105 protein-coding genes, 2 tRNA genes and 1 pseudogene (2 of these 108 running past the window's edge) are annotated in these 114,476 nt (G+C 70.4%); 28 read left to right on the top strand and 80 right to left on the bottom strand.

The genetic code is table 11. From position 1 onward, the window contains the following. On the top strand, nt 1–143 hold the 3' portion of the coding sequence (locus tag J2X63_RS14235; RefSeq protein WP_309978380.1) for a hypothetical protein. The gene continues 76 nt to the left of window position 1, outside the view; 143 of the gene's 219 nt are visible here — the last part of the coding sequence; its start codon lies beyond the left edge, outside the window; the stop codon is at nt 141–143. 139 nt (nt 144–282) lie between these two features. After that, complete coding sequence (locus J2X63_RS14230; RefSeq protein ID WP_309978378.1) at nt 283–717, top strand: TIGR03618 family F420-dependent PPOX class oxidoreductase; 435 nt, start codon at nt 283–285, stop codon at nt 715–717. A 142-nt stretch (nt 718–859) separates the two neighbouring features. Here J2X63_RS14230 and J2X63_RS14225 read toward each other — a convergent pair whose 3' ends face one another. The 5 genes from J2X63_RS14225 to J2X63_RS14205 all read right to left on the bottom strand — a co-directional run bounded on the left by J2X63_RS14225 (nt 860) and on the right by J2X63_RS14205 (nt 9,829). Then, entirely contained in the window at nt 860–3,226 is a 2,367-nt protein-coding gene (locus J2X63_RS14225; RefSeq protein ID WP_309978376.1) for an arylsulfatase, read from the bottom strand. A 262-nt stretch (nt 3,227–3,488) separates the two neighbouring features. Next, complete coding sequence (gene manD / locus J2X63_RS14220; protein ID WP_309980149.1) at nt 3,489–4,727, bottom strand: D-mannonate dehydratase ManD; 1,239 nt, start codon at nt 4,725–4,727, stop codon at nt 3,489–3,491. Between the two features lie 46 nt (nt 4,728–4,773). Beyond that, complete coding sequence (locus J2X63_RS14215; protein ID WP_396133178.1) at nt 4,774–6,132, bottom strand: mannitol dehydrogenase family protein; 1,359 nt, start codon at nt 6,130–6,132, stop codon at nt 4,774–4,776. A gap of 53 nt (nt 6,133–6,185) precedes the next feature. Further along, nucleotides 6,186–7,583 carry a glucuronate isomerase gene (gene uxaC, locus J2X63_RS14210; RefSeq protein ID WP_309978373.1) on the bottom strand — a complete coding sequence of 466 codons (1,398 nt, stop codon included), beginning with the start codon at nt 7,581–7,583 and terminating at the stop codon, nt 6,186–6,188. Further along, nucleotides 7,580–9,829 (bottom strand): glycoside hydrolase family 2 TIM barrel-domain containing protein, encoded by a 2,250-nt coding sequence (locus tag J2X63_RS14205; protein ID WP_309978371.1) that lies wholly within the window; start codon nt 9,827–9,829, stop codon nt 7,580–7,582. The genes uxaC and J2X63_RS14205 overlap by 4 nt, the downstream gene beginning before the upstream one ends. Nucleotides 9,830–9,978: 149 nt before the next feature. On the opposite strand from J2X63_RS14205, the gene J2X63_RS14200 reads away from it, so the two are divergent. Further along, the gene (locus J2X63_RS14200) at nt 9,979–11,193 is read left to right on the top strand and encodes an AraC family transcriptional regulator (protein ID WP_309978369.1); all 1,215 of its coding nucleotides are present in this window, start codon (nt 9,979–9,981) and stop codon (nt 11,191–11,193) included. Between the two features lie 52 nt (nt 11,194–11,245). Here J2X63_RS14200 and J2X63_RS14195 read toward each other — a convergent pair whose 3' ends face one another. The 7 genes from J2X63_RS14195 to J2X63_RS14165 form a co-directional block, all read right to left on the bottom strand. Continuing rightward, a complete protein-coding gene (locus tag J2X63_RS14195; protein WP_309978367.1) occupies nt 11,246–12,748 on the bottom strand; it encodes an MFS transporter in 1,503 nt (500 codons plus the stop codon). A 232-nt stretch (nt 12,749–12,980) separates the two neighbouring features. After that, the gene (locus J2X63_RS14190) at nt 12,981–14,729 is read right to left on the bottom strand and encodes a family 43 glycosylhydrolase (protein WP_309978364.1); all 1,749 of its coding nucleotides are present in this window, start codon (nt 14,727–14,729) and stop codon (nt 12,981–12,983) included. After that, nucleotides 14,726–15,583 (bottom strand): sugar phosphate isomerase/epimerase, encoded by an 858-nt coding sequence (locus J2X63_RS14185; RefSeq protein ID WP_309978363.1) that lies wholly within the window; start codon nt 15,581–15,583, stop codon nt 14,726–14,728. Before J2X63_RS14185 ends, J2X63_RS14190 begins: the two co-directional genes overlap by 4 nt. Next, complete coding sequence (locus J2X63_RS14180) at nt 15,583–16,416, bottom strand: SDR family oxidoreductase (protein ID WP_309978361.1); 834 nt, start codon at nt 16,414–16,416, stop codon at nt 15,583–15,585. Before J2X63_RS14180 ends, J2X63_RS14185 begins: the two co-directional genes overlap by 1 nt. Further along, nucleotides 16,413–17,651 carry a family 1 glycosylhydrolase gene (locus tag J2X63_RS14175; RefSeq protein ID WP_309978359.1) on the bottom strand — a complete coding sequence of 413 codons (1,239 nt, stop codon included), beginning with the start codon at nt 17,649–17,651 and terminating at the stop codon, nt 16,413–16,415. The genes J2X63_RS14180 and J2X63_RS14175 overlap by 4 nt, the downstream gene beginning before the upstream one ends. A gap of 50 nt (nt 17,652–17,701) precedes the next feature. After that, nucleotides 17,702–20,386 carry a family 78 glycoside hydrolase catalytic domain gene (locus J2X63_RS14170; protein ID WP_309978356.1) on the bottom strand — a complete coding sequence of 895 codons (2,685 nt, stop codon included), beginning with the start codon at nt 20,384–20,386 and terminating at the stop codon, nt 17,702–17,704. Between the two features lie 53 nt (nt 20,387–20,439). Then, nucleotides 20,440–21,816 (bottom strand): MFS transporter, encoded by a 1,377-nt coding sequence (locus J2X63_RS14165; RefSeq protein ID WP_396133159.1) that lies wholly within the window; start codon nt 21,814–21,816, stop codon nt 20,440–20,442. A gap of 184 nt (nt 21,817–22,000) precedes the next feature. Here J2X63_RS14165 and J2X63_RS14160 point away from each other — a divergent pair, with 184 nt between their 5' ends. The 3 genes from J2X63_RS14160 (at nt 22,001) to J2X63_RS14150 (ending at nt 23,940) form a co-directional block, all read left to right on the top strand. Then, entirely contained in the window at nt 22,001–22,678 is a 678-nt protein-coding gene (locus tag J2X63_RS14160; protein WP_309978352.1) for a TetR/AcrR family transcriptional regulator, read from the top strand. A 234-nt stretch (nt 22,679–22,912) separates the two neighbouring features. Next, nucleotides 22,913–23,251, top strand: a complete 339-nt coding sequence (locus tag J2X63_RS14155) for a metalloregulator ArsR/SmtB family transcription factor (RefSeq protein ID WP_309978350.1) — start codon at nt 22,913–22,915, stop codon at nt 23,249–23,251. Then, on the top strand, nt 23,248–23,940 hold the full coding sequence (locus J2X63_RS14150) for a cation transporter (RefSeq protein WP_309978348.1): 693 nt from the start codon (nt 23,248–23,250) through the stop codon (nt 23,938–23,940). The genes J2X63_RS14155 and J2X63_RS14150 overlap by 4 nt, the downstream gene beginning before the upstream one ends. Nucleotides 23,941–23,957: 17 nt before the next feature. Here the strand turns inward: J2X63_RS14150 and J2X63_RS14145 are convergent, their stop codons facing one another. The 6 genes and pseudogenes from J2X63_RS14145 to J2X63_RS14120 form a co-directional block, all read right to left on the bottom strand. After that, nucleotides 23,958–24,095, bottom strand: coding sequence for an LPXTG cell wall anchor domain-containing protein (locus J2X63_RS14145; protein WP_309978346.1), 138 nt, complete (start codon nt 24,093–24,095; stop codon nt 23,958–23,960). Next, a complete protein-coding gene (locus tag J2X63_RS14140) occupies nt 24,092–24,310 on the bottom strand; it encodes a hypothetical protein (protein WP_309978343.1) in 219 nt (72 codons plus the stop codon). The genes J2X63_RS14145 and J2X63_RS14140 overlap by 4 nt, the downstream gene beginning before the upstream one ends. A 118-nt stretch (nt 24,311–24,428) precedes the next feature. Then, a complete protein-coding gene (locus J2X63_RS14135) occupies nt 24,429–24,623 on the bottom strand; it encodes a hypothetical protein (protein WP_309978341.1) in 195 nt (64 codons plus the stop codon). A 66-nt stretch (nt 24,624–24,689) separates the two neighbouring features. Next, a complete protein-coding gene (locus tag J2X63_RS14130; protein WP_309978339.1) occupies nt 24,690–25,283 on the bottom strand; it encodes a TetR/AcrR family transcriptional regulator in 594 nt (197 codons plus the stop codon). A 110-nt stretch (nt 25,284–25,393) separates the two neighbouring features. Beyond that, a pseudogene (locus J2X63_RS14125) lies at nt 25,394–26,803 on the bottom strand (MFS transporter). A gap of 136 nt (nt 26,804–26,939) precedes the next feature. Then, entirely contained in the window at nt 26,940–28,631 is a 1,692-nt protein-coding gene (locus J2X63_RS14120) for a family 20 glycosylhydrolase (protein WP_309978336.1), read from the bottom strand. 90 nt (nt 28,632–28,721) lie between these two features. Here J2X63_RS14120 and J2X63_RS14115 point away from each other — a divergent pair, with 90 nt between their 5' ends. Both J2X63_RS14115 and nagB read left to right on the top strand, forming a co-directional pair. Next, nucleotides 28,722–29,606: an ROK family protein gene (locus J2X63_RS14115; RefSeq protein WP_309978332.1), complete on the top strand. Its 885-nt coding sequence runs from the start codon at nt 28,722–28,724 to the stop codon at nt 29,604–29,606. After that, nucleotides 29,599–30,384: a glucosamine-6-phosphate deaminase gene (gene nagB / locus J2X63_RS14110; RefSeq protein ID WP_309978330.1), complete on the top strand. Its 786-nt coding sequence runs from the start codon at nt 29,599–29,601 to the stop codon at nt 30,382–30,384. The genes J2X63_RS14115 and nagB overlap by 8 nt, the downstream gene beginning before the upstream one ends. 162 nt (nt 30,385–30,546) lie before the next feature. Here nagB and J2X63_RS14105 read toward each other — a convergent pair. From J2X63_RS14105 to J2X63_RS14095, 3 genes are all read right to left on the bottom strand, one after another. Continuing rightward, a tRNA-Ile gene (locus J2X63_RS14105) sits at nt 30,547–30,620 on the bottom strand. Nucleotides 30,621–30,630: 10 nt separating this feature from the next. Further along, nucleotides 30,631–31,887, bottom strand: a complete 1,257-nt coding sequence (locus J2X63_RS14100; protein WP_309978327.1) for a glycosyltransferase — start codon at nt 31,885–31,887, stop codon at nt 30,631–30,633. Between the two features lie 144 nt (nt 31,888–32,031). Continuing rightward, nucleotides 32,032–32,949 carry a DMT family transporter gene (locus J2X63_RS14095; RefSeq protein WP_309978323.1) on the bottom strand — a complete coding sequence of 306 codons (918 nt, stop codon included), beginning with the start codon at nt 32,947–32,949 and terminating at the stop codon, nt 32,032–32,034. 40 nt (nt 32,950–32,989) lie between these two features. Between J2X63_RS14095 and def the strand changes: the two genes are divergently transcribed. After that, nucleotides 32,990–33,556, top strand: coding sequence for a peptide deformylase (gene def / locus J2X63_RS14090; protein WP_309978320.1), 567 nt, complete (start codon nt 32,990–32,992; stop codon nt 33,554–33,556). A 10-nt stretch (nt 33,557–33,566) separates the two neighbouring features. Here the strand turns inward: def and J2X63_RS14085 are convergent, their stop codons facing one another. The 9 genes from J2X63_RS14085 to J2X63_RS14045 all read right to left on the bottom strand — a co-directional run bounded on the left by J2X63_RS14085 (nt 33,567) and on the right by J2X63_RS14045 (nt 42,250). After that, the gene (locus J2X63_RS14085; protein ID WP_309978319.1) at nt 33,567–33,872 is read right to left on the bottom strand and encodes an AzlD domain-containing protein; all 306 of its coding nucleotides are present in this window, start codon (nt 33,870–33,872) and stop codon (nt 33,567–33,569) included. Next, nucleotides 33,869–34,552, bottom strand: coding sequence for an AzlC family ABC transporter permease (locus J2X63_RS14080; protein ID WP_309980145.1), 684 nt, complete (start codon nt 34,550–34,552; stop codon nt 33,869–33,871). Before J2X63_RS14080 ends, J2X63_RS14085 begins: the two co-directional genes overlap by 4 nt. 99 nt (nt 34,553–34,651) lie before the next feature. Next, nucleotides 34,652–34,724, bottom strand: a tRNA-Asn gene (locus tag J2X63_RS14075). A gap of 81 nt (nt 34,725–34,805) precedes the next feature. Beyond that, the gene (locus tag J2X63_RS14070; protein ID WP_309978318.1) at nt 34,806–35,816 is read right to left on the bottom strand and encodes an NAD(P)-dependent oxidoreductase; all 1,011 of its coding nucleotides are present in this window, start codon (nt 35,814–35,816) and stop codon (nt 34,806–34,808) included. Next, nucleotides 35,813–36,676: a dipeptide/oligopeptide/nickel ABC transporter ATP-binding protein gene (locus J2X63_RS14065; RefSeq protein ID WP_309978315.1), complete on the bottom strand. Its 864-nt coding sequence runs from the start codon at nt 36,674–36,676 to the stop codon at nt 35,813–35,815. Before J2X63_RS14065 ends, J2X63_RS14070 begins: the two co-directional genes overlap by 4 nt. Beyond that, complete coding sequence (locus J2X63_RS14060; protein ID WP_309978313.1) at nt 36,676–38,364, bottom strand: ABC transporter ATP-binding protein; 1,689 nt, start codon at nt 38,362–38,364, stop codon at nt 36,676–36,678. Before J2X63_RS14060 ends, J2X63_RS14065 begins: the two co-directional genes overlap by 1 nt. After that, entirely contained in the window at nt 38,361–39,434 is a 1,074-nt protein-coding gene (locus tag J2X63_RS14055) for an ABC transporter permease (RefSeq protein WP_309978311.1), read from the bottom strand. The genes J2X63_RS14060 and J2X63_RS14055 overlap by 4 nt, the downstream gene beginning before the upstream one ends. A gap of 1 nt (nt 39,435) precedes the next feature. Continuing rightward, on the bottom strand, nt 39,436–40,530 hold the full coding sequence (locus tag J2X63_RS14050; RefSeq protein ID WP_309978309.1) for an ABC transporter permease: 1,095 nt from the start codon (nt 40,528–40,530) through the stop codon (nt 39,436–39,438). Nucleotides 40,531–40,615: 85 nt separating this feature from the next. Continuing rightward, entirely contained in the window at nt 40,616–42,250 is a 1,635-nt protein-coding gene (locus J2X63_RS14045) for an ABC transporter substrate-binding protein (RefSeq protein WP_309978307.1), read from the bottom strand. 412 nt (nt 42,251–42,662) lie between these two features. Between J2X63_RS14045 and J2X63_RS14040 the strand changes: the two genes are divergently transcribed. From J2X63_RS14040 to J2X63_RS14030, 3 genes are all read left to right on the top strand, one after another. Next, nucleotides 42,663–44,816, top strand: a complete 2,154-nt coding sequence (locus tag J2X63_RS14040; protein WP_309978305.1) for a peptidase M6 — start codon at nt 42,663–42,665, stop codon at nt 44,814–44,816. A 155-nt stretch (nt 44,817–44,971) separates the two neighbouring features. Further along, nucleotides 44,972–45,451: a hypothetical protein gene (locus J2X63_RS14035; RefSeq protein WP_309978303.1), complete on the top strand. Its 480-nt coding sequence runs from the start codon at nt 44,972–44,974 to the stop codon at nt 45,449–45,451. After that, nucleotides 45,448–46,014, top strand: coding sequence for a TlpA disulfide reductase family protein (locus J2X63_RS14030; RefSeq protein WP_309978300.1), 567 nt, complete (start codon nt 45,448–45,450; stop codon nt 46,012–46,014). Before J2X63_RS14035 ends, J2X63_RS14030 begins: the two co-directional genes overlap by 4 nt. Before the next feature lie 16 nt (nt 46,015–46,030). On the opposite strand, the gene dnaG is transcribed toward J2X63_RS14030, so the two are convergent. From dnaG to dusB, 3 genes are all read right to left on the bottom strand, one after another. Beyond that, the gene (gene dnaG / locus J2X63_RS14025; RefSeq protein ID WP_309978298.1) at nt 46,031–47,938 is read right to left on the bottom strand and encodes a DNA primase; all 1,908 of its coding nucleotides are present in this window, start codon (nt 47,936–47,938) and stop codon (nt 46,031–46,033) included. A gap of 115 nt (nt 47,939–48,053) precedes the next feature. Further along, on the bottom strand, nt 48,054–49,310 hold the full coding sequence (locus J2X63_RS14020; RefSeq protein ID WP_309978297.1) for a deoxyguanosinetriphosphate triphosphohydrolase: 1,257 nt from the start codon (nt 49,308–49,310) through the stop codon (nt 48,054–48,056). Between the two features lies 1 nt (nt 49,311). Next, nucleotides 49,312–50,469 (bottom strand): tRNA dihydrouridine synthase DusB, encoded by a 1,158-nt coding sequence (gene dusB, locus J2X63_RS14015; protein ID WP_309978295.1) that lies wholly within the window; start codon nt 50,467–50,469, stop codon nt 49,312–49,314. 90 nt (nt 50,470–50,559) lie between these two features. Between dusB and J2X63_RS14010 the strand changes: the two genes are divergently transcribed. Further along, nucleotides 50,560–51,042: a YbaK/EbsC family protein gene (locus tag J2X63_RS14010; RefSeq protein WP_309980142.1), complete on the top strand. Its 483-nt coding sequence runs from the start codon at nt 50,560–50,562 to the stop codon at nt 51,040–51,042. 3 nt (nt 51,043–51,045) lie between these two features. Here the strand turns inward: J2X63_RS14010 and J2X63_RS14005 are convergent, their stop codons facing one another. The 3 genes from J2X63_RS14005 to bla all read right to left on the bottom strand — a co-directional run bounded on the left by J2X63_RS14005 (nt 51,046) and on the right by bla (nt 52,925). Beyond that, nucleotides 51,046–51,207, bottom strand: coding sequence for a hypothetical protein (locus tag J2X63_RS14005; protein WP_309978294.1), 162 nt, complete (start codon nt 51,205–51,207; stop codon nt 51,046–51,048). After that, nucleotides 51,204–51,869 (bottom strand): DsbA family oxidoreductase, encoded by a 666-nt coding sequence (locus J2X63_RS14000; RefSeq protein WP_309978292.1) that lies wholly within the window; start codon nt 51,867–51,869, stop codon nt 51,204–51,206. The genes J2X63_RS14005 and J2X63_RS14000 overlap by 4 nt, the downstream gene beginning before the upstream one ends. A 90-nt stretch (nt 51,870–51,959) precedes the next feature. Beyond that, complete coding sequence (gene bla, locus J2X63_RS13995) at nt 51,960–52,925, bottom strand: class A beta-lactamase (protein WP_309978289.1); 966 nt, start codon at nt 52,923–52,925, stop codon at nt 51,960–51,962. Nucleotides 52,926–52,999: 74 nt separating this feature from the next. On the opposite strand from bla, the gene J2X63_RS13990 reads away from it, so the two are divergent. The 3 genes from J2X63_RS13990 to J2X63_RS13980 are packed head-to-tail and all read left to right on the top strand — an operon-like array spanning nt 53,000 to nt 55,483. Next, on the top strand, nt 53,000–53,944 hold the full coding sequence (locus J2X63_RS13990; protein WP_309978287.1) for a LysR family transcriptional regulator: 945 nt from the start codon (nt 53,000–53,002) through the stop codon (nt 53,942–53,944). Then, complete coding sequence (locus tag J2X63_RS13985; protein ID WP_309978286.1) at nt 53,934–54,845, top strand: serine hydrolase; 912 nt, start codon at nt 53,934–53,936, stop codon at nt 54,843–54,845. The genes J2X63_RS13990 and J2X63_RS13985 overlap by 11 nt, the downstream gene beginning before the upstream one ends. Before the next feature lie 32 nt (nt 54,846–54,877). Then, nucleotides 54,878–55,483: an AAA family ATPase gene (locus J2X63_RS13980; RefSeq protein ID WP_309978284.1), complete on the top strand. Its 606-nt coding sequence runs from the start codon at nt 54,878–54,880 to the stop codon at nt 55,481–55,483. Here J2X63_RS13980 and J2X63_RS13975 read toward each other — a convergent pair. Both J2X63_RS13975 and recO read right to left on the bottom strand, forming a co-directional pair. After that, entirely contained in the window at nt 55,423–56,232 is an 810-nt protein-coding gene (locus J2X63_RS13975; protein WP_309978281.1) for an isoprenyl transferase, read from the bottom strand. The genes J2X63_RS13980 and J2X63_RS13975 overlap by 61 nt on opposite strands. Continuing rightward, entirely contained in the window at nt 56,229–56,966 is a 738-nt protein-coding gene (recO, locus tag J2X63_RS13970) for a DNA repair protein RecO (protein ID WP_309978279.1), read from the bottom strand. The genes J2X63_RS13975 and recO overlap by 4 nt, the downstream gene beginning before the upstream one ends. Before the next feature lie 98 nt (nt 56,967–57,064). Between recO and J2X63_RS13965 the strand changes: the two genes are divergently transcribed. Beyond that, complete coding sequence (locus J2X63_RS13965) at nt 57,065–57,724, top strand: TRIC cation channel family protein (RefSeq protein WP_309978277.1); 660 nt, start codon at nt 57,065–57,067, stop codon at nt 57,722–57,724. An 87-nt stretch (nt 57,725–57,811) separates the two neighbouring features. On the opposite strand, the gene leuA is transcribed toward J2X63_RS13965, so the two are convergent. From leuA to hrcA, 13 genes are all read right to left on the bottom strand, one after another. Beyond that, nucleotides 57,812–59,587, bottom strand: a complete 1,776-nt coding sequence (gene leuA / locus J2X63_RS13960) for a 2-isopropylmalate synthase (protein WP_309978275.1) — start codon at nt 59,585–59,587, stop codon at nt 57,812–57,814. Nucleotides 59,588–59,802: 215 nt separating this feature from the next. Further along, nucleotides 59,803–61,200, bottom strand: coding sequence for an FtsX-like permease family protein (locus J2X63_RS13955; protein WP_309980141.1), 1,398 nt, complete (start codon nt 61,198–61,200; stop codon nt 59,803–59,805). Further along, nucleotides 61,200–61,961 carry an ABC transporter ATP-binding protein gene (locus J2X63_RS13950; RefSeq protein ID WP_309978274.1) on the bottom strand — a complete coding sequence of 254 codons (762 nt, stop codon included), beginning with the start codon at nt 61,959–61,961 and terminating at the stop codon, nt 61,200–61,202. The genes J2X63_RS13955 and J2X63_RS13950 overlap by 1 nt, the downstream gene beginning before the upstream one ends. An 81-nt stretch (nt 61,962–62,042) precedes the next feature. After that, nucleotides 62,043–62,708, bottom strand: a complete 666-nt coding sequence (locus J2X63_RS13945; protein WP_309978272.1) for a response regulator transcription factor — start codon at nt 62,706–62,708, stop codon at nt 62,043–62,045. Then, on the bottom strand, nt 62,705–63,892 hold the full coding sequence (locus J2X63_RS13940) for a histidine kinase (RefSeq protein ID WP_309978270.1): 1,188 nt from the start codon (nt 63,890–63,892) through the stop codon (nt 62,705–62,707). Before J2X63_RS13940 ends, J2X63_RS13945 begins: the two co-directional genes overlap by 4 nt. A 119-nt stretch (nt 63,893–64,011) precedes the next feature. After that, nucleotides 64,012–64,905 carry a GTPase Era gene (gene era / locus J2X63_RS13935; RefSeq protein WP_309978268.1) on the bottom strand — a complete coding sequence of 298 codons (894 nt, stop codon included), beginning with the start codon at nt 64,903–64,905 and terminating at the stop codon, nt 64,012–64,014. Then, nucleotides 64,898–66,214, bottom strand: a complete 1,317-nt coding sequence (locus J2X63_RS13930) for a hemolysin family protein (RefSeq protein ID WP_309978266.1) — start codon at nt 66,212–66,214, stop codon at nt 64,898–64,900. The genes era and J2X63_RS13930 overlap by 8 nt, the downstream gene beginning before the upstream one ends. A gap of 2 nt (nt 66,215–66,216) precedes the next feature. After that, entirely contained in the window at nt 66,217–66,678 is a 462-nt protein-coding gene (gene ybeY / locus J2X63_RS13925; protein WP_159605275.1) for an rRNA maturation RNase YbeY, read from the bottom strand. A 22-nt stretch (nt 66,679–66,700) separates the two neighbouring features. After that, nucleotides 66,701–67,714: a PhoH family protein gene (locus J2X63_RS13920; RefSeq protein WP_309980139.1), complete on the bottom strand. Its 1,014-nt coding sequence runs from the start codon at nt 67,712–67,714 to the stop codon at nt 66,701–66,703. A 76-nt stretch (nt 67,715–67,790) separates the two neighbouring features. Then, nucleotides 67,791–68,150, bottom strand: coding sequence for a histidine triad nucleotide-binding protein (locus J2X63_RS13915; RefSeq protein WP_309978263.1), 360 nt, complete (start codon nt 68,148–68,150; stop codon nt 67,791–67,793). Between the two features lie 24 nt (nt 68,151–68,174). Then, nucleotides 68,175–68,909: a 16S rRNA (uracil(1498)-N(3))-methyltransferase gene (locus J2X63_RS13910; RefSeq protein ID WP_309978261.1), complete on the bottom strand. Its 735-nt coding sequence runs from the start codon at nt 68,907–68,909 to the stop codon at nt 68,175–68,177. A gap of 11 nt (nt 68,910–68,920) precedes the next feature. Next, on the bottom strand, nt 68,921–70,027 hold the full coding sequence (gene dnaJ, locus J2X63_RS13905) for a molecular chaperone DnaJ (RefSeq protein WP_309978259.1): 1,107 nt from the start codon (nt 70,025–70,027) through the stop codon (nt 68,921–68,923). 56 nt (nt 70,028–70,083) lie between these two features. Next, on the bottom strand, nt 70,084–71,106 hold the full coding sequence (gene hrcA, locus J2X63_RS13900; protein ID WP_309978257.1) for a heat-inducible transcriptional repressor HrcA: 1,023 nt from the start codon (nt 71,104–71,106) through the stop codon (nt 70,084–70,086). A 193-nt stretch (nt 71,107–71,299) separates the two neighbouring features. On the opposite strand from hrcA, the gene J2X63_RS13895 reads away from it, so the two are divergent. Continuing rightward, nucleotides 71,300–71,722: a DUF4870 domain-containing protein gene (locus tag J2X63_RS13895; RefSeq protein ID WP_309978255.1), complete on the top strand. Its 423-nt coding sequence runs from the start codon at nt 71,300–71,302 to the stop codon at nt 71,720–71,722. Between the two features lie 123 nt (nt 71,723–71,845). Beyond that, complete coding sequence (locus tag J2X63_RS13890) at nt 71,846–72,274, top strand: DUF4870 domain-containing protein (protein ID WP_309978252.1); 429 nt, start codon at nt 71,846–71,848, stop codon at nt 72,272–72,274. Nucleotides 72,275–72,277: 3 nt separating this feature from the next. Here J2X63_RS13890 and hemW read toward each other — a convergent pair whose 3' ends face one another. The 3 genes from hemW to lepA are packed head-to-tail and all read right to left on the bottom strand — an operon-like array spanning nt 72,278 to nt 76,022. Next, nucleotides 72,278–73,504: a radical SAM family heme chaperone HemW gene (gene hemW, locus J2X63_RS13885; protein ID WP_309978250.1), complete on the bottom strand. Its 1,227-nt coding sequence runs from the start codon at nt 73,502–73,504 to the stop codon at nt 72,278–72,280. Nucleotides 73,505–73,507: 3 nt separating this feature from the next. Next, on the bottom strand, nt 73,508–74,158 hold the full coding sequence (locus J2X63_RS13880; protein ID WP_309978249.1) for a DUF1990 family protein: 651 nt from the start codon (nt 74,156–74,158) through the stop codon (nt 73,508–73,510). Between the two features lie 7 nt (nt 74,159–74,165). Continuing rightward, nucleotides 74,166–76,022, bottom strand: a complete 1,857-nt coding sequence (lepA, locus tag J2X63_RS13875; protein ID WP_309978246.1) for a translation elongation factor 4 — start codon at nt 76,020–76,022, stop codon at nt 74,166–74,168. An 81-nt stretch (nt 76,023–76,103) separates the two neighbouring features. On the opposite strand from lepA, the gene J2X63_RS13870 reads away from it, so the two are divergent. The 5 genes from J2X63_RS13870 (at nt 76,104) to rpsT (ending at nt 80,100) form a co-directional block, all read left to right on the top strand. Then, a complete protein-coding gene (locus J2X63_RS13870; RefSeq protein ID WP_309978245.1) occupies nt 76,104–77,327 on the top strand; it encodes a sensor histidine kinase in 1,224 nt (407 codons plus the stop codon). Then, entirely contained in the window at nt 77,324–77,944 is a 621-nt protein-coding gene (locus J2X63_RS13865) for a response regulator transcription factor (RefSeq protein ID WP_309978243.1), read from the top strand. The genes J2X63_RS13870 and J2X63_RS13865 overlap by 4 nt, the downstream gene beginning before the upstream one ends. Before the next feature lie 3 nt (nt 77,945–77,947). Beyond that, nucleotides 77,948–78,721, top strand: coding sequence for an alpha/beta hydrolase (locus J2X63_RS13860; protein ID WP_309978241.1), 774 nt, complete (start codon nt 77,948–77,950; stop codon nt 78,719–78,721). Between the two features lie 83 nt (nt 78,722–78,804). Next, nucleotides 78,805–79,641 (top strand): VOC family protein, encoded by an 837-nt coding sequence (locus J2X63_RS13855; protein ID WP_309978240.1) that lies wholly within the window; start codon nt 78,805–78,807, stop codon nt 79,639–79,641. Nucleotides 79,642–79,839: 198 nt separating this feature from the next. Next, nucleotides 79,840–80,100 carry a 30S ribosomal protein S20 gene (gene rpsT, locus J2X63_RS13850; RefSeq protein ID WP_159607402.1) on the top strand — a complete coding sequence of 87 codons (261 nt, stop codon included), beginning with the start codon at nt 79,840–79,842 and terminating at the stop codon, nt 80,098–80,100. 69 nt (nt 80,101–80,169) lie between these two features. Here rpsT and holA read toward each other — a convergent pair whose 3' ends face one another. From holA to J2X63_RS13805, 9 genes are all read right to left on the bottom strand, one after another. Further along, entirely contained in the window at nt 80,170–81,213 is a 1,044-nt protein-coding gene (gene holA / locus J2X63_RS13845) for a DNA polymerase III subunit delta (protein ID WP_309978237.1), read from the bottom strand. Nucleotides 81,214–81,238: 25 nt separating this feature from the next. Then, nucleotides 81,239–83,599, bottom strand: coding sequence for a ComEC/Rec2 family competence protein (locus J2X63_RS13840; protein WP_309978236.1), 2,361 nt, complete (start codon nt 83,597–83,599; stop codon nt 81,239–81,241). A 1-nt stretch (nt 83,600) separates the two neighbouring features. Beyond that, nucleotides 83,601–84,317: a ComEA family DNA-binding protein gene (locus J2X63_RS13835; protein ID WP_309978234.1), complete on the bottom strand. Its 717-nt coding sequence runs from the start codon at nt 84,315–84,317 to the stop codon at nt 83,601–83,603. 99 nt (nt 84,318–84,416) lie between these two features. Next, nucleotides 84,417–86,996 carry a leucine--tRNA ligase gene (leuS, locus tag J2X63_RS13830; RefSeq protein ID WP_309978232.1) on the bottom strand — a complete coding sequence of 860 codons (2,580 nt, stop codon included), beginning with the start codon at nt 86,994–86,996 and terminating at the stop codon, nt 84,417–84,419. 93 nt (nt 86,997–87,089) lie between these two features. Next, nucleotides 87,090–88,529: an aminodeoxychorismate synthase component I gene (gene pabB / locus J2X63_RS13825; protein WP_309978229.1), complete on the bottom strand. Its 1,440-nt coding sequence runs from the start codon at nt 88,527–88,529 to the stop codon at nt 87,090–87,092. Nucleotides 88,530–88,538: 9 nt separating this feature from the next. After that, a complete protein-coding gene (gene cydC / locus J2X63_RS13820) occupies nt 88,539–90,371 on the bottom strand; it encodes a thiol reductant ABC exporter subunit CydC (RefSeq protein WP_309978227.1) in 1,833 nt (610 codons plus the stop codon). Then, a complete protein-coding gene (gene cydD / locus J2X63_RS13815; RefSeq protein ID WP_309978225.1) occupies nt 90,364–92,010 on the bottom strand; it encodes a thiol reductant ABC exporter subunit CydD in 1,647 nt (548 codons plus the stop codon). The genes cydC and cydD overlap by 8 nt, the downstream gene beginning before the upstream one ends. A gap of 4 nt (nt 92,011–92,014) precedes the next feature. Next, on the bottom strand, nt 92,015–93,019 hold the full coding sequence (gene cydB, locus J2X63_RS13810; protein WP_309978223.1) for a cytochrome d ubiquinol oxidase subunit II: 1,005 nt from the start codon (nt 93,017–93,019) through the stop codon (nt 92,015–92,017). 12 nt (nt 93,020–93,031) lie between these two features. Further along, nucleotides 93,032–94,444, bottom strand: coding sequence for a cytochrome ubiquinol oxidase subunit I (locus J2X63_RS13805; protein ID WP_309978221.1), 1,413 nt, complete (start codon nt 94,442–94,444; stop codon nt 93,032–93,034). Between the two features lie 100 nt (nt 94,445–94,544). Here J2X63_RS13805 and J2X63_RS13800 point away from each other — a divergent pair, with 100 nt between their 5' ends. From J2X63_RS13800 to J2X63_RS13790, 3 genes are read left to right on the top strand one after another with little or no spacing between them, the layout of a single operon-like run. Further along, a complete protein-coding gene (locus J2X63_RS13800; RefSeq protein ID WP_159602317.1) occupies nt 94,545–94,916 on the top strand; it encodes a BlaI/MecI/CopY family transcriptional regulator in 372 nt (123 codons plus the stop codon). Nucleotides 94,917–94,918: 2 nt separating this feature from the next. Beyond that, the gene (locus J2X63_RS13795; RefSeq protein ID WP_309978217.1) at nt 94,919–95,866 is read left to right on the top strand and encodes a M56 family metallopeptidase; all 948 of its coding nucleotides are present in this window, start codon (nt 94,919–94,921) and stop codon (nt 95,864–95,866) included. A gap of 39 nt (nt 95,867–95,905) precedes the next feature. Then, a complete protein-coding gene (locus tag J2X63_RS13790; protein ID WP_309978215.1) occupies nt 95,906–96,592 on the top strand; it encodes a DedA family protein in 687 nt (228 codons plus the stop codon). On the opposite strand, the gene J2X63_RS13785 is transcribed toward J2X63_RS13790, so the two are convergent. The 5 genes from J2X63_RS13785 to J2X63_RS13765 all read right to left on the bottom strand — a co-directional run bounded on the left by J2X63_RS13785 (nt 96,589) and on the right by J2X63_RS13765 (nt 100,539). Further along, a complete protein-coding gene (locus J2X63_RS13785; protein ID WP_309978213.1) occupies nt 96,589–97,515 on the bottom strand; it encodes an ABC transporter substrate-binding protein in 927 nt (308 codons plus the stop codon). The two genes, J2X63_RS13790 and J2X63_RS13785, sit on opposite strands and share 4 nt — an antisense overlap. Beyond that, nucleotides 97,512–98,255, bottom strand: a complete 744-nt coding sequence (locus J2X63_RS13780) for an ABC transporter permease (protein ID WP_309978211.1) — start codon at nt 98,253–98,255, stop codon at nt 97,512–97,514. The genes J2X63_RS13785 and J2X63_RS13780 overlap by 4 nt, the downstream gene beginning before the upstream one ends. Then, the gene (locus J2X63_RS13775) at nt 98,252–98,938 is read right to left on the bottom strand and encodes an ABC transporter permease (RefSeq protein ID WP_309978210.1); all 687 of its coding nucleotides are present in this window, start codon (nt 98,936–98,938) and stop codon (nt 98,252–98,254) included. The genes J2X63_RS13780 and J2X63_RS13775 overlap by 4 nt, the downstream gene beginning before the upstream one ends. Beyond that, entirely contained in the window at nt 98,935–99,747 is an 813-nt protein-coding gene (locus tag J2X63_RS13770; RefSeq protein ID WP_309978208.1) for an ATP-binding cassette domain-containing protein, read from the bottom strand. Before J2X63_RS13770 ends, J2X63_RS13775 begins: the two co-directional genes overlap by 4 nt. A 129-nt stretch (nt 99,748–99,876) precedes the next feature. Next, nucleotides 99,877–100,539: a TetR/AcrR family transcriptional regulator gene (locus J2X63_RS13765; RefSeq protein WP_309978206.1), complete on the bottom strand. Its 663-nt coding sequence runs from the start codon at nt 100,537–100,539 to the stop codon at nt 99,877–99,879. A gap of 109 nt (nt 100,540–100,648) precedes the next feature. Here J2X63_RS13765 and J2X63_RS13760 point away from each other — a divergent pair, with 109 nt between their 5' ends. Next, nucleotides 100,649–101,707, top strand: coding sequence for a phosphatase domain-containing protein (locus tag J2X63_RS13760; protein WP_309978205.1), 1,059 nt, complete (start codon nt 100,649–100,651; stop codon nt 101,705–101,707). A 4-nt stretch (nt 101,708–101,711) separates the two neighbouring features. On the opposite strand, the gene J2X63_RS13755 is transcribed toward J2X63_RS13760, so the two are convergent. The 12 genes from J2X63_RS13755 to J2X63_RS13700 all read right to left on the bottom strand — a co-directional run. Beyond that, nucleotides 101,712–102,779 carry a quinone-dependent dihydroorotate dehydrogenase gene (locus tag J2X63_RS13755; protein WP_309978203.1) on the bottom strand — a complete coding sequence of 356 codons (1,068 nt, stop codon included), beginning with the start codon at nt 102,777–102,779 and terminating at the stop codon, nt 101,712–101,714. 93 nt (nt 102,780–102,872) lie between these two features. Continuing rightward, complete coding sequence (gene nrdR, locus J2X63_RS13750; protein WP_159602337.1) at nt 102,873–103,346, bottom strand: transcriptional regulator NrdR; 474 nt, start codon at nt 103,344–103,346, stop codon at nt 102,873–102,875. A 43-nt stretch (nt 103,347–103,389) separates the two neighbouring features. Further along, nucleotides 103,390–104,697, bottom strand: a complete 1,308-nt coding sequence (hisD, locus tag J2X63_RS13745) for a histidinol dehydrogenase (protein ID WP_309978200.1) — start codon at nt 104,695–104,697, stop codon at nt 103,390–103,392. A gap of 47 nt (nt 104,698–104,744) precedes the next feature. Next, complete coding sequence (gene dnaE / locus J2X63_RS13740) at nt 104,745–108,215, bottom strand: DNA polymerase III subunit alpha (RefSeq protein WP_396133177.1); 3,471 nt, start codon at nt 108,213–108,215, stop codon at nt 104,745–104,747. 137 nt (nt 108,216–108,352) lie between these two features. Then, nucleotides 108,353–109,273, bottom strand: coding sequence for an RluA family pseudouridine synthase (locus J2X63_RS13735; RefSeq protein WP_309978197.1), 921 nt, complete (start codon nt 109,271–109,273; stop codon nt 108,353–108,355). A 2-nt stretch (nt 109,274–109,275) separates the two neighbouring features. After that, nucleotides 109,276–109,962 (bottom strand): signal peptidase II, encoded by a 687-nt coding sequence (gene lspA, locus J2X63_RS13730; RefSeq protein ID WP_309978195.1) that lies wholly within the window; start codon nt 109,960–109,962, stop codon nt 109,276–109,278. Then, nucleotides 109,952–110,635, bottom strand: a complete 684-nt coding sequence (locus J2X63_RS13725) for a DivIVA domain-containing protein (RefSeq protein ID WP_309978193.1) — start codon at nt 110,633–110,635, stop codon at nt 109,952–109,954. The genes lspA and J2X63_RS13725 overlap by 11 nt, the downstream gene beginning before the upstream one ends. Before the next feature lie 112 nt (nt 110,636–110,747). After that, the gene (locus tag J2X63_RS13720) at nt 110,748–111,065 is read right to left on the bottom strand and encodes a YggT family protein (protein ID WP_309978191.1); all 318 of its coding nucleotides are present in this window, start codon (nt 111,063–111,065) and stop codon (nt 110,748–110,750) included. A gap of 5 nt (nt 111,066–111,070) precedes the next feature. Then, entirely contained in the window at nt 111,071–111,544 is a 474-nt protein-coding gene (locus J2X63_RS13715) for a cell division protein SepF (RefSeq protein WP_159605689.1), read from the bottom strand. A 33-nt stretch (nt 111,545–111,577) separates the two neighbouring features. Continuing rightward, nucleotides 111,578–112,249 (bottom strand): YggS family pyridoxal phosphate-dependent enzyme, encoded by a 672-nt coding sequence (locus tag J2X63_RS13710; RefSeq protein WP_309978187.1) that lies wholly within the window; start codon nt 112,247–112,249, stop codon nt 111,578–111,580. 31 nt (nt 112,250–112,280) lie between these two features. Further along, a complete protein-coding gene (gene ftsZ, locus J2X63_RS13705) occupies nt 112,281–113,492 on the bottom strand; it encodes a cell division protein FtsZ (protein WP_309978185.1) in 1,212 nt (403 codons plus the stop codon). A 192-nt stretch (nt 113,493–113,684) separates the two neighbouring features. After that, nucleotides 113,685–114,476 carry the 3' portion of an FtsQ-type POTRA domain-containing protein gene (locus J2X63_RS13700; RefSeq protein ID WP_309978182.1) on the bottom strand. 288 nt of this gene lie beyond the right edge of the window, so only the last 792 of its 1,080 coding nucleotides appear in the window; its start codon lies off the right edge, out of view; the stop codon is at nt 113,685–113,687.

Genomic DNA, 114,476 nt, shown 5'->3' with positions numbered 1-114,476 from the left:
CCGCCGACGCTGCCTGTTTCGGCCAGGTGCACAAGACCATCAACACCGAGGGCGCCCTCGGGTTCACGAACGTCGGAGACGTCGTCCAGGCACTCGGCGGCCAGGGCAAGAACGCGACCGCCAGAGGCATCTGCGGCGACTGAGCGCCTGACGCAGCTCCCGCAATGTCGTCGGCGGCTCGGAACCGTCGTTCCTGAGCCGCCGACTCCTCTTGCGCCGGTCCAGGATGCGGAAGCCCGTGCTGGCCCTGGGCGTCACCTCGCGGCGCCTACCATCGATCGTATGGACGCCGCACCGGATGGCCCGCTGATCGCTTCCCGCTCCCTCACCCAGCGGGGCCTGCAGTTGGTGACCGAGCGGCACCTCGCGACGCTCTCGACGATCGGGCCCCGGGGTGAGCTGCACGTGGTGGCGGTCGGCTTCACCTACGTCGACGGTGTCGTCCGCATCATCACCAGCGGTGGCAGCCAGAAGGTCCGCAATGTCGAGCGCGACCACCGCGCCACCGTCGCGCAGGTGTCGGGGCCCGAATGGCTCAGCATCGCCGGCCGCGCCGTCGTCGAGCGCGACCCTCGGTCCGTCGACCTCGCGGTTCGCCTCTACGCCGCGCGCTACCGGCAGCCACGTGAGAATCCGAGCCGGGTCGTCATCCGCATCCACCCCGAGCGGGTTCTCGGCTCGGCCGGCATGTGGTCGACGACGTCCACCGGGAACTGACGGTTACGGGCGCCGCGGAAGGCCCGCAGTGCCGCCCGCCGCGCTGTTCCACCGTCGGGCGGACGGGACGTGAACCCGCGACCGATGGATCTCGGCCCGTGCCTTCAGCTCGGCCGATCGGGGCCCGGTCTGCGCGTGGAGGTCATTGTCGGGCCATGGCGACGCGGAGTCGTTCCTCGGGGTCGATGAGGTGCTCGTGGTCGTCGGCGCCCGTGTCGATCTTCACCCAGTGGATCTTGCCGGTGAAGCGGCTGGATTGTGGGGTGTAGTCGGGACTGACGGCGGTGCCGGATTCGTAGCCGACGTCGGTCGTCTCATCCGCGGAGAAGATCAGCGGCTGCGTCGCGCCGACCCGGCCCGCGCCGACCTGCTCCCCGTCGTGATACAGCGTGACATCGCCGCCCTTCGCGAGCCCGCCGCCGTCATAGGCGAACTCCATTCGCACTTGATGCCGACCGGCCGGGATCTGCGACTCGGCCTCCGTCGTGAACGACTGGATGCCGAGCACGTTGTAGACGAATTTGACCCTCCCGCCGCTCACGAAGACGCTCCATCCCCCGAAGCGGCCGCCTTGCGCGATGATCACGCCCTCGGCTCCGCCCTCGGGCACGTCGATCTCCGCCGTCACCGAGAAGGACTTGTTCTTGATGCTCACGACGCTGCTCTCGGAAAGCCGCCCCATGCCCGCGTAGAGCACCTGGGAACTCCCACGGATGAGGGTCGGCCGCCCAGCCAGCTCCGGGTTCAGCCGCTCGGCCGTGCGGTCGTCGATGGGCAGCACGTTGTACTTGACCGCCTCGATCAGCCAGAGCCGCTGCAGCTCGTGAAGCCGATCCGGCTGCTCGGACGCGAGGTTCCGTGCCTGGCTGAAGTCGACGCTGCCGTCGTAGAGCTCCCAGACGTCGTCGTCGAACGCCGGCACGACGCCGCCGACCATCTGCCACGGGGTGCGGTGCTTGGTCACTGCGCTCCACCCCTTGAAGTACACGCCCCGGTTACCGAACATCTCGAAGTACTGCAGGTCGTGCCGTTCCGGCGTGTCGGGCTCGTTGAAGGAATAGAGCATGGAGGTGCCCTCCATGGGCGACTGCTGCACGCCGTTGACCGTCGTCGGTTCGGGCAGGCCGGCCGCCTCGAGGATGGTCGGCGCGACGTCGATGCAGTGCGTGAACTGGGTGCGCAAGCCGCCCTGCTCGTCGATCCCCTTCGGCCAGTGCACGATCGTGCCGTTGCGGGTGCCGCCCCAGTGCGACGCGACCTGCTTCGTCCACTGCAGCGGGGAGTTCATCGCCCACGCCCAGCCCACTGCGTAGTGGTTGTACGAGCTCGGCGTGCCCAGCTCGTCGATCTTCGAGGCCATGAACTCCGGCGTCTCGAGCGCCGCCATCCCGTTGAAGTTCGCCATCTCGTTGAAGGCGCCGTTCACCGTGCCCTCGGCGGATGCCCCGTTGTCGCCGATGATGTAGTAGACGAGGGTGTTCTCGAGCACGCCGAGGTCCTCGATCGCGTCCAGTACGCGCCCGACGTGGAAGTCGGTGTGCTCGAGGAAGCCGGCGTAGACCTCCATCTGCCGCTCGAGCACCGGCTTCAGCTCGGCGGGCATGTCATCCCAAGCGGGAATCTCGTCGTGTCGTGGGGTGAGCTGGGCATCAGCCGGGATGACCCCGAGCGCCTGCTGGCGTGCGAAGGTCTTCTCGCGCTGCACATCCCAGCCGTCGGCGAACTTCCCCTTGTACTTGTCGGCCCTCTCCGTCGGGACGTGGTGCGGCGCATGCGTCGCGCCAGGTGCGAAGTAGACGAAGAACGGCTTGTCTGGCATCAGGGCCTTCTGCGTGCGGATCCAGCTGACCGCGTGATCGGCGAGATCTTCCGTGAGGTGGTACCCCTCCTCCGCCGTCATCGGCGGCTCGACCGGGGTCGTGCCGTCGTAGAGCGCGGGCTCCCACTGGTTGTTCTCCCCGCCGATGAAGCCATAGAACGTCTCGAACCCGCCGCCGGCCGAGGGCCAGGCATCGAACGGCCCCATGGGAGACGACTGCCACACCGGGACCTCGTGGCACTTGCCGAACTGCGCCGTCGAGTACCCGTTCAACTTGAGCGTCATCGCCAGCGGGGCCTTGGTATTCGGACGGAGCGAGCTGTTGCCGGGCGCCGAGGTCGCGGTCTCGGTGATGCTGCCCATGCCGACCGAGTGGTGGTTGCGGCCGGTCAGCATCGCCTGGCGGGTCGGCGCACAGAGTGCGGTCGTGTGGAAGCGGTTGTACTTCAGGCCGCCGGCCGCGAGGCGTTCGGCGTTCGGTGTCTCGCACGGGCCGCCGAACGCGCTCGAGGCGCCGAAGCCCACGTCGTCGAGGAGGACGATGAGCACGTTCGGCGCCCCCTCGGGCGGGAGCAGCGGCTCGATCGGCGGGTACGCGGTCTCGGGATCCTTCGCGTCGTACGTCGTCAGCCCCGGCGACGGACGGTCGGGAATCGGCAGCATCGTGCGTGCGTGACGATCAGGATTCATGTCTTCCCCCATTCGCCGTCCATGACGACAGGGCTCCACGATACGTACTTCGGTGGTCGGCCGAATCATGCGGTTCGGATGATGTCTCCGCGGGCGGCGGAACGCGCGATGGCATGCCGCGATCGGCCCCCGAAGTCCGCGTCTCCCGCAGGCAACGGGATCACGCCGTGAGGATCACCTTGAGCGCCTTCGTCTCCGCCGCGCGTTCGAAGGTGTCGTCGGCATCAGTCGACGCCGCCGACGAGGTCGCGCCGGTCATCGGTCACCAGTCATGAACGGTGCCGTCGAGGAGACGGTTGTACGGCAGGTAGGCCTGCTCGTACGGGTACTTCCCCGCTTCGTCGATGTTGAGTGCGACGCCGAGACCGGGCTTGTCACCTGGGTGCAGGTAGCCGTCGGTCCAGGTGAAGGACTGCTCGAACACCAGGTCGGTCTTCGCGCCGTGGCGCATGTACTCCTGGATACCGAAGTTGTGGATCGACAGCCCGAGGTGCATGGCTGCGGCCATGCCGACCGGGGAGATGTCGGTCGGGCCGTGCATGCCGGACTTGATCTGGTACATCGCGGCGTACTCGAGCGTCTTCTTCAGCGGAGAGATGCCGCCCATGTGGGTGACCGCGCCTCGGACGTAGTCGATGAGCTGGTCGCGGATGAGGTCCTTGAAGTCCCATACCGTGTTGAAGATCTCGCCGATCGCGAGAGGTGTCGTGGTGTGCTGGCGTACGAGGCGCAGGGCCTCCTGGTTCTCGGCCGGGGTGCAGTCCTCGAGCCAGAACAGGTCGTACGGCTCGAGGTCCTTCCCGAGGCGGGCGGCCTGGATCGGCGTCATGCGGTGGTGCCCGTCGTGCAGCAGCGGGATGTCCGGACCGAACTCGTTGCGGACTGCCTCGAACACGCCGGGCAAGTGGTTCAGATAGGCCCGCGTATCCCAGTCCTCCTCGACCGGCTTGGCTCCGCGGCGTGCCGGCTCATGGTCGTATCGCACGGATGCGTCGCCGACGTCGGCGCCCTGTGCAGCGATGCCGTAGATCGCCTTCAGCGTCGGCACGCCCGTCTGCACGCGGATCGCGCGATAACCCTGTTCCTGATGCGAGCGGATGGAGTCGAACAGTTCGGGGAGTTCCTTGCCAGACGCGTGCCCGTACGCCATCAGCCCGTTCCTCGAGGCGCCACCGAGCAACTGGTACACCGGCATGCCGGCGGCCTTGCCCTTGATGTCCCACAGCGCCATGTCGACGGCGGCGACCGCGGCCATCGTGACCGGTCCGCGCCGCCAGTACGCCGAACGGTAGAGGAACTGCCAGGTGTCCTCGATCTTCGCGGCATCCGACCCGATCAGCAGCGGCACGACGTGTTCGCTCAGGTACGCGACGACCGCGAGCTCGCGCCCGTTCAGCGTCGCGTCACCCAAACCGGTCAGACCGTCGTCGGTCGTCAGCTTCAACGTGACGAAGTTGCGGTCGGGGCTGGTGACGATGACCTCAGCCTGGTCGATGATCATGCTCATGGTCTTGCTCCGTGGATCGTGGGTAGGCGGGTTTCCGGGGTCAGGATGTCTCGAGCGCGGTGACCGCGTCGGCGACGTGTGCGGCGAAGCCGGCGTCATCCGCGAGGCGTGCATTCAATGCGGCGAGCAGGGTGTGCCGGGCGGATGCATCGAGGTCGGCGATCGCGGCCTGATCGACGCCGTCCGGGACTGGTGCCCACCCGGCGCGCACGCCGAGCATCCACGCGGCGATCGCGGCGGCGCAACCGGGCGCCTCGTGCCCGGACGCGAGTTGGCCGAGCGCGACGGGCACGATGCGCAACCGCATCTTGGTGGTCGAGTCCTGCGCGATCTGCGCGAGACGGTGCTCGATGCGGGGGTTGCGGAACCGTTCGAGGAGCGCGGCCCGGTAGTCGGCGAGGTCGAACGCGGGCAGCTGCCGGGCGTCGTCGTCCCAGAGCGCTTCGACGAGGTCGCCGCAGACCGGGTCCTCGATCGCGGCCGAGACGACGGTGTGGCCGCGGGTCTGGCCGAAGGTCGCGAGCACGGTGTGGGCGCCGTTCAGCATCCAGAGCTTGCGGTTCTCCCACGGGGCGATCTCGTCCACGAACCGGGCGCCCGCGGATTCCCAGTCCGGGCGGCCGGCGGGGAAGTCGCCCTCGAGCACCCAGTCGGAGAACGGCTCGGTCACGACCGGCGCTGCGTCGAGCCATCCGGTGGCCCCGAGGACGGCGTGCGACTCGGCTACGGCGTCGATCGCTGGCGTGATGCGGTCGATCGAGGTCGAGACGACCGAGACCGACGCCCCCAACCAGGCGGCGAGGTCGGGTGATGTCCGGCCGGCGAGGTCGGCCAGCGCGCGTCCCAGGAGCCCGCCGTTGTCGGGCAGGTTGTCGCAGGGCACCAGGGCGATCGGGCCCGCGTCGGCGCGGCGCCTGGCGTCAAGGGCCAGCAGAACCCGGCCCAGGGCGGTCGCGGGCCGGACGGCGTCTGTCGTGTCGCCAGGGGCGGTGTGCCTGAGCGCGTTCCGAAGCAGTTCGACGTCGGATTGCACGGCCTCATCCTCGAGATCCGGGGTACCGTCGGCAGAGAGCCGGTAGCCGGCCTCGGTGATCGTGAGCGTGAGGATCGCGACCTGAGCGTCGGCGACGGCCGTGACGAACCCGGGCACGTCGTCGCCGGCTTCGACGCGCACGATCGATGGAATCAGCTCGAACCGGTCGCCGTCCGCGCCGCGCTCCACGAGCGTGTACAGGCCGTCCTGCGGGCCGAGCCGGTCGACGAGTTCGCGGCTGCGACCGGTGAACGCGGCGATCCCCCACTCGTCGGCATCGGCCGCATGCGCCGTATACCAGGCCTGGTGCGCGCGGTGGAATGCGCCGAGACCCAAGTGCACGATCCGTTCCGGCGGAGCCGGCACCCCTGCCGCGGCACGTGACAGGCGCACGTCGGCGTGAGCTGTCGTGGTGGCGGTCACAGCTTGAAGACCTCTCGGGGAATGGCGTCGACCAGGTCGTCGATGATGCGCTCCGCGGCATCCATACGCACCCGGCCCTCGACGACCAGACGCGCGAGGAACCCGGCGTCGACCCGTCGTGCCGTGTCGTGACGTGCCGGGATCGACAGGAATGCCCGCGTGTCGTCGATGAACCCGCTCGAGCGGTAGAAGCCCGCGGTCTCGGTCACGGCGGCGCGGTGTCGGGCGATCGCGTCGGGCGCGTCGAGGAACCACCACGGTGCACCCAGGTACACGCTCGGGTAGAACCCGGCGAGAGGCGCGAGTTCGCGCGAGTACGTGGATTCGTCGATCGCGAAGAGCACGAGGTGGAAGTCCCGCTCGAGCCCGTATTTCTCAAGAAGCGGCCGGATGCCTCGCGTGAACTCGGTTGCGACCGGGATGTCGTGCCCGGTGTCCGCGCCGAACCTGGCGTACGTCGCCGACGAGTGGTTCCGGAGCACGCCCGGATGGATCGTCATGACCAGCCCGTCGTCCACGCTCATCCGCGCCATCTGCACGAGCATGTGTCCGCGGAACGCGCGTCGCTCGGCAGCGCTCGCGGTGCCGGCGACGACCGCCCGGAACAGGCGCTCGCCCTCCCCCGCGTCCACGTCGCAGGTGAACAGCTCTTCGACGCCGTGATCGGTCGACACGGCGCCATGCCCGATGAAGTGCGCGCGGCGCTCCTCAAGGGCACTGAGGTAGCCGGCGAAGTCGCCCGGCCGACATGTCGCGGACAGCAGCCGCTCGACGTTGTCCGCGAACTCGACCGCGTCGGGGTCGAGGTACCGATCGGGCCGGAAGGTCGGCGCCACTCGGCCCGGCAGATCGGATGTCGCGAGCAGGGCGTGCGCCGCCAGGTCGTCCAAGGGGTCGTCCGTCGTTGCGAGGAACTCGATTCCGAACCGTTCGAACAGCGCCCGTGGGCGGAACTCCGGTCGCACCAGCGCGGCCGCGATCTCGTCGAAGACCGCATCCGCCGTGTCCGGGCCGAGTGCCGTCGTGATTCCGAAGACTCCGTCGAGCTCTTCCTCGATCCAGTACCCCGAGGCTGTGCCGGCGAACCGGTGCCAGTTCGCGGCGAGCCTGCGCCATACCGTCCGCGCGTCCCGCCCGGCCAACGCGTCGACGACCAGGTCGGCCAGGTCGACGCCTCCGGCGTGCAGCATCCGGGTCACGTAGTGATCTCCGGCGACGAGGAGGGACACCGGATCGGCGTACGGCTCATCGCGCAGCAGCAATGAGGGCGGCACGTGCCCGTGCGGCGAGATGATCGGGCTCTCGGCGACGCGTTCGTACAGTTCGGCGGCGACGGCCCGCGTCGAAGGATCAGCCGGCAACAGGCGGGCTGGATCGCGGCGCGGCGCGGTCATTTGGCGATGAGGTTGAGCCGGGCGTTCAGCGCCGCGACGGTCTCGATTGACATGCCGCCCGCCTGCTTGATGAGCTTCTCCACGCTCATGCGGTCGACGATGGCCTGCATCGCCGGGGGGATCTCGACACCTTGGCCGACCTCGCCGCGGGTGGTCGCGAGGGCCTCCATCACCGAGGCGATGACGTGGGCACCGTCTTCGGACTGCTTGATGTCTCCGAGCGAGTCACGGACCGAGAAGAAGCCGGCGGGGTTCGGCAGCTCGGCCTCGTCGAACCAGTTGGCGACGGTCGTCGTGGGCAGGACGCTCGCCGCGGGAACCTCGTCCACCCGGCGCAGCACGATCGTGTCGGCGAGGTCGCCGGCGCGAGCGGTCACCTCGTGCTCGCCGCTCAGGGCAACCTGGAAGCGGAAGGCGCGCCGACCATCGGCCACGCCGATCTCGACGCCGTCGACCGACAATGCCACGCGTTCCTGGTTGGAGTACACGATCACCTCGGTGACATCCTCCGCCCGTTCGGCGCGACGACGACCCGCGACATGCACGAACGGCTCGCTCGACCACGCCGCCTTGTACAGGTAGAAGGCGTCCTTCTTCAGCGATCGGTCGAACGAGACGAGCCCCTTCTGGTTGCGGCCCGCAGCGCCGCCCTCGTCACGACCGGCGGACCCGAAGTCCGCGAGGTTCCACACATGCGTGGCCCATAGCCACGGCCGTGCCTCGATCATGCCGACCATGTGCTCGTGGTACGACGCCTGGTACCCCTCGGTGTAGTCCCCCTTCTCGGGAGCGGCCGACTGGAACTGCGCGTTCGCATCCGCCCCGTACTCTGCGAGCCCGATCGCGATCTCGGGGTAGGCCGCATGGAAGTCGTCGAGCCAGGTGTCGTTGTCGGCGACCTCGCCGACGTACCAACCGAAGTAGAGGTTGTACGACATGACGTCGGGCAGGCGGACCAGCGGGTGGTCGGTCTCGAGGAGGAACAGGTTCGCCATAGCGGTCAAGCGGGTCGGATCCAGCGCGTGAGCGAGGTCGTTCAACTCGCGGTGGGCGGCGACCACGTCCTCGCCGGATCCGGCGAGGGTGATCTCGTTCGACAGGCCCCAGGAGATGATGCTCGCGTGATGGCGGTTCTGCACGATCAGCTCGGTGAGCTGATCGCGGGCGTTGTCGGTCGCGCCGGGCAGGAACACGGTGATCTGCGGGATCTCCGCCCAGACCACCAGACCCGCCTCGTCGCAGAGGTCGTAGAAGCGCTGGTCGTGCTGGTAGTGCGCGAGTCGCACCGTGGTGGCGCCGAGCTCTCGGAGGAGCGCGAGATCCCGCTGCTTGTTCTCCTCCGTGATGGCGTTGCCGACGCCCTCGAAGTCCTGATGACGTGAGACGCCGCGCAGCGGGTATTCCTCGCCGTTCAGCAGGAAGCCGCGCTGCGGGTCGGTCTCGAACTCGCGGCAGCCGAAGCGCAGCTCGACCTCGTCGAGCACCCTGTCGCCAACGAGCAGTGCGGCTCGGGCGGTATAGAGGTGCGGGTCGCGCAGGCCGTGCCAACGGTGAACGTGCTCGATCGAAAGCGTCGAGTTCGCCTCGCCGTCGATGAGAGGCGCGATCACGGTCGCTTCGCCGTCAATGGCGAAGCGCACGCCGGTCGCAGATCCGCCGGAGGTCGTGACCACCGCCGCGCTGAGCGTGACCTCGGCGCGATCGCCGTCCAGTTCCGCGGTGACGATCAGGCCGGGGCCGCCGTTGCCGGCGAGGTCGAAGTGTTCGGGCCCGACGGTGATCTGGCGCACCTCGCGGTAGATGCCGCCGTAGAAGGTGAAGTCGGCCTGCTGCGGGTACACCCGCTCGTTCTTCGTGTTGTCCACGATCACGACGAGCGTTCCCGATCGGTCCCCGAGCCCATCCGTCAGGTTCACGCGGAAGGTCGAGTAGCCACCATCGTGAGTCGTGAGGAGGCGTCCGTCCAGGTACACCTCGGCCGACGAGTTCACGCCCGCGAACTCGACCCAGGTCACGACACCGGACCCGTCGGCCTCGATCACGCGTGCATACGTCGAGCGGCCGCGACGGTACTCGCCGCCGGCCTGGCCGTCGATCGCGTTCCAGGTGTGCGGCAGCACGACCTGCTCACCCGCAGCCGCGATCTCGTCCCAACTCGACCCCACGGGCAGTTCGACGGGAGCGAACGCCCAACCGTCGTGGATCGATGTGACCCGACGGGCGAGAGGGGCAGGGGGCGGCGTCATGGGAGTCTCCTTCGCACCAGTGTGCGCCGGCGCACGCCGGCTGGGGCCCGACCCACGATACGAAGCGAATCACCGGCATGATAGAACTGGTCACGCATGATCAGAACTGATTCGGCACCACCTGCGATTCACACCACCGGGGCTCTTCGATGACGACGACGCAATCACGTTCGCACGATGCACTCGAGCCCATCGCGGCCGCGATCGCCGAGGTCCTGAGCTGCCCGATCGAGCTCACGAGGGACATCGCACCGGCGCTCGATGCGTTCGAGTCGGCGCATTGCCTCGACCCACGCATCCAGCCCGCGTTCACCGCGTCGGTGCTCCGGCGGTTCGTGGGCGACATGGATCAGCAGGTCGTGCACGAGATCCGGGAGCCGCTCGGGATGGCGATCGCGCTCGTTCGCTGGGACGACCGCCTGCTCGTCATTGGCCCGTACACGCATGAGCCCATGCATCCGGGGGTCGCCGAAGAGGCCATGAGCCGGTTGGGCATTCCCAGCGCCCACCTGCCGATGTACAAGCTCTACCGCACCAGGTATGCGATCGTCGACGCCGAGTACGTGTACCGCGGCGCTGCCGGCCTGCTCCGCGCGGGCGGCGGCGAGGACCGCCTCGGCAGCCTCCGCGAGGTCGAGGCCGAGGGCGGGACGATCGCCCCCGGGGTCGGGGACGCTCTGCAATCTGCCGCGTTCACCGTGATCGAAGAGCGGTACCGACTCGAACGCGAGTTCATGGACGCGGTCGAGGAGGGCTCATCCGAACGAGCGCTCTCCGCCTTGCAACGCATGGGACGGATGCCGCAGACGATCAGCTACCTGAACACGCCGTTCCTCGGCACGACCATCCTGCGGATCATGGCCCGAGTCGCGGCGCAGCGCGGCGGGCTGCCGCCGGTGACCGTCGATGCGATCTCACAGGAGTATGCGCAGCGACTGCACCGCATCGGCCATTCTTCTGACCCGAAACGTTCCGCCTCCTTCACCTCGCAGATGGTCACGGAATTCTGCCGGTACGTCCGACGTCACAACCAGCGGGACTATCCCCCGCTGGTGCGTCGCGTCGCCGACGAGATCGACCTCCATCTCAGCCGCCATGTCTCGACGACCGAGCTCGCGGACCGGCTCGGCGTGTCCGCATCCACGCTCGCGCGCCGCTTCAAGTCGGCGACCGGCATGACCATCGTCGCGTACACAGCCCGGCAGCGAGCCGAGCGCGCCGCCCGACTGCTCGCCACGACGACGCAGAGCGTGCGCGATATCGCGCTGTTCGTCGGCTACGACGACGCGAACTACTTCGTGAAGGTGTTCCGAGAGGCGCACGGTCTGACGCCGACCGCCTATCGCGAGGCTCACACGAGCTGACGCGCTCGAGGGCCGCCGATCTGCGATCCGCGGCCCTCGAGATCGGCGCTCGTCAGGCGAGCACGCCCTCGCTTGCCATGTCCGCTGCCTGCAGCGCTTCCTTCTTCTCGGCGACGCGCTTCTGCACCTCGATCATCTCGGTTCGGTCGAGCTTGTAGCCGCGCATGGCGATCAGCGAGATCGCCCAGCCGAGGATCGGCAGGCCGAAGAACAACGCGAGGCTCATCAGCAGGATCGCCGTTGACGGGCTGTCAGTGGGCTGGGGCATCACCGCGGTGAACCCGATCAGCGCGACGGCGCCGAGGGCGAGCGCCGCCCCGAGCGACGAGATGATCTGATCGACGATGTTGTACGTCGCCGTGACCGTGGCCGGCAGGAACTTTCCCGAGCGGTCGAGCTCGTAGTCGATGACGTCGGCCCGCATGGCGCCCGCCGCGACGGTGACCACCATGGACGAGCCGTTCAGCAGCAGGTACACGAGGAAGAATCCGATCGTGAGCCCCAGGTTGCCGAGGATGGACCCCATGTCGACCACCAGGCAGAACACGGTCAGGACCACGGCGAGGATCAGGCAGAGCCACGTCCACGTGATGGTGGCGGCCTTCGAGCCGTGCTTGCCTGTATAGCGCGAACCGAAGATCGCGAACACGATTCCCGGGAGGATCGCGATGAGGCCGAGCACCGATCCGAGCTGCATGTTGCCGAGCAGGATGCCCCACATGAGCGTCCCGATGACGGCCTGCGACTTCACCACCTGGGCCAGCTTGTCGGAAGCGCCGCTGATCAGGAAGCGCTGGAACGGCCCGTTCTTCGTCAGCAGGTTCCACATGTCCCGCATCGAAACGTCGGCCTTGGCGCGGTCGACCGAGACGTGGGCGAAGTTCTCGGGCTTGTCGATGCGGGAGACGCCGACGCAGGCGAGGATCTGGAACACCAGCGAGCAGGCCACGTAGGTGAGCGCGGTCTCGCTCAGCATCTCGACCGTGAACTGGTTGCCGTGGCGCGGCAGGAAGACCAACGTCGAGAGGATCGAGAAGATCGCGGGCACGAAGTACGCGTAGACGGTAGCCCACACCTGCACGGACGGCCGCTGCCGAGGGTCGTTGGTGAGCACCGGTCCGGTCATCTGCCCGGCGATGTCGTTCATCGAGGATCCGATGATGTAGACGACGTAGATCGCGATGAAGAACACGGCGCCGAACCCACTGTCGGGGGCCCAGACGAAGAGCAACAGGATCGCAAGGGATCGGATCACCCAACCACCGAGCATGAAGAAGCGCAGCTTGCCGAACCGGAAGTTGACCTTCTCGATGATCAGCGCGAGCAGCGGGTCGATCAGTCCGTCGAAGACGCGAGTGAGCGTGAGGATGAGCCCCGCCGCGGCGACCGCGATGCCGTAGCCGACGTTCTGCAGGTAGCTCATGAGGCCGACGAGGACGTAGAAGATCATCGCCGAGCCGTTGTTCATCTGGGAGAGGGCGATTTCCCACGTCTTGGCGCGACGGTAGGTGACGCCGTCCGCCTCGCTCGCCGTCTGCTTCGGGTTACGCGCCATTGCGTGTTCGCTCCTTCGAGAATCCGCTCGGTCGACCGACGGCTCGTTCCGTCGGCCTCCTCATGAGCCGAAGGCAAGAGTAGGAAGACGAGCAGCCCGCCTGATAGAAGTCGCAGAGCGGACATAGAAGAGAACCGGCGGAACCTGCGGGCGCGAGACCGCACCACATGACGAACGCGGGCCAGAGCGCACGCGACTGCGCTCTGGCCCGCGTCAGAGGGAGACCCGGCCGTCACGCCTTCAGGCGGAGCACCGCACCGGGCGTGACGCCGGCGCCATTGAAGCTGTCGACGGCGAACCAGTACGGGTGGCCCGCGTTCAGCGAACCGACCTCGAGGTCCGTGCGGTCGTAGACGAGCCACGAGTGGTAGAGCTTGTCGGGCGAGAGTCCGTAGCGCACGTTGTAGCCGAGGCCACCCGGCGCGGCATCCCACCGGAGCGACGCCGTGCGCGGGTCGTGTCGTTCGCCCCGGACCCCGACCGCCGCTGGCAATGGCTCATCGGCATGACCGAACACGCGCAGTCCGCTCACGGCGAAGGCACCGCCGAACGGCAACGCGCCTGCGGTGACCCGGATGTGCCGCGCGCGCTTCGCCTCGGGCAACACGATGAAGGCGTGGGGGGCATCGTCGCCTGTACCGATCGTGTCGTGCACGACCACCCACTCCACGCCGTCGGACGAGATCTCGACGCGCACCTCGGTCGGCTGCGAGTCCGGGAAGACGGCGCGCTTGCCGAACGTCGCCTTCGCGAGGTCGCGGCGCTTGGGCGCGCGCGGTGCGAGGTCGTGGTCGGCGAGGTTGACCTGCACTGCGTGGACAGTCGACTCCGCGCCGAGATCGAGCTGTAGCCACTCCCCCGGTTGATCCGAGCCGGCGACCCACCAGGTGCGCACGGACTCGTCGGTCGCGAGCCTGGGGCCGTGCCCTTCGGCCGCCGACGAGGCGGTCGCGGCCGCACGGTGCGACAGGAGCATCCAACCCGGAGATGCCTCCGTCCACGGATCGAATGGGCGGTCGGGCACCTGCATCGGGAAGTCCGCGAAGTTCTGGTTGCAGAACAGCACGCCGTCATCGTCGAACCCGGCCGGGAACAGGCCGATCCGTCGCTCGAAGTCGGCGTTGACCGAGACGCGCATGGTCGCGACATGCCACCAGTTGCCGTGCCGGTCCTGGAAGGTGCTGCCGTGCCCTGCGCCCGTGATGAAGCCCCCGGGCTTCGACGAGAACGGGCTGTGCGGGTCGTACACGAACGGGCCGAGCGGCCCATCGCCCACGTATGCGCCGTCGGCGTACGTATTGAATTGCGTGCCCGGCCCCGCGTACTGCAGGTGGTACCGGTCACCGACGCGGGTCATGTACGCGCCCTCGATGAATGGTGCGTCGCCGATGTAGGCATCCATGACCTTGCCCATCAGCCCGCGGCGCACGACGGGCAGGTAGTCGTCGCCGGTTCGCTCCCATCCGCGGGTCTCGGTGTCGGCGGCGATCAGCGGCATGGGCTCGCCGATGTGTTGCAGCGTCGCACGGTCGAGCTCGACGCCGCGGATCGGTTCCTTGTGGGAGCATCCCCAGTACAGGTAGAGCCGGCCGTCGTCGTCCTGGAACGTGTCGGGATCCCAGAACGCGATGTCGCTCGGGGCGATCTCCTCGAAGTCGTCGCCCATCGGATCGACGCTGCGGAAGAACCTCCCCTTCGTCTTCCGCGAGGCGGTGAAGAGCAGCGCGCCGTCGACCTCGTGCACATCGGGTGCATAGTCGATCGCGGGGATCTTCTCGCTCGGCTGCAGCGTCCAGTCGACGAGGTCGTCGGAGTGCCAGAAGCCACGCGTCATCGACGCGAACATGTAGTACCGGCCGCGGTAGAGGACGACGGTCGGGTCGGCAGCCTCTCGATGCACGCTGCGGCCGGCGAACGGCGTGCGCACGTCTTGATACCGGTAGGCGAGGTCGAGCGGGTTGCAGACGATGCGCGCGGTCACGAGGTCGCCCCCGCGGCATCCGTCGGCAGCGGCTCAACCGGTGTACGAATCGCCTGAAGGTGCGCGATCGACGCGGCGATCGCGTCGAAGGCGTCCTCGACATGATCGAACTCGACGACCGGAAGACAGGTTGCAGGCGCGACTGCGAGCGCCTCGTCGCTCGCCAGACGCCCCCACCCGAGCGCGCACTGCGTGAGTGCCGCCGGGTCGTCGTCACCACCGACGGCGAAGACGTCGACCGCCTGGGCGGCGTCCTTGAGGTGCAGCGCGCGGACCCGGGAGCCGAGCCGCTCGACGAGCGCCGGGACATCCTGCCCCGCGGCCGTCGCCCAGTAGACGTCGAGCTCGAGGGCGACGCGCTCGTCGAGGAGCGATACGAAGTACTCGTACGCGGTCAGGTCGCCGATGCGGTGATGGAACTCGAACGAGTGGTTGTGGTGGCCGACCACCAGCCCTTCGGCGGCGGCCGGCTCGACGAGCGCGTTCATCCGGTCGGCGGTCCGGGCGATGTCGTCGGCGGTACGCCAGCGGTCCGCGTCGACCATCGGGTCGATCAGGATGTCGGCGCCGAGCGCCCGCGCTGCGGCGAGGGCGGCGGAAGGGGGCGGCACCGGTACCTCTCGTCCGGCGAGTCTCATCGTGTCGGAGAGCAGCGGTGCGTGCGCCGTCGGGATCACGAGCCCGTTCGCCGCCGCCGCGGCGGCGAGCTCGGCTGGTCGGTCGAACACCGAGAACGGCTCGACGGCTTGGGCGCCGGCGTGCGCGAGGCGCCCGAGCGTCGCATCCAGGTCGGTCAAGTCATGGCGCACCGTGTACAGCTGCACGCTGATCGGTGGCGTGGTGGACACGGCCATCAGACCGTCTCTCCCGCGTCAGCGAGGAGCGTGCTGCCCGTCATGATCATCGAGAGGTCGCTCGCGGCGAAGAGGACGACTCGCGCGATGTCGTCGGGGGTCCCCATGCGGCCGATGATGCTCGTGTTCATCACCTCGAGCGGCGGCATCTCGATGCCCGCCGCGGCCGCCGCCTCGGCGCCGGCACGGGCCGCCGCGAGGTTGCCCTCGGTCGGAACGAAGCTCGGTGCCACGCCGAGCACGCGGATGCCGAGCGGGGCGAGGTCGACTGCGAGCGACTTCGTCATGCCGAGCGCCGCGTGCTTCGATCCCACGTAGGCGGCCATGCCGGGGAACGCCACCTGTACGCCCGCGGTGGAGATGATGTTGACGATGACGCCGCCCGATCCGTCGGCCGACATGCGGCGTGCGGCTTCACGCGAGCCGAGGAAGACGCCGCGTGCGTTGACCGCGAACGTCGCGTCCCACATCTCGTCGGGCATCATCGTGACGGGCGCGTTGGGGAAGATCCCGGCGTTGTTGACCCAGACGTCGATACCGCCGAGTTCGGCGACCGCCAGGTCCGCGGCTGCTGCGACCGATGCCGCGTCGGTGACGTCGGCGCGCGTGCTCGCGACGCGAACGCCGTAACGGTCGCCGAGCTCTTCGGCGGCCGCACGGGCAGCGTCTTCGTTGAGGTCGATCAGCAGGAGATCGGCGCCGGCCTCGGCCAGGCGCGCCGCGATGGCCTTGCCCAGCCCCTGTGCGGCGCCGGTGACGACGGCGCGACGGCCCGAGAGCGACAGCAGGTCGGTCAGCGGGCGGGCCGAGACGTCCGCGAACGGGAAGCTCATGCCGCGACCTCCGTCGACTCGAGTCCGTTGCGTGTGGCGACCTCGCCGAGCCACGCCAGGCTCGGCTTCGGGGTGCGTGCGAAGTTGTCGCGGTCGACCGCGATCAGGCCGAACGTGGGCTCCCAGTGCCCCCATTCGAAGTTGTCGAGCAGCGACCAGTGCAGGTAGCCGCGCACGTCGATCCCATCGGCGATCGTGCCCGCGAGGCCCTGGAGCGCCTCGTCGGTGTACCGGATGCGCTGCGCGTCGTCGGCGGTCGCGATCCCGTTCTCGGTGATCATGATCGGCGTGTGCTCGCTTACCTCCCACGCGTGGCGCACGGCGATCGCGAGCGAGTCGGGGCGGTACGCCGTGCCGACGAGCGTGTTGTCCGGCGCGGGCGGATGCGGCACGAGTCCGTTCGCGTCGACCTGCTGGCTCGAGTACGCCTGAACGCCGACGAAGTCGTCGCCCCGCGAACCCTCCCAGTACACGTCCTCCTTGCCATACCTGATCTGCTGCAGCTTCTCCTCGCCGCCCGGCGCGGCCGTGAGCGCGCCCGCCGCGATGGTCCAGCCGACCTTGGCGTTCGTGCGGGCGCGCACGATCTCACGGGCCGCATGGTGGATGCGGGTGAACAGGCGTCCGATCTCGGGGTCGGCGTAGGTGAGGAACTCGCTGTGGGTCTGCTTCTGCTCCTCGTCGCCGTCGGCCTCGACCGTCGGGCTGGTCCACTCGCCGCCGGACGCAGCGAGGTGGCGCATCGCGGTCATGATCGCGGCCTGCATGTTCGGCTCGTTCATCGTCACGACCCACTCGACGCCGTCGAGGATCGTGCACGCCTGCTCCACGAATGCGCAGAACAGCTCCTGCGCCTCGGTGCCGTCCCAGCCGCCGAGCGCGGCGAACCACTGCGGCGTCGTGAAGTGCTGCAGGGTGACGACCGGGGTCACGCCGTGCTCGAGGCAGGTGTCGATCATGCGGCGGTAGTGCGCGAGCTCGGCCTTCGAGAAGTGTCCCCGCACCGGTTCGATGCGCGACCACTCCAGGCTGAACCGGTACGACGTGAGGCCGGACTCGGCGAGCAGTCGGATGTCCTCGGCATAGCGGTGGTAGCTGTCGACGGCGTCGCCGGAGAGCTCCATGCCGGGCATCATCTGCTCGCGCGCCCACCAGTCGCTGTTCACGTTGTTGCCCTCGATCTGGTGGCCGGCGGTCGCGGCGCCCCACAGGAAGCCGTCGGGGAACGTCGTCATGAGGTGGTCCTCTCGTTCGTTGAATCTGGAAGGTTCGGGAGTTCGGGTGGTCAGACCGCGGCGGGCACGGGCGTGGCGATCGGGAGCAGGGCGGAGGTCTCGAACCGTCCGGCACCGACCCGGTGCACGGCACCGTCAGGCAGGACCACACGGGCCTTCGTGCCCGACGGGATCTCGGCGGTCAGGTGCATCCGTTCGCCAACGATGCGCCAGTCGACGGTGATCGACCCTTGAGGGCTCTTGTGCGAACCGCGAGCCCAGGTGACGCCGCCGCCGGGAACGGGCGCGATGACGACCTGCTCCCATGCGATCGAGTCCTCCTCCTGACGGAGCCCGAGGGTGTGGGTGTGCAGGAATCGCATGGCCGCGCCCTTGCTGTAGTGGTTCAGGGATTCGTGGGCGTCGCCGTGCTCGTCGATGCCCTCCCAGTCCTCCCAGACGGTGGTGGCGCCGCGGTCGAGCATGTATCGCCACGACGGAGCGGTGCGCTGCTGCAGCAGTTCGTACGCGACATCCGCCCGGCCCTCGTCGGCGAGCACCGCGAGCAGGTCGCCGGTCGCGAGGAAGCCGGTTCCGACGTGGGTGCCGGCATCACGGATCAGTTCGACGAGCCGGTCGATCGCACGAGGGCGAAGCTCGGCGGGAATGAGTCCGAACGCGAGCGCGCGCACGTACGCGGCCTGGGTGTCGGTCGTCGTCGTGCCGTCGGGCCGAAGGTACGCCCTCTGCCAGGCCTCCGCGACGCGCTCGGCGACCGCCGAATAGGCCATGGCGTCGTCGGCGCGGCCGATGATCTCGGCGATTCTCGCGAGGGTCGTGGTCGACCGGTGCAGGTAGGCGGTGCCGACCTCGCCCTTGTCGGCCATGTACCAGGCCATCGGGTTGTGCTTGATCGGATCGATGCGGTTGCCCTCGGCGTCGCGCTGCTTGGGTTCCGTCCATTCGCCCCAATGGAAGGTTCCGTCCCAGAGGTACGCCTCGAACGGCTCCGGGTCAGGTGAGGCATGCACGCGGGCGTGGTGGCGAGTCGTGCGCGCCTGCTCGAGGGCCCACTCGACCCAGCGGACCATCGCGTCGTAGTTCTCGGCGAGGACCTGCTCGTCGCCGTACGCGAGGTACAGCTCCCAGGGCACGGCGACGATCGCGTCCCCCCAGCCGGACGATCCCGTCATCATCGCGAACTGGTCGTCGAGATGGTGCTTGATGCGCCGGCCATCGGGCGAGAAGTTCGCGATGCGCCCGTCCTGGAGCTGGTCGTCGCGCACCGAGCGCAACCACTTGCGGCTGAAGCCGTGGACGTCGTACAGGCGCGTCGCGGTCGGGGCGAAGACCTGGTAGTCGCCGGTCCAGGCCAGCCGCTCACGGGTCGGGCAGTCGGTTGGGACGTCGACGGCGTTGCTGCGGAAGCTCCAGTCGGCGAGATCGTGCAGGCGGTTGAGCTCGTCGTCGCTGCACGCGAACGTGCCGGTGCGCGCGAGGTCGGTGTGGACGATGTGCATGTCGATCGTTCCGGCGTCGAGTGGTTCGCCGTTGGTGCGAGTGATGCGGGCGTATCGGAAGCCGTGCACGGTGTGCCGCGGCTCGAAGACGCTGCCGGTCTCCCCCGCGATGACCTCGTCGCGCTGGACGAAGACGATGGGTGCCTCGCCCGGTCGTTCCGCATCCAGGTGGGAGGTGCAGAGGTCTCCGTCGCGATCGAGGGCCTCGCCGTACTCGATCACCGTGCGCGTTCCTGCCGAACCGAGATCGCTCAGCCGAATCCACCCGGATGCGTTCTGACCGAAGTCGGCGATCCATGCCCCGCCCGGGAGCCGCCGAAGCTCCAGCGGGGTCCGGGTCTCGATGACGCGGACCGGTGGCGCGGGTGACCAGTCGACGGCGGGCGCGTCCACGACGTCGACCAGCACCGGACCTGCAGCGGGGGTGGGCGCCGAGAGGTCGAGGGTCTGCCCGTCCATCAGGTCGGCCCTCGTGATCGCGGAACGGGCGCTCGTCCACGTCTCGTCGCTGCGGACGACCTGCCGACCGCCGTCGGCGAACTCGAGGTGCAATTCCACTCGGGCGCCGAGGGTCGTCCCCCATCCAGCGGGCGACCGGAACGCGCCGACCTGGCCGCGATACCAGCCGTCGGAAAGGACGATCTCGATCCGATTCTCGCCCGTGTGCAGCGATGCCGTCGCATCGGCAGCTTGGGCGTAGAGCGTCTGGTCGTACGACGTCGAACCGGGCGCGAGCTCGGTCGTGCCGACACGTTCACCGTTCACGCTCACCGTGTAGACGCCGAGCGCGGTGCTGTAGAGCCGCGCCGAGGCGACGTTGCGGTCGACCGTGAAGCGCCCGGCGAGCACGTGCGCCCCCCGCTTGCCGTATCCGGCATCATCATCCGAGCCGAGCGCCGGCTCGCGCGGCGAGATCCACGATGCCGACCAGTCCGCGTCCAGCAGACCCGACTCGAAGCGAGCCCACTCCGACCAGGCGGCGTCGGGCGCGGCCGCCCGCACGCGCCACCGCACCCGTTGCCCACTGTCGAGCGCACCGAACGGCCAGCGCACCAGGCGCCGCCCGGTCGCACCTGCGGCGATCGGCTCCGCACCGTCGATCTCTGCCTCGACGAGATAGGCGGAGCGGATGTCCCGGTCCACCGGGTCCTTCCAGGAGAGCCGTGGGCTGGGTCTGGTCACGGTGAATCCGTCGCCGCCGCTGTCGACGGCGAGGGCGTAGGGTGCAGTGCGCATGGTCGTTCGATTCCGTTCGAAGCTGCAGGTCGTGCGTCGGGAGTGTCGATCCGCTACCGGATCGACTTCACCTTCAGCAGGATGATGAGGCCGCCCACGAGGGCGAACACGCCGCCCGCGAGATACAGCAGCGTGTAGTTCTTCTCGCCGCCGATCGCGCCGATCGTGATCACCAACCCGGCGAGCATCGGGGCGATCGCGCTCGGGATCTTCTGCGCGAACTGGATGACGGCCATGTAGCGGCCCGCTTCGTTGCGCTCGGGGATGATCGCGAACACGATCGCCTGGTCGACGGTCGCGAAGACGGCGATCGACAGTTGCATGGTGACCGCACCGGCGATGATCTGCGGGAGGCTCCACGCAGTGGCCTCGAGGATCGCGCCGGCCACGAAGAGCACGGCGGCGATCATCACGAACAGCCGCCGGCGCTGCAACCTGTCGGAGAGGAAGCCGCCCACGAGCGCACCGATCGTGGCGGCCAGCACACCGACCAGGCCCACGGTGGCGACCACCCCGGCGACCTCGCGAACGGGCATGTCGAGTCGTTGCGCGTAGAAGAAGGTGCCGAACGTCGTGTTGAAGTACAGGCCGATGAAGAAGATGAAGCGGCCGAGCCAGTTCCACGCGAAGTCCGGGTACTTGCGGACGCTGAAGCCGTAGCTCTTGAACACGGACATCGGCGTGACCTGTGCAGCGGGCGCGAGGCCCTTCGAGCTGCCCTCCGGCTTCACGAGCGGGAACAGGACGATGAGCACGGCGCCGATCAGGCCCGGGACGAGGAAGACGAGGAATGTGCTCGACGAGACGGCGTAGGCGACGCCGATGCCGAGCACGGGCGCGATCTGCGTCATCAGCCCGGTCAGCGCCGAGACACGACCACGCTGCTGCTCGGGCAGCTTGTCGGCCTGCAGCGTTTGCAGCGCCGCTCCAGCGATCGACCAGCCCACCATGCCGAAGACCCAGCCGGCGCCGACGATGAGGAGGTTCGGCGCGAGGCCGATGATGACGAGGCCGACCAAGCCGACGGCGGTACCGAGGAAGAGGAACGGCGCCCGTCGACCGAACCGCGACCTCGTCCGGTCGCTCCAGATGCCGACGAGCGGGCTGATCACCAGGTAGGCGACCTGGGCGACGCCCGTGATGTAACCGAGCACCTCCTCATGGCCCGGTGCCAACTCCGTGATCCGCACGGCGAGGCCGTACGACAGGGGCACCATCATCGCCATTGACGCGCCGAAGCTCGCCAGCATGAGCCAGAAGATGTAGCCCTTGCTCATCGGCTGGGTCGGCTCGGCGCCAGCGTCGACCGCGCCTCCGACGGCGTCCCGCAACGTGGCATCCAGGTCGGACTGCGGGGCGATGCCGACCGGCACGTTCGCTGCGATGCCGGCGGCGCTGAGCTGCTCCGCATCCGGCTCGTTCTTCGTCACCATTGACTCCTTATCGGGGTGAATCCGACCACGCGATCGTACGCGCAATCCTGCTGGGCAACCACCCAAAAGTAACCACCGTGGTTACACCGTGGCAACTGTAACCAGGTCGGTTACTATTGGCAAGTCCGGAATCAAACTGACCTGCCAGACTGGGGTCGTGGATCACCGAACAGGAGACGAGATGCACGGAACGACGGCCGTCGCGCCGACGGATCGCTCGTCGGTCACCGTCCCCGATTCCGACACGCCGGGGACTTCGCGTTCACCGCGACCCTCGCGGCGCGGCCCGTACTCCAAGACGCCGGCCAGGCGCGCGGAGATCGTCCGCGCCGCGCTCGCGAGCTTTGCAGAGCACGGCTACGAACGTGCGTCGCTCCGCGACATCGCCGCGCGATCCGACGTCACGCACGCTGCGCTGCTCCGCCACTTCGCGAGCAAGGACGAACTCCTGCTCGCCGCGCTCGCCCAACGCGATCTCGATGACGAGGAACTGGCGCACCGCATCATGCAGTCGCGCGTCCCTGCCGAGCGTGTGCTGTCCAGCGTGCTCGCAGACGAGTTCGCCCATCCTGAACGCCAGCGGAACTGGCTCGCGATCACCGTCGCGGCGACCAATCCGGAACACCCCGCGCACGAGTTCTTCATCGCCAGACGCGAACGGATGCGCTCGCATCTTTCGAGCGGACGCCTGCCGACGGTAAAGGACGGCGAGGAGATCACTGCCGACGAGAAGGTCACCATGATGATGGCCATGATGGATGGCCTTCGAATCCAGGCGCTCCTCGACCCGACCCGGCCGACCCTTCCGCTCCTCGAAACCTTCATGCGGCTGCTCGTCACCGACGACGAACAGGAGTGATCCTCGGAGCGTGCTCGGTGGTGGTCGGGCCACCCACTCGCGCGGTTCTCGATACCGAAGCCGGTCAGGACTCGACACACCGAGACGAGTCTGGAAGTCCCAGTCACTCCGGATGCCGCGGCGTACTGGTCGATCAGGACGCGCCGACCAGTCACCGCACCCGGAACCCGATCCTCAAGGGGAGCAGACGATACAGCGTTTCGTTAATTCAGCGATTCCTGTACAGTCGCTCGCATGTCGACCGCCACCGCGTCCGTGACCCACACCGCCGCACTGGCCCGGCTCGGGTACGCGCTTTCGGACGCGACCCGAGCGGGTGTCCTTCTGACGCTTCGTGAGGCTCCGGCGTATCCATCGGACTTGGCCGATGCGCTCGGGGTGTCCCGGCAGGTCATGTCGAATCAGCTGGCCTGCCTGCGTGGGTGTGGGCTCGTCGAGGCTGTGCCCGACGGGCGCCGCACCTGGTATCGGCTCGCCGACCCACATCTCGCTCCGGCTCTCAGCGAGCTGCTGCAGGTCGTGCTGTTCGTGGATCCCGGGTGCTGTGCCGGAGCGAGCTGCACTTGCGCATGACCGTCAACACTCTGTCCCCTTCGGCTGAGCGAACGCACACGCTGCAGCGTCGGATCCGGTGGATCGTCTCGGCGACGATCGCGTACAACGTGGTCGAGGCCGTGATCGCGATCACGGCCGGTGGCATCGCGTCGTCGTCCGCCTTGGTCGCGTTCGGGTTGGACTCGACGATTGAGGTGCTGTCCGCGGCGGCGGTCGCCTGGCAGTTCACGCGCCGAGACCCCGAGCGTTGGGAGAAGGGCACACTGCGCGTCATCGCGGTCGCCTTCTTCGCCCTGGCCGCCTACGTGACCGCTTCGTCTCTGCTCGCGCTGGTGCTGCGAACCGACGTCGAGCACAGCACTCTCGGCTTGGTCATCACCGCGCTGAGCGTTCTCCTGATGCCGTTCCTGTCGCTCGCAGAGCGCCGAGCCGGCCGCGAACTCGGCTCGGCGACAGCGGTCGCCGACTCGAAGCAGACGCTCATCTGCACGTACCTCTCCGCAGCGGTGTTGGTCGGCCTCGTCCTGAACAGCCTGTTCGGGTGGTGGTGGGCCGACGCGATCGCCGGCCTCGTCATCGCCGGCTTCGCCGTGCGCGAGGGAATCGAGGCATGGCGCGGTGATGCCTGTGCCACGTCCGTCGGCATGCTCCTCGAGGACGAGCGCGACGAACACGTACAGGACGAGCACGACGCTTCCGCCCGATAGCCGATCGTCAGGCGGAACTACTCGACGGCCGCGGCGCGGCGGCGCCCGCCGACAGCGAGCACGAGTGCTCCGGCGAGCAACACGATCATGGCGGCCCCTGCCCACCAGGTCGAGTCGACACCCGTCGAGGCGATGCCGGTCCCGACAGGCGTCACTGCGGCCGGCGCCGAGGCCGGCGGGACCGGAGCAACGGGCTCGGCCACCGGGCCTTCCGTCGAGACCTCGAGGATGCGACCCGCTGGTCGACCGAGAACCAGATCGACGTCGACACGTCGGCGCCGTCGGCGCCGACCGTGGTGAATCGCAGTTCGTGCGCCCCGAACGGCACGCTCTGCGGCAGCACCGCCTCGACGTCGATCGTGCCCCTCACCGTCGGCGTTGGATGCCGTGATGGTGACGGTTGAGGTGCCGGCGGCCGGCGGGGTGCCGACGAGCGTGCCGTCGGCTTCGAGCGTCAGCCAGTCGGGCAGGACGGCGCCGTCGACCGCTTACGAAACCGCGTGCTCGGCGACGAGCTCGAGGGCGAACGGCACGCCGGCGTGCAACACCGGCAGGTCGTCGGTCACCCACTCGACGAACTCGTCGCGGGCGAAGCCCGGGGCATCCGTCGCCTCGAGTTCGAGGTCGGCCGCGTCGCCCACGCGGGCATCGGCGAGGGCGGACGTGAATGCCCGCGGGGCCACGCCGAACGCAAACAGAAGTGACGCTTCAGCCCCGACACGGTACAGATCGACCGTCGGCCGAGTGGATCAGCGAGCCGGAACGTTTCCCTGCCCGACGCGGCGCTCGAGCTTGTCGAGCACGATGTCGCGCACCTCGTGCCATTCGCGCCGGAGGTCGACGTGCTCGGGGTCACGGAGCCGACGGAATCGCAGCCCTTCGAACACCGCCCGAAGCAGCAGGAAGACACGGTCGGGATCTTCGAACTCGCGCTCGACCAGGGGGCGGAGCGCGGCGAACGAGCGCGCGTCGCGCTCCAGGTAGTAGGTATGGGCCGGATGCTTCGGGTCGATGGCTTCGGCCTCGAGCGCGTCGTACCGCCGGGTCGTGTCCCCCGCGCGCTCGTAGTAGCTGAGGGCGGTCTCGACGAAGTCGTCGAGTCGGGCATCCTCGGGCTGGCCGGCGGCGATCGCGGCGAGGTCGAGCTCGTCGCGATGCTGGAGCACGGCGTACAGCAGGCTCTCCATGTCGGGGAAGTAGTGCATCAGCCCGGGAGCGGACATCCCGCACCGGCGCGCGACCTCGCGGAGGCTCAACGAACGATAGCCCTCGGCGGCGATGATCGCGTCGGTGATCTCGACGATCTCCTCACGACGGACCTCGGGGCTCAGCCTGCGTGCCATGCGACCAACCTCCAGAAATCGGAACTCTCATCGTATCTGACATCCGACAGATACGCGGTGATGAGGGGCGGATGCCGTGGCGGCATCCGCCCCCTCGCTCTCGCACTTCGTCAGTCGGCGATCTGCTCGTGCATGCGGTTGTCCTCGACCATGACCTTGAGCTTGGCCTCGGTCAGGTCGTAGAACTTCAGCAGGATGAACGCGCCCAGGGCCGAGCCGATCGCGGCACCCAGGTTGTACACGGCCCACATGGAGTCGATGGCACCGGTCGACTGGGTCACGGCCTCGCCCGCGACGGACGACTGGTAGCCGGCGAGGCCGATCACCCAGAGGCCGACCGCACCCGAGATCGCCGTACCCGCCTTCGCCATCAGCGTCTGCATGGAGAACGTGGCGGCCTCGTAGCGGCGCTTGTTCCGGTAGAAGTCGTACTCGATCGAGTCGGCGAACAGCAGCGAGAACATGAACACCTGCGGTGCCAGGACGATGCCCTTCAACGCCGAGACCAGAAGCATCAGCTCGAAGGACTCCTTGCAGAAGAAGAAGGCGACGAGCGAGAGCGCAGCGCCTGCGATCAGCGAGAAGGCAAGCAGCGGGATCTTGCCGAATCGGCGGATCAGGCGACCTCCGAAGGGGGCGATGACGACGACGGGGAGGATGGTCAGCATCAGCAGGAGTGACGAGGATTCGGGGCTTCCGTAGATGTCGCCGGCCACGAAGGGCGCGAGGGTCGTCGCGAAGTTCGCGCCGTTCACGACGAGGCCGATCACGACCGTGAGCATGAGGTACTTGTTGTGGACGACAGCGCGCCAGATCGCCAGGATCGACGGGCGCTCACGGCCCTCGGCGCTGACTCGCTCCTTGGCGGAGCGGATCGGAAGCATCACGAGGAGGCTGACGACGCCGAAGATCGCGAGGGTGAGGAACCAGTTGTTCGCGGTCGCAGCGAGCACCTGCGGCATCGCGATGATGCCGACGAGGATGCCGATGAGGCCTGCCACGTGGTTGTTGGAGAGGATGACGTTCCGCTCGGCCGGCTCGGGCGACATGACGGCGCCGAGGGCATAGCCCGGGCCGTCCGACGCCGCGTACACGGTGCCCCAGATCAAGTAGGTGATCGTCGCATAGGTGATGCGCACGGCGAGGTCCTGCTAAATGAGGAGGTCCTGGAAGCCGAAGCAGAACACCGTGAACAGCGGAACGGTGATGGCCGCGAGGAACACCCACGGCTTGAACTTGCCGCTCTTCAGCTGGAACCGCTCGATCACGGTCGCCAGGACGGGGTCGATGATCGCGTCGTAGAGACGGGCGATCAGCAGGATCGTGCCGACGATCACTGCGGGGATACCGAGCGCGGACGTGTAGTACACGGCCAGGAACGACGTGACGATGATGAACAGGATGTTCTGGCCGAACCAGAACGAGTTGTATCCGAGGCGCTCGCGGCGCGAGGTGAGGAAGACCGGCTTGGGCTTCGTAGCCGTGGTCGCCGGGGCGACCGGGTTCGTGGTGGTGTCCACTGCACATCCTTGTGTAGGTGCGGGCGGTCCGCGTGTGCGGGCCTGGGAATGGGTGAGCGCGCGAGCTGCGCGCCGGGTCTGGCGTCGAGTGGGATGCGGAGGGTGTGCAGCCGGGTCGGCTGCGCCCTGCGACCCGTTACATGACGCCCTGCCACTCGATCGAGGCGGGCCGGAACCATGCCCAGCCCCGGCGATCCCACGCTCGGGATGCCGCCGCCAGGCGGTGGACGTACTCGTCCCAGTCCGTCGGCGTCGCAGACCAGGCACGCTCACCGAGGCCGGCGAGGCGGGGCATGAGCAGGAACTCGAGGTCGTCGCGATCGGTGACGGTCTCGCACCAGACCGCGGCCTCGACCCCGGCGATGCGGTCATCGGAATCGAGGCCCGGTGTCACCGACACCGGGTCCCACTCGACCATCTCGCGGAGCGTGGCCCCAGGATAGAACGGCAGGCCGACCCGCGCCCGCAGCGCTTCCTGATCTTCGGTCGCGGCCGTCTCGGCGTGCGGCTGGTCGAAATAGAGAACCGTGTTCGGCGAGACGAGCACCCGAGCGCCCTTTGCAAGCGCGGTCGGAACGTCGTCGGACGACTTGCCCATCGTCTCCAGGAACACCGTCGCCAGCTCGGGCGGGAGCATCCCATCCAGGGCGCCGGAGTCCATCATCGCGGCCATCTGGTTCGGTTCGATCCAGTACTGCACCACGTCGTCGGCGCCGACGTTCGCTCGAGCCGCCTCCTGCCAGCCGATCGCACGCTTGCCGAGCCCCCGGACGACGGCCATGGCCTCATCGACGAACGCGGCGTGGGCCTCGTCGGACATGCCGAATGCCTCATCGCCGCCGACGTGGACGTAGGCGGCCGTGTGGAACTGCACGGCCACCGCCGTGAGCGCGTCCGCGACGAATTGCCGTGTCGGGCCGCGGTCGAGGTCGAGCGTGCCGATCGCGAGGCCGGCAGCCGAAGCCGCCTCGGCCGCAGGGTTCGGCTCGGGGGCGAGCGCCGGGTAGGCACGGAACACGGCCTGCACGTGACCGGGCAGGTCGACCTCGGGCACGATCGTGACGAACCGCTCGCGTGCGTACTGCACGAGCTCGGCGACATCCGCCTGCGAGTAATACCCGCCCGGGCGGTCGCCGAGCGCACCGGCCCCGCCGACCTCCGTGAGGAGCGGCCAGGTCGGGACTTCGAACCGCCAGCCCTGGTCGTCGGTGAGGTGCAGGTGCAGCACGTTCAGCTTGTACAGCGAGCACATGTCGATGACCCGGCGGATCGACTCGGGATCGTGGAAGGTTCGGACGACGTCGACGGAGAGCCCGCGCCAGGCGAAGCGCGGACCGTCGGAGAGGCGCGCGCCCGCCACCTCGGCGACGCTCCCAACAGCGCCTGCCGTGATGAGCTGGCGAAGCGTCGTGAGCGCGCGATGCACTGCTTCGTGAGTCGCGCCGCGAAGGCGGACGCCGGTCGGGTCGATCTCGATCGCATGCCGTTCGTCCGCGTCCTCGAGGTCGCGACCGTCGGCGCGCACGCCGGTCGCGAGTGGGAGATGCTCCAGACCTGTGGCGTCGAGCTCGACGAGGATGTCAGCCGTGACCGCGTCGTCTCCATCCGACGCGACCACGAGCGCGAGGCCCGAGTCCGTCGCCACATCCTCGACGAAGCGGTGCAACAGGCCGGCGAGCGACTCCGGACCGCTCACGCGGGCGCCGGAGGAGACACGCCAGGTGCCGGGAAGGAAGCGGGCGCTGCGGACAGCCGGAATGGCCGCCGTCGAGAACGCCTCGCCAGCGCTCGGCTGGTGAGGTCCGTGAATGCTGATGAGATCGGTCACGCCGCTCCTCGTCATTGAAGGCTCTTATCTAACGGTTGTTAGGTACACTACCTTACACATGTCAGATAACGAGTTAAATCAGGAGGATACATGCGGATCGGGATCGATGTGGGCGGCACGTCCACCCGTGGCGTCGTCATCTCAGAGGGCGATGCCATCGTGGCGGAGGCTGAGCGCCGCACGGCACTCGGCAGCTCCGGCGTCCTGCAGTCCATCACGGACGTCGTGATGGTGCTTTCCGAAGCGTCACCTGGAATTCCACCGGCCGAGATCGGGATCGGCGTCCCCGGACTCGTCGACCCGGCGTCCGGCGTCGTGCGGCACGCCGCGAACCTCGGGATCGCACGTCTGCCACTCCAGCGACTCGTCGCTGACGCGACCGGGGCCAGGGTCGTGGTCGACAACGACGTCAGTGCGGCGACGCTCGGCGCGATGCAGTACGTGCACTCCGACAACCGCGGCGCCCCACAGTCGTTCGCCTACATCAATATCGGTACCGGGCTCGGAGTCGGGCTCGTGACGAACGGTCGGCTGGTCCACGGCCGACATGGTCATGCGGGCGAGCTCGGTCACTTCCCGCTCGGGCTCACCGACCGGGAATGCGGGTGCGGGCAGCGCGGCTGCATCGAGACGTCAACCTCCGGTTCCGCGCTCTCGCGCTTCAACCCGGATCGAGACCGCGACGCGCCACTCCCCGACGACTTCCTGAAGGGCCTGGTCGCGCTGCTCCGGATGACCACGTTGGCGACCGACCCGTCGAGCATCGTGCTCGGCGGCGGAGTCGTGTCGAACTGCAGCGGCTTTCTCGAACAGGTCGTGCGTGCCCTCGCGGAAGACGACGACTCCGACACGTTCCTCTCCCACTTGCAGATCGCCGACCGACTCGGCGTCGCTCGGGCGACGAACCTCGGCGCCCTGGGCGCGGCGCTGCTGCCGCGCATGGTTGCCGACCCCATGGAGGTGCCCGTTGGCTGAAGTACTGATCGTGCGCGACGAGGAGGAAGCCGGCGCGCTCGCCGCCGAAGCCATCGTCAACCTCATCCGCTCCAAACCGGACGCCGTGCTCGGGCTCGCGACCGGCTCGACGCCACTCACGACATACGGGGCGCTCGCCCGCCGCATCCACGACGAGGGCATCGACGTTAGGCGTGTGCGCGGCTTCGCGCTCGACGAATACGTGGGCCTGTCCGCCGGCCACCCCGAAAGTTACCGCAGCGTGATCGCGCGTGAGGTCGTGGGACCGCTCAGCCTCACCCCCGAGCACGTTCGGGTGCCGAGCGGCGATCCGGCAACGATCCGGACGGCCGGCTCCGACTACGAAGCGGCAATCGATGCGGCCGGCGGTGTCGACCTGCAGATCCTGGGCATCGGGCGCACCGGGCACATCGGCTTCAACGAGCCGGGCTCATCCCTGGCGTCCCTGACGCGGGTGAAGACGCTCACGGAGTCCACCCGGCGCGACAACGCGCGCTTCTTCGAGTCAGCCTGTGACGTGCCGATGCACTGCATCACGCAGGGCATCGGCACGATCCTCCGCGCTCGACACCTCATGTTGCTCGCATTCGGCCATGCGAAGGCCGACGCGGTCGCGGCCGCCGTCGAGGGCGCGGTGTCGACCAGCTCTCCCGGTTCGGCAATCCAGCTTCATCCACACGCGACGGTCATCATCGATGAGGCGGCCGCGTCGAAGCTCGAGTTCATCGCCTACTACCGGCATGCCTGGTCGAACAAGCCCGAATGGCAAGGCATCTGAGCCGAGAGGACATCCCAGAAGAGCCGAAGCCGCCCGGGCACCATCGGTTCAGGAACGACCCAGAGACCGCTTCTCGACCAAACGTGTTGGATACACGTGCTGCGCATCACGTCTCGCCCCTGCGCTCGGGACAAGAAACCCTGATGATTCGAGATTTCACCGTAGGGCGGACGGGACTTGAACCCGTGACCGATGGATTATGAGTCCACTGCTCTGACCGGCTGAGCTACCGCCCCTCGCGGCGCCTCACTCGGGGAGTGCTGCGGGCGCGACATCCGTGACCGGATCGGTCACCGGCTTTCCACGATACAGGCTCTCGAACGTCGAGATCGTGCGCTGGATGTCGTGCGCCGCGATGAGCCGGAGGGAGCCCTCCTTGAGGGCGCGGTACTCCTCGGGCGACGCCTCGAGCACGGTGCGGAGCTTGGCCGCGAGGTCTTCGGGGTTGCTCGGCTCGAACAGGTAGCCGTTCTCGCCGTCGTGCACGAGGTGCGGCAGCGCCATGGCGTTCGCGGCGACGACGGGCAGCGCCGAGGCCATGGCCTCCATCGTCACGATGCTCTGCAGCTCGGCGATCGACGGCATGGCCAGCACGGATGCGCGGTGGTACGCCTCGCGCAGTTCGTCGTCGGTGACGTAGCCCGTGAAGGTGACGCGGTCGGCGATGCCGAGTTCGGCGGCCATGTGCTGCAGGTTGCGCATCTGGTCTCCGCCGCCGACGATCTCGATCTTCGCGTCGAGCTCGGCCGGCAGCAGCGTGACCGCGCGCAGCAGCACGTCGATCTGCTTCTCACCGGTGACGCGGCCGACGAACAGGATGCGGTTCTCGGTGCGCGGCGACCAGTCGGGCGAGTACTTGTGTGCGTCGATGCCGCACGAGATCGCGTGCACGCCGCGCAGTCCGGTGTGCTTCTCGAGGAACTGCGAGGCACGGCGCGTCGGCGTCGTGACCGCCTCGGCGCGGCCGAACGTGCGGCCCGCCGCCTTCCACGCGAGACCGACGGCCCACTCCTGCCACGCCTTCGGCAGCAGGGTGAACTCCAACATGTTCTCGGGCATGAAGTGGTTGGTGCCGATGATGCGGATGCCGCGCTTCTGTGCCTCGAGCGAGAGGCCCCGGCCCACGATGATGTGGGACTGGAAGTGCACGACGTCGGGCTTCACCGCGTCGATGATGCGGGAGCTGTTCTGCTTGATTCGCCACGGGAGCGCGAAGCGCAGCCAGTCATGGGGATACCAGCGCCAGCTGTAGAGCCGGTGCGCGGTGATCTCCTGACCCTCGTGCACCTCCTTCCACGTGCCGTGCTTGCGGTTCGCGGCGGGGGCCATGACGTGCACGTCGTGCCCACGTTCGACCAGCCCGGCGGCGAGGCGCTCGGCGAAGCGGGCGGCGCCGTTCACGTCGGGCGCGAAGGTGTCCGCGCCGATCAGGATCGTGAGCGGACGTTCCGTCCCCGCGCCGTCGGTGCCGGCGGGGGCAGTCGCACCGGGTGTGTCAGACACGTGGCGTGGTTCCTCACAGTTCTGGGATGGAGGCGATCGGCCTCGATGAGTGGTCGTCCTGCGGGTCTCCCTCGCGGACTGAATCCGAACATAGTCTACGCATCGGCGTCCGCGCGCCGGCGGCCGCGCATGTCGCGACGGCGGTCAGAGCCGGGTCTGCGGGTGGTTGCGGGCCAGCATGAACACGCCCCACACGGCGATCACGCCGGCGAGGAGGAACACCGCGTTCGCCCAGAGCGGGGCCTGGGACGCCTCGCCCAGCACGACGATGCCGATCACGACGGCGACCATCGGGTCGACCACCGTCAGTCCGGCGATCACGAGGTCGGGAGGCCCGGTCGCATAGGCGTTCTGCACGAAGTACGCGCCGAGCGCCGTGGCGAGCAGCAGGCCGAGCAGGCACGTCCAGGTGAGCCACTCGACCTCGCCCTGCTCGATGCGGCCGAGCACGACCTTGGCGAGCGTGGCCACGAACCCGTAGAGCACGCCCGCCATGATCACGTAGAAGATCGCGCGGATCCGTCGACGGAAGAGGCCGAACGCCACCCCCGCCAGCGCGAGCACGACGGCGAGGATGATGAGGATCGTGACGAGCTGCGCGTCGGTCACGGGCTTGTCGACCGCGGTGAACGCCGCGACGCCGACGAAGAGGAACACGCCGCCGACGCACATGACGATCGCGGTGATCGACTTGCGGTGCAGCTTCACGTGGTTCAGCCGGGAGTTGAGGATCGACGTGATGACGAGCGCGATCGCACCGAGCGGCTGCACCACGATGATCGGCGCGAAGTAGAGGCTCGAGAGCTGGAAGAGGATCGCGAGCCCGAGCATGACCGTGCCGATGACCCACGACGGCCGCGCGAGCAGGAGTGCGAGCTGCTTGCCGCTCAGGCCCTTGCCGAGCGAGTCGACGGTGCGCGCCTCGACCTTGACCACTCCGCGGTGCTGGAACTGGGCACCGAGCGACAGGAACACCGCGCCGACGAGAGCCAGCGGGATACCGATGAACGACGTGGGGTCGAGCGCGATCTGCTCGGAGAGGTCGCTCAGGTCCGGATCCACGCATCGACCCTACCGGGTCGGCCGCCGATATCCTTGGCGAATGGCCGTCCTCCCCATACGCATCTCCGGCGACCCCGTGCTGCACTCCCCCGCCCTTCCCGTCGAGACCATCGACGACGACCTCCGCTCCCTCGTGCGCGACCTCTTCGAGACGATGGATGCCGCGCCCGGCGTCGGCCTCGCCGCCCCGCAGGTGGGCGTGCCGCTGCGGCTCTTCACGTACGGCTGGACCGACGAGGCCGGCACGAAGTGGCGTGGCGTCGCGATCAATCCCGAGCTGTGGATCTCGCCGCCGCCCGCGGGCGAGCCCGATGAGGACGAGGAGTCCGAGGGGTGCCTGTCGTTCCCCGGCGAACGGTTCGGGCTGCGCCGCGCCGAGCGCGCGATCCTGCGCGCCACCGACCTCGACGGCGAGCGGTTCGAGATCGAGGCCGAGGGCTGGCTGGCACGCATCTTCCAGCACGAGTACGACCACCTCGACGGCACCCTCTACGTCGATCGGCTCGGCGAACGCGATCAGCGCATCGCCGCGAAGATCGCGCGAAAGCTGGGCTGGGGCAAGCCCGGGGTGTCGTGGATGCCGGGCGTCGACCACCTCGAGGACTGAGCCGCGACGCTCACGTGAAGGCGCGGATGCCCGCCGCGACGAGCGCGGCCACGATCACGACCACGAGGAACGGCACGCGCATCGCGAAGAGCGCCGCCGCGACGATGATCGCCGGCACCCGGGCGTCGACGACGATCGCCTGACCGGCGCCGAGGGTCTGCACGGCGATGAGCGCCGCCAGCAGCGCGACCGTGAGGAGGTCGGCGATGCGGGCCGGCCGCTCGCGTTCGAGGAGGCCCGCCGGCACCAGGTAGCCACCGAGCTTCAGCGCCAGTGTGGCCGCCGACGCGATGAGGAGGACGTGCCACGTGGTCATGCGCGGCTCCGCCTCGAGAACAGGTCGAACCAGCCGACGAGCACGGCCGCCAGCGCCGCGACGAGTACCGGCAGCCCGGGTGTGAGCACCGGGGTCGCGAGCGTCGCGACCACCGCCGCAGCCACCGCGACCGCGCCCGCCTGGAACCGCTTGAGCCGGGGCCACAGCAAGCCGAGGAAGGCCGCCGCCGCCGCGGCATCCAGGCCCCACGCCCTCGTGTCGCCGAGGGCTTCGCCGATGAGGGCGCCCGCGAGCGTCGTCAGGTTCCATCCGACGAAGATCACGAGCCCGGTCGCCCAGAAGCCGAGCCTGGCCGCCCGATCGCTCGTCTGGGCGAGCGCGACCGCCGTGGACTCGTCGATCGTGATCCACGCCGCGGCGATGCGCTGCGCCAGGCTGCCGCGATCGACGATCGGCTTCATGCGCATGCCGTAGACGACGTTCCGGATGCCGAGGAGCGCCGCCGCGGCGATGGCCGAGCCGCCCGCGGCCACCCCGCCCGACGCGAGCACGCCGACGAGCGCGAACTGCGAGCCGCCGGTGAACATCACCATGCTGAGGAAGCAGGTCTGCCACACGTCGAGCCCGGACGCCACCGCGAGCGCTCCGAACGAGATGCCGTACGCGGCCGTCGCGAGGCCGACGCCGACCCCGTCGCGGACCGGCGTGACCCGGCGCACGGGCTCGTCGTGCGAGCCATCGGCGACCGCCTCGTACTCCGGCACGAACCCTCCCGAGTCGACGAAGGGCCGCCCGGATCGACCGGACGGCCCTTGTTGCTCCCCCACTTGGACTCGAACCAAGAACCTATCGGTTAACAGCCGATTGCTCTGCCAATTGAGCTATGGAGGATCGCTTGTTCAGCAGAGACACTCTAGCAAAGGGAGCCCCGGTCTCCCAATTCGAGGCCCCCTCGACAACGCCCGGGGACCGTCAGTATCCCGCGCCAGCATCGATGCGACCCTCGAGCGGTCGCCCGGCGAGGAACGCGGCGACGTTGCGACCGACCCGCTCGGCGAAGAGCGGCACGACCATCGCCTCGGTGTCGGCGACGTGCGGGGTGATGATCGTGTTGGGCGCGGTCCACAGCGGATGCCCCGTGGGCAACGGCTCGGGGTCGGTGACGTCCAGCCCGGCGCCGCCGAGGGCGCCCGATGCGAGGGCGGCGACCAGGGCGTCGGTGTCGACCACGGCGCCGCGCGCCACGTTCACGAGCACGGCGCCGTGCGGCATCCGTTGGAGCTCGCGCGCGCCGATGAGCCCGCGTGTCTCGCCGGTGAGCGCCGCCGCCACGAAGACGACCTCGGCGTGCTCGAGCGCCGGGCCCAGGTCGGCGACCCCGACCGTGCGCCACGCACCCTCGACCGGCTCGTCGCGACGGCGGACGACGGTGACGCGGACGCCGAACGGCGCCAGGAGCCGCAGGAGCTCGGTCGCGATGCCGCCTGCCCCGACGATGACCACGTCGGAGCCGAACAGGGTGCGACCGCGCTCGTCGACGTCCCACTGCTCGGCGCGCACCCGCATCGGCACCTCCCGCAGCACGGCGAGGGCCAGCATGAGGGCGTGCTCGGCGACGGGCTGCGCGTACGCGCCCTTCGCGCTCGTCCACGTGCGACCGTCGTCCCGGAAGCGGGCGAGCAGCGGCGCGAACGCATCGACTCCCGCCCACGGGAGCTGCACCCAGGAGACGCCGGGGTGCGCGTCGAGCGCGTGCTGCAGCGACTCCGCTCCGGATGCCGCGGTCCAGACGATCCCGCGGGTGCCGGGTCCGAGCGCCGCGACCGCGCCGCCCGCGCCGCCCACCGCCGCAGTCACCACGGGGTCGCCATCGGGCAGCACGGCGATCGGGCCGGGCGACGCCGGACGCCAGGCGGGGCTCGTCGGCGGCTGGGAGCCCGAGACCACACGATGCGGACGACGCGGCGACGCGGCATCCGTCATGCCGTCGGACCGTCCTCCAGCTCGTCGATCACCGCATGGCCCGCGTCGAGGGCACCGGCCAGGGCCATCACGTAGGGATGGGCGGGATCGTGGAACACCTCGTCGATGGTGCCGAGTGCCGCGAGCTCCCCCTTGTCGAGCACCGCGATGCGATCTGCGGTGCGTCGCAGCACCGGCAGGTCATGGCTGATGATGAGCGCGGAGAACGAGTGGTGCTCGCGGTCGCGCAGCTCGCTGATGAGCTGCGCAACGGCGTCGCGCACCGTCAGGTCGATGCCCGCGGTCGGCTCGTCGGCGATCAGCAGCGACGGGCCGAGCACGAGCGCCTGTGCCAGGGCGACGCGCTGGCGCTGCCCCCCGCTCAGCTCGTAGGGGAACTTGTCGAGCATGCCGAGCGGAAGCCGCACGGCGTCGATCATGGTCGCCACCCGGGTCTGCAGGGCCTTGCGGTTGTACCGCCGGTCCCGCTCGAGGATCGGCTCGGCCACGATCTCGGACACCGTGCGATCGCGGGGCAGCATGGCGGCCGCATCCTGCGGGAGGTAGCCCACGTGGAACTGCAGCTCGGGCACCTTGCGTCGCGGCAGCGAACGGAGGCGATGCCCGAGCACCGTGGCCTCTCCGCCGGTGATGACGGGCCGCACCTCGGCCGATTGGGGATCGAACGCCACGCCCGAGAGCACCTTGGCGAGCGTGCTCTTGCCACTGCCGGCGCTGCCGAGGAGCCCGAGCACCTCGCCCGGGTGGATGGTCAACGTCAACCCGTGCAGGGCGACATGCGCAGGGCTCGGCCCGTGCGAGGGGTACTCGAGTGACAGGTCGCTCAGCACCACCGGGAAGCCGTGCGCCGCGCCCCGCATCAGTCGGCCTCCCGCAGGCGGCGGAGCTCCTCACGCCGCTCGGCCTGCGCGGCCGGATCCGGCACGGGAAGCGAGGCGAGCAGGCGCTGCGTGTACGGGTCGACGGGCGAGCCGAGCACCTCGAGGCCGGTACCCTCCTCGACGAGGCGGCCGTGGTAGAGCACCGCGATGCGGTCGGCGACGAGGTCGACCACCGCGAGGTCGTGGCTGATGAACAGCGACGCGAAGCCGAACTCGCGCTGCAGCTCGGCGAAGAGCTCCAGCACGCGGGCCTGCACCGACACGTCGAGCGCGGAGGTCGGCTCGTCGGCGATGAGCAGCTCGGGCTCCAGCGCCAGCGCCCGGGCCAGGCTCGCGCGCTGCCGCTGCCCGCCCGACAGCTCATGGGGATAGCGATCGCCGTACGCCTTGGGAAGCTGCACCGCCTCGAGGAGCTCGTCCACCCGCGTCCGCGCCGCCCCGGCGTCCTTCGCACGCCCGTGGATCACGAGCGGTTCCGCCACGCACTCGGCGATCGTGAGCAGTGGGTTGAAGCTCGAAGCGGGATCCTGGAACACGAACCCGATGCGGCTGCGGAGCGGGCGGAACGCGCGCTCCCGGATGCCGTTCATCTCGGCGTCCAGCACCTTCAGGGATCCGCCGGTGACCTTCGTCAGTCCCGCGATCGCCCGGCCTATGGTGGTCTTGCCCGAGCCGGACTCGCCGACGAGTCCGAGCACCTCCCCCGGCCGGATCACCAGGTCGACACCGCCGACCGCTTGGAAGCCCGTGCGGCCGAACCGCCCCGGATAGGTGATCTCGAGGCCCTTCGCCTCGACCACCGGCGGCTGCTCGGTCCAGTTGCTGGGGCGCGCCGCGGCTCGCTCCACCGCCTTCGCCGTGCCGTGTCCGACGTAGGGCACCGCGGCCAGGAGCTTCTTCGTGTAGTCGGCCTGCGGCGCCGCGAACAGGGTGTGGACGTCAGCCTCCTCGACGACGTTGCCCTGGTACATCACGACCACGCGATCCGCGAGGTCGGCGACGACGCCCATGTTGTGCGTGATGAGCACGATCGCGGTGCCGAACTCGTCACGGCAGCGTCGGAGCAGGTCGAGGATCTCGGCTTGCACGGTGACGTCGAGGGCGGTGGTGGGCTCGTCGGCCACGATGAGCCCGGGCTCGAGCACGAGGGCCATCGCGATGACCACGCGCTGCTTCTGCCCGCCGGAGAACTGGTGCGGGAAGTGGTCGACGCGCACCTCGGGGTCGGGGATGCCGACACGGCCGAGGATGTCGATCGCCTTCGCGCGCGCCTCCTTCTTCGACAGGTTCCCGTGTGCGCGCAGGCCCTCCGCGATCTGCCAGCCCACCGTGTAGACCGGGTTCAGCGCCGTGGAGGGCTCCTGGAACACCATCGCCACATCGGTGCCGCGCAGGTCGCGCAGCCGCTGCTTCGACACCGAGATCACGTCGTTCTCACGCGTGCCCTCACGGTTCGACAGCACGACCGAGCCCTTGGTCGTGGCCGTCTCGGGCAGCAGCCCGAGGATGGTCTTCGCCGTAACGGTCTTGCCGCTGCCGGACTCGCCCACGATGGCGACCACCTCGCCGCGCTGGACCGTGATCGAGACGTCGTCGATCGCCTTGACCGCGCCGGCGTCGGTGGCGAACGAGACGCCGAGGTTCCTGATGTCGACCACCGTGCTCATCGCTTGACCTCGATCCCGTGCTCGTCGAACGTCTCTCCGTCTTCCAGCCCGTCGATTCCGCCAGGGCCGGCGGTCAGGGTGCCACCCGGCACCACCGACGTCTCCGCGACGTCACCGGAGGACTGGGCGACCCGCCGACGTCCACGCAGGCGCGGGTCCGCGAGGTCGTTGAGGCTCTCGCCGACGAGCATGATGCCGAGCACCGAGAGCACGATGGCGAGTCCGGGGTAGAGCGCCGTCCACCAGATGCCGCTCGTGACATCCGACTGGGCCTTGTTGAGGTCGTAGCCCCACTCGGCGGCCGCCGTCGGCTCGATGCCGAAGCCCACATAGCCGAGCGCAGCGAGCGTGAGGATCGCTTCGGCGGAGTTCAGCGTGATGATGAGCGGAAGGGTGCGAGTGGCGTTGCGGAACACGTGCTTGAACACGATCCGCGAATTGGACGCGCCGAGCACCTTCGCGGACTCCACGAACGGCTCCGCCTTGATCCGCACGGTCTCGGCGCGGATCACCCGGAAGTACTGCGGGATGAAGACCACGACGATCGACCCGGCCGCCGCGAGAATGCCGCCCCACAGGCTGGACTGCCCGCCCGAGATGACGATGGAGAGCACGATCGCCAGCAGCAGCGACGGGAACGCGTAGATGGCATCGCAGATGACCACGAGCGTTCGGTCGAGCCAGCCGCCGAAGTACCCCGAGTAGAGGCCGAGGGCGACGCCGATGAAGATCGAGAGCAGCACGGCGACGATGACCACGAGGATCGCGGTCTGCGTGCCCCAGATCACCCGCGACAGCACGTCGTATCCGCCGACGGTGGTGCCGAACGGGTGCGCGGCTGACGGCGGCTGCTGCGTGCCGAAGGCGCCCTCGGCGTCGGCCCGCTGGGCGAAGCCGTAGGGCGCGAGCAGCGGCGCGAAGACGGCGTAGATGATGAAGACGGCCATCAGGATGAGGCCGGCGACGAGCATCCCCCGTTGCAGGCCCACGCTCTGGCGGAGCTGGTGGACGACGGGCAGTCGATCGCGAAGGCGGCGCCTCGGAGGACTGGCGACGGATGCAGCGGTCATTTCAGTACCTCACTCTCGGGTCGATGAACGCCGCGAGGATGTCGACGATGAAGTTCGTGAGCGCGACGATCACGGCGAGCAGCACGACGATGCCCTGCACGGCGATGTAGTCCCGCGACTCGATGAACTCGACGAGGATGAAGCCGAGCCCCTTCCACTCGAAGGTGGTCTCGGTGAGCACGGCGCCCGAGAGCAGGAGCGCGATCTGCAGCCCGATGACCGTGATGATGGGGATCAGCGCCGGCCGGTAGGCGTGCTTGCGGAGCAGCCGGAGCTCGCTGACGCCGCGCGATCGGGCGGCGTCGACGTAGTCGGTGGCCAGGGTGCCGATCACGTTCGTGCGGACGAGTCTCAGGAAGATGCCGGCGGTGAGGAGTCCCAGCGCGATGGCGGGCAGCACGGCGTGCGACAGCACGTCGCCGAGGACCTCGGGGTCGCCGGTCATGAGCGCGTCGATCGTGTAGAAACCGGTCGAGTTCGGCAGGAGCTGCATCTCCAGTTCGGCGCCGACGCTCGCGCGGCCGGCGACCGGGAACCACTGCAGCCAGACCGAGAAGATCAGCTTCAGGATGAGGCCGGCGAAGAACACCGGCACGGCGTACCAGTAGATCGCCAGCACCCGGAACACCGCATCCTGCGGCTTGTCGCGGTAGTAGGCGGTGAGCAGGCCGAGCGGGATGCCCACGACGAACGCCACGATCAGCGAGTAGAAGACGAGCTCGAACGTGGCGGGCCCATAGGTCGCGAGCACCTCGAGCACGGGACGATTCGTGGTCACCGTCGTGCCGAAGTTGCCCGTGATGAGCTGGCCCAGGTACTCGAAGTACTGGACGATGAGCGGACGGTCGTACCCGGCGGCGGCTCGCAGCTCTGCGAGGGCCTCCGGTCCCAGACGGCCACCCTGGGCGGCCGTGATCGGATCGCCCGTCGTGCGCATCAGGAAGAACACGAGGGTGACGAGGATGAAGATCGTCGGGAAGATCAGCAGGAAGCGGACGAGCAGGTAGCGGCCGAACCCGCCGCCCTGCGACTTGGGCTTCGGGCGACCCGAGGCCGGGACATCCTCCGTCGTTGGAACGGTGTCTAGTGTGCTCATGGATTCCTCAGGGGTACAGGGGAACGGGGGCGACCCGCGGTAGCAGGTCGCCCCCGTCGTCGAGCTTCAACGACTCTAGTGCGGATCAGCCCTTGGAGAGCGCGCCGTAGCGGAACTTGAACGACGCGTCGAGCGTGTCCTCGGCACCGTCGACATCGCTGCCCACGACCGCGACCTGCGCGCCCTGCATGTACGGGATCGTCGACAGGTCGGCTGCGACCTTGTCCTGGATCTCGCCGATGAGCGCCGCGCGAGCCTCGGGGTCCGCCGTGACGGCCTGCTCGAGGATCAGGTCGTTCACCTCGGGGTTGTCGTAGTGGTTCGCGAGGAAGTTCTCCGTGAGGAAGAACGGCGTGAGGTAGTTGTCGGCGTCCGAGTAGTCGGGGAACCAACCCAGCTGGTAGGCCGGGTAGAGGTCGGCGACGCGGTCCTTGGAGTACTGGACCCACTCGGTCGACTGCAGGTTCACGGTGAACAGGCCGCTCGACTCGAGGTTGTCCTTGATGATCGCGTACTCGTCGCTCGACGACGGTCCGTAGCGCTCGGCCACGTACTGGATCGAGATGTCGAGCGGCGTGGTGATGCCGGCCGCCTCGAGCGTGGCCGCCGCCTTGTCGGGGTCGGGTGCGCCGTTGCCGTCGCCGTAGAGCTCCTTGAGCGCCTCGTTGGCACCCGTGAGGCCCTCGGGGACGTAGGAGTACAGCGGCGTGAAGGTGCCCTTGTACACGTCCTCCGAGATCGCGTCGCGGTCGATGAGGTCGGCGATGGCCTGGCGGACGGCGAGCGCCTTCGCCGGGTCCGCCTCGGGGGTGGTCGCGCCGAACGGCATCGTGTTGAAGTTGAAGACGAGGTAGCGGATCTCGCCACCGGGGCCGTCGACGACCTTCACCTTGTCGTTGCCGCGGAGGTCTTCGATGTCGGTCGCGCTCAGCGTGCGGTGCGCGACGTCGATGTTCCCCTCCTGTACGTCGAGCTTCAGGTTCGAGGCGTCGGTGTAGTACTTCACGTTGACCGTGTCGGTCTTCGCCTCGCCCAGGATGCCCTGGTAGTCGGGATTCGCCTTGTACGAGATCAGGTTGTTGAAGTCGTAGCTGTCGATGACGTACTGGCCGGCGAACGCGTTGCCCGCGACGATGTCGTCGTCGGAGGTGAGCGAGTCGGCCGAGAAGACGTCCTCGTCGACGATCGGGCCGACCGGGCTCGACAGGATCTGCGGGAAGATCTGGTCGTTCTCCGACTTCAGCGTGAAGACGACGGTGGTGTCGTCGACGGCCTCGACCGAGTCGAGGTTGTAGAGCAGCGACGACGGGCCGTTCTCGTCGGCGATCGCGAGCTGCCGGTCGAACGTGAACTTCACGTCGGACGCGGTGAGGTCGTTGCCGTTGGCGAACTTGAGGTCGGGCTTCAGCGTCACCGTGTACTCGGTGGGGCTGGTGAACTCGGCGGACTCCGCGATGTCGGGCTCGACGTCGGGGCTGCCGTAGGGGGTGTTGAGCAGGAACGGGTACACCTGGTTCATCACGGCGAACGAACCGTTGTCGTACGAGCCGGCCGGGTCGAGCGCGGTGACCTGCTCGGTGGTGCCGATGGTCAGCGTGCCACCGGATGCCTCGCTGCTGCCGCCGCCGCCGGCGGTGCAGCCGGCGAGTGCGAGGGCGGCCACGGAGGCACCGGCCACCGCGATGAGGGCGCGGTTCCGGTTCGTGGATGCGGATGTCATATCCGTCTACCTCTTCCTATGGGAGTTCGGCTCGACCTTCGGAAGGCGGATGCCGAGTTGGTGGGACCGGCGCGTTCGGGGTCCGCATGCGGGCGTGGAACGGGTCGCTCGTCGTCCGCCCTCGAGACGAGGACGGGCCACCCCGCCGCTCTGCTGCGAGCGGGAGGACCCTTCAAGAGGTAGCACGGCGGACTGGAGCGGGAACTCAACGTTATCGGACCGTAATGCTCGGAAATCCTGACGGGTAACCGTCGGAATTCGCCACGCGTCGATTCGGCGCGGCGACCTGTCGCTCTCGCGGGCCCCGATGGAAGGATCCTTGGACATCGCTTTCCCAGCGGATGCAATGCCGCATCACAGGAAACGGTGCACGCGGGCGCATCGCCCCGCGGGAGACGACATGGAGGTTGCAGTGGCACGACGAGATCACCGACCCAGAACCGCGACGAGGCGAGCCGGGCTCGCGGTCGCCGCCGCCGCGGGCGTCATCACGCTCGCGACGGTGTCGAGCGGCAGCGCGATGGCGGCACCTCCCGACTCCTTCGACCCATCCGTGCTCGGCCCGGTCGACCCGCAGTCCTGGGAGAACATGGACGACATGACCTGGGACGACTACGTCGCCGTTCCCGGCACCGACTGGGCCAACGACATCGAGGGCTCGGAGCGGCAGTTCAACGGCGCGATCGTGCTCGTCGACTTCGAGAACCAGCCCTTCCTCGTCACCCAGCCCGAGGGCGCGCACGCGTTCGGCGACCCGTCGGGTCTCACCAACGGCCTCGCTCGCGAGGACGTGCCGCAGTTCTACCTCGACCTGCTCAACAAGCCCAGCGAGCTCAACCACGGACGCACCATCAACGAGTACTGGATGGAGCAGTCGGGCGGCCGCCTCAGCGTGCAGATGCAGGCGTTCGGGCCGTACCAGCTTCCCGGCAACATCGAGGAGTACGGCCTGAACGACTCGTTCAACAAGCCGAACGCCGCGTTCTGCCCGCAGGGCGAGTCGTGCGACAAGAACATCCGCACCGACGCACTGGCGCTCTGGGGCGCCGACATCGGCAGCGCCGACCCGCTCACCCAGTTCGACCAGGTGTTCTACGTCACCGCCGGCCACGACGAGTCGTCGACGTGGGAGGAGTTCGGGCAGATGCTGTTCGAGCACCCCGAGGACGTGACCGACGACTTCGGGCCGCCGCGAGATGAGAACGGCGTCGCGCTCGACCAGAACGGCGCGCCCATGGCGAACTGGGCGAAGACCCGCTACGTCCCGTGGACGTCTTGGGCCGCCGCGGTCAACCACTGGCCGAACGCGAACTCCCCGAGGAACGGCCGCGCCGGCAACTCCACGCAGGCGGAGTCGTCGGGCATGGGCACCTACGCCCACGAGTTCTCGCACATCCTGGGCATCGCCGACAACTACGGGAACCCGTACGGCACGGAAGCCGCCGACGGCGGACCCCTGCGTGACACGAGCGGTCCATTCGACATCCTGGCGCGAGGCACGTTCAACGGGCCCGGCGGCACCCACGAGCGCTGGAGCGTCCCCTCGGTCGCCGGCGGATCGCAGCCCTCGGGCGTCGGCCTCCGCAACCGCATCAACCTCGGGATCATCGACGAGGCGAACTACCTGAACCTCCAGGAGAGCGACCTCGACGCGCTCGGCTCCGTCGTCACCAGGGTGGTCTCCCGCGCCGTCATGCGGCCGGGCGAGCTGACGGGCATCAACCTCGTCTTCGACAAGCCCACGGCGGCGGCGGCGGATGACTCGACGGGCACCTGCACGCGCCAGGCGAAGTACGACTGCGATGGCGGGTCGTTCGACAACTACACCGTGGAGGTCATCGACCGGATGGGCACGGACTCGTTCCAGCCCGACCACGGCGTGATGATCGCCAAGACGAAGAACCAGGACCGCAACCCGTTCATCTGGACGATCGACGCGAACCCGCAGGACATCGCGACGGTCGACTACGTGCGGCCCGACGGCACCCCGATCATGATCACGCGGGGTGACCAGCGCCAGCTGAACGATGCGCTCTTCCACGCCGGCAACGACTCGGGTTCCGAGTACGAGTACGTGGACGCCGCGAACGGACTGCACTTCTACGTCCTGAACGTGGAGCGCGACGCCGAGGGCATCCTCTCCTACGACGTGGCCGTGCGCTCCACGGTGAGCGCCGGACCGCAGGCCCGCGGCATCGACCTCGGCGCCGCGACGGTGAAGGGCAACCTCGCCGCCATGCACGGCCAGGCGCAGGCCGACGGCACCGCGATCGCACAGTGCCTCGTGCCGCTCACGAACACCGGCGCAGCAGTCGAGGACCCGAAGGCGAACAGCGACATCTACCGTCTGGCCACCTCCGTCGAGGGACGCGGATGGTCGGTGACGACGCCGAGCAGCATCGTCGCGGCGGCGGCCGGCTCGACGATCGAGCTGCCCGTCTACGCCTCCCGCGGAGCCGACGCCGACCGCGACGCGACCGTCACGGTCACGGCGACGTCGGAGAACGACCCGTCGAAGACCGAGACGATCACCTGCGAGCTCGACGCTCCGGGCAAGGCCCGGTAGTCGCTCGCACCGAGCGGGGCACGCGGAACGGGGACGACCTCCCGTTCCGCGTCGCCCCGTTCGGCGTCACGCGGGTTCCGCGCGAGCCCGTACGATCACACGACACGAACGACACGACACGACGCCCGGCCGATCGGCGGGCACGAGGAGGCCACGTGAGGTTCCGACCCGTCCACCGCCCTGCGCTGCTCGCCGCGACGATCCTGTCCGCCGCCGCGCTCGCCGGGTGCGCCGGCACGACCGCCGGCGCCGGAGATGGCGAGGCGGGCGGCCTGCAGCTCGTCGTCCGCGACGGCCACCTCCGGGAGGTCGGCGCCGCATGCTCCGGAGCGCGGCCGTACCTCGGCGTCCACAAGGGCGCCCAACTCTCCCTCCACGACGACGAGGGCCGCCAGGTGTTCGCCGCGGTGCTCGGCGACGGCGAGGCGGTGAAGGTCGACGACATCGACTACGGCACGGCCCCGCGCATCCCCACCTTCTGCCGGTTCTCCCTGGGAATCGCGGAGCTGGACGACGGGACGCAGTACTCCGTCAGCATCGACGGACAGGTCGTCGCCGAACACGAGGCGGATGCCGCTGACCCGATGGTCTTCGTGCCGGCACTCGCCGACCCCACCATCGAAGGAACCGAATGATCTCCCTCCGCCGAGTCGCCACGGTCGCCGCCGCCGCTGCCCTGGCCCTCACCCTCGCTGCGTGCACGTCCGAACCACGAGGTGGAGCGGCTCGACTTCCCGGCGACCTCCCCGAGGGCACGTCGTTCGCCTCCGACGCGGAGGCCCCCGCTGCCCCGTCGCTCGAGGGCCGTCTGGTCGACGGCACGGAGGTCGACCTGGACGTCCTCGCGGCTGGGCGTCCGCTCATCGTGCAGTTCATGGCCAGCTGGTGCTCCACGTGCGCCGGCCAGCAGGGCGTGCTCGCCGACGTGGCGTCCCAGTACGGCGACGCCGTGGCGATCGCCCAGGTCTCGGGCGACACCGACCCCGAAGCGCTCGCGACCTACCTCGAGGACCACCAGGTCGGCGACCCCGTCGTGCTCGATCCCGACCTGCAGATCTGGCGCGCCTACGCCGTGACCGAGCCGCCCATGACCGCGCTCATCGACGCCGACGGGCATCTCGTGAAGCTCTGGCCGGGCGGCGCCGACGCCGTGAAGATCGGCGAGCAACTCGAGCAGATGGTGTCCCGCGCAGGCTGAGCGGGGGCGCGTCCCGTCAGTCGCCCCGCAGGGCTCGACGATCGCGCTCGAGGTCGACGAGGGCGTGCTGGAGCGCGGTGTACGTCGCCGTGTCGGCGCGATCCGCGCGCTGGAGCCGGCCGAGCAGCTCGGACTTCTGCCGCAGGAGCTCCCGGTCGACGAGCGCGCTCACCACCCCCGTGACGTAGGCCGCGAGCTCGGCCTCGCTGCGCTGCGGCACGGGCGCGACGGCGAGCTGGTGCACGATGCCGCTGAACGGCGCGGGCACCTCCTCGACGACCCGGTCGACGCGGATGGCGGGCTCGGGCGACGCGAGCACGGATGCCACGGCGTCGCGGACGACCGCAAGCGTCGCGTTGCCGAACCGGCAGTCGATCGCGTGGCGGAGCAGGTCGGCGCCGACCGCGTCGGGGTACTGCAGGATGACCTGCAACGCGTCGCGCTCGAGCCGGGTCGACGGGTCGTTCGGCAGGTCGGTGATCGAGAACGGGCGGGTCGGGGCATCCGCGGCCGCGGCCTGATCACGCGGCGAACCCTGCTGCCCGTTGCCCGGCGCCGCCGAGGCAACCGATCCGCGTCGGTCGCCGCCCGCGGCGGTGCCCTTGGGGCGTGACGCCGCCGATCGCACGGCCCGCTCGACCTCAGCGAGCTCGAGGCCCAGCATCCGCGCGAGCTCCCGCGTGTATCCGGGGCGCAGCGCGGGGTCGCGGATGTCGGCGACGGCCGGCGCCGCGGCCCGGAGCGCGGACACCCGCCCCTCGACCGTCTCGAGGTCGTAGCGCGCGACCGTGTGGCGGATCACGAACTCGAACATCGGCGTGCGGGTGTCGACGAGCGAGCGCACCGCGGCGTCGCCGCGCGCGAGCCGCAGGTCGCAGGGGTCGAGTCCGTCAGGCGCGACCGCGACGAACGTCTGGGCCGCGAAGCGCTGCTCCTCGGCGAAGGCGCGCATGGCGGCCTGCTGCCCGGCCGCGTCACCGTCGAACGTGAAGACGACCTCGCCGATGCCCGAGTCGTCGCCGAGCACCCGCCGCAGCACCTTGATGTGGTCGACGCCGAACGACGTGCCGCACGTCGCGATCGCGGTGGTGACCCCGGCGAGGTGGCACGCCATCACGTCGGTGTAGCCCTCGACGACCACGACTCGGTGCGTCTTCGCGATGTCGCGCTTGGCGAGGTCGAGGCCGTACAGCACCTGTGCCTTGTGGTAGATCGCCGTCTCGGGGGTGTTCAGGTACTTGGGGCCCTGGTCGTCGGCGAGGAGCCGCCGCGCCCCGAAGCCCACGGTCTGTCCGGTCACGTCGCGGATGGGCCACACGAGCCGGCCGCGGAACCGGTCGTAGACGCCACGGTCGCCCTGCGAGACGAGGCCGGATGCCGCGAGCTCCTCGGTCGTGAAACCTCGCCCCTTGAGGTGGTCGGTCAGGGCGTCCCAGCTCTTGGGCGCGAAGCCCACGCCGAACCTGCGGGCGGCCTCGGCGTCGAATCCGCGCTCCCCGAGGAACCGGCGACCGACCTCGGCGTCGGGGGCGCCCAGTCGCTCGACGAAGAACTCGGCGGCGGCCTGGTTCGCCGCGAGCAGCCGGGCGCGATTGCCGTGGTCCGAGGCCTGCCCGCCGTCTTCGTAGTGCAGCTCGAGCCCCACTCGGCCGGCGAGGCGCTCGACCGCCTCGGTGAACGAGACGTGGTCCATGCGCTGCAGGAACGAGTAGACGTCGCCCGATTCACCGCATCCGAAGCAGTGGTAGTAGCCGAGCTGCGGACGCACGTGGAAGCTCGGGCTGCGCTCGTCGTGGAAGGGGCACAGCCCCTTCAGGGAGCCGACGCCCGCGGACTTGAGGCTCACGTGCTCGCCGACGATGTCGGCGATGTTGGTGCGGGCCTTGACCTCTTCGACATCGCTCTGTCGAATGCGGCCCGCCATGGCTCTCATCCTAGTTCGCCACGGAACGACGAGGGCCGGATACGGACACGTCGCAGGGCGACCCGTCCCGGGTCGGTACGCCGCTGGGGTTGCACGCCGAACCGGCCTCGGGCGCTCACCGCTGGACGAGCCGCTCGTACCAGGCGAGTGCGGACTGGTCGGTGAGGCTTGCGACCTGGTCGACGATGGCGCGCTTGCGGGCGTCGTCGTCGCGGGCGTCCCGCCAGTCTGCGGCGAAGCCCGGATCGAGGTGCCGGTCGCCCGTCTCGTGCAGCACGTCGGCGAGCGAGATGAGCACCTGGCGCTGCTGGGTGTAGATGGGCTGGCGGGTGTTCTTCGACATGACGAACGCGGCCACGATGCCCTTGAGCACCGCGATCTCGGCCTGGATCTCGCGCGGCACGACCACGTCGGCGTCGAACCGGATGAGGCTCGCGAGTGGGAACGCCGACCTGGTCGCCTCGGTCGCGGCGTGCGCGAAGCGGCCGATGAGCTGGCTCGTCAGGTTCTTCAGCCGCCCCTGCTCGAAGCGGCTGCCGCTCCACGTGTCGAGCCAGCCGTCGAGCGAGTCGAGCCGGTCGAACGCGGCGATGAGTTCGTCGTGGGTGATGGCGCCGCCGATCCACTCGTACATCGACGAGACGAGCGCATCGTGGTCGACGCGGGCGCCGAGCGCAGCCACGTCGACGTAGCCGTTCACGATGGCGTCCTCGAAGTCGTGCACCGAGTAGGCGATGTCGTCTGAGAGGTCCATGACCTGGGCCTCGATGCAGAGCCGCCGCTCGGGAGCCCCGGCGCGCATCCACTCGAAGACGGCGACGTCGTCGCGGTAGAAGCCGAACTTCGCCCGGCCGCTGGGGTCGGCGACCGAGGTCGCCTCAGGCCACGGGTACTTGCAGCTCGCATCGAGACTCGCGCGCGTGAGGTTGAGCCCGTAGCTGCGGCCGTCGGCGTCGAAGACCTTCGGCTCGAGTCGCGTGAGGATGCGCAGGGTCTGCGCGTTGCCCTCGAAGCCGCCGATGTCGTCGGCCCAGGTGTTGAGCGCCCGCTCGCCGTTGTGCCCGAAGGGCGGGTGCCCCAGGTCGTGGGCGAGGCACGCCGTGTCGACGACGTCGGGGTCGAGGCCGAGGCTCGTGGCGAGCTCGCGGCCGACCTGGGCGACCTCGAGCGAGTGGGTGAGGCGGTTGCGGGCGAAATCGAGGCCCGCGGTGGGGCTCAGCACCTGCGTCTTGGCCGCGAGACGCCGGAGCGCGCTGGAGTGCAGCAGCCGCGCCCGGTCGCGGGCGAAGTCGCTGCGCCGGTTGGTGTGCTCCTCGGGAAGCAGGCGCTCGGTGTCGGCGTCGTCGTATCCGCCGAACAGTCGCTCCCGCACGTCAGCCGCCGCTCGTGTCGAGCTCGGCGTCGACGAGCGTGGTGCGATCGTGACCGGCGAGCTCCTGCGAGTCGAGCCACCCCTCGGGGAGCGCGGGATTCTTGGGGGTGCCCGCCCGCCCGCGTGGACCCTCGGCGCCCTCGCCGGGGTAGGGCATCGACCAGTCGAGCGTGCCGAGCAGGTCGTCGAGCTGCGCGAGCGACTCGACCGTGGCCAGCTTCGCCCGCAGTTCACCGCCGACCGGGTATCCCTTGAAGTACCACGCCACGTGCTTGCGGATGTCGCGGCAGCCCCGCTCCTCGCTGTCGAAGAACTCGGTGAGCAGCTCGGCGTGCCGCCGGAAGGTCTGCGCCACCTCGCCGAGCGACGGATGCGCCGTCGCCGACTCGCCGCGGAACGCCGCCGCGAGGTCGCCGAAGAGCCACGGCCGGCCGAGGCATCCGCGCCCGACGACCACCCCATCGCATCCGGTCTCCGCCACCATGCGCAGGGCGTCGTCGGCCGACCAGATGTCGCCGTTGCCGAGCACCGGCACGCTCGTGACGGTCTGCTTCAGCTTCGCGATGGCCGACCAGTCGGCCTCGCCCGAGTAGAACTCCGCAGCGGTGCGGGCGTGCAGGGCGATCGAGGCGACGCCCGCGCCCTCGGCGATGCGGCCGGCCTCGAGGTAGGTGAGGTGGTCGGCGTCGATGCCCTTGCGCATCTTCACCGTGAGCGGGATGTCGCCGGCGGCGCGCACGGCGCCCTCGACGATGTCGCGGAACAGCCCGCGCTTCCACGGCAGCGCGGCTCCCCCGCCCTTGCGGGTGACCTTGGGCACGGGGCATCCGAAGTTCAGGTCGATGTGATCGGCGCGGTCTTCGGCGACGAGCATGGTGACCGCCTCGGCGACCGTCTTCGGGTCGACGCCGTAGAGCTGGATCGACCGCGGCGTCTCGGACTCGTGGTGCGTGATGAGCCGCATCGACTCGGGGGTGCGCTCGACGAGCGCGCGAGACGTGATCATCTCGCTCACGTAGAGTCCGGCGCCGAACTCGCGGCAGAGCCGGCGGAACGCCGTGTTCGTGATGCCGGCCATCGGGGCCAGCACGACGGGGACGTCGAGTTCGATCCCGCCGATCGTGAGCGGGGCCGCGGGAAGCGTGTCTGAAGTGGGCATCACCGTCGATTCTCCCAGAGTTCCAGTCGGCTTCGCCCGTGAGCGCCGAGCGCGCCTAGGATCCGAGGAGGACGAGGTGTGGAGGACGACATGGTCGACGCTGGGCTCACGGGTTCCGATCGGGTGCGAGCGGATGCCGCCGAGCGCGGCCTCGAGGTCGAGATCATCGAACGGCCCGCCGCCCGGAGCCTCGAGGAGGCCGCGCACCTGCTCGGCATCACCCCGGCCGACATCGTCAAGTCGCTCGTCGTGAAGCGCAGCGACGACACCTACGTGTTCGCGCTGGTGCCGGGCGGCCGGAAGATCTCGTGGCCGAAGCTGCGCGGGCTGCTCGGCGTCAACAAGCTCCAGCTGCCCGACGCCTCGCTCGCGCTGGCGGCCACGGGCTACGAGCGCGGCACGATCACGCCGCTGGGCTCGACCACCGCCTGGCCGGTCGTCGTCGACGCGACGATCCCCGGCCGGCGCGTGTCGATGGGCGCCGGAGAGCACGGCCGCAGCCTGTTCGTCGACGCCGACGACCTCGTGCGGGCGTTCGACGCCACCGTGGCCGACATCACCGACTCCGAGTAGCGGTCAGTCCGCGGCGCCCGCGCCCGGAATGAAGCAGACGTCGCCCTCGCACACCATCGCCGCGGGGTCGCCCGTCACCATGGTGAACGGCGACGGAGCGGCATCCGTCGAATCGCTCGTGGCGGCCGGGCCGCTCACCTCGGTCGTCTCGGTGCGCTCGCTCATGCCGCGGCGCCGTCGCGCTCGCCGGCGACCTGCGTGAGCACCTGGCTGAACACCTCGGCGGGTTGGGCGCCCGACACGCCGTACTTGCCCTCGAAGACGAAGAACGGCACGCCGTTGATGCCGTAGGCACCCGCCTGCGCGATGTCGGCCTGCACTGCGGCGGCGTAGCGTCCCGATTCGAGCGCCTCGCGGGCGGCATCCGCGTCGAGCCCGACCTCGGCGGCGAGCTCCACGAGCTCGTCCACGCGGCCGACGTGGCGGCCCTCGGTGAAGTAGGCGCGGAACAGTCGCTCGGACAGCTCGAGTTGCAGCCCCTGATCCTTCGCGAAGTGCAGCAGCTCGTGCGCCTTCAGCGTCTTCGTGTGCTGCAGCGCCTCGAAGTCGTAGTCGAGGCCGGCATTCGCCGCGACCCCCGTCACGTGCTGCAGCATCTGCTGCACCCGGTCGGCCGGCAGGCCCTTGTGCGTCGCGAGGAAGTCGACCTCCGAGCCCTCGAAGTCGACGGGGGTGTCGGGGGCGAGCTCGAACGAGTGGTACTCGATCTCGACGTCGGGGGCGTCCGCGCCGAGGGCCGCGATGCCGCCCTCGAGGTGCCGCTTGCCGATGTAGCACCAGGGGCACGCGATGTCGGACCAGATGTCGATCTTGATGGGGGAAGTCACGATGAGGCGAACGGACGCCGCGGCCGCCGTATTCCCCGGCGCCGCGGCATCCGCGTTCCGTCACGCCCCGACCGGCAGCTCGGAGGCGGCTCAGCGGCCGACGACGAGGCGCGTGACCTCGGCCACGACCTCGTTGTCGCGCACCGCGTCGGGCCGGTCGGTGCGGGTGAGGATGACGAGCGTGAGCGGCTCGGTGCCCGGACGCCAGAGCACGCCGGCGTCGTTGACGACGCCGTACTCGCCCCCGCCGGTCTTGTCGGCGAGCTCGTAGGGCGGCGTGAGGCCGGCGCGCATCCGGGCGCCCGAGGTCGTGTTCCGGAGCATCCACTCACGGAGCCTCGATGAGGCGAGCACGCCGGCGGCGTCCTCGAGCATGAGGGCCGAGTACAGCGCGGCGATGTCGTCGGGCGTGGTCGTGTCCCGCTCGTCGCCCGGGCGGGCCTCATTGAGGTCGGGTTCCCAGCGGTCGAGCCGCGTGTGCGTCGCCCCGAGCTCCCCGGCGAAGGCCGTGATCGCGGCGGGCCCACCGAGCTCGCGCAGCAGCAGGTTGCCTGCGGTGTTGTCGCTGTAGCGGATGGCGGCGTCGGCGAGCTGCTCGGGGGTCGCCTGCTGCGGCCGCATCGTGCTCAGCACTGCCGAGTCGCGCACGACATCCGCGTCGGTGAATGGGATGGGTGTCGACCAGTACGCGTCGTCGTATCCCCGCGCCCGCACGAGCGCCGCGGCGGCCAAGGGCTTGAAGAGCGAGCACATGGGAAACAGGTCGGCCGCCCGGTAGCGGAACGCGCGGCGGTCGGAGCGGCGGTCGGCGGCGCGCCCGCCCGGCAGCGCGACGACCCCGATCGTTACGTCGGTCGCGACCTCGAGCGCGCGAAGGTCATCGGACACCCGGTCGTGGTCGGCGCGCAGGACGGGCCTGCCGTTCGCCGGCAGCGGGGAAGCCCAGGCGGGCGCCGACGCCAGCACGGTGGAGACGACGCCCGCGGCCCCCGCTGCGCCGCCGAGGGCGAGCACCGAACGCCGGGACAGGAAGGTGGATTCACGCGATGCACTCATGGATTGCAGTCTTCCGATGCACCAGCGATGCCCGCAAAGCACCGAACGCCACTATTCATGCGATGATCGCATGCATGGCTCGCAACTTCGACCTCCTGTCGGCGTGCGAGGCCTTCGTCTCGGTGGCCGAGCACGAGAGCTTCACGGCCGGCGCTGTCGGTGCCGGGGTGACGCAGTCGGTGGCGAGCCGGCGCATCGCCGCCCTCGAAGCGCACCTCGGCGGTCGCCTGTTCGAGCGCTCGTCGCGCCGCGTTGCGCTCACGGCGTTCGGGCGCGGTGTGCTCCCGAGCGCGACGCGGCTCGTCGTGGCGGCGCAGGAGTTCGGCGACGATGCCGAGCAGGCACGCTCGCTCCCGATCACCCTCGCCGTGCCACGGCACCTCTCCCCCGCCCGGGCCGCCCGCCTCTGCGCCGCTGCCGCCGACGGGTCGCTGACCGTCGAGCTCCTCGAGGGGGTGCCGCGTGAGCGAGCCGAGTGGATGAGCGCAGGTCGTGCCCAGCTCGCGCTGCAGCACGTCGAACCCGACCGCGCCGTCTGGTCGACGCCGCTGGGCGTGGGATTCGCCGGCGACGCAGGTGGCAACGACGGCAGCGGCGACGAGGAACCGTTCTACCTCGCGGAGCTCCGGCCGCGACGGGGCACGCCCGAACGGCGTCGGCTCTGGCTCCAGCCCGAGGACGACGTGCCCAACGTGCGCGATCGCCTCGAACGCGTGCGCAACGGCGCGGGGCTCGCGCCCGGCCACCTTCGACTCGCCACCTCACTCGTCGCTGCGATCGCCCGCGCGATCGCCGACGGCGACCTCGTGCTCTGCACCCGCGCCGAGGCGAACGAGGCCGACCTCGCGTGGCATCCGCTCGGCGACCTGCACCTGCTGCGCGGCTACGCCCTGGTGCACCGCGACGCCGGCCTCGCCGAGCGGTTCCTCGAGGCGACCCGGCCGCTGCTGCCCGAGTTGCTCGGCACGACGACCACTGCCGGCACCGCCACCCCCACCGAGCAACCTCATGCGCACTGATCGCCTCGTACTCCGCGAGGCGACGCGGGCGCTCGCGGAGGCCGGGCTCGTCGCATCGATCACCGTGCGCGACCTCGACACCGGTCGCGAGCTCGCGATCGATCCGGATGCCGCATACCCGCTCGCCTCGGTGGTGAAGCTGCCGCTCGCGATCGCCGTGCTGCGCGAGGCCGCGAACGGCTCGATCGCCCTCGCAGCGCAGGTGGACGTCGATCCCCTCGCGCGCACGCCGGGGCTGACGGGCCTCTGCAGGTTCGAGCATCCGGCACGCGTCTCCATCGCGGACCTGCTGTACCTCGCGATGTGCGTGAGCGACGACACCGCCGCCGACGCCCTCTTCGAGCGGTGCCCGCCCGCTCGGGTCACCGGCCTGCTGCGCGGCCTCGGCATCACCGAGCTCACCGTGCGGCACTCCATCCGCGAGCTCCACGAGACGCTCGCGAGCCGCCTCACGCCCGACGAACTGCCGCAGGCGCTCGCCCTCGCGATCCAGGCGTCGACGCGCGGCGGCGGGCACCTGATCCCCCAGCTCGACGTCACGCACGCCAATGCCGGCACCTCGCGAGCACTCGTCGACCTGCTCGAGGGCCTCTGGACCGATCCCGAGCTCGCGAACGAGCGTGAGCCGATGCGACGCCTGCTCGGCATGAACCTCATGCGCCACCGCCTCGCACCCGACCTCGAGTCCGACGACGCCGAGTGGTTCTCGAAGACCGGCACGTTCCTCCACCTCAGGCACGAGGCGGGGGTGCTCGAGCACGCCGACGGCAGCGCGTTCGCCATCGCCGTGCTGAGCGAGTCGTCGGTTCCGGCGCGGCGGCAACCGGGCGCCGAGCAGGCCCTCGGCCACGCGGCCCGGTTGCTGCACGACCAGGTGCGGGCGACCCGATCCACGCGCTGACCGGATGCCGCGTGGGCCGCTACGCTCGGACGATGCCCACCCCCGAGCCGGCGCCCAGGGTGACACCGCCGCCCCGACGCATCCTGGTCGCGGGCACGAGCGGGTCGGGCAAGTCGACCCTCGCGGCGCGGATCGCGGAGGTCGGCGGCCTGCCCCACGTCGAGATCGACGCCCTGTTCCACGGCGCCGACTGGACGCCGCGGCCCGAGTTCGAGCGCGACGTCGACGCCCTCATCGCGCGACCGTGTTGGGTCACCGAATGGCAGTACACGTCGGTCCGCGGGCGCCTCGCCGCCGCCGCCGACGTACTCGTCTGGCTCGACTACCCACGGCCGCTCGTGATGCGACGCGTCGTCCGTCGGACGCTCGCACGGCGCATCCGGCGCATCGAACTCTGGAACGGCAATATCGAGCCGCCGCTGCGCACGATCGTGACCGACCCCGACCACATCATCCGGTGGGCATGGCGCACCCACGCCCGCCTGCCGGCGATGGTGCACGTCGCGGCGGCCGCGAACCCGGCGCTGGAGATCGTCCGACTTCGGAGCCCGCACGCGACGGAGCGGTGGCTGTGCGACTACGCCGAGGCGGTGGGCGTGTCGATCGCGCCGCCGAAGCGACGGTTCCGTCCGGCGTAGAGCTCGATCGCCTCCCAGAGGTCGACCCGGGAGAAGTCGGGCCAGAGCGTGTCGAGGAACACCATCTCGGCGTAGGCCGACTGCCACAGCAGGAAGTTCGACGTGCGCTGCTCCCCCGAGCTGCGCACGAAGAGGTCGACGTCGGGCAGGTCGGGCACGTAGAGGCGCTTCGCGATGAGCTTCTCGGACACCGCCGACGGCTTCAGGCGCCCGGATGCCACGTCGTCGGCGATCGATCGCACCGCGTCGGTGATCTCGTTGCGGCCGCCGTAGTTCACGCACATGGTGAGGGTGAGGGTGTCGTTGCCCGCGGTGAGTCGCTCGGCGAACTGCAGCTCGTTGATGACGGACGCCCAGAGCCGCGGCCTGCGCCCGGCCCAGCGGACGCGCACGCCCCACTCGTTGAGCTGGTCGCGCCGACGGTGCAGCACATCGCGGTTGTAGCCCATGAGGAAGCGCACCTCGTCGGGCGACCGCTTCCAGTTCTCGGTGGAGAACGCATAGACCGACAAGTGCTTCACGCCCGCCTGGATCGCGCCGGCGACGACGTCGAGGAGCGCCACCTCGCCGGCCTTGTGGCCCTCGATGCGGGTGAGCCCTCGGCGGTTCGCCCAGCGGCCGTTGCCGTCCATGACGATCGCGACGTGGCCGGGCACGGCGCCCTTCGGCAGCTCGGGCGGGTAGACGCCCGTCCAGTCGATGGGCCGGTAGGGCACGGCGTCGCGATGCGTGTAGGGCTTGGGGGTCACGTGGTCGTCGTTTCTCTCGAGACGTGCGGCAGCGAGCGCAGCCCGCGCTCGAGGTGCCACTGGGTGTAGGCGGCGACGATGCCGCTGGCCTGGTTGCGGTCGCCGGATCCCGCCGCCTCGGCGAACGCCCAGTCGCCGGCGAGCAGCGCACCGAGCAGCGCCACCGTGGAGCGGGCGATGCGCGGCGTGCCGGGCGGGGCGCAGTCGTCGCAGACCACGCCGCCGAGCTGCACCACGACGGCCGTGTGCTCGCCGGCGTTCCCGCACCGGGCGCAGTCCTGGAAGCTCGGGGCCCAGCCCGCGAGGGCGAGCGCGCGCAGCAGGTAGGAGTCGAGCGTCAGGCTCGCGCCGTGCTCGCCACGCGCCAGCGATCGCAGGCCGCCGACGAGCAGCAGGTACTGCTGCAGCGACCCCTCGTCCTCCGTGAGCTTGTCGGCCGCCTCGACCATGGCGTTCGCGGCCGTGTAGGCGGCGTAGTCCTGCGTGATCTCGGCGCCGTACGAGCCGATCGACTCGGCCTGCGTCACGACGTCGAGCGTGCGGCCCTCGTAGAGCTGCAGGTCGGCGACCATGAACGGCTCGAGCCGCGCCCCGAATTTCGAGCCCGTGCGCCGCACGCCCTTGGCGACCGCGCGCACCTTGCCGTGCCGCCTCGTGAGAAGCGTGAGGATGCGGTCGGCCTCGCCCAGCTTGTGGGTGCGAAGCACGACGGCTTCATCTCGGTAGACGGGCACCCTTCATTATCGCGCGCCCGTCGGACGCGGCGGCCGACGTGAGCGGCGCGAGCCGTCATGTGCCACCCGTGGCAGCGGTCGGGTGGTTCACTGGTGGCGTGGCCTCTGCACTCTTCGTCATCCCCCTGTGGCTCGACCTCACGGCGGTCGCGATCGGCGCCATCCAGGGCGCCATGTTCGCGGCCCGGCTCACGGAGCGGCGCATCGACCTGCTCGGCGTCGCGCTCATCGGGGTGATCGTCGGACTCGGGGGCGGCCTCCTCCGCGACATCCTGCTCAACCAGCTGCCGGCCGCGATCTCCGACAACTGGTACATTCCGGTCGCGACGGCGGCCGCCCTGCTCGGCATGCTGCTCCTCCGCGTCTTCACCCGCCTGAACGGGCTCATCATCGCGCTCGACGCGGTGACGATCGGCCTGTTCGGCGCGATCGGGACGTCGAAGGCGCTCGCCTACGGCGTGCCGGTCGTGCCGGCGATCTTCGTGGGCGTGATCTCGGCGGTCGGCGGCTCGATCCTGCGTGACGTGGCGCTCAACCTGCCGATCGCGCTGATGCACGTCGGCTCGCTCTACGCCATCGCGGCCACCGCCGGCACGACCCTGCTCGTCGTGCTCGTCGCCCTCGACGTGAACATCGTGGTGGCGGCGACCGCCTGCGTCATCGTCACGACGCTCACCCGCCTCGGTTCCGTGCGCTACGGGTGGAGCCTCCCCGAGCAGCGGGCGCTCGGGAGCTGGCGGGTGTGGCGGCGCGCATAGCGTCACGAGCGAACCGATGCCGCAGCGACGGCGGCGTGAGATGGCGGATGCCGCGCGCCGACGTGGGCGCGCGGCATCCGTGGCCCGTCAGACCGCGACGACCTCGCGCTCGGCCTCGGCGGCCACCGTGCCCCGGATCGCCCGGTTGACGGCGGAGACCACGGCCTTCAACGACGCCGTCGAGATGTCGGCGTCGATCCCGACGCCCCACAGCACTCGGCCGTCGACCTCGAGCTCGACGTAGGCGGCGGCGAGCGAGTCGCCGCTCGCCGAGAGCGTGTGCTCGACGTAGTCGCGCAGCTTCACGTCGACCCCCTCGGTGCCGAGCACCGCGAGGAACGCGGAGATGGGCCCGTTGCCGCTGGCGTCGGCCTCGATGCGCTCGTCGCCGTCGCGCAGCCCGACGCGGACATTGACGACCCCGTCGAGGGCGCTTTCGGTGCGCAGCGACAGCAGCTCGAATCGGCCCCACTTCTGCTCGGGGTGATCGGCCGGCGCCGGCAGGTACTCGTCGTTGAAGACGCGCCAGATCTCGTCGCTCGAGACCTCGCCGCCCTCGGCGTCGGTCTTCGCCTGCACGACGCCCGAGAACTCGATCTGCAGCTTGCGCGGCAGGTCGAGGGAGTGGTCCGCCTTCAGCAGGTAGGCGACGCCGCCCTTGCCCGACTGGGAGTTCACGCGGATGACGGCCTCGTAGCTGCGCCCCAGGTCGCGCGGGTCGACCGGCAGGTAGGGCACGGCCCACTCGAGCTCGTCGACCGTGACGCCGCGGCGCTCGGCCTCGGCCGCCATGGCCTCGAAGCCCTTCTTGATCGCGTCCTGGTGCGAGCCGCTGAAGGCCGTGTAGACGAGGTCGCCCGCCCACGGCTGGCGCTCGGGCACCGGCAGCTGGTTGCAGTACTCGGCGGTGCGCTTCACGACGTCGACGTCGGAGAAGTCGATCTGCGGGTCGATGCCCTGGGTGAACAGGTTGATGCCCAGCGCGACGAGGTCGACGTTCCCGGTGCGCTCCCCGTTGCCGAAGAGGCACCCCTCGATGCGGTCGGCGCCGGCCATGTAGCCGAGCTCGGCTGCGGCGATGGCGGTGCCGCGGTCGTTGTGGGGGTGCAGCGACAGGATGACGTTCTCGCGGTGGGCCAGGTGCCGGCTCATCCACTCGATCGAGTCGGCGTACACGTTGGGCGTGGCCATCTCCACCGTGGCCGGCAGGTTGATGATGACCTTGCGCTCGGGCGTCGGCTCGAAGACCTCGAGGACCTGGTTGCAGACGTCGACGGCGAACTCGAGCTCGGTGCCGGTGTAGCTCTCCGGCGAGTACTCGTAGTAGACCGTGGTGCCGGGGACCGACGACTCCATCTCACGGCATTTGCGCGCGCCGTGCAGGGCGATGTCGATGATGCCCTGCTTGTCGGTGCGGAACACGACCTCGCGCTGCAGCACGCTCGTGGAGTTGTAGAGGTGCACGATCGCCTGCTTCGCGCCCGCGATGGACTCGTAGGTGCGCTCGATGAGGTGGTCGCGGGCCTGCGTCAGCACCTGGATGGTGACGTCGTCGGGGATCGCGCCCTCCTCGATGAGGCTGCGCACGAAGTCGAAGTCGGTCTGGCTCGCGCTCGGGAACCCGACCTCGATCTCCTTGTAGCCCATGCGCACGAGCAGGTCGAACATGATGCGCTTGCGCTCGGGGCTCATCGGGTCGATGAGGGCCTGGTTCCCGTCGCGCAGGTCGACGGCGCACCAGCGCGGTGCGGCCGTGATGCGCTGGGACGGCCACGTGCGGTCGGGCAGGTCGACGCGGATCTGCTCGTGGAACGGACGGTAGCGATGCACGGGCATCGACGACGGCTTCTGGGTGTTCTGCATGAGGTGCTCTTCTCGCTTGTTCGGATGGATTCAGCCGACGACGAACTCCGCAGCGAGGGAGGCCTGGATTAGGACTCGCTGCGGCAGCTAAGGAGAAGCAGGCCGTGAAGCACGAGCCAAGGCTAACACCGAGGGGTGGGCCGAGCGCAAACATGACGGACGAGCGGATGCCGCGTGCTCGCGACATCCGCTCGTCGAAGCGCCTCGCGCGACCGTCAGTCGACCGCGAGCGCCACCACCGGCGCGACGCGCATGGCACGCCGTGTGGGGGCCACCGAGGCGACGAGCGTGAGCACCCCCGCAGCCAGGAGCAGTCCGCCGAACATGCCCCACGGGATGCCGGGCAGCACGAAGGTCGGCTCTCCCTGCGCGCCGCCGAGCAGCGCCTGCGCGCCGGCCCAGCCGTAGCCGAACCCGAGCACCAGTCCGAGCAGCGTCGCGGCGAGGGTCAGGGCCGCGCTCTCCGCGACGATCATCGTGCGCACCTGGCGGCGCTCGAAGCCCAGCGCGCGCAGCAGGCCCAGCTCGCGGGTGCGCTGCATGACGCTGAGCGACAGTGTGTTCACCATGCCGATGGCCGCGATGAGCGCGCTGAACCCGATCAGCACGGTGAAGATCGCCACGGTGACGTTCAGCATGTCGTCGATGCCCGCGTACATCTCGGGCTGCGCGCGCTGGGCCTCCAGCAGCATGGCGCGGTACGACTCCATGGTGACCGCGAACGTGGTGACGAGCGTCACCCCGATGACGAGGCCGATCGTCATGCGTGAACTGCGCTCGGGGTGGCGGACGGCGTTCTCCGCTGCCAGCCGCGGCGACGGCGAGCGGCCGAGCGCACGCCCGACGAGGCGGAGCACCGGGGGCAGGACGACCTGGGCGCCGAGCACGATGCCCGTGAACGAGACGATGCCGCCGACCATGCCGACCAGCACGCCGTAGGGTTCGGTGAGACCCCACACGACGCCGATCACGAGGAGGGCGATGCCGACGACGAACAGCACGAGCGCCACGACGTTGCGGCCCCGCCGCCGACCGAGCTCCTCGCGGTCCTGCTCGTGCGAGTCGCCTATGGCCTGGATCGGCCGCACCCGCAGCACGCGGCGCGAGCCCACCCACGACGCGAGCCACGTCGTGACCGCGACCGCGGCGGCGGGCAGCGCCACGACGGGGTTCAGGTAGTCGTACGCGGTGGCCGGCATGAGGTCGCTCGCCTCGGCGACCGCCTGGATGGCGAACGCCGCGGCCGTGCCGAGCACGACGCCCGCGAGCGCGCCGGCGAGCCCGATCAGCAGTCCTTCACGGGCGATCTGCGCGCGCTGCGACCGTGCACTGGACCCGAGGAGGCGCAGCAACGCGATGAGGCGGGTGCGGCCCGCCACCACCGTCGACACGGTGTTGGCGGTGACGATCGCGCTCACGTAGATGGCGATGACGATGAAGACGGTCGCGACGATGCCCAGGATGATCGCGACCGTCGTGCTCTCGCCGGTCACCTCGTCGGCCGCGATGGCCGCACCGAGCAGCCCGGTCACGTGCAGCAGCACGACACCGAAGGTGCCGGCGAGCGTGGCCACCACGAGGGTCGGCCATTGGTCCCTGAGTCTCGTGCGCATCACGCCGCGATCTCCATCGAGAGCATGAACGCGGAGATCTCCTCGGCCGACGAACGGGCGGCATCGCGGACGATGCGTCCGTCGGCCAGGAAGAGGATGCGATCGGCGTGGCTGGCCGCGACCGGATCGTGCGTGACCATCGCGATCGACTGCCCCGAGCGGGCGCTCGCCGTGGCGAGGAGGCCCAGCACCTCACGGCCGGTCCGCGAGTCGAGGTTGCCCGTCGGCTCGTCGGCGAACACGAGGTCGGGCCGCGTCGCCAGGGCGCGGGCGATGGCCACCCGCTGCTGCTGGCCGCCCGAGAGCTCGTGCGGGCGGTGCGTGAGGCGAGGGCCGAGGCCGAGGGTGTCGATCAGCTCGTCGATCCATGCCTGCTCGTCGCGGCTCGGCCGACGGCCGTCGAGCTCGAACGGGAGCATGACGTTGCCGCGCACGTCGAGCGTCGGCACCAGGTTGAACGACTGGAACACGAAGCCGATCCGGCGCCGGCGCAGCACGGTGAGCGCCGAGTCCGAGAGCTCGGTGATCTCCGTGTCGCCGAGCCACGCCCGTCCCGACGTGGGCGAGTCGAGGCCCGCCATGATGTGCATCAACGTGGACTTGCCGGAGCCCGACGGGCCCATGATGGCGGTGAAGTCGCCGCGGCGGAGCCCGAGCGAGACGTCGTCGAGTGCGGTGACCGTGCCGGCGCCGTGTCCGTAGCGCTTGCCGAGGCCCGTGACGCGGGCGATGAGACCGAGGTCGGAAGGTTGGATCTGCATGCCTCCGACGCTACGGACGGGGCCAGGACGTGGCATCCGGCCACCGGATGGTCCGGCGTCATCCTGCAGGATGACCCGCCCTCACTCGCCGAGGTCGTGCTCGTAGCCGAAGACCACCAACTGCACGCGATCGCGGAGCCCGAGCTTGGCGAGGATGCGGCTGACATGCGTCTTCACGGTGGCCTCCGACAGGTACTCGGATGCCGCGATCTCGGAGTTCGAGAGGCCGCGCGCCGCGAGGGCGAAGATCTCGCGCTCGCGCGGGGTGAGCTCCGACCACGCGGCCGGGGCCGGACGGCGGCCGTTGCCCCGGCCCACGTGGGCGAACAGCTCGCGCGTCGCCGCCGCGGCGATCACCTGGTTGCCCTGGTGCACGGTGCGGATCGCCGCGAGCAGGAACTCGGGGTCGGCGTCCTTGAGAACGAAGCCGCTCGCGCCCGCCCGGATCGCGCGCGCCGCGTTCTCGTCGAGGTCGAAGGTGGTGAGCACCAGCACCCGCGGCGGCGTGCGCCCATCGCGGTCGGCGTCGGCGAGGATGCGCTCGGTCGCGGCGATGCCGTCGAGCAGCGGCATCCGCACGTCCATGAGCATGACGTCGGGCCGGGCGCGGGCGGCGAGCTCCACCGCGGCGACGCCGTCGCCGGCCTCCCCGGTGACGGCGAGGTCGGGCTGCGATTCGACGAGCATCCGCACCCCTGCGCGGAACAGGGCCTGGTCGTCGACGAGGGCGACGCGGATGCCGCTCACGTGAGGCCGCCCGGCTGTGCGGGGATGTGCGCGCGGACCCGGAACGTGCCGTCGCCGGCCGGCTCCGCCGTCAGGGAACCTCCTGCGAGCTGCGCCCGCTCGCGCATGCCGGGGAGCCCGTGCCGGAGTCCGTGCGACTCCGCCGTCGCGGCATCCGCTCGCATCGCGTTGACGATCTCGAGGTCGACGCCCGCGCCGTCCCACGCGAGGCGCAGGTCGACGGGCGCGCCGGCGTCGCCGTGGCGGAGCGCGTTCGTCAGGCTCTCCTGGGCGATGCGGTAGACGGCGATCTGGTGCCCTGTTCCGAGGGCGAGGCGGTCGCCGGTCTCGGCATAGCGCACGTCGAGACCTGCGGCGCGGACACGGTCGATGAGGCCGTCGAGGTCGTCGAGCACCGGCTGCGGCGATCCGGACTCGTCGTGACGGAGTTCGGCGAGCAGCACCCGCACGTCGCCGAGCGCACCGCGCGCGACGTGCGAGATCGTCTCGAGGGCCCCGACGGCGGCCTCGGGGCGCGTGCGAGCGGCGAAACGCGCGCCGTCGGCCTGGGCGATGACCACCGCGAGCGAGTGGGCCACCACGTCGTGCATATCCCGCGCGATGCGGTTGCGCTCCTGCTCGACCGCGTAGCGGTACTCGACGAGGGCGCGCTCGCGGTTGGCGGCGTCCTCCCTGCGACGCACCTCGCGGGAGTCGCGGATCGAGCGGATGAGCAGGCCCGCCGTCCAGGCGAGCACCAGCACGGCGATCGAGGCGACGAAGAGGAAACCGAGCGCGAAGGCGAGCCCGATCCCGTCCTGCGTGATCGGCGCCGCCTGCCCGAAGATCGGCTTCACCAGCGCGAGGTAGATGGTGGCCACGACCGCCCCGGCGCCCGCGCTCGCGAGGCCGGCCCACTTCACCAGGCGGCCGCCGTGCGCTGCGGTCGAGTACAGGACCCCCAGCACCGCGGCATCGTAGAGCTGCAGGTCGCGCAGGGTCCCCATCTGCAGGATCGCGGCCCCCCAGGCGATGCCGAGCGACCACGCGGGCGACAGCCGCCGCACCGAGAGGGCCGCCGTGAAGCCCGCGAGCACCACCACGTCGACGCCGTTGCCGAGCAGGGCGAACGGCAGGCAGGCCAGTGCGAACACGACGGCGAGGACGATGTCGGTCGTCAGCTTGCCGCGGCTCAGGGTGTTCACCGAACCACCGTACGCGGTGCTCGAGAGCGACGACGGCGTCTCACGCCGGAATCATCCTCGAGTCGTACGCGAGGCGCGGCCGGACCGGACGGCCGTGGCTGCATGGCGCGGGCGACGGCTCAGAACCCCAGTCGGCCGAGCTGCTTCGGGTCGCGCTGCCACTCCTTCGCGACCTTGACGTGCAGCGCCAGGTGCACCTTGCGACCGAGCAGGCCCTCGATCTGCGCGCGTGCGGTGGTGCCCACCTCGCGCAGTCGCGCACCGCCTTTGCCGATGATGATGCCCTTCTGGCTGTCGCGTTCGACGTAGAGGTTGGCGTAGATCTCGAGGAGGTCCTTGTCCTCGCGCTCGACCATGTCGTCGACGGTCACGGCGATGGAGTGCGGCAGCTCGTCGGAGACGCCCTCGAGCGCCGCCTCGCGGATGAACTCGGCGATGCGCTCGCTCGTGTCCTCGTCGGTCAGCGTTTCGGCAGGATAGAGCGGCTGGTCGGACTCGGGCAGGAGCGCGAGGAGCTCGTCGACGAGCACCTCCAGCTGCTCGCCGCGCGGCGCGGACACGGGGATGATCGACGCCCACTCCCGCAGCTCGGACACGGCGACCAGCTGCTCGGCGACCTTGGCCTTCGACGCGGCATCCGTCTTCGTGACGATCGCGACCTTCTTCGCGCGCGGATACTGGTCGAGCTGCTCGTTGATGAACCGATCGCCGGGGCCGATGGGCTCATCGGCGGGCACGCAGAACGCGATCACGTCGACGTCGCCGAGCGTCGACTGCACGAGCGAGTTCAGACGTTCGCCGAGCAGCGTGCGCGGTCGGTGGAGGCCCGGCGTGTCCACGAGGATCAGCTGGCCGTGCTCGCGGTGCACGATGCCGCGGATGGCACGACGGGTGGTCTGCGGCTTCGAGCTCGTGATCGCCACCTTCTCGCCGACCAGCGCGTTGGTCAGCGTCGACTTGCCGACGTTCGGACGCCCGACGAACGAGACGAATCCGGCTCGGTACTCAGCCACGGTGGTTCCTTCCTTCGATGTCGCCCTGGTCGAACGCCGCCTGGGCGTCGATGAGGGCCTGGTCGCGCTCGACGAGGATGGTCGCGATGCGCTTGCGACGCCCCTCGGTGCGCTCGGCCTCCAGGAGGAGCCCCGACACGGTCACGCGCTCCCCCGGCTGCGGGAGCCGGCCGAGCTCCTTGGCGAGCAGCCCGCCTGCGGAGTCGACGTCCTCGTCCTCGAGGTCGAGTCCGAACAACTCCCCGAGCTCGTCGACGGGAAGGCGTGCATTGATGCGATAGCGCCCGTCGCCGAGGGCCTCGACCTGCGCCGCCTCCCGGTCGTACTCGTCGGAGATGTCGCCGACGAGCTCCTCGATGAGGTCTTCCAGCGTGGCGAGGCCGGCGATCCCGCCGTACTCGTCGACGACCATCGCGAGGTGGTTCGACTCCAACTGCATCTGCCGCAGCAGGGCGTCGGCCTTCATCGAATCGGGCACGAACATCGCCGGTCGCGCGAGCTCGCCGACCGTGAGGTCCTCGGCGTCGAGCGGCCGCTCGAACCCGAGCCGGGCGAGGTCGCGCAGGTACAGGATGCCCACCACGTCGTCGGCGTCGTGCTCGATCACGGGGATGCGCGAGTAGCCCGCCTTGAGGAACAGCGCCATCGCGTGCGGCAGGTGCGCCGACGCGTCGATGGTGATCATGTCGGTGCGGGGCACCATGACCTCGCGCACCACGGTGTCGTTGAACTCGAAGATCGAGTGGATGAGCTCGCGGTCGCCCTCCTCGAGCACGTCGAGCTCGGTCGCCTCGTCGACCATGCTCAGCAGCTGCTCCTCGCTGGAGACGCCGGCGAAACGGATGCGCCCGGGCGTCACCCGGTTGCCGAGCGACACGAGGGCGTTCGCGAGTGGGCCGAGCAGCACGCGCAGGAAGTGGACGAGCGGCGCGGTGAGCCGCAGCACCGCGTCGGCGTGGGCCCGCCCGACCGACCGCGGGCTGGCGCCGACCAGCACGAACGAGACGGCCGTCATGATCAGCGCCGACCAGAGCAGCACGAGCCAGACGTTGTCGAGGAACGAGGTGAACGCGAGCGTCACGAGCACGGCCGCCGTCGTCTCGGCGAGGATGCGCATGAAGTTCACGGCGTTCACGTGCGCGCCGGTGTCGTCGGCGATGGCGAGGAGCGAACGACGCGCGCGGGAGCCGAGCGCGAGGTCGGTGACATCCGCCCGGCTGGTCGCGCCGATCGCCGAGTCGACGGCCGCCATGAGGCCGCCGAAGGCGACGAGCACGAAGGCTGCGCCGAGGAAGATCCAGGGCTGCATGGTCAGCGGCGTCGCTCCTGCATGGTGAAGCCGACGAGGATGTCGCGCTGGATGCCGAACATCTCCTTCTCCTCATCGGGCTCCGCGTGGTCGAACCCGAGCAGGTGCAGGATGCCGTGCGTCGTGAGCAGCAGCAATTCGTCGAGCAGCGGATGCCCCGCGGTGCGCGCCTGCGCCTCGGCGACCTGCGGGCACAGCACGACGTCGCCGAGCAGTCCGGGCGGCGCCGGCTGGTCCTCGGTGCCCGGACGGAGCTCGTCCATCGGGAAGCTCAGCACGTCGGTGGGACCGGGCTCGTCCATCCACTGGACGTGCAGCTGCTCCATCGCTCCCTCGTCGACGAGCACGATCGCGAGCTCGGCGTCGGGGTGCACGTGCATCGCGTCGAGCGCGTACACGGCCAGCCGCTGCAGGGCGGCTTCGTCGACCTCGACGGCGGACTCGTTGTTGACCTCGATGCTCACGCGCGGTGCTCCTCTTGGGCGATCACTTGGACTTCCGCGGCAGGTGGTCGCGGGGCGCGGTGCCGCGGCGCTCTGCACGGTTGGCGAACTCGCGTGCCTGGTCGCGCTCGAAGCGCTGCGCCTGGGTGCGCTGGTCGTACTCGGTGTAGGCGTCGACGATGCGGCCGACGAGGCTGTGGCGCACCACGTCGTCGCTCGTGAGCCGTGCGAAGTGGATGTCGTCGACGTGGTCGAGGATGCGGGTGACGAGCCGGAGCCCGCTCGCGCCGCCGGGGAGGTCGACCTGGGTGACGTCGCCGGTCACCACCATCTTCGAGCCGAACCCGAGCCGGGTGAGGAACATCTTCATCTGCTCGGGGGTGGTGTTCTGCGCCTCGTCGAGCACGACGAACGAGTCGTTCAGGGTGCGGCCGCGCATGTAGGCGAGCGGCGCCACCTCGACGGTGCCGGCCGCGAGCAGCTTCGGCACCATCTCGGGATCCATCATCTCGTTGAGCGCGTCGTAGAGCGGCCGCAGGTAGGGGTCGATCTTGTCGGTGAGGGTGCCGGGGAGGAATCCGAGCCGCTCACCCGCCTCGACGGCCGGGCGGGTGAGGATGATGCGGTTCACCTCCTTGCGCTGCAGGGCCTGCACGGCCTTCGCCATGGCGAGGTAGGTCTTGCCGGTGCCGGCCGGGCCGATGCCGAACACGATGGTGTTCTCGTCGATCGCGTCGACGTACTGGCGCTGACCCTCGGTCTTCGGGCGGATGGTGCGCCCTCGGGCGGAGACGATGACCTGTCCGAGCAGCTCGGACGGCTTGGCATTGGGATCGGCTTCGAGCATGCGGGCCGAGCTCCTCACTTCGGTGGGTGTCGGGTCCTGGCCGGCTCTGACGAGCTCCAGGAGTTCTTCGATGAGGCGGCGGACGCGCCGGCGGTCGTCGGCGGCGCCCCGGATGGTGATCTCGTTGCCGCGCACGTGCACCTCGACGCCGGGGTGCTCGCGCTGGATGGTGGTGAGCAACCGGTCCTGCGGGCCGAGGAGTCGCACCATGGCGATGCCGTCGATGCGGAGGCGCTCCTCGTCGTCGCGGAGCGGCTGCCCGGCAGCCGCCTCTGAGCCCTGCGCGTCAGCCGGCAAGCGAACCCTCCTCGAGGCCGCCCGCGAGCACGTGCGCGTGCACGTGGAAGACGGTCTGCCCGGCTCCGGCGCCGGTGTTGAACACGAGCCGGAAGTCGCCGTCGGCGAGGTCGGCGGCGATGCCACGGGCGACGGCGACGAGCTCGGCGAGCAGGTCGGGGTCGCCCTCGGCGAGCTCTGCCACGTCGCGGTAGTCGCCCTGCTTGGGCGTGACGATCACGTGCACGGGTGCCTTCGGCGCGATGTCGTGGAACGCGATCACCCGGTCGGTCTCCGCCACGATCTGCGCGGGGATCTCACGGGCGGCGATGCGCTCGAACAGGGTCGGCTCCGCGGCGGACTGGGTCATCTGCCCATCGTAGCGACGGATGCGTCACCACCGCCCGAGGCTTGCGTTCAGCACCGCGATGGCCGCAGGGCCGGCCGTGGAGGTGCGCAGCACCGAGGCCCCGAGCCGCACGGGCTCGGCCCCTGCGGCCACGAGCGCCTCGAGCTCGGACGGCGCGATGCCGCCCTCGGGGCCGACGACGAGCGCGAGGTCGCGGCCGTCGGGGCGCAGTTCGGTGAGCGCCGTCGTCGCGGTCGGCTCGAGGAGGAGCATCCGGGAGCCCTCGACCACGGCCGCAAGCGCACCGGTCGCGGTGACGGATGCCACGGGCGGCAGCCACGAGCGGATCGACTGCTTCACGGCCTCGCGCACGATCGTCGCCCAGCGCTGCCGGCCCTTCTCGGCCTTCGGCCCCTCCCAGCGCGACACCGAGCGCGAGGCGGCCCACGGCACGATCGCGTCCACGCCGAGCTCGGTGGCGGCCTGCACCGCGAGCTCGTCGCGATCGCCCTTCGCGAGCGCCTGCACGAGCGTGATGCGGATCGCAGGCGGCTCCTCGACGATGACCTCGTCGGCCTCGAGCGTGAGCTCGCGGGGCCCGGTCGCCGTGACGATGCCGAGCACGCGGATGCCGCGGCCGTCGCCGATCGCGATCCGCTCCCCCGTGCGCACCCGCGACACCGTCACCGCGTGCCGAGCCTCGTCGCCCGAGAGCCGGACGGTGGCACCGGGGGCGACGGACGCGAGGTCGAGGGACTCGTCGAGGTAGAGGTGGCTCATCGCGGCATCCGTCAGCCGAGGAAGCGGTCGCGGAGCCGCGCGAAGAGGCCCTGCTGGAAGTGGCTGAGCGCCGGGCCGGCCGCCTTCTTCGAGTGGGCGAACTGCTGGATGAGGTCGCGCTCCTTCGAGGAGAGCTTGGTGGGCGTGATGACCTGCACGCCGATCTTCAGGTCGCCACGACCGGTGCCGCGCAGCTTCGTGACGCCACGGTCCTTCACGGTGAGGATCTCGCCGCTCTGGAGTCCGGCATGGAGCTCGACGCGAACGTCGCCGTCGAGCGCCGGGATCGTGGTGTCGGCGCCGAGCACCGCGTCGGTCATGGCCACCTCGAGCGTGCAGAGCAGGTCGTCGCCGTTCCGGCTGAACACATCGTGGTTGCGCACCTTGATCTCGAGGTAGAGGTCGCCGTTCGGGCCCCCTGCCGGGCCGGCCTCGCCCGATCCGGGCATCTGCAGGCGCACGCCGGTGTCGACGCCGGCGGGGATGTCGACCGGCACGGTGCGGCGGGCGCGAACGCGGCCCTGGCCCTGGCAGGTGACGCAGGGCGTGGCGATGACGGTGCCGTAGCCGCGGCAGGTTCCGCAGGGGCTCGAGGTCATGACGTTGCCCAGCAGGGAGCGGACCGCGCGCTGGATCGAACCCGTCCCGTGGCAGATGTCGCACGTCACGGGCGACGTGCCCGGCTGGCAGCACGAGCCGTGGCAGGTCTCGCAGAGGATCGCGGTGTCGACCTCGATGTCGCGGTGCGTGCCGAAGATGACCTCCTCGAGCCCCACCTCGACACGGATGAGCGCGTCCTGGCCCCGTTCACGCCGCGACCGCGGCCCGCGTGTCTGCTGGCCGGCGCCGAAGAAGGTCTCGAAGATGTCCCCGAACCCACCGAAGTTCTGGCCGCCGGCGCCGCCGAATCCGCCTTGGCCGCCGAGGTCGTACTGCTCACGCTGCCTCGGGTCCGACAGCACGTCGTACGCGTGCGTGACCATCTTGAACCGCTCCGATGCATCGGCGCCCGGGTTCACGTCGGGGTGCAGCTCGCGCGCGAGGCGGCGGTAGGCCTTCTTGATCTCATCGGGGGTGGCGTCACGCGAGACGCCGAGGACCTCGTAGTGGTCTGCCACGGAGGGCGTGTCCTTTCGAATTGCCGGATGCCGGTCGATGCGACGGCAGCGGGGAATCAGCTCTCGCCGAGGGTGCGGGAGAGGTAGCGGGCGACGGCTCGCACAGCCGCCATGCTGTTGGAGTAGTCCATGCGGGTGGGGCCGACGATGCCGAGGCGCGAGACGTCGCGGCCGGGGATGGCGAACGCGCTCGACACGACAGAGGTCTCGCCGAGGCCGAACGAGGCGTTCTCGCGCCCGATGCGCACGGCGACGGCGTGCTCGTCACCGGCCATCTCGCCGAACAGCCGGAGCAGCACGACCTGCTCCTCGATCGCCTCGATGACCCCGAGGATCGACCCGGCGAAGTCCTGCTCGGTGCGCACGAGGTTGGCCGCCCCGGCCACCACGAGCCGGTCGTGTCGCTGGGCGCGCGCCTGCTCGGCGAGGGTCGCCGCGATCGTCTGCACGACGGCGGCGTGGCGGCCGTCGGCGCCGGGGATCTCGCCGGAGAGGGCGTCCGCGGCATCCGCCATCGTCCGCCCGTCGGCCAGGTCGTTGAGTCGCACCCGCAGCGCGGAGAGGGTCTCGTCGTCGACCGGCTCGTCGAGCACGACGAGGCGCTGCTCCACCTGCCCCGAGTCGGCGATCAGGATGCAGAGCACGCGGTCGGGCGCGAGGGAGACGAGCTCGACATGGCGCACGCGCGCGCTGCCGAACGAGGGGTACTGCACCACGGCGAGCTGCTTCGTCAGCTGGGCGATGAGCCGGACCGTGCGGGCGAGCAGCTCGTCGAGGTCGCTCGATTCGCCGAGGAAGGTCTCGATGGCCTGGCGCTGCGCCTGGCTCAGCGGACGCACGTCGGTGAGCTGGTCGACGAAGACGCGATAGCCCTTGTCGGTCGGGATGCGACCCGACGAGGTGTGCGGCGCCGCGATGAGCTCCTCCTCCTCGAGGAGGGCCATGTCGTTGCGGATCGTGGCGGCGGACACGCCGAAGGAGTGGCGCTCGACGATCGTCTTCGAACCCACCGGCTCGCGGGACGCGACGTAGTCCTGCACGATGGCGCGGAGCACTGCGAGACTGCGTTCGGAGACCATGGTCCTCGCTTCCCTCACCGCTTAGCACTCGTTCTGACTGAGTGCCAATCCTACCGCGAGAATCAGGGTCAGCACCGTTGCCGGGCCGCACGGCGCAGCGCTACCGTATGGGTACCCCGCGAGGCACCTTGCCTGCACCTTCCCTGCTGCAGTCGCGGTTCACCCCTTCTGAACCCCCCTGAAAGGCACGCACATGACCGACCCCAACGTCCAGCCGTCGGATCCGACGGGGCAGACCCCGCCTCCGCCTGCCGCACCGGCGACGCCCGACCCCGCCACGCACACCGCGCCGCCGCTGACCCACGAGCAGGACGTGCAGTGGGGCTCGTTCGCCCACCTCGGCGGCGTGCTCGGCTTCCTGCCGTCGCTCATCATCTGGCTCGTCTTCAAGGACCGCGGCGCGTTCACGAACACCGAGGCGAAGGAGGCGCTGAACTTCCAGATCACCCTCGTCTTCGGCTACATCATCTCGGCCATCCTCGTGGTCGTCTTCATCGGCGCGCTGCTCATGTGGGTCGTCTGGATCGTGGGCGTCGTCTTCTCGATCATCGCGTTCCTCCAGGCCAAGGACGGCAAGCACTACCGCTATCCGTTCGCCATCCGCCTCATCAAGTAGGCGCACGCCGGCAGCATCGATCCGCCCGTCGCGGGAGCGCCTATTCCCGCGGCGGGCGTTGCTGTGCCAGCATGAACCCGAACGAGTCTCGCCGAACGGACGAGCCCGAAGAAGGAGACCTCAATGTCCGACCAGACCCCGCCTCCGCCACCCCCGCAGGGACCCCCGCCGCCCCCGCCCCAGGGACCGCCGGCGCCGCCGCAGAACCCCTATGGCCAGAGCCAGCAGCTCAGCCCGAGCGATGAGAAGCTCTGGTCGACGCTCGTGCACATCGGCGGCATCTTCTTCAGCTTCGTGCCGGCGCTGCTGGGGTACCTGATCCTCAAGGACAAGGGCCCCTTCGTGCGCGAGCACACCGCGACCGCGCTGAACTTCCAGATCACCATGGCGATCGCCTACGTGGTCGGCATCGTGACGACGTTCATCGTGATCGGCATCTTCATCCTGATCGCGGTGTGGGTGCTCGTGATCGTCTTCAGCATCATCGCCGCGGTGAAGGCCAACCAGGGCCAGCTCTACACCTACCCGCTCACGATCAAGTTCGTGAGCTGAGCCTCACTCCTCCAGCAGGCGCCGCACCACGGCGTCCGCGAGCAGCCGCCCTCGTCTGGTGAGCGTCAGCACACCGGCGAGGGCGGCCTTCGCGTCCACGAGGCCATCCGCGATCAGGCCGACCACCGCGTGCCGCCCGCCCGCGTGCAGCGTGTCGATCCTGATGCCTTCCCGGATGCGCGTCAGGAGCAGCACCCGCTCGGTCTCCCGGGTGCCCGCGTCGAGCACCTCGCGTCCGACCGCGGGCGAGAGCTCCGCCGTGACCCGCTCCGCGTAGGCGGCCGGGTGCTTCGCGTTCCACCAGCGCACGCCTCCCACATGGCTGTGCGCGCCGGGACCCACGCCCCACCAGTCGTCGCCACGCCAGTACCCGAGGTTGTGGCGCGAGCGCTGCGAGGCATCCATCGCCCAGTTGCTCACCTCGTACCACTCGTACCCGGCCGCACCCAGCAGGTCGTCGGCGAGCTCGTACATGTCGGCCTCGAGGTCGTCGGACGGCGTCGCGAGCTCCCCGCGACGGATCTGGCGGGCGAGCTTCGTGCCCTCCTCGACGATGAGCGCGTAGGCGCTGACATGGTCTGGGCGCTCGGCCACCACCGCCTCGACGCTCCGGCGCCAGTCGCCCAGCGACTCGCCCGGCGTGCCGTAGATGAGGTCGAGGCTCACGTCGAGCCCGGCGTCGCGCGCCCAGCGCACCACGAGCGGCACCCGCGCGGGGTCGTGCGTGCGGTCGAGTGCCGCGAGCACGTGCGGCACCGCCGACTGCATGCCGAACGACACGCGCGTGAACCCCCCGTCGGCGAGACGACGCAGGTCGTCGGGTCCGACCGAGTCGGGGTTCGCCTCGGTCGTGACCTCGGCGCCCTCCTCGAATCCGAACTCGTCGCGCACGGCGCCGAGCATGCGCACCAGGTCGTCGGCGGGCAGCAGCGTCGGCGTGCCGCCCCCGAAGAACACGGTCGAGGCGAGGCGATGCGGCACTCCGGATGCCTCGAGCACCCGTCGCGACATCCGGATCTCACCGATCGCGTGGTCGGCGTAGTCCACCTGCCGCGCCCCCCTGAGTTCACCGGCGGTGTACGTGTTGAAGTCGCAGTAGCCGCAGCGCACCCGGCAGAACGGGACGTGCACGTAGACGCCGAACGCGCGCTCATGGGCGCCGACTGCGGCGGATGCCGGGACGAGGCCGTCGAGCGGCGCCGGATCGCCGAGCGGAAGGGCCGAGCCCACCGGCTACACGCCGCCCGCGGGGTGCAGGGCCCGCAGTTCGACGCGGGTGAGCTCCCGGCGCTTGCGGCGCTGCCGAGGAGCCACGAGGCGACGGATGCCGCCGGCGGTGCCGAGCAGCGACCGGATCGTGAGCCACACGGTGTCGTCCTCGCGGCGCTCGAGGATGAAGGACTCCTCGCCGCTCTCGGGCCCCTCCGCCGTGGTGCCGTAGGCGAAGCCGACGCGGTCGGGCTCGTCGATCACGTAGACGACGAGCACCGGGGTGTCGTGGTGGCGGAAGCGGCCCGAACGACGCAGCGTCGCGGTCATGCCGGCGGCGATGTACGGCGTGCCGTCGGCGCCGAAGCGCTCCTCGGTGCGCGGCGACGGCTGCTCGGCGAGCGGCGCTCCCTCGGCGTCGTAGACGATGCCCGGGTACTGCGCGCCCGTGCCCGTCGACACGTCGACGACCTCGAAGCCGGCGCCCTGCTGGATGCCCCAGGTCATGAGCGACTCCGCGGCGCGCTCGAAGCGCTCGATCCCGCTGCCGAGGCGCACGGAGTCCTCGGCAGGGCGATAGCCCTCGGGCGGGTAGCGCAACAAGTCGGGGGCGAGCGTCGCCCCGATCGCCCCGTAGGTGACCGACTGGTCGGTGAAGGTGCTTCGTCGGGTCATCGGGAACCTACTTCTTCGCGTCCTTCTTCTCGGTGTCGCCCGAGAGCGCGGCGATGAACGCCTCTTGGGGGACCTCGACGCGGCCGACCATCTTCATGCGCTTCTTGCCCTCCTTCTGCTTCTCGAGGAGCTTGCGCTTGCGCGTGATGTCGCCGCCGTAGCACTTGGCGAGCACGTCCTTGCGCATCGCGCGGATCGACTCACGCGCGATGATGCGGGCGCCGATGGCGGCCTGGATGGGCACCTCGAACTGCTGGCGCGGGATGAGCTCGCGCAGCCGCCCCGTCATGAGCACGCCGTAGGCGTACGCCTTGTCGCGGTGCACGATCGCGCTGAACGCGTCGACCTGCTCGCCCTGCAGCAGGATGTCGACCTTGACGAGGTCGGCGGCCTGGTCGCCGGTGGGCTCGTAGTCGAGCGACGCGTAGCCCGCGGTCTTCGACTTGAGCTGGTCGAAGAAGTCGAACACGATCTCGCCGAGCGGCATGTTGTAGCGGATCTCGACCCGGTCCTCACCGAGGTACTCCATGCCGAGCAGCGTGCCGCGGCGCGACTGGCAGAGCTCCATGATGGTGCCCACGTAGTCCTTCGGCGCGAGGATCGCGGCGCGCACCATGGGCTCCCGCACCTCGGAGATCTTCGCCCCGGTCGGGAACTCGCTCGGGTTCGTGACCGTGACGGTCTTGCGGTCCTCCGTGGTCACCTCGTAGACCACCGACGGCGCGGTGTTGATGATGTCGAGTCCGAACTCGCGGCGAAGCCGCTCGGTCACGATCTCGAGGTGCAGCAGGCCCAGGAACCCGGCGCGGAAGCCGAAGCCGAGGGCGACCGAGGTCTCGGGCTCGTACGCGAGCGCGGCATCCGACAGCTTGAGCTTGTCGAGCGCCTCGCGCAGCTCGGGGTAGTCGCTGCCGTCGATCGGGTAGAGACCCGAGAAGACCATCGGCAGGGGCTCGGTGTAGCCGGGCAGCGCCTCCGTGGCCGACTTCGCGGCCGTGGTGACGGTGTCGCCGACCTTCGACTGGCGCACGTCCTTCACGCCGGTGATGAGGTAGCCGACCTCGCCGACGCCGAGCCCCTTCGTGGGCGTGGGCTCGGGCGCGCTCACGCCGATCTCGAGGATCTCGTGCGTCGCCTTCGTCGACATCATCTGGATGCGCTCGCGCGGGTTCAGCTGGCCGTCGACCATGCGGACGTAGGTGACGACGCCGCGGTAGCTGTCGTAGACGGAGTCGAAGATCATGGCCCGTGCCGGGGCGGTCGCGTCGCCGACCGGAGCCGGGATGCGCTCGACCACCCGGTCGAGGAGCTCCTCGACGCCGACCCCCGTCTTGCCCGACACCTTGAGCACGTCGTCGGGCGAGCCGCCGATGAGGTCGGCGAGCTCGCGCGCGTACTTCTCGGGCTCCGCCGCGGGCAGGTCGATCTTGTTCAGCACGGGGATGATCTCGAGGTCGTTCTCGAGGGCGAGGTAGAGGTTCGCGAGCGTCTGCGCCTCGATGCCCTGCGCGGCGTCGACGAGAAGGATCGCTCCCTCGCAGGCGGCGAGCGAGCGGGAGACCTCGTAGCTGAAGTCGACGTGTCCGGGCGTGTCGATCATGTTCAGGGCGTACGACGTGTCCCCCACCTGCCAGGGCATGCGCACCGCCTGGCTCTTGATCGTGATGCCGCGCTCGCGCTCGATGTCCATGCGGTCGAGGTACTGGGCGCGCATGTCACGGTCGGAGACGACCCCGGTGATGCCGAGCATGCGGTCGGCGAGGGTGGACTTGCCGTGGTCGATGTGGGCGATGATGCAGAAGTTGCGGATCAGCGCGGGGTCGGTGGCAGCAGGCACCGGCGGATTGGCGGCTCGAGGGGACATCCCCACGATTCTCCCATGACTTTCGGTTCGCACTTTCGACGGATGCCGCCGTCAGGGCCGCCGGGCTACGCTGACAGCATCATGACCGTGATGGAAGACACCGACGCGCGCGTCGCGCCGTCCGCGCTCCGGCCGGTCTTCTTCACGCTCCGGCTCGGCCTGCACCTGCTCGTCGTCGGGCTCACGCTCTTCGTCGTCGTGCGCGCCCTGCTCGAGGACGCACCGACCGAGGTGCCGGTCACCATCCTCGCCGTGGCGTTCCTCGCCTGGTACGGCGCCGGCGTCGCCGTCGCGCACCGTCACTTCCCGACGTGGGCCCGCGTGCTGTGGCTCGTCGGCCTCCTGCTCCTGTGGCTGGCGATGTCGTTCCTGACACCGGATGCCGCGTTCCTCGCGTTCCCCCTCTTCTTCCTCGAGCTGCACGTGCTGGCGACGCCCATCGCGGTGCCGCTCGTCGTCATCACGTTCGGGCTCTCGGTCTGGGGCACGGCGTCGCACCTCGGGTTCGAGGTGGGCACCATCCTCGGGCCGATGATCAGCGCGGGCGTCGCCATCGTCATCGGCTCGGGCTACCGCGCCATGTCGCAGGAGACCCGCGATCGGCAGGCGCTCATCCTCGACCTGCTCGCCACCCGCGAGGAGCTCGCCGCGGCGAGCCGCGAGGCGGGCACGCTCGCCGAGCGCGAGCGCCTCGCCCGCGAGATCCACGACACCGTCGCCCAGGGCCTCTCGAGCATCCAGATGCTGCTCCATGCGGCCGAGCGCGACATCACCGACGAGCCCACGCGCGAGAAGCTGCGGCTCGCGCGCGAGACCGCCGCCGACAACCTCGGCGAGACGCGTCGCTTCATCCGGGAGCTCACGCCTCCGTCGCTCGATGAGCAGACGCTGCCCGCCGCGCTGCGCCGGCTCACCGACGCGATCAACGACCAGGCCGAGCAGTCGGGGTCGTCGACACGGGTGAGCTTCCGCCTCAGCGGCGACGCGGTGATGCTGCCCATGGCGATCGACGCGACCCTGCTGCGCATCGCGCAGGGTGCGCTCGCCAACGTGCTGCGCCACTCCGGCGCGGAGCGGGCCGAATTGACGCTGAGCTACCTCGGCGACGAGGTCGCGCTCGACGTCGTCGACGACGGGATCGGGTTCGACCCGCGCGCCGCCCAGCGCGAGGAGACCGACGGGGTCGCCTTCGGCCTGCGCGCCATGCGGCAGCGGGCCGAGCGGCAGGGCGGGTCGATCGAGATCGAGTCGGCTCCTGGCGATGGCACCGCGGTGTCCGTGCGCATCCCGGTGGTGCCCGTATGATCCGGCTCCTGCTCAGCGACGACCACCCTGTCGTGCGCGCCGGCATCCGCGCCCTGCTCGAGTCGGAGGCCGACCTCGAGGTGATCGCCGAGGCGGCGACGGCCGAGGACGCGGTTCGCCTCGCCGCGGCATCCGACGTCGATCTCGTGCTCATGGACCTGCAGTTCCCCGGCGCCATGCAGGGGGCGGAGGCGACGCGACGCATCCGCTCGCACCACGGCGCCCCGCGCGTGCTCGTGCTCACCAACTACGACACCGACGCCGACATCCTCGGTGCGATCGAGGCCGGCGCGAGCGGCTACCTCCTGAAGGATGCGCCGCCCGCCGAGCTCGTGGCCGCCGTGCGGGCCGCGGCCGTCGGCGAGGCGGCGCTCGCCTCCTCGGTGTCCTCGCGCCTCGACGCCTCCCAGGGCGCCGAGCGCCTCACCGTTCGCGAGGCCGAGGTGCTCACGCTCGTGGCCGACGGCCGGTCGAACCGCGACATCGGTCGCGAGCTGTTCCTCAGCGAGGCGACTGTGAAGTCGCACCTCGTGCACATCTTCACGAAGCTCGGGGTCGGCTCCCGCACGGCCGCCGTGGCACGGGCCCGCGAGCTCGGGGCGATCCGGTCGGGTTGACGGATGCCCCGCGCCCGCGTCGTGCTCGTGCACGGACTCCGCACCTCGGCCACGATGTGGCGGCGGCAGCTCGCCGCGCTCGCGCGTCACGACATCGACGCGGTCGCGATCGACCTCCCGTCGCACGGCACGCGCAGCGGCGAGCCGTTCACCCTCGACGACGCCATGCGGGTGATCGGCGAGGCGGTCCCCGAACGCGAGGCGCACGCGTCGAGCACGCCGACGCTGCTCGTCGGCCTCAGCCTCGGCGGGTACCTGTCGATCGAGTTCGCCTCGCGGCATCCGGGGCGGATCGACGGACTGGTCGCCGCCTCGTGCGGCACGCGGCCACGGGGCGTCGGACTCGAGGGCTATCGGCGGATCGCCGCGCTCATCGCCCGGCTCCCCGACCACGGGCGCGGCCTGAACGAGCTCACCGCGCGCATGTTCCTCCCGCCCGATGGGGTGGCGGACGTGCTGGCCGGGGGCGTCGCGCTGCACGCCATGGCCCCCGTGCTCGGTTCCATCGGCGGCCTCGACATCGAGGCCGCGCTCGCGCGCATCGACGTGCCGGTGTGGCTGGTGAACGGCCGCCTCGACCACTTCCGCATCGAGGAGCGGCGGATGCTCCGTGCCGCACCCCGCGCACGCCTGGTGATCGTCCCCGGCGCGACGCACCTCGTGAGCCTCGTGCGCCCCGAGGAGTTCACCGCCGTCGTACTCGGTGCCGTCGCCGAGCTGGAGTGGGAGCAGGTGCGGCGCCTGCGGCGGCGAGCACGGTCCGACACGTCGGCCTAGCGGCGGAGTCGATGGTCCGCCACCCCTTGCGGCTCGCCCCGACGCGGACGAGCCTCGTGCGCAGGAGCGGACGGAGGATCGACATGCAGCGCACGTATCCCGAGGGCGTCCCGTCGTGGATCGACCTCGAGGCGCCCGACCTCGACGAGGCCCAGCGGTTCTACGGCGGTCTCTTCGGGTGGACGTTCGAGGCCGCCCCTGGCCCCCGGGGCGACGCGGCGTACGTCGTCGCCCACCTCGATGGCCGAGCGGCGGCCGGCCTCGGCGCAGCGGCGGCGGAGGCGCCGGCTGTGGATCCCCCGACGTGGAACACGTACGTGGCCGTCGCCGACCTCGATGCCGCCGTCGCACGGGTCGCCGGAGCCGGCGGGCACGTCATCGACGGGCCGGCCGACGTGGGGCGGGCCGGGCGGGCGGCCGGCGTGGTCGATCCGGCCGGTGCACGATTCCGGCTCTGGCAGGCGGGCGCTCGGGCAGGCGTGCAGGTCGTCAACGAGCCCGGCGCGTGGAACTTCAGCGACCTGCACACATCCGCCCCCCACGAACCCGGCTTCTACGAGGACGTGTTCGGCTGGGAGTTCGCCGACCTCGGGTTCGCCACCCTCATCCGCTGCCCCGGCTACGGGGACCACCTCGCGGCCACCGTCGACCCCGACATCCGGCAACGGCAGGCGAGCGCGATCACGCCGCCCAGGTTCGAGGACGCGATCGGGTGGCTGGCGCCGTCCCACGACGGCGAACCGCCGCACTGGCACGTCACCTTCACCGTCGCCGACCGTGACGAGGTCGCATCGACCGCCGAGCGCCTCGGCGCCACCGTGCTGGCCTCGACCGACACCCACTGGACCCAGGAGGCCCTCATCCGCGACCCGCAGGGCGGGGTGTTCACGGCCAGCCGGTTCGTGCCGCCCGAGCAGTGAGCCCAGCGCCGTCGAACCGTGCGCCGTCGAACCCTGCCCTGTCGTAGCCCGCCGATCCGCCGCTTTGGTGGGTCGAAGGCGAACTGGTATCGTTGTCTGTTGGCTTCCGTGTGGGTCCCACCCCGCACGATTCGCCGGTGAGGCCCCTCTACCTTCATCGGCACATCCGGTACCCACACACGAACGAAAGATACCCACGTGGCAAACATCAAGTCGCAGATCAAGCGCATCCGCACCAACCTGAAGGCGCAGGAGCGCAACAAGGCCGTCAAGAGCGAGGTCAAGAGCGCCGTGCGCGCCGCCCGCGAGGCGATCGCCACCGGCGACAAGGACAAGGCGACGACCGCCCTGCGCAACGCGACCCGCAAGCTCGACAAGGCCGCCAGCAAGGGCGTCATCCACAAGAACCAGGCCGCGAACCGCAAGTCGGCCATCGCGAAGCAGGTCGCCGCGCTCTGACGCACGACCGTTGACGAAGGCCCCGCACATCGTGCGGGGCCTTCGTCGTCTGCGCGGCAGGACGCTCCTTCAGGACGGCGTGCGCCCGCGAGCGGCGATGACGCCGACCAGCCGTTCGAGCGCGAACACGGGATCGCGCTCGGCGCCCTTGACGGCGGCGTCGGTCGCGGCGAGCGACTCGATGGCTCGCTGGAGGCCATCGTCGGTCCAGCCGGCGAGGTCTCGGCGGGCGCGATCGACCTGCCACGGCGCGAGCCCGAGCGACGATGCCACCTGCGGGCCGCCTCCCCTGACGCCCGACACCTTGGCCATCGTGCGCACCTTCATCGCGAACGCCGCCACCATGGGCACCGGATCGGCGCCGCTGTCGAGGGCGTGCCGGAGTGCCACCAGTGCTTCGCCGTGGCGCCCCGCGATCGCCGCATCGGCGACGGCGAAGGCGTTCGTCTCCACGCGCCCGCCGTAGTAGCGCCCGACGACGGCTTCGGTGATCTCGCCCGGTGCGTCGGCGATGAGCTGACGACATGCGGCCGAGAGCTCGGCCAGGTCGTCGGCGAACGCCGCGACGAGCGCACGCAGCGCCCTGGCGTCGATCCTGCGTCCGGCGGCACGGAACTCCGCCGCCGCGAAGTCCTGCTTCTCGGATTCCCGCTTGAGCTCGGCGCAGACGATCTCGACGCCGGCGCCCGATCCCGCGCGGATGGCGTCGAGGAGCTTCTTGCCGCGCTGACCCCCCGCGTGCCGCAACAGCAACGTGGTGCCGTCGGCGGTCTGCTCGAGGTACTCGAGCGCGTCGATGAGGAAGTCGTCGCTGGCCCGCTCGACGGCGGTGACGCGGATGAGCCGTGGCTCGCCGAACAGCGACGGGCTGGCGAGGGTGAGCAGTTCGCCACGGCGGTAGCCGTCGGCCTCGAGATCGCTCACCTCGAGCGCGGGGTCCTCGGATCGTAGGAAGTCGCGCAGCATCGTGCTCGCGCGTTCGGCGAGGACCGTCTCGGCGCCGCTGACGAGCACCACCGGAGCCGGGCGGATCTCGTTCCACGAGAGCTGCGGGATCGCGGCCGCCTTCGCTCGCGTCGTACCTGCTCGCGTCGCACCTGCTCGCGCTGCCACCGCACCTCCCCGTTCGGGTGCAAGTCTACGGGCCGGGTCCGACGTCGCCCCGCTCGGCCCAGACGTCGAAGCCGCCCTCGGCGGCGGCGATCGTGATGGTGCCCGAACGGTCGGTCCGCACCACCGAGGTGCCCTCGTCGCCGAGGATCCCCAGCAGCCGATCGGTGGGATGCCCGTACCCGTTGTCGAGGCCGACCCCGATCACGCCGATCGTGGCATGCAGGCGCTCGTACAGTGACGCGCTCTGGTCGGCGGATCCATGGTGCGCGACCTTCACGAGGTCGACCACCCCGAGGTCCGCCGACCGGAGGAGCCGGTCCTGCGCCCCCTCCCCGAGGTCGCCCAGGAAGACCCCGCGGAACGCCGGCGCATCGACCTCGACGACGACGCTCGCGTCGTTGCCGGGCGCCGCGCGCGCCAACGGCCAGAGCACGCGCCACTGGGCGTCGCCGAGCACGCCGCGGTGGCCGGCGACGACCTCGGCCGAGTCGGCTCCGCCCCGCACGAGCGGATCGAGCACGCGGTCGCTGCGGTCGCCGTCGAGCGGGCCGTGGACGACCGTGCCGACGCGCCCCACGACCGCCTCCGATCCCCCGACATGATCGGCATCCCAGTGCGTCAGCACGAGCAGGTCGATGCGGTCCACCCCGAGAAGCACGAGGCAACGCGCCAGGGCAGCCGGATCGGGCCCGGTGTCGACGAGCGCGGTCGCCTCCGCGGAGCGGATGAGCACCGCATCGCCCTGGCCGACGTCGCATGCGGCAACATCCCAGCGGGCCGGCCGCGTTGAAGCCGACACGACGGGCGCGCCGAACGACACGCCGACGGGCACCGCCAACCCGATCGCGAGGAGCGCGACGCCGGCCGCACGCAGTCGTGGGCGTGATGGCGGCGCGAACGTAACGGCGAGGGCGAGTGCGGTGCAGGCGGTGAGCAGGGCCGCGCCCGGGGCATCCGGAAGCCAGGCGAGGCGGCCGCCCGGAAGTCCGGCGGTGCCGTGCGCGACGAGGGCGATCCACGTGGCCGGGACCCACGCGACCTGCAGGAACGCCGCGCCGACGGAGGGCAGGACCGGCAGGACGAGGCATCCGAGGAGCCCGACGACGGTCGCGACCGGGGCCGCCGGCGCGGCGAGCAGGTTCGCGGGCACGCCGTAGACGGCGATGGCCGGGTCGAGCAGCACGAGGATGGGCTGGCAGGCGAGCTGCGCGGCGACCGGCACGGCCAGCACCAGGGCGAGCGGTCGTGGCATCAGGCGGCCGAGGACGACGGCCAGCGGCGCCGCGAGGAGCAGGAGTCCGGCCGTCGCGGCCGCCGACAGCGCGAAGCCGTAGTCGCGTGCCAGCCAGGGATCGAACACGAGCAGTCCGACCACCGCGACCGACAATGCGGCGACGCCGCCGCCCGGGCGTCCGGACGCGATGGCGATGAGCACGACGACCGCCATCGCCCCGGCTCGCACGACGCTCGGCTGCGGCGTCACGAGCACGATGAACCCCGCGAGGGCGACCAGCGCGAGCGCGACGCGCACGCCGCGACGCAGCCCGCACGCCGCCGCGAGGGCGAAGGCGGCAGCCGTGATGATGGCGCAGTTCGCGCCCGAGACCGCGGTGAGGTGGCTGAGCGAACTCGCCTTCATCGCTGCGTCGAGCTCGACGCCGACCGCGGCGGTGTCGCCGATGGCGAGTCCGGGCACGAGCGCGCCGCCGTCGCCGCCGAGGGCGGTCGACGCGGTCGCGAGCCCCGATCGGAGCGCCACGGCCCAGCCGAGCCACGGCGGCGGTGCGATCACACGCGCGTCGCCGGTCGGCCGGAGCTGGAAGCCGTGCTGCTCCGCGCCGGGCAGGACCACCACTCGTGTGGGGAAGGAGACGCGGGTGCCGAGTGAGAGCTCCTCCCCGCGGAGCTCCAGCATCACGGTCGAGGACACGGTCGGAACCTCGACGCCGTCCACGCCGATGACCTGGGCGTCGACCCGGAAGGTCGGAGCGGCTGCATCGCCCGATGACGCCCACGGCGGCGCCCGCACCGGCCGGGGGCCGGAAGCCACCTCGATCAGGACGTCGACGACGACGTGGGCATCGGCGGCCGCGGCAAGCGGCGACTCGGCGCGCCGTTCCAGCGCGAGCGCCGCCGACGTCGCGACGAGCCCCATCGCGGTCGAGGCGATGAGCGCCGCAGTGAGCACGGCCCGGAGCGCGTGGGCGGCCGACGACCCGCGTCGAGCCCCGGTCAGGGCGAGTACGGCGACCGCGAGGATCACGCCGGCCGCCCAGGCGAGCCGAGCGACGACGGCCGGATCGACCCCGACGTCGGGCGACGCGACGGCGCACCAGGCAGCCAGCCATGCGGCGCCGGCTGGCGGCAGGAGCCTCAGGTCGCGCACGTCAGAGCGCGACCTTGTCGGCGAGGCCGGAGAAGACCGCGTCGCCGATGCCGGCCACGTCGAGGAGCTGGTCGACGCTCGTGAACGGACCGTTCGCAGCGCGCCAGTCGATGATGCGCTGGGCCAGCGCAGGCCCGATCCTGGGCAGGGTGTCGAGGGCCGCCACATCGGCGGTGTTCAGGTGCACGAGGCCGTCGGCCGGCCCGCCGCCCGTCGCGCTCGCCGCCCCCGTGCCGCCCGGGGCGGACGGAGGTGGAACCTGGCCGACCGCGAAGACCACGAGCTGCTCGCCGTCAGCCACCGGCCGGGCCAGATTGACGCCGGCGGGGTCGGCATCGGGGGTGAAGCCGCCCGCCGCGGCCACGGCGTCGACGACGCGGTCGCCGGGGTGCAGCTCGACGAGCCCGGGGCGCACGACGGCTCCGAGCACGTGCACGAGCACGGGGGTCGTCTCGACCCCGACGGCGGTCGATGCCCGTGCGGAGCCCGACGCCGACCCCGACGCCGGCCCCGACCCATCGCCGGCACCCGGCCCGCCCGTCGCCACGACGCGTTCCTGCATGCCGCCGCCGCTCGCGACGAACGACATGAGCGCTGCCGCGGCGACCGCCGCGATGAAGAGCACCACCGCCGCGCCGATGGCCACCCGCGCGCGCGGCGTCGCGCGTCGGGCGGCCGGGTCGAGTGCGTCGAACGGGTGGTCTCGGCTCGCGGGCATGCCCGCACGCTACGAGGGCGACCGCATCATCCGGTCGTGCAGCGCTCCAGCCCCGCAGCGCTCAGCGAGGCCGACCGCTGTCGAGGAGGAGTCGGCAGGTCAGCCGCGCGTCGCGATGTTCACGAGCCGGGGGGCGCGCACGATGACGTTGACGATCTCGCGCTCGCCGACGGCGCGAGCCACGGCGGCCGACGCACGCGCGAGCGCCTCAAGCTCGTCGGCCGCGATCTTCGGCGACACCTCGAGCCGGTCGCGCACCTTGCCGTCGACCTGCACGATCGCGGTGACCGACTCCTCGACGAGGAGCGCCGGATCGGCCTTGCGCCACGGCACGAGCGCCACGCTCGGCTGGTAGCCGAGCCGCTCCCACATGTCCTCGGCGGTGTACGGAGCGAACAGGTCGAGGATCATGGCCGTCACCTCGGCGGCCTCGCGCACGGCGGCGTCGGCAGGACCGGCGCCCGAGTCGATGACCTTGCGGGTCGCGTTGACGAGCTCCATCAGGCGCGCCACGACGACGTTGAACTTGAACGCCTCGACCAAGCCGGGCGCGTCCGCCAGCAGACGATGCGTCAGCCGGCGGAGCCCGGCGTCGCCCGTCTTCCACTCGACGTCCGGGGTGGACGAGACCTCGCCCGAGATGCGCCAGGCGCGGGCGAGGAACTTCGCCGCCCCGACGGGCGAGACATCCGCCCAGTCGATGTCGTCCTCGGGGGGCCCGGCGAACGCCAACGTCACGCGCAGCGCGTCGGCGCCGTGCGCGCCCAGTTCGCTCGCGAACTCGACCAGGTTGCCCTTCGACTTCGACATCTTCGTGCCGTCCATGATGACCATGCCCTGGTTCAGCAGGGAGGTGAACGGCTCGGTGAAGCTCAGGTACCCGAGGTCGAAGAGCACCTTGGTGATGAAGCGGGAGTAGAGCAGGTGCAGGATGGCGTGCTCGACGCCGCCGACGTACTGGTCGACCGGCAGCCACTTCTCGGCTTCTGCCATGTCGAACGGCTTCGTGTCGTCGTTCGGGTTGAGGTAACGCAGGTAGTACCACGAGCTGTCGACGAACGTGTCCATCGTGTCGGAGTCGCGACGGGCCGCCCCGCCGCAGTTCGGGCAGGCGACGTTCACCCAGTCCTCGGCCGCGCCGAGCGGGCTGGTGCCCTTCGGCTTGAGGTCGAGGCCGGCGGCATCGGGCAGGCGCACGGGCAGGTCGCTCTCGGGCACCGGGACCTCGCCGCACTCGGCGCAGTGGATGATCGGGATGGGCGTGCCCCAGTACCGCTGGCGTGAGATGAGCCAATCGCGGAGGCGGAAGTTCTTCGCGGCGCGGCCGGTTCCGCGCTGCTCGAGCACCTCGATGATGCGGCGGATCGCGTTCGACTTCGAGAGCCCGTCGAGCGGACCCGAGTTGATGAGGCGCCCTTCTCCGGCGAGGGCGATGCCGGTCGAGGCGGGGTCGACGGCGGGCAGGTCGTCGGGCAGGATCGGCTCGCCCTGCTCGTCGAGGTGGATCACCGGGATGACCCCCGTGACTGGAGCGTTCGTGTCGACCACCACGCGCACGGGCAGGTCGAACGCGCGTGCGAAGTCGAGGTCGCGCTGGTCGTGCGCGGGCACGGCCATGATCGCGCCGTGCCCGTAGTCGGCCAGCACGTAGTCGGCGGCCCAGATGGGCAGGCGCTCGCCGTTCACCGGGTTCACGGCGTACCGCTCGAGGAACACGCCGGTCTTGGGCCGTTCGGTGGACAGACGGTCGATGTCGCTCTCGCCCCGCACCGAGTCGAGGTAATCCTGGAACCGGCCGCGCACCGCGTCGGACGCCCCCGACGCGAGCTCGGCGGCGAGCTCCGAGTCGGGTGCGACGACCATGAACGTGGCGCCGTACAACGTGTCGGGGCGCGTCGTGAACACCGTCACCCGCTCGTCGCGGCCCTCGATCTCGAAGTCCACGTCGGCACCCGACGACCGGCCGATCCAGTTGCGCTGCATCGTGACGACCTTCGACGGCCACGAGCCCTCGAGCTGATTCAGGTCGTCGAGGAGGCGGTCGGCGTAGTCGGTGACGCGGAAGTACCACTGCGTGAGCGCCTTCTTCGTCACGATGAAGCCGCAGCGCTCGCAGTGCCCGTCGACCACCTGCTCGTTGGCGAGCACGGTCTGGTCGTTGGGGCACCAGTTCACGAGACCGGCCTTGCGGTACGCGATGCCCTTCTCGTAGAGCTTCAGGAACAGCCACTGGTTCCACTTGTAGTACTCGGGATCGCTGGTGTGCAGCTCGCGCGACCAGTCGAACGACGGCGCGTACTGGCGGAAGGAGCGCTTCTGCTGCTCGATGTTGTCGTAGGTCCAGCCGCGCGGGTCGATGCCGCGCTTGATGGCCGCGTTCTCGGCGGGCAGGCCGAACGAGTCCCAGCCGACGGGGTGCAGCACGTCGAAGCCCTGATGGCGCCAGTACCGCGCGACCGTGTCGCCGTAGCCGAACGCCTCGGCGTGGCCCATGTGCAGGTCGCCGGACGGGTAGGGGAACATGTCGAGGATGTACTTGCGCGGCTTGGTCTCGCCGGGGCGGCCTGCGCGGAACGGCTGGAGTTCGTCCCACACGGGAAGCCACTTCGCCTGGATCGCGGCGAAGTCGTAGGCGCCGGTCTCGGCGTCGGCGGGGGCGGGGTCGTGATCGTGTGCCACGTGACTCTCAATCGTGTGTGTGCTGCGGGGGGATCGCTCCGCACATCGTGCTGCGGGCGCGCCGGAACGCGACGCACCGAACCTTTAGCCTACTCACTCCGTGGGAGTGGACGCCCCGAGCAGGACGGCGAGCAGCGCCCGCGCCTTGACGCGCGTCTCCTCGATCTCCTCGGCCGCGACGGAGAGCGCCGTGATGCCGCCGCCGGTGCCGATGCTCGCGCCCGACGGCGTCAGCACGATGGAGCGGATGACCATCGCGAGGTCGGCGGTGCCGTCGATGCCGAGGTAGCCGAACGTGCCCGAGTACACGCCCCGCGGGCCCGCTTCGAGCTCGTGCAGGATCGACATGGCGCTCCGCTTCGGGGCGCCCGTCATCGAGCCGGCGGGGAAGGCCGCCCGCACGACGTCGAGCGCGGTGAGCGGATGCCGCAGCCGAGCCTGCACGGTCGAGACGAGCTGGTGCACGTGGGCGTACTCCTCGACCTCGAGCAGGCTCGTCACCGTGACGGTGCCGAGTTCGGCGACGCGACCGAGGTCGTTGCGCATGAGGTCGACGATCATGAGGTTCTCGGCGCGTTCCTTGTCACTGGCGAGCAGCTCCCGGCGCAGCTCGTCGTCGCGTCGCGGATCGGCTCCCCGCGGACGGGTGCCCTTCATCGGCTTCGTCGAGACGATCCCGTCGGCGTCCACGTGCAGGAACAGCTCGGGCGAGGCGCTGAGCAGGGCGACGTCGTCGAACCGGAGGTACCCGCCGTGGTGGCTGGGGCTCGATTCCCGCAGCGCGAGATAGGTCGCCGCCGCGTCGGGCCGGGCGTCGACGTCGACGCGGTTCGTGAGGCACAGCTGGTAGGCATCGCCGCGCACGATCGCGGCCTGGCATGCGGCGATGAGCTGCGCGTATCGGTCGGGGTCGTGTCGCCAGCGCACGCTCGCGGCATGCGCGACCGGCGCGCTGCCCGACGACGGTCCGGACGCCGCAGGCAGCGCATCGAGCTCCGCGGCGAGGTGCGCAGCCCACGCCGCACCTGCGTCGGCGGTCTCGGTGCCGTCGTCGGCGATCCAGGCGAGCCGCACGGTGCGCGCGGCGTGATCGAACACGATGGCGCGGTCGATGAAGAGGAACGCGGCATCCGGAGTGTCGGCCCTCGACGCCGGCACGTCGTTCAGGCTCGCGCCGAGTTCGTAGCCGAACCACCCGAACCAGCCCAGCGGTCCCGCTTCGCCCGCATGCACCCCGGCCACGTCCACCCTGCCGGGCAGCCGTTCCCCGAGCACGTCGAACACCGACCCGGGCGAGGTCGCGCCGCTGGGCGCCGGCCCGAGCGGCGTCGACCGGGTGACGGTGCCGGCCGCGGCATCCGCCGTCACGAACACGCTGCCGGCGTGCGCCGTCGCGATCACGCTGATGCCGGTGATGGCATCGGCGCCGCCGTCGAGCCACACCGCGTACGGGGCATCCGCGTACCGTGCGCGGAAGACCGCCTCGGGGTCGCGCCACGCGGCGAGCGGGCGGGTGCGGATGCGACGCGGCATCCCCTCAGCCTATGGCTCGCGCGCGGCTCCCCCGGAGTTGGCGACGAGCGGCCCCGGACCGCGAGAGGTCTCGATCGCGCGACCGTCGCAGAGCTCGATCGTGCGATCGACGAGGCGCTCATCGACCGCGCCGTGCGAGATCACGACGACCGTGCGGCCCGATCGCCCCGCGGCGTCGGTCAGGTCGCGCAGCAGCGCATCGGCACGTGCCGGGTCGACGCTCGCGGTCGGCTCGTCGAGCACCAGGATCGGGAAGTCGGCGAGCATCGCCCTCGCGAGCGCGAGTCGTTGCGCCTGTCCGCCCGACACGAGGGCGCCGCGCTCCCCCACCCGCGCGCCGAGGCCGCCGCGCTCATCGAGCCACTCCCGCAGGCCCACCCGATCGAGCACGTCGAGCAGGTCGTCGTCGGTCGCGGTGTCGCGGGCGAACAGCAGGTTCTGGCGCACGTCCTCGTCGAAGAGCCACGGTCGCTGCTCGACGAGGCCCACCAGGCGGCGTACGCCCGCGGGTTCCAGCTCGGATGCCTCGACGCCGCCGATCCGGTACGACCCCCGGTACGCGAGGAACCGCACGAGCACATGCGCGAGCGTCGTCTTCCCCGCGCCCGAGGCGCCGCGCACGAGCAGCCGCTCTCCCGGTGCGATCGTCAGGTCGAGCCCATCGAGCGCAGCGGCACCGGCGGATGCCGCGGCCGGCTCGTCGCCCGGCCCGGACCGCTCCTCCACCGCGGGCCAGCCGGCCCGGAGGCCGCGCAGCTCGATCGCCGGGGGCGACATCTCAGGCGCCGCGAGGGGATGCAGGGGCGGCGCGGGCACCTCAGGAGGCACGGTGGCGGGAACCGCGTGCGCCACCCGCTCGGCGCTCGCCCTGCTGAGGCGCCGTGCGGTCACCGCCAGCGGGACGGCTCCGGCGACCTCGGCGATGGCGAGCGGCACGAGGCACAGCACCGCGAAGGTCGGTCCGTCGATGCGGCCGCCTTCCAGCAGTGGTGCGGCGGCGACGAGGCTCGCGGCGACCGCGATCCCTCCCACGGCCGACATGGCCGCGGAGGCCGCTCCGGTCGCAGCTGCCCTGGCGCGCGTCGCCCTCGCGAGCCGCTCGCCGAGCTGCTCGATCCGCCGGCGTCCCGCTCCTGCGGCGTCGAACGCGATGAGCACGTCGAGCGCCCGCACGTGCTCGACCACGGCGGCCTGGAGCTCGCCGCGCAGCGGGGCGAGGTCGCGTTCCGCGAGCCGCGCCCCGCCCCGCTGCACGAGGAGCGTCGTCCCGATGCCCGCCACGAGGCATCCGAGCACCGCCAGCGCCGACGCCGGGGCGAGGAACGCGATCCCCGCCACTGCGACGGCGAGCACGACGAGGGCGCTCACCAGCGGCTGCACCACGCGGAGCGGCACGTTCTGCAGCTCGTCGACGTCGTCGACGAACCGGGCGAGGAGATCGCCGCGCCGGCTGGACGCGAGCGCGTCGGGCGCGAGGGGCAGCATCCGTTCGAAGATGCCGGCCCTGATGGAGGCGAGCTGTCGGAAGGACGCGTCGTGGCCGGTGAGCCGCTCGAGGTAGCGGAAGGCGGCGCGTCCGAGGGCGAAGGCGCGCACGCCGACGATGCCGAGCGAGAGGTAGAGCACGGGCGGCTGCTCGGCCGCGCGGGCGATGAGCCACGCCGAGCAGGCGAGCAGCGCGACGCTCGACGCCGCCGACGCGATGCCCAGGAGGATGGCCGGGAGCAGCCGTCGCGGGGGCGGCACGGCCCGGCGCAGCATGGCGCGCGTCGCGGCGGCGGTGTCCGACGACGATCCGCGCCCGATCGCGGCCGGGTGCAGGTCGGAGGCCGCGTCACGCATACGCCACCGCCAGGTCGATGGTGCGATCGGCAGCCTCGGCCAGTGCCGACCGATGCGTGGTCACGAGCACGACCCGGCCGTCCCGGGCGAGCTCGCGGAGGTGCTCGCCCAGGGCCGCCTCGCGGTCGGGATCCTGCGCGGAGGCGGGCTCGTCGAGCAGCAGCAGTCGGCCGTTGCGGGCGAGGAGGCGATGGATCGCCCGCGCGGTCGCGACTCGTTGCGCCTGGCCACCCGAGAGGCCGCCGCCGTCGGGCCCGAGCACGCGGTCGGGGTCCAGTTCCACGCCGGCCAGCCCGAGCGCGCGCCCGAGCAGTCGCCGATCGGCGTCCTCGTCGCCCAGTCGCACGTTCTCGGCGATGGATCCCGCGAGGAGCGTCGGCGCCTGCCCCGCCCACGCGATCCCCGATCGGTCGCCGTCCAGCCGTCGCCCGTCGAGTCGCACGTATCCGCCGGCGTCCGCGAAGCCCAGGAGCGCGGCGAGGAGGCTCGACTTGCCCGATCCGCTCTCCCCCGTGACCGCGACGAACTCGCCGGGCCGGACTGCGAGGTGGAACCCGTCGAGCACCGGCCGGTCGCCACGCCGCACGCGGAGATCGTCGATGACGAGCCCGCGATCGTCGGTGCCGACGGAAGCGTCGTCGACGTCCCGCCGCGACGGCTCGGCCACCGCGCGAGGGTCAGCCGGCCGCTCGGCCGCGGTCAGGAGGTCGAACGCGTCGCCCGACGCCGCGACCCCTGCCGACGACGCGTGGAAGGCCGCGCCGACGTTGCGCAGCGGCAGGAAGACCTCGGGTGCGAGCACGAGCACGAAGAGGCCGGGCGCCAGGGTGAGGTCGCCGGCGACGAGCCGCAGCCCGATCGACACGGCGACGATCGCGACCGAGAGGCTCGCGGCGAACTCGAGGGTGAACCCGGAGAGGAAGGTGATCCGCAGCACCGTCATCGTGCGCCGGCGGTAGTCGTCGGTGACCGCACGGATCCGCTCGACCTGGCGATCGGCGCGGCCGAAGAGGATGAGCGTCGACAGCCCGCCGACCACCTCGAGGAACCCCCGTGAGAGCGAGGCGAGACTCTCCCACTGCCGGCGTTGCACGGCGCCGGTCGCCATGCCGATGAGCGCCATGAAGACCGGGATGAGCGGCAGCACGATGACGAGCACGAGGCCCGACAGCGGGTCGGCGACCCACACGGCCACGACGCAGGCGGAGGTCGCGACCACGGTCAGCACGAGCTGCGGCAGGTAGCGACCGAAGTACTCGTCGAGTGCCTCGAGGCCCGGCCCGAGCAGCGTGGCGATGCGCGACGTCGGGAACCCCGGGACGCCACTCGGCCGTGTCTCGAGCGCGCCGAGCAGGTCGCCTCGCAGTTCCGCCTTCACCCGCATCGCGCCGGCCGAGCCCACGACGTCCCAGCCCCAGGCGCCGACGGCCCGGGCGGATGCCGCGACGACGAGGATCCCGATGAGCGGCGACGCCTGCGGCATCCGCATGCCGTCGATGAGGCCGGCCACCAGCGACGAGAGCGCCCAGGCGAAGGCGATGATGGCGGAGGCCTGCACCGCCGCGAGCAGCGCGCCGGCGAGGAGGAACCGCCGCGCGGCACGCGACCGGCGGATGAGACGGGGATCGAGGGGCTTCACGCGCTCAGTGCACCGCTGCCTCGATGCCGGCACGCGTCACGCGCTTCCGGAACACCCAGTACGTCCACCCCTGGTAGGCCAGCACCAGCGGGAGGGCGACGAGGGCCAGCCAGCTCATGACGGTGAGCGTGTAGTCCGTGCTCGACGCATTGGCCACCGTGAGGCTGTTCGCCGGGTCGTTCGAGGCGGGCATCACGTCGGGGAAGAGCGACGCGAAGAGCGCGAACACCGCCGCCGCGATCGTCACGGCGAGCATCGTGAACGCCACGCCTTCCGCACGGCGGCGGTTGGCCAGCCACCCCGCGATGAGGGCGACGGCCGCGACCGCCGCCAGGATCCAGAACCACGGCGTGCCCGACGCGAGGCCGGTCCAGAGCAGGAAGACCGCGGCGACCACGATCGTCGCGACACCCGAGCGCCCGGCGAGCCGGCGTGCGCGCTCCCGCAGGTCGCCCTCGGTCTTGAGCGACACGAACACGACGCCGTGGGTGAAGAAGAGCAGCAACGTGGTGAGCCCGCCGAGGAGCGCGTAGGGATTGAGCAGGTCGAACAGCGTGCCCGTGTAGTTGTGGTCGGCGTCGAGCGGCACGCCCTGCACGATGTTCGCGAAGGCCACGCCCCAGAGGAACGCGGGCACCGCCGACCCGACGACGATCATGCCGTCGAACCACGCCTTCCACCTCGACTCGGGCCGCTGGTGGCGGTACTCGAACGAGACCCCGCGCGCGATGAGCGCGAGGAGGATGAGCAGCAGCGCGAGGTAGAAGCCCGAGAACAACGTGGCGTACCACTCGGGGAAGGCCGCGAACAACGACGCCCCCGCCACGATCACCCACGTCTCGTTGAGGTCCCACACCGGACCGATCGTGTTGATGAGCACGCGCCGGTCGGTGTCGTCCCTGCCGAGGAACGGGAGCGACATGCCCACCCCGAAGTCGAAGCCGTCGAGCACGAAGTAGCCGACGAAGAGGAAGCCGACGATCCAGAACCAGAGCACCGAGAGATCCATGGTCACGTCCTCCTAGTACACCGTGGCGGCGGGTTCGATGCGGCCCGACTCGGGATCGGGCTCGCCGACCTCGGGCGGACCCTTCCGGATGGCCCGGATCACCAGGCGCACCTCGACGACCGCGAGCGCGCCGTAGATCAGGGTGAAGGCGACGAGGGAGATGAGCACCTCGAGGCCCGTCACATTCGGCGACACAGCCGAGGCGGTCGGGAGCAGGCTGAAGACGATCCACGGCTGCCGGCCCATCTCGGTGAAGATCCAGCCGACGATCATGGCCCCGAGCGAGAGCGGGAAGCTCCAGATCGCCGCCTTCCAGATCCACGGATGCCGCGGCATCCGCCCCTTGCGGGTGAGCCACAGGCCGACGACGGCGACGAGCACGTGGAGCATGCCGAGCCCGATCATCCAGCGGAACGCCCAGTAGGTGATCCAGATGATCGGCGAGTAGTCGCCGGGACCGTAGAGCGCCGTGTACTCGGCCTGTAGGTCGTTGATGCCCTCGACACAGCCGTCGAACGTATGCGTCGAGAGGAATGAGAGGAGGTACGGCACGCGGATCGAGAAGAGCTCGGTGCTGCCGTCGGGCGTGCCGAGGGTGAACAGCGAGAAGGAGGCGTCCGCGCCGCAGACCGTGTCGTAGGTGGCCTCGGCGGCGGCCATCTTCATCGGCTGCGTCGCGACCATCGCGAGGCTGAGCTGGTCGCCGAACAACGTGGTGAGGATGCCGGCACCGACCATGACCCAGAGGCCGAACTTCAGCGCGGGGCGCATGGTGTCGAGGTGCTGGTTGCGCGACAGGTGCCAGGCGGCGGCGCTGATGATGAGTCCCGCGGCCACCATGAAGCTGGCGGCGATCGTGTGCGGGAATGCCGCGAGGGCGACCGGGTTGGCGAGCAGTGCCCAGATGTCGACGAGCTCGGCCCTCGCCTTGTCCGCGTTCATCTCGTAGCCGACCGGATTCTGCATGAACGCGTTCGCCGCGATGATGAAGTACGCCGAGAGGATCGAGCCGATCGCGGTCGCCCAGATCGTCGCGAGGTGCAGGCCGCGTGGCAGCTTGTCCCACCCGAAGATCCAGAGGCCGATGAAGGTGGCTTCGAAGAAGAACGCGAGCAGGCCCTCCATCGCGAGGGGCGCCCCGAACACGTCGCCGACGAAGCGCGAGTACTCCGACCAGTTCATGCCGAACTGGAACTCCTGCACGATGCCCGTGACCACGCCCATGGCGAAGTTGATGAGGAAGATCGACCCGAAGAAGCGGGTGATGCGGAGGTACTCCGCCTTGCCGGTGCGGTACCACGCGGTCTGGAAGACGGCGGCGGTGCTGGCGAGGCCGATCGTGAGTGGAACGAAGAGGAAGTGGTAGACGGTGGTGAGGCCGAACTGCCAACGAGCGAGCAGCAGCGGGTCGAGCAGTTCGTTCACGGATGCCCCTTCCCAGTCGTTCCGCCATGTGTACTACATGACGTAGAACATCCTTCTACACAGCGTAGAACAATTCGGGTGAAGCGGGTAGTCTGGAGCCATGGCGAGTCTCGGCGAGTTGGAACGCTCCGTGATGGAGGTGCTCTGGACGAGCGACGTCGCGCTCACGGCGAACGAGATGCGCGACGCGCTCGCGCTGCGCGACGACGCCGCGCGCATGGTCGCCACGACCACGGTGCTGACCGTCCTCTCGCGGCTCGAGCGCAAGGGGTTCGTGTCGCGCTCCCGGGACATGCGGCCGCACCGCTATCGCGCGCTGCTCAGTCGTGAGGAGCACACCGCCGAGCTCATGCACGAGGTGCTCGACCGTTCCGCCGACCGCGACGCCGCCCTCGCCCGCTTCGTCGGCACCGCCAGCGCGGGCGAAGCGGCCACCCTCCGTCGCCTGCTCGACGAGCTCGCGCGCCACTGACCATGCTCGCCGTCTCGGCGGTGCTCGGCGCCCTCGCGCTCGCCCTGGCGTGGCCGGTGCCGGTCGTCCTCGCCCGTGCCAACTGGCCGTCGCGCGCACCCGCGGCCGCGCTCGCCCTCTGGCAGGCCATCGCCCTCGCCGGGGGGCTGTCGATGATCGGATGCCTCCTCGCATTCGGTGCCGCACCGGCCGGCTCCCTGCCGGCAGCGGTCGCGGCGCTCGCCCCGTATCTGCTCACCGGACCCCTCCCCGCCGGCTTCGGCGTCGCCGAGGTCGCCGCCCTCACCCTCGCGGTGGCCATCGCCCTGCTGCTGACCCTCAACCTGGCGCTCACCGCGGTGCGCGCCGAACGGGAGCGGCGACGGCAGCACCAGCTCATCGACCTGCTCAGCCACCCGATGCCCGGCGACCCCCGCACGCGCGTGCTCGCGCACCCGGTGCCGCTCGCGTACTGCGTCCCGGGCATCCGAACCGCGACCGTGCTCACCGACGGGCTCATCGACGCGCTCGCGCCCGACGAGCTGGCAGCCGTGATCGCCCATGAGCGCACCCACCTCGATCAGCTCCACCACCTCGTGCGCCTCTCGTTCCGCGCCTGGCACAGCGCGATCCCCTGGTTCCCGATCGCGAACCGCGCGGAGCACGCCGTCATCACCCTCACCGAGATGCTCGCCGACGACGGCGCCCGGCGGACCGTCGGCACGGCATCCCTCCGCGGGGCCCTCGAACGCGTCGGTGACGCCGGCGAGTCCGGCGCATCCCTCGACGGCGCATCGGGCGCCGACACCGACGCCGCGATGCTCGCCGCGCGCCTGCGTCGACTGGACGAGCCGGGCTCGTCTCCGGTCGCCGACCCCCGCGGAGCCCGCGCGGCGGCGCTTGCGGCATCCGCGGTCCTCGTGGCGGTCCCCCTTGTGGGGTACGCCGTGATCCTCGGAATCGTCCCCTAGTCTGACGCGCTCCCCGGAGTGCGTCGATACGCTCGGAGCGTGAACGAGCTCCTCGACTGGATCCTCGACGTGGTGCAGGCCGTGGACCCGGTGGCCCGCACCCTGCTCGCCGGGGTCGGGATCCTCCTCGAGACGTCCGTGCTCATCGGCCTGGTCGTGCCGGGCGACACGATCGTGCTCGTGGCATCGACCGCCGTGGACGGCGTCGGCCAGTACTTCGCCCTCGTGTTCGCGGTGATCGCCGGGGCCCTCATCGGCGAGAGCATCGGCTTCGGCCTCGGTCGCTGGTTCGGGCCGCACATCCAGCGGTCGCGGGTCGGGCGCCGCATCGGCGAGGAGAACTGGGCGAGGGCGCAGCGCTACCTCGATCGACGCGGCGGACCCGCCGTGTTCATCTCGCGCTTCCTGCCCGTGCTGCACTCCCTCATCCCGCTCACCGTCGGCATGAGCACCATGCGCTACCGCAAGTTCATGGCGTGGACGGTGCCCGCCTGCGTGATCTGGGCCTTCGCCTATGTCTCCGTCGGATCGGCGGCCGCCGGCGGATACCGCGAACTCAGCCGTGACCTGCACTGGGCCGGCTACCTCTTCGTCGCCGTCATCGCAGCATTCCTGCTCGTCGTCTGGGGTGCGAAGAAGCTCATCGTGCGCGTCGAGGCGCGGCACATGGCCGAGGGGCCGGACACCGAAGCATCCGACCCCCCGAGCGCAACGCCCGAGCCCTAGAAGAGCGCCTTGTCGGCGAGCCAGTCGCTCGCGATCTGGTCGGCGGACTCCTGCTCGTTGACACTGAGTGCGTTCAGTGCCACGAGGTCCTCCGCGGTGAGCGCGGCGCTCACCGTGTTGAGGATCTTCGCGATCTTGTCGTCGACCTTCTCGCTCACGACCGGCACGACGTTCGACGCGAGGAAGAGGCCCTCGGGGTCCTCCAGCGTGACCAGGTCATTCGCGGCGATGTTCGGGTCGGCGCTGTAGATGTTCACCATCTGCACCTGGTTGTCGACGAGCGCCTTGAGCGTCAGCGGGCCGCCACTGTCTTCGATGGGCGTGAACGCCACGTCGACGCCGTACACCGACTTCAGTCCCTCGGGTCCATAGGGACGCGTCGCCAGCTCCGAGTTGCCGCCCAACGTGATGGGCGTCGACACGTTCTTCAGGTCGGCGAGGCTCGTCACGTCGTTCTCCTCGGAGAACGTCTTCGTCACGTTGTACGAGTCCTGATCGGTCGCCGGCGACTGGTCGAGCACGCGCAGCCCGTCGGGCAGCGAGGTCTCGAGCTCGGCGTAGACGTCGTCGCTCGTGGTGGCGGCCGTGTCGGGCACGTAGTACTGGAGGAGGTTGCCCGTGTACTCGGGGAACACGTCGATCGAACCGCTCTCGATCTCGGGGATATAGACCTCGCGCTGACCGATGCGGAGGTCGCGCTCGACGGTGTAGCCGTTCTCCTCGAGCGCCTGGGCGTAGAGCTCGGCGATGATCTCGTTCGAGTAGTAGTCCTGCGAGCCGACGACGATCGTCTCGGACGAACCGCCGCCGTCAGAGGATCCGCTGTCCAGCGGATCGCCCGATGAACACCCTGCCAGGGCCACTGTCGCCCCGACCACGACCGCTGCCAGGGCAACGAGCCGGCCTTTTCCTGCTGTGATCATTCCTGATTCCCTTCGGTGATGGGTCGCCCCACGGCCGCCCTGGACCGGGACGGCCCTGGGCGGAGCTCTGCACCTCGCGCCGCCCGCACGCCATGCGGGACGACGAGGCGTTGCGTGATCGCGAACAGGCCGTCGATGGCCAGCGCGAGGATGATGACGAGGATGGAACCGCCGAGCATCTCGGCGTAGTCGCGGGTCTTCAGGCCGGCGAAGATGTAGCGGCCGAGCCCGAAGTCGGCCACGTAGGCGGCGAGCGTGGCCGTCGCGATGATCTGCAGCGTGGCCGAGCGGATGCCGCCGACGACGATCGGCATGCCGAGCGGCAGCTCCACCTTGCCGATGATCTGGTCCTCGCGCATGCCCATCGCACGGGCGGCGTCGATCGTGCGCCGATCCACGGACTCGAGGCCGGCGTAGGCGCCGGCGAGCAGCGGCGGGATCGCGAGGATGACGAGGGCGATGATCGGCGCCTGCAGGCCGATGCCGAGCCAGAGCGCGAACAGGGTGAGCACGCCGAGGGTCGGCAGTGCCCGAAGGCCACCCGAGAGCATCACCGCCGGCTCCTTGCCGCGCCCGGAGTGGCCCACCGCCACTCCGGCGGGCAGGGCGATGAGCGAAGCGATGACGAGGACGACGGCGGAGATCAGCAGGTGTTGTCCGATGCGCTCGGGAATGCTGCCGACGCCCGTCCAGTTCGCGGGATCGAGGATCCAGGCGATGCCGTCGAGGAAGAGGTTCACGCGGCATCCACCCGCTCGACGCGCTCGAACGACCGCCGCCGCTGCGCCGCGTCGGGACGCGACCACGGCATGAGCAGACGCCCGATGCGGACGCAGGCCCAGTCGAGTGCCAGGGCCAGCACGATCGTCGCGACGATGCCCGTGAAGATCTCCGCCTGGATGCCGCGCTGGAACCCGTCGGTGAACAGGCTGCCGAGGCTCTGCACGCCGATCACGGCACCGACGGTGGCAAGGCTCACCGTGCTCACGATGACCACGCGGAGACCGGAGACGAGCACCGGCCCGGCCAGGGGAAGGTCGACGCCCCAGAAGCGGCCGGCCGACGAGTAGCCCATCGCCGTCGCCGACTGGCGCACGTCGGGCTCGACCGAGTCGAAGGCGTCGGCGGCCGTGCGCACGAGCACCGCGATGCCGTACAGCGTGAGGGCGATGACGAGGTTGAGCGGCGACCGCAGGCTCAGGCCCGTGATGGGCGGGAGCGCCACGAACAGCGCGAGCGACGGGATGGCGTAGAGCAGCCCGCAGAGGGACAGGAGCACGCCTCGCGACCACCGGTAGCGGTGCGCGAGCCATCCGATGGGGACCGACGCCACGAAGCTCAGTATGATCGCGGGCACCGACAATGCCAGGTGCACGAGCATGAGCTCGCCGACGAGGTCGAGGTTCGACCAGAGCCAGTTCACGGGGCGAGGACCCCCGCCGGACGTCCGTCGGCGTCGACGACCACTCGGCGTCCGTCGACGTCCGTCAGGTGCAGCGCGCGCTTGCCGCGGTCGGCGCCCACGAAGTCGGCCACGAACGCGTCGGCCGGGCGCGCGAGGATCTCGCTCGGCGAGGCGGCCTGCGAGATCTTCCCGCCGCGCTGCATGATGACCACCTGATCGCCGAGCAGGAACGCCTCGTCGATGTCGTGGGTGACGAAGACCACCGTCTTGCCGAGCTCGCCCTGCAGCCGGAGCAGCTCCTGTTGCAACTCGGCCCGGACGATCGGATCGACCGCGCCGAACGGCTCGTCCATGAGCAGGATGTTCGGGTCCACGGCGAGCCCGCGCGCGACGCCGACCCGCTGCTGCTGACCCCCGGAGAGCTGGCTCGGATATCGGTCGGCGAGCGAACGGTCGAGGCCCACGGTGTCCATGAGCTCCAGCGCGCGATCATAGGCCTGGCGCTTGCCGGTGCCGCGGAGCAGCGGGACGGTGGCGACGTTGTCGATGACGGTGCGGTGCGGGAGGAGGCCCGAGTTCTGCATGACGTAGCCGATACCGCGGCGCAACTGCACCGGATCGACCGTGGCGACGTCGGTGCCGTCGATGAGCACCTGGCCGCCGCTCGGGTCGACCATGCGGTTGATCATCCGAAGGAGCGTCGTCTTGCCCGATCCGGACGACCCGACCAGCACGGTCGTCTTGCGCGGCGGAATCACGATGTCGACGTTCTCGACCGCGACGGTGCCGTCGGGGAACTGCTTGGTGACGCGGCGGAACTCGATCATGGGCTGCCTCACTCGTCTCGGGTCGTCGCCCGGAAGCCGGAGTCCAAGCCAAACATCATTCCCCCGTCAGGGCAACGCGTTGACACTCGGCGCGTCACATGAGGGTCGTGCCGCGCCCGAGCCCGTGGTTCAGGCCGCGGAACTGGCGGCGCGCGCCTCGCCGAGGTGCTCGGCGAGGTAGTCGTGCACGAGGCGCTTCGCCTCGGCGAGGTAGCGGTCGTCGCCGACGGGCTTGCGCTCGAATGCCCGGCTGATGAGCGCGTCGCCGAGCTCGATCGCCACGCCCAGGCGGAAGCGGAGCTCCTCGGCGTCGGCGACCCCGCCGAACTCGGCCTCGATGAGGCTCGCAAGGCGGTGGGCGAACTCGGGCTCGATGTCGCCGTCGGCCGTCTCGCGTCGCCCGGCGTGCACCACGCTGAAGCCGGGCTCGTCACGGTAGAGGGCGGCGAACGCGTCGAGCGAGACGTCGACCACGTCCCACCACGTCGTGAGCGCCGTGCGCTCCATGTCGTCGGCCACTCGCTCACGGAAGCGCCGGATCGACCGCTCGCGCAGTGCGTGGAGCACGGCGACGCGGTCGGGGAAGTAGCGGTAGACGGTGCCGATCGACGCGCCGGCGCGCTCGGCGACCATCTGGGTGGTCAGCCGCTCGAACCCGGTCTCGTCGACGATCTCGGCGGCGGCGTCGAGCAGCGCGTCGAGACGCTGGGTGCTGCGCCGTTGCGTCGGCTCGGTGCGCACCGCGACCCTCCGACTCGGATCGGCCCCCAGGATCAGGTCGACATTCGGCACGGAACCTCCCTCATTTGCGGGGTCCACTCTACCGGCCGGGCCGGCATCCATCCGACCACCGCAAGGCCCGTGTTTCCGGCCGGTCGCGCCCGCGTGACAGACTGAGTGGATGCCGGCGAGTCCCCCAACCCCGGCCGGATCTCGAGAGCACCAGGTCCGGCACCGTGCCGCGCGCCTCGAAGACTGGTTGCACGACATCCGGGAGCGATGGGCGCGCCGACGCGGGCACGTGCCGACCGTGGTGCCCTACACGGGCTACGGGTCCACCGAATGGGTGCGCGTCCTCTGCCGCGTGCTGCTCAGCCGGCCGATCGCGGCCGACGAGCCGTCGAAGCGACGGCGCAAGCGCCGGGAGCAGGGCATCCGGGGTTGGCGGAGCTTCACGAGCGTGCCCGTCGGCGACGTGCCGGTCGTCATCGAGGTCGGCGGTGAGCGCATCGAGGTGCTCGCCGACCGAGGCGGCGTGGTCGACACGCGCGTCCCGGTGTCGCTGGCCCCCGGATGGCACCAGGCGACCCTGCGGACCGAGGGGTCCGAGCCGGTGGAGGCGCCGATCTGGATCGTCGGCCCCGACGTGCACTTCGGCATCATCTCCGACGTCGACGACACCGTGATGGTGACCGCGCTCCCGCGCCCCTTCGTCGCCTTCTGGAACACGTTCGTGCTCGACGAGCACGCGCGCATCCCCACCCCCGGGATGGCGGTGCTGTACGAGCGGCTGGTGCGGGCCCACCCCGGCGCGCCGGTGATCTACCTCTCGACTGGCGCATGGAACGTGGCACCGACCCTGACGCGCTTCCTCTCGCGCAACCTCTACCCCGCCGGGCCGCTCCTGCTCACCGACTGGGGTCCGACGCACGACCGGCTGTTCCGCAGCGGCAGGGCGCACAAGGAGGAGAACCTCCGCCGCCTGGCCGAGGAGTTCCCCGACGTTCGCTGGCTCCTCATCGGCGACGACGGCCAGCACGACGAGGAGCACTACGCGAACTTCGCCGCCGAGCATCCCGGTCGCGTCGCCGCGGTGGCCATCCGCGAACTCTCCACCGGCGAGGCCGTGCTCGCGGGTGGTCGCTCGAAGGCGGAGCAGCACGGGGCCGACGTGCCCTGGGTGTCCGCGAGCGACGGCTCGACACTGGCCGACCGCCTCGGCGAGCACGGACTGCTCTGAGCGATCAGTCGCCGCCGGGCGCCGCGGCATCCGCTCGACCGGAAGACCGGCGGATGCGCGCGAGCCCGCGGTTGACCTGGCGTGCCCAGAGCGGCCCGCGGTAGATGAAGGCCGAGTAGCCCTGCACGAGCGTGGCGCCCGCGTCGATACGGGACTGCACGTCCTCGGCGGTCTCCACCCCGCCCACCGAGATCACGCAGAGGTCCGCGGGCACGTTCGCGCGAACGAGGCGCAGCACCTCCATGGAGCGCGCGGCGAGCGGCGCACCCGAAAGCCCCCCGGCGCCGATCCGCTCGAGCTCGGCCGCGGAGGCAGTGAGCCCGTCGCGGGAGATCGTCGTGTTCGTGGCGATGATCCCGTCGAGGCCCAGGCGCGTCGCCAGCTCGCAGATGCGCACCACCTCGTCGTCGGCAAGGTCGGGGGCGATCTTGACGAGGAGCGGGGTGGTGCCCGCGATCGCCCGTACGGCCTCGAGCAGCGGCGCGAGCGCGTCGAGCTCCTGCAGGCCCCGCAGGCCCGGCGTGTTCGGCGAGCTGACGTTGACGACGAGGTAGTCGGCGAACGGCGCCAGCACGCGGGCGCTCCGTTCGTAGTCGCCCACCGCGTCCTCGACGGCGGTGACCCGGCTCTTGCCGATGTTCACCCCGAGCACGGGACGGTGCGATCGGCGAGAGAGCCGCGACAGGCGGCCGACCGCGGCATCCGCCCCGCCGTTGTTGAAGCCCATGCGGTTCACGAGGGCGCGGTCGCGCACCAGGCGGAACAGCCGGGGCCGCTCGTTGCCGGGCTGGGCGACGGCCGTGATCGTGCCGACCTCGACGTGCCCGAAGCCGAGGTTGCCGAGGCCGCGCACGGCGAACCCGTCCTTGTCGAAGCCGGCGGCGACGCCGAACGGCGACGCGAACGTGCGGCCGAGCGCGCGCACCGCGAGCGACGGATCGGGCCGCGTGGCGAGCTCGACGAGCCGTCCAAACCCGAGCGCCGGCAGCATCCGGATGACCCGGAACGCGAGGTGGTGCGCGTCTTCGGGATCCATGCGGGAGAGGACGAGGGAGAAGAGGAGTCGATACATGCCGGGACTCAGGCTATCGGAGGTGCGCGCATGAGTCCGACGGGGCGACACGACTCCCTCGCTGTCACGCGTCGACGTCGCGGGGCGGCATCCTCACTCGACGGGTCGCGCCGGCAACCGGCCGTGCTCGGCGCGGAGCTGGCCGATCGCCGACTCGAAGTCGTCGAGCGACTCGAACGCCTGGTACACGCTGGCGAAGCGGAGGTAGGCCACCTCGTCGAGCTCGCGCAGCGGCGGCAGGATGGCGAGCCCGATGTCGTTCGCCTCGATCTGCGATGCGCCCGTCGAGCGGATGGTCTCCTCGACCTTCTGCGCGAGCACGGCGAGGTCGGAGTCGGTGACCGGCCTGCCCTGGCAGGCCTTCTTCACGCCCAGCACGACCTTCTCGCGGCTGAACGGCTCGATGACGCCGCTGCGCTTGATCACCGCGAGGCTCGCGGTCTCGGTCGTGGAGAACCGGCGTCCGCACTCGGGGCACTGCCTGCGCCGCCTGATCGAGAGTCCGTCATCACTCGTGCGCGAGTCGATGACGCGGGAATCGGGGTGACGGCAGAACGGACAGTACATGGTGCTCCCAGCCTAGCGGCGGAGCGGCGCCCATCCCCCGCGCTCAGCGCTCGAAGCGCGCCGTGACCGCCTCGCCGTGCGCGGGCAGGTCCTCCTCGGCCGACAGCGCGGCGATGACCGGGGCGACCTCGCGCAACGCACGCTCGTCGTAGCGGACGACCTGCTGCGGGCGCAGGAACGTCGCGGCCGAGAGGCCGGCGGTCGACCTGGCCTGCCCGCCCGTGGGCAGCACGTGGTTGGAGCCCGCGGCGTAGTCGCCGAGGCTCACCGGCGAGTACGGGCCGACGAAGATCGCGCCGGCGTTCTCGATGCGGGCGAGCACGGCGTCGGTGTCGCGCACCTGGATCTCGAGGTGCTCGGGTCCGAACGCGTTCGAGAAGTCGGCTGCGCGCTCGAGGTCGTCGACGAGCACCACGGCCGACTGCACGCCCTCGACGGCCGTGCGCACGCGCGCCGCGTGCTTCGTGGCGGCCACGCGCGCCTCGAGTCGGTCGCGAACGAGGTCGGCGAACTCGGCCGAGTCGGTGACGAGCACGGATGCCGCGAGCTCGTCGTGCTCGGCTTGGCTCACGAGGTCGGCGGCGACGAGGTCGGGATCGGCCGCGTCGTCGGCGATGACGAGGATGTCGGTCGGGCCGGCCTCCGCGTCGATGCCGGTGACGCCCTGCACGAGTCGCTTCGCCGCGGCGACGTACACGTTGCCCGGGCCGGTGACGCGCTGCACGGGATCGAGCCCGATCTCGGGGACGCCGTACGCGAAGGCACCGATGGCGCCCGCGCCGCCCATCGCGTACACCTCGGTGACGCCGAGGAGCGCCGCCGCCGCCGCGATCGTCGGGTGGATGCGGCCGCCGAACTCGGCCTGCGGGGGTGAGGCGAGCGCGATCGACCGCACTCCGGCGACCTGCGCGGGGACGACGTTCATCACGACGCTCGACGGGTAGACCGCCTTGCCGCCCGGCACGTACAGGCCGACGCGGGCCACCGGCTGCCACCGCTGCTCGACGATCGCGCCGTCGGCCAGTTGCGTGCGCTCGGGCGCCGGCACCTGTGCGGCGCTCGCAGCCCGGACGCGGGCGATCGTCGACTCGAGGGCCGAGCGCACGTCGCCCGCGAGCGCGTCGAGGGCGGCCCCGAGCTCTGCCGCCGGCACCCGCACCGCCGCCGGGCGGACTCGGTCGAACCGCTCGGCCTGGTCGAGGAGCGCCGACTCGCCGCGCTCGCGCACGGCGTCGATGAGGGCGCGCGCCGGGTCGAGCGCCGCCGTGACGTCGGTCGCGGCGCGTGGCACGAGGGCGAGCAGTTCGCTCGCCGATGGACGGGTTCCGCGCAAGTCGATGGTTCGCAGCATGAGGCGACCAGCCTACCGAGCGTGGCGAGGGGCGACGTCGGCCACGGTCACACGAGGCAGTTCGGACCGAGGAGGCTCTTGATCTCGCCGTAGAAGTCCGCCGTCACCTTGACGGGGTACGGGAGCTCGAACACCCGCGCGGTGCGGCCCTTCACGAGCTTCAGCCGCACCTCGGTGTCACCGGCATGCCGGATCAGCACGTCGCCGAGGGCCGAGATCGTGTCGGTGGTCGCGCGGATGTCGGGCAGCGAGATGACGACCGGACCCGACTCGTCGCCCTGCCCGAGCTCGGGCGAGAAGACGCTGTAGGCGTGCAGGTTCATGCCGTCGTCGCGAAGGCTCACCCGGCCGCGCACGACCGCGATCGAGTCGGCCTTCAGTCCCGGCGCGAACTCCTGGTACGCCTTGCCCATGAACATGACGGTGATCTCGCCCGAGAAGTCCTCGACCTGGATCATGCCGTACTGGTTGCCGCTCTGGCGTGCGACGCGGTGCTGCACGCTCGTGACGAGACCCGCGATGGTCACGGTGTCGCCGTCCTGCGTGGCATCCGACGACAGGAGCTCGGTGATCGTCGTCGAGGCGTGCTTCGCGAGCGGCACCTCGAGCCCGGCGAGGGGGTGGTCGGAGACGTAGAGCCCGAGCATCTCGCGCTCGAACGCCAGCTTGTCGCGCTTGGCCCACTCGGGCCGGTCGGGTACGAGCGACGGGACCGACTCGCGCTCGTGGTCCTCGAAGAGGCTGTCGAAATCGAAGCCGACGTCGCCGACCTCCTCGGCCCGCTTCTCCTTGACGGCCGACTCGACGGCGCCCTCGTGGATCTCGACGAGCGCCCGCCGCGTGTGGCCGAGCGAGTCGAAGGCGCCCGCCTTCACCAGCGACTCGACGGTGCGCTTGTTCGCGACCTGGATCGGCGACTTCTTCAGGAAGTCGTGGAACGACTCGAACCGGCCCTTCTGCTCGCGAGCGGCGCGGATCGCGTCGACCACGTTGAACCCGACGTTGCGCACGGCGCCGAGCCCGAACCGGATGTCCTCGCCGACCGCCGCGAAGTAGCCGATCGACTCGTTCACGTCGGGCGGCAGCACCTTGATGCCCATGCGGCGGCACTCGTTGAGGTAGAGCGCGAGCTTGTCGCGGGCGTCGCCGACGCTCGTGAGCAGTGCGGCCATGTACTCGGCCGGGTAGTGGGCCTTGAGGTAGGCCGTCCAATAGCTGAGCACGCCGTAGGCGGCGGAGTGCGCCTTGTTGAAGGCGTAGTCGGAGAAGGGCAGGAGGATGTCCCACAGCGTCTTGACCGCGGCATCCGAGAACCCGTTGGCCTTCATGCCCCCCGAGAAGCCCTCGTACTGCTTGTCGAGCTCGGACTTCTTCTTCTTGCCCATCGCGCGCCGGAGGATGTCGGCCTGCCCGAGCGAGAAGCCCGCGACGCGCTGGGCGATCGCCATGACCTGCTCCTGGTAGATGATCAGGCCGTAGCTGGTGTCGAGGATGTCCTTCAGCGGCTCCTCGAGCTCGGGATGGATCGGCGTGATCGGCTGCAGGCCGTTCTTGCGGAGCGCGTAGTTGATGTGCGAGTTCGCGCCCATCGGGCCCGGCCGGTAGAGGGCGATGACGGCCGAGATGTCCTCGAAGTTGTCGGGCTTCATCTGCCGGAGCAGCGAGCGCATCGGTCCGCCGTCGAGCTGGAAGACGCCGAGCGTGTCACCGCGGGAGAGGAGCGCATAGGCCTCGGGGTCGTCGAGCGCGAGGTCTTCGAGCACGGGACGGAAGCCGCGGTTGGCCTCGATGTTGTCGAGCGCGTCGTCGATGATGGTGAGGTTGCGCAGCCCCAGGAAGTCCATCTTGATGAGGCCGAGCGACTCGCATGCGGGGTAGTCGAACTGCGTGACGATCTGGCCGTCCTGCTCCCGCTTCATGATCGGGATGATGTCGATGAGCGGGTCGCTCGACATGATCACGCCGGCCGCGTGCACGCCCCACTGGCGCTTCAGGTTCTCGAGGCCGAGGGCCGTCTCGAAGACCGTCTTCGCCTCGGCGTCGGTCTCGATGATGGCCCGGATGTCACCGGCCTCCTTGTAGCGCGGATGAGCCGAGTCGAGGATGCCCGACAGCGGGATGTCCTTGCCCATGATCGCCGGCGGCATGGCCTTGGTGAGCTTCTCGCCCATGCCGAACGGGAACCCGAGCACGCGGCTCGAGTCCTTCAGCGCCTGCTTGGCCTTGATGGTGCCGTAGGTGACGATCTGCGCGACGCGCTCGTCGCCGTACTTCTCGGTGACGTACTTGATGACCTCGCCGCGACGACGCTCGTCGAAGTCCACGTCGAAGTCGGGCATCGAGACGCGGTCGGGGTTCAGGAACCGCTCGAAGATGAGCCCGTGCTGCAGCGGGTCGAGGTCGGTGATGCGCATCGCGTAGGCGGCCATCGACCCCGCGCCGGAGCCACGACCCGGTCCGACGCGGATGCCGTTGTTCTTCGACCAGTTGATGAAGTCGGCGACGACGAGGAAGTACCCGGGGAAGCCCATCTGCAGGATGACGCCGACCTCGTAGTCGGCCTGCTTGCGCACCTCGCTGGGGATGCCGTCGGGGTAGCGCACGGCGAGCCCGCGGTCCACCTCCTTCACGAACCAGCTCTCCTCGCTCTCGCCCTCGGGCACGGGGAAGCGGGGCATGTAGTTCGCGTTGGTGTTGAACTGCACGTCTGCGCGCTCGGCGATGAGCAGGGTGTTGTCGCACGCCTCGGGGTGGTCGCGGAAGAGGTGCCGCATCTCGGCGGCCGTCTTCAGGTAGAACTCGTCGGCGTCGAACTTGAACCGGTTCGGGTCGTCGAGCGTCGAACCCGACTGCACGCAGAGCAGTGCCGCGTGGCTCTTCGCGTCATGCGCGTGCGTGTAGTGCAGGTCGTTCGTCGCGACCAGCGGCAGGTCGAGCTGCTTCGCGAGCCGCAGCAGGTCCTCCATGATGCGGGTCTCGATGCCGAGCCCGTGGTCCATGATCTCGGCGAAGTAGTTCTCCTTCCCGAAGATGTCGCGGTACTCGGATGCCGCGCGCACGGCCTCGTCGTACTGCCCGAGCCGCAGGCGGGTCTGCACCTCCCCGGAGGGGCATCCGGTCGTGGCGATGAGGCCCGTCGAGTACGTCTCGAGCAGCTCGCGGTCCATGCGCGGCTTGAAGTAGTAGCCCTCGATCGAGGCGCGGCTCGAGAGCCGGAAGAGGTTGTGCATGCCCTCGGTCGTCTCGGACAGCAGGGTCATGTGCGTGTAGGCGCCCGAGCCCGAGACGTCGTCGCCGCCGCCGTTCCCCCATCGCACCCGGGTCTTGTCGCCGCGGTGCGTGCCCGGCGTGATGTAGGCCTCGGTGCCGATGATCGGCTTGATGCCGGCGTCGGTGGCCTGCTTCCAGAAGTCGTAGGCGCCGAACACGTTGCCGTGGTCGGTGACCGCCACGGCGGGCATGCCCTCGCCCTGCGCCGCCTTGATGAGCTCCCCCACCCGGGCGGCGCCGTCGAGCATCGAGTACTCGCTGTGCACGTGGAGGTGGACGAAGGAATCGGCGGCCACTGGGCTCCTCTTCGGGGTGCTGCGAGTCGGTTCTGGGGGTGTTCGAATTCTACGGCCGGCCACCCACGCCGGGGACCGGACGCGCCCGCTCAGTCCCCGCGGAGCAGTTCGAGCGCGTGGGAGAGATCGGCGGGGTACTCCGACTCGAACGTCGTCCAGGAGCCCGTGCCGGGATGCGTCAGCGACAGCTGCCTGGCATGGAGCCACTGGCGGGTGAGGCCGAGTCGCGCCGACAGCGTCGGATCGGCTCCGTACATCGCATCTCCGGCGCACGGATGCCGCTGCGCCGCCATGTGCACGCGGATCTGGTGCGTGCGCCCCGTCTCGAGGTGCACCTCGAGCAGCGACGCGTACGGGAAGGCCTCGATCGTCTCGTAGTGGGTCACCGCGTGCTTGCCGTCGGCGGTCACGGCGAACTTCCACTCCGACCGCGGATGCCGCCCGACTGGTGCGTCGATCGTGCCCGCGAGCGGGTCGGGATGACCCTGCACCACGGTGTGGTAGATCTTCTCGACCTCCCGGTCGTGGAACTGGCGCTTCAGCTCGGTGTACGCCCGCTCGGACTTCGCGACGACCATGAGGCCGCTCGTGCCCGCGTCGAGCCGGTGCACGACACCCTGGCGCTCGGGCGCGCCCGAGGTGGAGATGCGGAACCCCGCGGCGGCGAGGGCGCCCACGACCGTGGGACCGTTCCAGCCGAGCGACGGATGCGCGGCGACCCCCGCGGGCTTGTCGACCACCACGAGGTCGTCGTCGTCGTGCACGATGCCGAGGTCGGGCACGGGGATCGCCTCGACCTGCACCGTGCGCGGCGGCTCCCAGCTCACCTCGAGCCAGCCCCCCGCGCGCAGCCGGTCGGACTTGTCGACGGATGCCCCGTCGAGCACCGCCCCGCCCGACCCGGCGATCTCCGCCGCCTGCGTACGGGAGAAGCCGAGGAGCTTCGCGAGGCCCTGGTCGACGCGCACGCCGTCGAGCCCGTCGGGCACGGGGAACGAGCGGTGCTCCATGCTCAGGACTCGGCCGCGAGCGGCGCACCCACGCGAGGCGTCGTGGTGCCCTCGCCGGTCGCCGGGGCGCCGTTCGCCCCATCGGCCGTGGCGGCGCCTGGAGCGGCGGGCGCGGCGGGTTCCGCGTCCGCAACGGGATCGCCGCCGGCCTCGGCCGTGGCATCCGCTCGCCTCGACTCGCGAGAGCCGTCGAGGCCGACGCCGCGGATCGTCAGGATCATGAACAGCACCATGCTCGAGACGATCGCCATGTCGGCGACGTTGTAGATCGCGGGGATCAGCCACGGCGTCGAGATGAAGTCGACGACATGTCCGAGGCCGAAGCTCGGCTCGCGGAGGAGCCGGTCCGTGAGGTTGCCGAGCACCCCGCCGAGCAGCAGCGCGAACACGAGCGCCCATGCGACCGAGCGGATGCGCCGCGCGAACCAGATGATGAACGTGATCACGCCCGCGGCGAGGATCGTGAAGATCCAGGTCATGCCGCTGGCGAGCGAGAAGGCCGCACCGGGGTTCCGCACGAACTGCCACTGCAGCACGGTGCCGAGCACCGGCACGACCTCACCCTCGGTGAGGTTCGTGACGACGAGGTACTTGCTCAGCTGGTCGAGGCCGTACACCGCGAGGGCGCCGCCGACCAGGATGAGGAGTGCAGTGGTGGTGCCGACCTTCGCGGCCCGCTCAGCCGCCAAAGCCCTGGAAGGTCGGTGCCGGCGTCTGGTCGCCCGCGCTCACCGGGGCGGAGAAGCCCTGGTTGCCCGAGACCTGCACCGGCGCTGCGGTGTCGAGCTCGCGCAGCTGGCCCTCGATGTAGCTCTTCAGCTTGAGACGGTAGTCGCGCTCGAAGATGCGGAGCTCGTCGACGCGCTTCTCGAGCGCGATGCGCTCCTGGTCGAGGATGCCCATCTGCTGGCGCTGCTTCGCCTCGGCCTCGGCCACGACGCGCGCGGCGGTGGCGTGACCCTCGGCGATCAGCGCGTCGCGCTTCTCGATGCCCTCGCGGACATGCTCCTCGTGGAGGCGGCGCGCGAGCTGGAGCAGGTTCGTCGTGGACGTCTGCTCGTCGAGCTCGGACTGCGTCTGCACGGGTGCCTGCGTCGGCACGGCGACCGTGGGAGGCGGCGCGGCCGGCTCCGTGTAGACCGCGGCGGGGGCCGGCGCGGCGGGGGCGGCCTTGCCGGCCTCCGCAGCACGGGACTCGGCCGCGGACAGACGCTGGCGCAGCTCCTCGTTCTCCTGGTTCAGTCGGCGCAGTTCGACGACCACCTCGTCGAGGAAGTCGTCGACCTCGTCCTGGTCGTAGCCCTCCCGGAACTTCGTCGCCTGGAAGCGCTTGTTGACCACATCTTCCGGAGTTAGCGCCATGGCTTCCCACCCTCAAATCTGTCGAGCTGTTCGAACGTTCTGCTAACGGTAGCAAAGACCTCCACGCGACCGCAGTGCCGAACGTCACGGCCCGCCACCTCGCAGGAGATCATCAGGCGGATGCCGCGGCGCCCGCCGCCAGCCAGGACACCACGGTCATGGCGACGATGACCAGCAGCATCGCCAGACTCCACCCGAGATCGAGTGCGACCTGGCCGATGCGGATCGGCGGCACGATCCGCCGGAAGAAGCGCACGGGCGGATCCGTGACGCTGTACACCGTCTCGACGACGACGAGCCAGGCGCCGCGCGGCCTCCACGAGCGGTTGAACGTGCGGACGAGGTCCAGCACGAACCTCGCCCACATCACGAAGAAGTAGACGAGGAGCAGCGTGTAGAGGATGTTCCAGACGACGGCCAGTGCGCCCACGGCGGCTACGCGTGCGTGAAGAACGACGCGTCGACGTCGCCTTCGGCCTCGCCGGCCTCGCCCGAGACGACGACGTGCGCCGGCGAGAGCAGGAACACCTTGCTCGTGACGCGCTCGATCTTGCCGTAGAGCCCCTGGGACAGGCCGCTCGCGAAATCGATCAGGCGACGCGCGTCGCCATCCGACATCTGCGAGAGGTTGATGATCACGGGGACTCCCTCGCGGAAGGATTCGGCGATCACCTGCGCGTCACGGTACTGACGCGGGTGCACGGTGAGGATCTCGTTCATCTCCGCCTGCGGTGTAGTCGGTTGGACCTGGTGCTTCCGGAGCGGCGTGACGGCCGCTCCGGTCTTCGGGGCGGCAGGAGCCGCGTGCACGATGGGTGCAGCGGGCGCCGGAGCCTGCGGGGCCTCCTGCTCGAACTCCTCATCGGCGAGTCCGAGGTAGACCATGGTCTTCTTGAGCGGGTTGGACATCGCTGCCTCCGTCTGTGTTCCGTCTGTTCGAGGCTAACCGGCGTCCGGCCGATTCCCGGTGATTGCGGTGCCGATCCGCAGGTGTGTCGCGCCCTCCAAGATCGCCTCACGGAAATCGTGCGACATCCCCATGGACAACGCCTGTGCGTCGGGTGCCAGGTTTTGCACCCGCTCGGAGAGCAGGTGCATCCGTGCGAACGCCGGACGGGGCGGCTCGCCGAGCGGCGCCACGGCCATCAGTCCCCGCAGGCGCAGGCCTGGAGTCGCGAGCACCTGCTCCGCCAGCCGGTCGACCTCGTCGGGCTGCACGCCGCCGCGACCGGGGTCGTCGGTGAGGTTGACCTGCACGAACGCGTCGATGGTCGCGGCATCCGATCGAAGGGCGTCGACGAGCGACGCGCGGTCGACGGAATGGATCGCCGTGGCATACCCGCGGACCTGCCTGGCCTTCTTGCTCTGCAGCTGCCCGACGAAGTGCCACCGGACTCCGAGGGAGGCGAGCTCTGCGGCCTTCGCCTGCGCCTCCTGGTGCCGGTTCTCGCCGAAGTCCTCGACGCCGAGCGCGGCGAGCTCCGCCACGAGCGACGCCGGCTGGAACTTCGTCACCACGATGGTCGTGATCTCGTTCGGATGCCGTCCGGCGTCGCGCGCGGCATCCGCGATGCTGCCTCGGACGGACGCGAGTCGGTCGGCGAGCTCGCTCATCTGCTCCCCCGTTCGGCCGACACGGCCCGGCTCACTTCAGGAAGTCGGGGATGTCGAGGTCGTCGCCGTCATCGTCGAACGCGGGGTCGGAGACGATCTGGTCGGCAGCGGCCGGCGACGCCTCGCCCCAGTTCGCCGTCTCGACGAGCTCGTCGATGTCGATCTCGCCGATCGCCTCGGACACGGCCTCGGCGCCCGGACCGCCGAGCGACGACCCGCCGACCGCCGCGCCGACGCCCACGGCCGCGGGCACGAAGTTCGTGCGCCGCGCCTCGACGGGCTGCTTGGCGTTCGGCTCACCGCCGTCGAAGCCCGCGGCGATGACGGTGACGCGCACCTCGTCGCCGAGGGTGTCGTCGATGACGGCGCCGAAGATGATGTTGGCCTCGGGGTGCACGGCCTCCTGCACGAGGCGGGCCGCGTCGTTGATCTCGAAGATGCCGAGGTTCGAGCCGCCCTGGATGGAGAGGAGCACGCCGTGGGCGCCGTCGATCGACGCCTCGAGCAGCGGGCTCGCGACGGCCAGCTCGGCCGCCTTGATCGCGCGATCGGCGCCGCGCGACGAGCCGATGCCCATGAGCGCCGATCCGGCGCCCTGCATGACCGACTTCACGTCGGCGAAGTCCAGGTTGATGAGGCCCGGCGTGGTGATCAGGTCGGTGATGCCCTGGACACCGGCGAGGAGCACCTGGTCGGCCGTCGCGAACGCCTCGAGCATCGAGATGCCGCGGTCGCTGATCTCGAGCAACCGGTCGTTCGGCACGACGATGAGGGTGTCGACCTCCTCCTTCAGGCGTGCGACGCCCTGCTCCGCCTGCGTCTGGCGGCGCTTGCCCTCGAATCCGAACGGCTTCGTGACGACACCGATGGTGAGGGCGCCGATCGACTTCGCGATGCGCGCGACGACGGGCGCGCCGCCCGTGCCGGTGCCGCCGCCCTCGCCCGCGGTCACGAAGACCATGTCGGCGCCGGCCAGCGCCTCCTCGATCTCCTCGGCGTGATCCTCCGCGGCGCGGCGACCGACCTCGGGGTCGGCACCCGCGCCGAGGCCACGGGTCAGATCTCGGCCGACGTCGAGCTTGACGTCGGCATCGCTCATCAGCAGTGCCTGGGCATCGGTGTTGATCGCGATGAACTCGACGCCGCGCAGGCCGAGCTCGATCATGCGGTTGACGGCGTTGACGCCACCGCCGCCGATGCCGACGACCTTGATGACGGCGAGGTAGTTCTGGTTAGACGACATGTCCGGCCCTCCGTGCGAACTCTGAACCCTGAACCTCAAGTCGAAGGTTAAAGTCTTGCTGAGTATGCAATTCCTGACTCGACGGTAGGTGCCCGCCGCGCCCCGCTCCGCAAGGCGCCCCCGCGTGTCGCGAACCGCCGCCAGGATTGGCGCCGAGCGCCGCCGCGCCGCACGGTGCGTCGAGCCCGGACGTCACTCGGTCACGGGGCTCGTGGGTGCCGAGACGTCGTACAACGCCACCGTGTCGGGCGGCGCCGCGCGCATCAGCCCGGCGAGCACGTCGGCCTTCAGCACCGAGTCCTCGGCACTCCCCCAGACCACGCTCGCGCCGCCCCCCAGCTCGAGCCGCACGTCGTCGGCCGTCGCCGCCGTCGCACGGGTCAGCTGTCCGCGGACCTCGGCCGGAAGGCTGCGCACGACCGAGGCGACGGCACGGAAGCCCTCGTCGGCGATGCCGCCGTCGACCTCGATGAGCGGCTGGCCGGCGGGCACCGTCTCGGGCCGGTCGATGACCACGCCGGCGGCATCCACCAGTTCGAGGCCCGACCCCGTGTCGATCACGCCGACCGGGGTCCGCTCGACGATGCGCACGACGAGCGTGCCCGGCGGGATCGTCTCGGTCACGTAGGTCTCGATGAGCGGGAATCGCGCGAGCGCCGCCTGCACGTCGCCGGAGTCGATGAGCGGGAGCGGGGTTCCCATCACTCCGGCGAACGCGGCCTGCACGTCGGCGGCGGGGATGCGCTGCGCACCCTCGACGCGCACGTCGCGCAGCGCCATGAGCGGCGAGTAGGCGCCCACGCCGATGACCGCCACGAGTGCGAGGACCGCGCCCGTGACGACCGCCCACGTGATGCGGCGTCGGCGCGACCGCTTCGTGAAACGGCGTACCTCCTGGCGCTCGTAGCGCCGGCGTTCCCGGGCCGCCGCGGCGATGGCGCGCTTCGAGGCGCGCGCGTCGGCGGGCGAATCGGTCGGCAGGTC

This window comes from Agromyces sp. 3263, assembly GCF_031456545.1.
GTDB lineage: Bacteria > Actinomycetota > Actinomycetes > Actinomycetales > Microbacteriaceae > Agromyces.
The sequence above is the reverse complement of the archived record's forward strand: the minus strand, read 5'-3'. Positions and strand labels throughout refer to the sequence as shown.

Bases quoted from the DNA above. Each gene is read 5' to 3' on its own strand.
- J2X63_RS14115 (WP_309978332.1), top strand. From the start codon at position 28,722: ATGCGGATCGGGATCGATGTGGGCGGCACGTCCACCCGTGGCGTCGTC.
- dnaE (WP_396133177.1), bottom strand. From the start codon at position 108,215: ATGCTCGACGGCGCCGCCCGGGTGGGGGAGCTCATCAAGGCGGCGCAG.
- dnaG (WP_309978298.1), bottom strand. From the start codon at position 47,938: ATGGCGGGCCGCATTCGACAGAGCGATGTCGAAGAGGTCAAGGCCCGC.
- J2X63_RS14150 (WP_309978348.1), top strand. From the start codon at position 23,248: ATGACCGTCAACACTCTGTCCCCTTCGGCTGAGCGAACGCACACGCTG.
- J2X63_RS13835 (WP_309978234.1), bottom strand. From the start codon at position 84,317: ATGCCCGCGAGCCGAGACCACCCGTTCGACGCACTCGACCCGGCCGCC.
- cydB (WP_309978223.1), bottom strand. From the start codon at position 93,019: ATGGATCTCTCGGTGCTCTGGTTCTGGATCGTCGGCTTCCTCTTCGTC.
- J2X63_RS13990 (WP_309978287.1), top strand. From the start codon at position 53,000: ATGGCTCGCAACTTCGACCTCCTGTCGGCGTGCGAGGCCTTCGTCTCG.
- J2X63_RS13860 (WP_309978241.1), top strand. From the start codon at position 77,948: ATGCCCCGCGCCCGCGTCGTGCTCGTGCACGGACTCCGCACCTCGGCC.
- hisD (WP_309978200.1), bottom strand. From the start codon at position 104,697: ATGCTGCGAACCATCGACTTGCGCGGAACCCGTCCATCGGCGAGCGAA.
- J2X63_RS14070 (WP_309978318.1), bottom strand. From the start codon at position 35,816: ATGACGGATGCCGCGTCGCCGCGTCGTCCGCATCGTGTGGTCTCGGGC.
- J2X63_RS14055 (WP_309978311.1), bottom strand. From the start codon at position 39,434: ATGACCGCTGCATCCGTCGCCAGTCCTCCGAGGCGCCGCCTTCGCGAT.
- J2X63_RS14195 (WP_309978367.1), bottom strand. From the start codon at position 12,748: ATGGCGCGTAACCCGAAGCAGACGGCGAGCGAGGCGGACGGCGTCACC.
- J2X63_RS13770 (WP_309978208.1), bottom strand. From the start codon at position 99,747: ATGATCGAGTTCCGCCGCGTCACCAAGCAGTTCCCCGACGGCACCGTC.
- J2X63_RS13715 (WP_159605689.1), bottom strand. From the start codon at position 111,544: ATGTCCAACCCGCTCAAGAAGACCATGGTCTACCTCGGACTCGCCGAT.
- cydC (WP_309978227.1), bottom strand. From the start codon at position 90,371: ATGCGTGACGCGGCCTCCGACCTGCACCCGGCCGCGATCGGGCGCGGA.
- J2X63_RS13980 (WP_309978284.1), top strand. From the start codon at position 54,878: ATGCCCACCCCCGAGCCGGCGCCCAGGGTGACACCGCCGCCCCGACGC.
- J2X63_RS13795 (WP_309978217.1), top strand. From the start codon at position 94,919: ATGCTCGCCGTCTCGGCGGTGCTCGGCGCCCTCGCGCTCGCCCTGGCG.
- nrdR (WP_159602337.1), bottom strand. From the start codon at position 103,346: ATGTACTGTCCGTTCTGCCGTCACCCCGATTCCCGCGTCATCGACTCG.
- J2X63_RS13785 (WP_309978213.1), bottom strand. From the start codon at position 97,515: ATGATCACAGCAGGAAAAGGCCGGCTCGTTGCCCTGGCAGCGGTCGTG.
- J2X63_RS14205 (WP_309978371.1), bottom strand. From the start codon at position 9,829: ATGACGCCGCCCCCTGCCCCTCTCGCCCGTCGGGTCACATCGATCCAC.
- J2X63_RS13895 (WP_309978255.1), top strand. From the start codon at position 71,300: ATGACCGACCCCAACGTCCAGCCGTCGGATCCGACGGGGCAGACCCCG.
- J2X63_RS13880 (WP_309978249.1), bottom strand. From the start codon at position 74,158: ATGACCCGACGAAGCACCTTCACCGACCAGTCGGTCACCTACGGGGCG.
- J2X63_RS14200 (WP_309978369.1), top strand. From the start codon at position 9,979: ATGACGACGACGCAATCACGTTCGCACGATGCACTCGAGCCCATCGCG.
- manD (WP_309980149.1), bottom strand. From the start codon at position 4,727: ATGATCATCGACCAGGCTGAGGTCATCGTCACCAGCCCCGACCGCAAC.
- J2X63_RS14060 (WP_309978313.1), bottom strand. From the start codon at position 38,364: ATGAGCACGGTGGTCGACATCAGGAACCTCGGCGTCTCGTTCGCCACC.
- leuA (WP_309978275.1), bottom strand. From the start codon at position 59,587: ATGCAGAACACCCAGAAGCCGTCGTCGATGCCCGTGCATCGCTACCGT.
- J2X63_RS13890 (WP_309978252.1), top strand. From the start codon at position 71,846: ATGTCCGACCAGACCCCGCCTCCGCCACCCCCGCAGGGACCCCCGCCG.
- J2X63_RS14050 (WP_309978309.1), bottom strand. From the start codon at position 40,530: ATGAGCACACTAGACACCGTTCCAACGACGGAGGATGTCCCGGCCTCG.
- J2X63_RS14085 (WP_309978319.1), bottom strand. From the start codon at position 33,872: ATGACCACGTGGCACGTCCTCCTCATCGCGTCGGCGGCCACACTGGCG.
- uxaC (WP_309978373.1), bottom strand. From the start codon at position 7,583: ATGACCGCGCCGCGCCGCGATCCAGCCCGCCTGTTGCCGGCTGATCCT.
- lepA (WP_309978246.1), bottom strand. From the start codon at position 76,022: ATGTCCCCTCGAGCCGCCAATCCGCCGGTGCCTGCTGCCACCGACCCC.
- J2X63_RS13755 (WP_309978203.1), bottom strand. From the start codon at position 102,779: ATGTATCGACTCCTCTTCTCCCTCGTCCTCTCCCGCATGGATCCCGAA.
- J2X63_RS13955 (WP_309980141.1), bottom strand. From the start codon at position 61,200: ATGCGCACGAGACTCAGGGACCAATGGCCGACCCTCGTGGTGGCCACG.
- hrcA (WP_309978257.1), bottom strand. From the start codon at position 71,106: ATGGTCTCCGAACGCAGTCTCGCAGTGCTCCGCGCCATCGTGCAGGAC.
- J2X63_RS13725 (WP_309978193.1), bottom strand. From the start codon at position 110,635: ATGGCGCTAACTCCGGAAGATGTGGTCAACAAGCGCTTCCAGGCGACG.
- J2X63_RS14155 (WP_309978350.1), top strand. From the start codon at position 22,913: ATGTCGACCGCCACCGCGTCCGTGACCCACACCGCCGCACTGGCCCGG.
- J2X63_RS14225 (WP_309978376.1), bottom strand. From the start codon at position 3,226: ATGAATCCTGATCGTCACGCACGCACGATGCTGCCGATTCCCGACCGT.
- J2X63_RS13800 (WP_159602317.1), top strand. From the start codon at position 94,545: ATGGCGAGTCTCGGCGAGTTGGAACGCTCCGTGATGGAGGTGCTCTGG.
- J2X63_RS14170 (WP_309978356.1), bottom strand. From the start codon at position 20,386: ATGCGCACTGCACCCTACGCCCTCGCCGTCGACAGCGGCGGCGACGGA.
- J2X63_RS14175 (WP_309978359.1), bottom strand. From the start codon at position 17,651: ATGACGACGTTCCCCGACGGCTTCCTGTGGGGCGCCGCGACCGCCGGC.
- J2X63_RS14010 (WP_309980142.1), top strand. From the start codon at position 50,560: ATGGTCGACGCTGGGCTCACGGGTTCCGATCGGGTGCGAGCGGATGCC.
- J2X63_RS13735 (WP_309978197.1), bottom strand. From the start codon at position 109,273: ATGGAGCACCGCTCGTTCCCCGTGCCCGACGGGCTCGACGGCGTGCGC.
- J2X63_RS13910 (WP_309978261.1), bottom strand. From the start codon at position 68,909: ATGAGCCACCTCTACCTCGACGAGTCCCTCGACCTCGCGTCCGTCGCC.
- J2X63_RS13920 (WP_309980139.1), bottom strand. From the start codon at position 67,714: ATGGTGCGACTCCTCGGCCCGCAGGACCGGTTGCTCACCACCATCCAG.
- J2X63_RS14160 (WP_309978352.1), top strand. From the start codon at position 22,001: ATGCACGGAACGACGGCCGTCGCGCCGACGGATCGCTCGTCGGTCACC.
- J2X63_RS13865 (WP_309978243.1), top strand. From the start codon at position 77,324: ATGATCCGGCTCCTGCTCAGCGACGACCACCCTGTCGTGCGCGCCGGC.
- J2X63_RS14130 (WP_309978339.1), bottom strand. From the start codon at position 25,283: ATGGCACGCAGGCTGAGCCCCGAGGTCCGTCGTGAGGAGATCGTCGAG.
- J2X63_RS14185 (WP_309978363.1), bottom strand. From the start codon at position 15,583: ATGGCCGTGTCCACCACGCCACCGATCAGCGTGCAGCTGTACACGGTG.
- J2X63_RS14230 (WP_309978378.1), top strand. From the start codon at position 283: ATGGACGCCGCACCGGATGGCCCGCTGATCGCTTCCCGCTCCCTCACC.
- pabB (WP_309978229.1), bottom strand. From the start codon at position 88,529: ATGCCGCGTCGCATCCGCACCCGCCCGCTCGCCGCGTGGCGCGACCCC.
- J2X63_RS13915 (WP_309978263.1), bottom strand. From the start codon at position 68,150: ATGACCCAGTCCGCCGCGGAGCCGACCCTGTTCGAGCGCATCGCCGCC.
- J2X63_RS14180 (WP_309978361.1), bottom strand. From the start codon at position 16,416: ATGAGCTTCCCGTTCGCGGACGTCTCGGCCCGCCCGCTGACCGACCTG.
- J2X63_RS14045 (WP_309978307.1), bottom strand. From the start codon at position 42,250: ATGACATCCGCATCCACGAACCGGAACCGCGCCCTCATCGCGGTGGCC.
- J2X63_RS13710 (WP_309978187.1), bottom strand. From the start codon at position 112,249: ATGAGCGAGCTCGCCGACCGACTCGCGTCCGTCCGAGGCAGCATCGCG.
- J2X63_RS13870 (WP_309978245.1), top strand. From the start codon at position 76,104: ATGACCGTGATGGAAGACACCGACGCGCGCGTCGCGCCGTCCGCGCTC.
- J2X63_RS13950 (WP_309978274.1), bottom strand. From the start codon at position 61,961: ATGCAGATCCAACCTTCCGACCTCGGTCTCATCGCCCGCGTCACGGGC.
- dusB (WP_309978295.1), bottom strand. From the start codon at position 50,469: ATGCCCACTTCAGACACGCTTCCCGCGGCCCCGCTCACGATCGGCGGG.
- J2X63_RS13855 (WP_309978240.1), top strand. From the start codon at position 78,805: ATGCAGCGCACGTATCCCGAGGGCGTCCCGTCGTGGATCGACCTCGAG.
- J2X63_RS14030 (WP_309978300.1), top strand. From the start codon at position 45,448: ATGATCTCCCTCCGCCGAGTCGCCACGGTCGCCGCCGCCGCTGCCCTG.
- J2X63_RS14065 (WP_309978315.1), bottom strand. From the start codon at position 36,676: ATGCGGGGCGCGGCGCACGGCTTCCCGGTGGTGCTGAGCGACCTGTCA.
- bla (WP_309978289.1), bottom strand. From the start codon at position 52,925: ATGAGTGCATCGCGTGAATCCACCTTCCTGTCCCGGCGTTCGGTGCTC.
- J2X63_RS13930 (WP_309978266.1), bottom strand. From the start codon at position 66,214: ATGCAGCCCTGGATCTTCCTCGGCGCAGCCTTCGTGCTCGTCGCCTTC.
- ftsZ (WP_309978185.1), bottom strand. From the start codon at position 113,492: ATGTCGTCTAACCAGAACTACCTCGCCGTCATCAAGGTCGTCGGCATC.
- J2X63_RS13760 (WP_309978205.1), top strand. From the start codon at position 100,649: ATGCCGGCGAGTCCCCCAACCCCGGCCGGATCTCGAGAGCACCAGGTC.
- J2X63_RS13985 (WP_309978286.1), top strand. From the start codon at position 53,934: ATGCGCACTGATCGCCTCGTACTCCGCGAGGCGACGCGGGCGCTCGCG.
- def (WP_309978320.1), top strand. From the start codon at position 32,990: ATGGCCGTCCTCCCCATACGCATCTCCGGCGACCCCGTGCTGCACTCC.
- J2X63_RS14005 (WP_309978294.1), bottom strand. From the start codon at position 51,207: ATGAGCGAGCGCACCGAGACGACCGAGGTGAGCGGCCCGGCCGCCACG.